Source organism: Clostridium sp. UBA1652, assembly GCF_002320975.1.
GTDB classification, from domain to species: Bacteria; Bacillota; Clostridia; order Clostridiales; family Clostridiaceae; genus Clostridium_T; species Clostridium_T intestinale.
Window position 1 is genome coordinate 115,344 of sequence record NZ_DCLI01000092.1, and the last position, 115,343, is coordinate 230,686.

Genomic DNA, 115,343 nt, shown 5'->3' on the forward strand with positions numbered 1-115,343 from the left:
TTTCGGCAACTTTCATTACTCCACACCAAAAACACATCATTCCTACTAGTCCAACAACTATTTCTACTGAGGATGCTGATGACTCTACTATCCCCTTGCTTATATCTGCACCTTTTCCTGTCACCATTCCAACTATTATTCCTAAGGCTATCATAAAGAACCATATATAATTTATCATTTTGTACTCCTTTCTACTAATTCTGGACATAATAATCTATATGCACCGTAGTTGTTTTATAGAATAATTTCTTGAAGCACTTATTAATACGTGATAGGATAAAATTGCAGGTATATTTAATTCTTAATATTAAACCTAAAGAAAAAAAGGAGATTTAAAATGGAAGAAAGCAAACTAAAATTAGCTCAACATGAAGTTGACGAAGCTTTAAAAACTGTAGAGGATATAGAAAAAGTTATTGATGACAATAACTCAAAAGATGTATTAAAAGAAAAGTTTATGACTCTTTCTCAAAAAGTTCAAGAACTTGAGGATATATTAAAAACTGAAGGAATTCTTTAGTTTAGTTGAGAGTTGACAGTGGAAAGTTTAAAGAGGAAATTCCTTAAGGAAACTCCTTTAATTATAAATTATTCCCTAACTCTCAATTCTCACCTTTCTACTCTCCACTAAAAAAATTGTCAATTGCACTTTGTCAATTTTCAATCATCTTATACTTCATAATTGTGTCCAAACTTTTTCAGATGTTCTAAATAAACTTTATAATTAGGGATTATATTGGAGACCTCTCTCCAAAACTTTTCTGAATGATTCATTTCTTTTAAATGACATAATTCATGAACAATCACATACCCTATAACCTCTTTAGGTGCCATGATAAGTTTATAACTTAAATTAATATTTCTTTTTGATGAACAGCTTCCCCATCTAGTTTTCACATCTTTAATTCTTACACTGTTTACTGTGAAGTTATATTTCTCAGCCATTTCAACAGTGAGCCTTATTAGATACTCTTTGGCAATTTTTTTATACCATTTTTTTATTAATTCCCTTACTTCATCTTGATTGTGATTAGGATTTATAGATAAATAGACTCTTTGTCCATCGTATTTTAAACTTATCCCCTCTTCTTTTTTCTCAATTATAGTTACAGGAACTTTTTCACCTAAAATATACAACCAACCTCTTTCTAGTATGGATGGACCCCTAAGCTTTGCTAGTTTGTCTATAAGTTTTTCTATTTGTTTTATATTTGAATTAATTATAGCTTCAGCTTCCTTATTGCTAATTCTATAAGGAGAATATATGATTACTTCTTTTTCTGAGGCTATTTTTACTCTTACTGTTTTTCTTCTCTTACTTACAATTACCTTATAATTAAAATTCATTTTAAAATTTCTCTCCAAAGTATTTATATAATAAAGGAGCCCCAAACTTTTGGAACTCCTAAATGCTATTTACAGCTATCTCTTTCAATTAACTCATGTTCTAAAACATAATGTCCTTGTTCTAACTCTTTTTGATTTATAAGCTTAATAAGCATTCTCATAGCTACTGATCCCATATCATACATAGGTTGAGCTATTGTTGTTATCTTAGGATAGAAAACAGCTGATGAGTAGATATTATTAAAGCCCATAACTTTAACGTCTTCTGGAACGCTTATTCCCTTATCTCTTAAGGCATTTATAGCACCCATAGCTACTTCATCTGAACCACATATTATTCCATCTATAGATTCACCAGAAGAAACTATAGCCTCTACGCCTTCACTACCAGTTTTAACTTTTAATGGACCAAAGAATGTTCTCTTAGGATCTATTTCAAATCCTGATTCTTTCATAGCTTTTTCATAACCATTAAATCTCTCTGCCCAAGCATTTAATTCTTCTTTTTCTATTCCTATATAAGCTATCTTTTTTAACCCTTTATCTAATAGATATCTAGTAGCTTCATAAGTTGCCTTTTCGTTATCTATAGTAACACTTGGTAACTTACTTTCCTTATCTTTAGTTTCAATTAACACTGTTTTTACGTCTAATTCATTTATTAATCCTAAAATTTCATCTTGTAGAGAAGAACTCATATATAAAACTCCATCTACCATTTTTTCTTTTAGAACTCTTAAATATTCTTTTTCTTTTTCTACATCAAAGTCAGAATTACATAGCATAACATTATAATCATAAATATTAGCTACATCTTCTGCTCCTCTAACCACTTCTGGATAGAACTGATTAGATATATCTGGTATAAGTATACCTATTGTCTTTGTTCTTTGAGTTTTTAAACTTCTTGCAACTATATTTGGTCTGTAGCCTAATTTCTTAATCGCATCTACAACTTTCTTTTTTGTTTCCTCATTTACAACATCGATGTCATTCAAAACTCTTGAAACTGTTGCTATTGAAACTCCCGCTTCTCTTGCAACGTCTTTAATAGAAGTCGCCATAACTAAATCACTCCCGCTTATCACAATATTTTTTTATATTTATTTCCACTTGGTACTTTACTAAGTTCAGCTCTTATTATATTTTAAACACTTTTATTAAATTAATCCGTACTAAACGTTTTCCTCCCTTAATTATACGAAAGTTTAATAAAGTTTTCAATTATTTTCATAAGCTAATTACCATTTTATCAATTATAAAATTAAAATCAACCCTAAATGACAAATTTAGGGCTGATTTCTACTATTTTTTATATAATTTAACAAATTAATTAAATACACCTATACTATTTAAGAAAATAACTGTAATTAATATAGGAATTATATATCTTAAACACACCCTAAGGTATGGTAGATACTTAACATTTTTATTTAACTGTCCGTAATTTGTAAGTTCTTGTTTAAAGCTGTCTTTTTTAATAAAGTATCCTATAAATATTGCTGTTAATAATGCAGCAAAAGGCATCATAACATTATCTGTTAGGAAACCAAATAAATCAAAGAAATTTTTGTTTCCAATAAGTACAGCTCCAAATATACTCTTAGGATGTACTGTAATAGCACCTATTATAAATATTATTGTTGAAGTTATTCCTACAGATTTAATTCGACTCATATTAAATTCTTCCATGAACATTCTTACAGGTGCTTCCACTAGAGAAATCATAGCTGTAGTTGCTGCTATTGCTGTTAATAAGAAGAAAATAGCCAAGAGTCCATTCCCAAAAGGTAATTGTGCAAATGCTAGTGGTATACTTTTAAATAGTAAACTTGGACCTGAACTTGGACTTATCCCAAATTCAAAAACCACTGGAAATATAGCTACTCCTGCCATTAATGATATTACCGTATCAGATATAGCTACTTTAACTGAGTTGCCCATTAAGTTTGTATCTTTTTTATAATAGTTTGAGTAAACAATTAATATCCCCATAGCTAAAGCTAGCTTAAAAAATGCTAACCCTAAAGCTGTAAGTAATGTTCCAGCTGTTACTTTAGAAAAGTCTGGAGTAAACAAAAAACTTAATCCTTCTCCAGCTTTAGATAAAGTTAATGATCTTATATCACAAAGAAGTATAAGCAGTAGGAATAATGGCATTAATACTTTTGTGACCTTCTCTATCCCATTTTTAACTCCCGCTACTAATACTATAGATACAACAACTAAAACAACTAATTGCCATATCATAGGAGTATATGTACCATTAACACTATTGTTAAATGTGTCTGAAGTAAACTTTACAGCTTCTTCTCCTGTAAGATTTTTAAGTGGTGAGAAGTCACCCTTTATTGCCTTAAATAAATATTCATAAACCCATCCGGCAACTGCTGAATAATAAAACATTATAAATGCTGCTGTTGTAACTCCCAGCCATCCTATAAGTTTAAAGATTCCACTTTTTCTTATCTTATTTAGAAAGTTAAACTTAAAATTATGATAATTACTTTCTTCTATGGCCCCAATTGATCCAAAAGGATTTCTTTTAGTACTTCTTCCAATATAAAATTCACTTAACATCAAAGGAATTCCTAATAATAATACAAATATAAAATATATAAGTATAAATGCCGCTCCCCCATTAGCCCCAGTTACATAAGGAAACTTCCATATATTTCCTAATCCAATAGCCCCACTTAGTGTTGCAAAGAAAACTCCTAAAGACGAGGAGAATCCTTCTTTTTTACCTTTGTTTTCCATAATTTCACCTCAGCGTAAAATATAATATACATTCAATAAGCAATATACCCTTAAGGCATATTGCTTATTAATATTTAACTTAATTTTTCTACTAACATACTAAGCTTTTCACCATTGATATTAGCTTCTACATAGTTTTTATCTTCGTTATAGAAAATATTATCAGTCAAAGTATCTGTCTTAATATTTACTTGGAATTTATTAACTACTTTTTCTAATAACTCATTTCCAGAAACATATAAGTTTATTCTATCTGCAACCTCAAAACCACTTTCTTTTCTCATGTTTTGGATCTTAGATATTATTTCTCTTAAATGTCCTTCTTCTTTTAGTTCTTCAGTTATTGTTGTATCTAAAACTACTCCTATAGAACCTTCTCCAGAGAAAGCATAACCTTCTAATCCCTGCATAGTTACTAATAGGCTTTCCTTATTTAACTCTATTTCAGTTCCATCTACATTAATAACTTCCACTTCTCCATTTTGTATCTTTTGAGCTAAATCCATTTGATTTCTAGCAGCTATTTCTTTTCTTATGCCAGGAATCATCTTCCCATAAGCCTTACCTAAAACAGGAAGGTTAGGTTTTATTTCAAAATTAACATATTTTGAAAGATCAGCTCCAAATTCAACAACTTTAATATTAAGCTCATCTTTTATGATGTCTCCATAATAATCTGGAAGAGAATCTGTTGATACTAACATTTCTGAAAGCGGCTGTCTGTTCTTGATGTTAGCTGTATTTCTAGCACTTCTTCCCATTTTAACTATAGAATAAGCTAAATCCATTTCTTTTTCTAAATCTTCATTAACAGCTGAAGCATCATATTCTGGCCACATAGTTAAATGTACACTTTCAGGTGCATTTTCATCTAAAGAAACAACTAAACTTTGGTATATAGCTTCTGTCATAAATGGTACAAATGGTGCACCTATCTTTGATAAAGTAACTAAAACTTTATATAAAGTTGTATATGCTCCTATCTTATCTTCATTCAATTCTGTAGTCCAGTATCTAGCTCTATTTCTTCTTACATACCAGTTAGATAATTCATCTACAAATTCTTCAATAGATAATGCAGCTTGAGTTATTTTGTAACCTTCTAAATTGTCTTCAACCACTTTTATAAGTGTGTTTAACTTAGATAATATCCATTTATCCATTACATTAGATGATTTAAAATCTGAGTATTTAGTTGCATCAAATTTATCTAAATCAGCATATAGAACGTAGAATGAGTATACATTCCATAAAGTGCTTAGGAACTTTCTTTGAGTGTCTGCAACATCATCTTTTGAGAATCTTGTAGGCAACCATGGTGCACTTGCAGTATAGAAATGCCATCTAGTAGCATCTGCTCCTACTGTGTCTAAAACATCATTAGGTGCAACAACATTCCCCTTAGACTTAGACATCTTTAAACCCTTTTTATCTAATACGTGACCTAAAACTATACAATTTTCAAAAGAATTTGTATCAAATATAGCTGTAGATATCGCTAGTAGAGTATAGAACCATCCTCTAGTTTGGTCTACTGCTTCTGATATAAATTGCGCTGGGAAGTTTTTCTCGAAAGCTTCCTTATTTTCAAATGGATAATGTAATTGTGCAAATGGCATAGATCCTGAATCAAACCAGCAGTCTATAACTTCTGAATATCTCTTCATTTCTTTTCCGCACTTTTCACAATTTAAATGAACATTATCTATATAAGGTTTGTGTAATTCTATATCTTCTGGAACGTTAATTCCTTTTTGTTTTAATTCTTCAATACTTCCTATACATTCTTGGTGTCCACATTCACATTCCCAAACAGGAAGTGGAGTACCCCAATATCTGTTTCTTGATATTCCCCAGTCTATAACATTTTCTAAGAACTTACCAAATCTTCCTGTTCTAATGTTATCTGGATACCAATTTATTTTGTTGTTATTTTCAAGAAGTTTATCTCTTAAAGATGTAGTTCTTACAAACCAGCTATCTGTTGGATAATATAATAATGGTGTATCACATCTCCAGCAGTGAGGATATGAGTGAAGATGTTTTTCTGCTTTTAAAAGCTTATTATGCTCATCTAGATATTTAACTATATCATCATCGCATTTTTTAACAAACTTTCCAGCCCAAGGAGTAACCTCTGGTTCAAATTCTCCTTTTCCATTAACTAAATTAACGAAAGGAAGGTTATACTTTCTTCCTATTAAACTATCCTCTTCACCATAAGCAGGCGCTATATGAACTATACCAGTACCATCTGATAAAGTAACATAGTCTCCATGAACTATATAGAAGCCTTTACCTTCAACTTTAGCAAAAGGTAGTAATTGCTCATACTCTAATCCTAACAACTCTTCGCCCTTAAATTCTTTTATAACTTCAACTTCTTCACCTAATACTTTAGAAACTAAATCTTTAGCAAGTATATAAACTTCCTCTTCTTTTTTAACTTCAACATAGGTATATGCCTTATTTATACATAAAGCAACGTTTGAAGGTAACGTCCAAGGAGTTGTTGTCCATGCTAATATATGCTTATTTTCTTCTCCCTTAACTTTAAACTTAGCTATAGCAGTTAAGTCTTTAACATCTTTATACCCTTGAGAAACTTCATGAGAAGATAACCCAGTTCCGCATCTTGGGCAATATGGCATTATTTTATGACCTTTATATAAAAGATCCTTATTCCACATTTGTTTTAAAGCCCACCATACTGACTCTATATAAGTGTTGTGATAAGTTACATATGGGTTCTCCATATCTACCCAGTAACCTATTTTATTAGTCATTTCTTCCCACATACTAACGTAAGTAAATACGCTTTCTTTACAATCCTGAACAAATTTTTCAACACCGTACTCTTCTATTTGTTCTTTTCCTGATATACCTAGCTTCTTTTCTATTTCAAGTTCTACTGGAAGTCCGTGAGTATCCCACCCAGCTTTTCTAACCACTTTAAAACCTTTCATTACCTTAAATCTAGGGATTATATCTTTCATAACCCTTGTTAAAACGTGACCTACGTGAGGTTTTCCATTTGCAGTTGGAGGACCATCATAGAAGGTAAAAAACTCTCCATCTTCATTCATATCAAAATTTTTCTTAATTACATCTTTATCTTTCCAAAAACTTGCTATTTGTTTCTCCATATCCAAAAAGCCATTAGATGTGTCTATCTTTTTATACATTTGTATTCTCCTTTCTTTATAAAAAGCAATAAAAAAAACCTCATCCTAACGGACGAAGTTATATTCGCAATCCCACCTTTAGGTTCGAACTACTTCTAAATTTCAACGACTTTATGCGAAGTAGTATTAAATCAAGTACTAACATACTTTATCCTTTAACGCAAGAACACGGGAAAAGCTTACTATATTATTAATTTCAGCCTCCAACTCCCAGGTGATTTTCCTTAATTCTTGTTGTAACTTTCCACCAACCAGTTACTCTCTAAAAACAAAGAAAACTAAGTACTTGCCCTGTTCATAGTCTTTAAATGAATTATATAATAGTGATTTTAAAAAGTCAATGTGATACTTTATCATAAAGTAAAACTTTTCATGTGAAGGTTTAAACTTAACTTTAATTTATTTAACGAATAATTTCTATTAATTAGTATTGACTTTTATATAGCAATATGTTTTAATATAGGTACAAGGAAATAACCACTTTCCAAATACCTATTTATCCCCTTAACCAATAATGATTGGAGGTTATAGTCTTATGGACAACAACTTAAATCAGGAGATACTTGATAAACTGACTAAGGTTTGTTTATGTAAGGCTATTCCTAGATCAAAAATTAAATATGCTATAAAAAACGGTGCACACACCGTTCAGGAAGTACAAAAAGCAACAGGCGCTGGTTCCGGTGGTTGTTGTGGAAGAAGATGTACTCCTAAGATTCAAGAGTTAATTAATAGCCAGTTATCTCTTGAATAGTATTCCCCTTATTCGTATTAGTAAACATTTTATATCTCCCTATTATGATACCCCTGTGAAATCACAGGGGTATCTGTTTTATCTTATGTTTTAGTATACTTTAACAGCATCTCTAAAACTCCAAGCTAAAGGATGTTTAGGATATCCTTTTACACTAAGATCTCCTATTGTATATATATTTTTTTCTTCATTAGACTCTATTAAACAGTCTCTTAATATTTTTAATACCTTTTCTATTCTTTCATTATAAAGACTTTCTATTCCCTTTATAGGTTCACCCCATGCTAATATAATTTCGCTTGATTCTTCTATTGCCTGTTTTATAACCACATCATTTTTTATACGTTTCCCATCTATTTCAAATTTATCTTCATTTCCACATATAAAATTTCTATAGCCCTTATTGTATTGAACTTCTTCGAAATCATAAACCACAAAAAGGTTAACCATCTCTACAGTACTTATATAATTACCATACTCTTCTTTGGCTCTCAAAAATTTTACTATTCTTTTAGTTACATTATTACAACTATCATCCTCTAGTCTTTTGGGATTTCTCCCTATAATTAGAACCTTATTTTTTTTAACTCTTGATAAGTTAATACTTAGTTTAAAACATCTATCGCCTTTAATATCAAATAAACTTCTAGATAAGTCTCTTTGAGTATATTTAGGGTATCTTATAACTCCCATTATTAGTCTCCCTTTTCACTATATTTAGTGTTCATATAAAATTAATATTGAGAAGAACTTTTTTATATTTCAATTTTTTATTTTACAAACAAGTTCTTCTGCTAATATTTTATTTAATATTACTTTTTTTGTGCTTTTAAAAACAAAAAAAGATGTTGCTAATTAAATTTATATCAACATCTTTTTTATTATAATTTTCCTAAAAGTTCCTTTATTATCTCAACTTGATTAGTAGTTAGACCCATTTCTTCTCCTAACGATCTAGAATCATATCCTTGATGAATATAATCTTTAAAAGTTTGCAATTTTTCTGGGTCGGTTATATACTCTTCAATTTTGCTTGAGTCCACACTAGGAATATTTTTCACCTCATCCTTTAGTTTATCAAACAAGTTCATTTCTCTTATTTTATCCCAAGACATAAAAACACTCCTCCTTTCTTACTATAATAGTATTAGAAATGAAGAGCATTTTTATTATGCAAACTATTGGGTTTTTATTTTATCTAATAGGCTTTTTGCAATAGCCACTACTATAATCATTTTAACTATGTACGATACAATTATGGATGCACTAGGTTGAAACATTATTCCTGTAATTGAAGATATGGCATTAATTACAACATATAAATAAATAGAACCACTATACCACCTAAATACTCCAACAATAGCTATTAAAGTTATTAATGAAACTATCGTATTTATTACAACTTCCGTATTTGATAATACCTGATAGGTATCTGCAAGTAGTGAATTAGACTGTGCCATATTATAAGCCCATTTATTAGTATAATAAACAAACATTCCATAAAAGGCACCAATTCCTTGAAGCACTAAAAATATAGTTATAAGTATACCTCTTTTTCTTTCTTTCATATAATTACCCTCCAGTTTATCTGAATCAAGATTTACTTCACATTATAATAGTAATAATTTATCAGATATTTTTCAATAGAAATAATGCCCTCTAGTAAATCAAATCTTTTATGCTATAATTTATATTAGTTTAATTTAAGGAGTGAAATTATGGATTGTAAATTCTATTTACATAAAGGTTTAACCAAAAAGTCTTTACACGGACGTCCTTGGATATATATCAATGAAATAAATGAATACGATGGAGACTATGTTAATGGTGACATAGTTGAAGTATATGACTTTAAGGGTATATTTTTAGGCAAGGGTTATGTTAATGATAAATCAAAGATTACTATAAGAATAATGACAAAAAATATTGAGGAAGAAATAGACGAGGCTTTCTTTAGAGAAAGATTTTCTATGGCTTGGCAGTATAGAGAAAAAATAATCGACACTTCTTCTTGCAGATTTATATTTGGAGAAGCGGATTTTCTTCCTGGTCTTACTGTAGATAAGTTTGAAGATTATTATGTAATTCAAATATCTACTTTAGGTATGGATAAATACAGAGATACCGTTGTTAAAATTTTAAAAGAAGATTTTAATGCTAAAGGTATTTATGAAAGAAGTGATATTTCAACTAGAGAAATTGAGGGACTAGAACAAAAGAAAGGATTCTTAACAGAACCTTTTGATACTATGGTTCAAATAGTTGAAAATGGAGTTAAGTATTATGTAGATATTGAAAATGGTCAAAAAACAGGCTTCTTTTTAGATCAAAAAGAAAACAGAAAAGCTATCCACAGAATATGTAAGGATGCAGATGTATTAGACTGCTTTACTCACACTGGATCTTTTGCTTTAAACGCTGGAATAGCTGGAGCTAAATCTGTATTAGGAATAGATATATCTCAACATGCTGTTGATTTTGCAACAAGAAATGCAAAGCTTAATAATTTATCTGATACAGTTAAGTTTGAATGCCATAATGCTTTTGATGTTTTAGCTGACTGGTCTAAAGAAGGTAAACAATATGATGTTGTTATTTTAGATCCTCCAGCCTTTACAAAAAGCAGAGATACTATAAAAGGTGCTAAAAGAGGTTACAAGGAAATAAACCTTAGAGGTCTTAAGATGGTTAAAAAAGGTGGTTATTTAATTACTTGTTCTTGTTCACATTATATGAGTGAAGAGCTGCTTTCTGAGACAATTATGGATGCTGCAAAAGATGCTAAAAGACAACTTCGTCAAGTGGAATTTAGAACTCAATCTTCTGACCATCCTATACTTTGGGGATCAGATGAATCATATTATTTAAAATTCTACATATTCCAAGTTATTTAATTCTAAAAAGAGAGTTCCTTACCCACAGGAACTCTCTTTTTTTACATATACCAATTCTCTCTTATATCATAAATTATATTATTAAGGGTTATCCCTTTCATAATACCTTTCATTGCTATATCTTTGCTTTTATCATAATGATTAAATATCCTAGTAGCTTTTTCTTTATCTCCATACACCTTCCAATATCCACACATTAAGCAATTTTCTCTAGTACACTCCATAAATGCTTTTACATCTTCAAGTGGAATGCCTAAAAATATACCTAATTCATGAGGACAATGAACTTCTTTATATCTAGATATTAAGCTACTTAATAAATCATCTATCTTATCCTCTCTACAATACCCTATGTCTTCAAGAAAAGTTAAATTACATTCTTGAGACAATGTATCTCCTAGAGCATTTTCATTATAAACAAGAGCAACTAATGACTTTTCATCCTCTCTTAAATTTATAGACTTTAATCCTATTTCATCTAAAAAGTTTTTCCCCATGGACTGCCATAGATTGTATAAACCTTTTGCTCCTCTTGTTAACGTAATAGTAGAAGATGGTTTAATACCAGCTATGACTGGAGATAACAGATAAGTAAAAAAGTTTTTTAGATAGTCTTCCTCACCCATTTTACTAAGTATTTCAAAAAAAAGTTTATTCTCTTTTGCCATTCTTCTACCTCTCTCTAAAAAATACTTTATGATTATTATTTCACTATTTTCTTTCCATATTCAACGCATTTATCAACTTCTTCCCCTTGTGGGAATTCATTTACTATTAATCCTTCTTCTATAACATTTGCACCATAATCATTCATTCTAGCAACCCAGCTAACCATCCAATCTCCTGAACCCCAGCCGTATGATCCAAATAAACCTACAGGTTTTCCTGTTATAACACCACTTATAGATTCAACAAATGGTTCCATTTCGCCTTCTTCAATTACTTCATCCCCCATAGCTGGTGAACCTAAAGCAACTACATCAGCGTCTTTAACATCTTCAAGAGTTGCATCTGAAACTAAAAGAACTTTAACTTCTGCACCTTCTTCTGTAGCTCCTTTTGCTACTAAATTAGCCATTTCTTCAGTATTCCCTGAACCACTCCAATAAATTACTGCTACCTTTTTCATAATTCCCTCCTAATGATAATGATTTTCATTAATATTTATGTTTTTATTTTAACAACTTTTTCTTGGTTAATCAATAGCAATATTGTTTTATTTTTCCTCATTAACCATTAAGAATATATGAAATATATCATTAATCTTGTAAATACTAATAAAGCTAATATATTTCAAGAAAGGATTGTGATTATATGTCTAAGAAAAATATTAATGAAAAAGAGAAGGATATGTCTTTACCTATAGAAAACCATGAAACTGCCGCTTGGGCAAATATAGAAGATTTAAAACCTGTATCAAAGGTATCTATCCCTAATGAATCTGAAGTACGTAATGCAAAAGATTGGGTAGATGCTAACGAGAAGTAGAAAAAGAGGCGTCTCAAAAAAATGAGATGCCTCTTTTTATGCTACTAATAATCTATTGGTGTATAAATAATTAGATAATTAGGTAATTAAGTAATCAGGTAATTACCTAATTAGGTACTTAGATAATCAGATACTTAAGTAATTAGATACTTAGATAATTAAGTATGCAATTACGTATCTAATTATTTACTTAGATACATATCTACTTAGCTAAAACTATTCGCTAAAATTCATTTCTGATAATCTCTTGTAGTTTCCATATCTCTCTTTTGCATCTTTTTCAGCTGCGTCAAACATCTTATCTGCAATTTCTGGGAATACAGTCATTAGTGATGAGAAACGAATTTCTCCATTTAAGAAGTCTTTATAACTTTCCTTAGGCTCTTTTGAGTCAAGCATAAATGGATTCTTTCCCTCATCCTTAAGTTGTGGATTGTATCTATATAGATGCCAATATCCTGAGTCTACTGCTTTCTTTTCTTCTTTTATGCTACTTCCCATACCTATCTTAATACCATGACTTATGCAAGGAGCATAAGCTATAATTATTGATGGTCCTTTATAGCTTTCAGCTTCTTTTATAGCTTTTATTGTTTGATTCATGTTAGCACCCATAGCAATCTGTGCAACATACACATAGCCATAACTCATAGCCATCATTCCAAGGTCTTTCTTTCTTACTTTTTTACCACTCGCCGCAAATTTAGCTATAGCAGCTGTTTGAGTTGATTTAGAAGATTGACCACCAGTGTTGGAATATATTTCTGTATCCATTACGAATATATTTACATCTTCCCCTGAAGCTAATACATGGTCTAAGCCCCCAAATCCAATATCGTAAGCCCAACCATCTCCTCCAATAATCCATTGAGATTGTTTTACTAAATAGTCTTTTCTCTTTAAAATTTCTTGAAGCTTTTCATCAGTAGAATATTTTCCATCTTTTAATAGGCTAAGAATCTTTTTACTTGCCTGCTTTGATTCTTCTCCACTGTCCATACCTGTTAACCATGAGTTAAAGGCTTCTTTTAATTCTTCATCTATGTCAGAGTTAACAGCTTCTTCTATAAGACTTGCTAATTTAGCTCTTATTTGCTTTGTTCCTAAATACATACCATATCCAAACTCTGCATTATCCTCAAATAGAGAATTTGCCCAAGCTGGTCCTTTTCCTTCTGCATTAGTTGTATAAGCAATTGATGGAGCACTAGCTCCCCAAATAGAAGAACATCCAGTTGCATTTGCAATCATCATTCTTTCACCAAATAGTTGAGTAAGTAATCTTATATATGGAGTTTCTCCACATCCTGGGCATGCACCATTAAATTCTAATAATGGTCTTACTAATTGACTTCCTTTTAGAGTGTTTCTATCCATTAAATCCTCTTTAGGTTTAAGTGTCATAGCAAATTCCCAATGATCTTTGTGAAGTTCTATTTGTTCTTCTGCAGGCTTCATAATTAGTGCTTTTCCTGGAGCTGGACATACATCTGCACAATTTCCGCAACCAGTACAATCTAAAGGACTTATCGCAATACGGTATTGATATTTTTCAAAACCTTTTCCTGTTGCTTGTTTTGTTACTAAAGTTTCAGGTTTATTTTTAACTTCTTCTTCATCTAATAAAAATTGTCTAATAGTTGCATGAGGGCACACATAAGCACATTGACCACATTGAATACACTTTTCCATTTGCCACTCTGGAACCATTACAGCTATTCCTCTCTTCTCATATGCAGTGGTTCCTAATGGATATGTTCCATCCTCAAATCCTACAAATGCGCTAACAGGTAGATCATCGCCTTCATTCTTAGCCATTACTCTTTGAATTTTCTGCACAAATTCAGGTTCATCTTTTTCTTTTACAGCTTCATCTTTTGCATTTTTCCAAGTTTCAGGTATATTAACTTTTACTAATGCTTCTGTTCCTTGGTCTATGGCTGCTTTGTTCATATCAACTATTTTTTGACCCTTTTTGCCATAAGTTTTTTCTACTGAGGTTTTAAGATAATTAACGGCATCTTCTACTGGGATAACTTTTGCAAGTTTAAAGAAAGCACTTTGCATTATCATATTGATTCTACCGCCAAGTCCTATATTTCTAGCTATGCCAACTGCATCTATTGTATAGAAGTTAATATTATTTTCTGCTATATATCTACGAAGTGATGCTGGCAGTTTTTCATCTAATTCAGCTTCACTCCAAGGGCAATTAAGTACAAATGTACCATTTTTCTTTAATCCCTTTATTACATCAAAGTTATACACATAAGACCTATTATGACAAGCTATATAATCTGCTTCATAAACTAGATAAGGGGATCTTATTCTTTCCTTCCCAAATCTTAAATGAGATATGGTACTTCCTCCAGATTTTTTACTATCATAAGCAAAATAAGCTTGTGCATATAGTTCTGTATTATCACCAATTATTTTTACTGCTGATTTGTTTGCTCCAACAGTTCCATCTGAACCTAATCCCCAGAACTTGCAGCTTATAGTTCCTTCTGCTGTGGTTTCTACACTTGGTCCTTCTTTTAAAGAAGTATTAGTAACATCATCTACTATACCTATTGTAAAGTTGTCTTTAGGACTTTCTTGTTTTAGATTATCAAACACAGCTAAAATCTGTGATGGTCTTGTGTCTTTAGATGCTAAACCATATCTTCCTCCAATAATAACTGGTTTTTCGCTTTCATTGTAAAAAAGTTTTGTTACGTCTAGATAAAGAGGTTCTCCTATTGATCCCGGTTCTTTAGTTCTATCTAAAACAGCTATTTTCTTAACTGTTTTAGGTAACACATCAAAGAAGTATTTAGTTGAAAATGGTCTATATAAATGAACTTTAATTACTCCAACCTTTTCTCCTTTTCCTCTTAAATAATCTATAGATTCCTCTATGGTATCACACACCGAACCCATAGCTACTATTATGTTCTCTGCACTTGGATCTCCATAATAATCAAAAGGACGATATCTTCTTCCTGTTATATTTTCTATTTTCACCATATATTCTTCTACAATATCAGGTATTGCATTATAGAATGGATTTGAAACTTCTCTGCCTTGAAAATATACATCTGGATTTTGTGCTGTTCCTCTAGCTACTGGATGTTCTGGACTTAAAGCTCTATCTCTAAATGCTTGAATTGCATCATGATCCACTATTTTATATAAATCTTCATAGTTAATAACTTCAATCTTTTGGTACTCGTGAGAGGTTCTAAATCCATCAAAGAAATGTGCAAAAGGAACTCTTCCTTTTATTGCTGAAAGATGTGCTACACATCCAAGATCCATTGCTTCTTGAACATTTGAGGACGCTAATAAAGCAAACCCTGTTTGTCTGCATGCCATAACATCTTGATGGTCTCCAAATATTGAAAGAGCATGAGTTGCAATAGCACGAGCACTCACATGAAACACTGCTGGCAATAATTCTCCAGCCATTTTATACATATTTGGAATCATTAATAGTAATCCTTGAGATGCTGTATAAGTAGTTGTTAATGCTCCTGCCTGAAGTGATCCATGTACTGAACCTGCTGCTCCTGCCTCTGATTGCATCTCAACAACTCTTACGGTTTGACCAAACATATTCTTTTTACCATGAGCCGCCCATTCATCTACCCCCTCAGCCATAGGTGTTGATGGAGTTATAGGATATATTGCTGCTACATCTGTAAATGCATAGGATGCATAAGCTGCTGCTTCATTCCCATCCATAGTTTTCATTATTTTTTTCATTAGGTTTAACCCTCCTCTAAAAAACTTTTGCTAAACTATTTTTTTACTAATCTTAAAATATTATTCCAATTGCCTACTGTTCCCATACGCAAAAATTAAACTAAATAAAAAAAACAGGGTTGATAAAAATATCTACTCTGTTTTTCCTTCTAACTATTTTTTAAATTTTCCTTGATAATAATCATTATCTTCCATTGTCTTATCTATTTCATTTAATATTTCCCACTTTTTTAAGCTCCACATTGGTCCAATTAATAGCTCTCTTGGAGAATCTCCTGTTAGTCTATGTACAACTACATTTTGTGGTAACATGCAAATTGATTGACATATTAAATCTATATAGTCTTCCTTAGATAGGAACTCTATCATTCCTTTTTCATATAGTTTTACCATTGGTGTATCTTTCATCAAATGAAGAAGATGAAATTTTATTCCCTGAATATCTTTATCAGCTAAATATCTTATGGTATTAAGCATATCTTCTTTATTTTCTTTAGGTAATCCAAATATAGTATGTACAACAACATCTATATTTCTTTTTCTTAAATCCTCTAGAGCTTTTTCAAAAACATCTAATGTGTAACCTCTATTGATAAGTCTTGCTGTTTCATCACTTACTGTTTGAAAACCTAGCTCTATCCAAACATACACCTTTTTATTTATCTCTTCTAATAAGTCCAGAACTTCTTCTGATAGACAATCTGGTCTTGTTGCTATAGCTAATCCTACAACGTCCTTTTGTTTAAGAGCTTCATCATATTTTTCTCTTAAGATATCTATTGGTGCATATGTATTAGTATAAGCTTGAAAATAAGCTATATACTTTCCACTTTTCCATTTGTTAGCCATCATATTTTTTATATCAACAAACTGATTTTCTATTGAAAAATTCCTATCTCCAGCAAAATCGCCTGAACCTCTTTCACTACAAAATAAACATCCGCCTTTACTTATCTTTCCGTCTCTATTGGGGCAAGAAAATCCAGCATCTAAGGATATCTTAAATATCTTTTCTCCAAACTTCTCTCTTAAGAAATGGTTTAAGCTTAAATATCTTTTATTCCCCCAAAGTTTATTATCCATGTTCTCACCTTTTTCTATAATATTATATTATATAAGTATTATATTATAGTTTGGTTATATTTAAATCCTTTAAATTAACGGAATATTCCCCTATGACGTCTTCTCTTATACCTTTTACTCCTTCTAATGGGGTTATTTTTATGTATAAATCTTTTTCATTTAATTTATTTATTAAAACATTATATTTTTCTCTAGGGAACATGTCATCAAGTCTTACATCTTGAAGCTCACCACTATTTGATTTATATATATTTATACCTTTTCCCTTATTAGCTTCAGAATACTGAACTACTAGTGAATCTTCATCTTTAGAAAAGATAAGCTGTTCTACATTTTTATCATATATTAAATCTAAAGATATTATCTTTTTACCTATAGGTCTTTCCAAAAGTTCTAATTGCTCTGTCATCTCTGAATTTCCTGTATCAGCTGTTGATTTCTTTTTTTCTTCTGGATCTATTTCAACTATACCTATAAATGTCTTAGTCTTATCTTTTGATGTTATAGCTATCTTTTTGCCTTCATAAGCAAGATTTATACTCCCAAATTCTTCTGTTGGTATTGTTTCTTTATATATAGGAGCTTTATTTATCTTAGGGTAAGTTTCTTTTGGCAAATTATTTATTCTTAAGAGCAAGTAATTTCTAACCTCATCTTTATATTTTATACGTAGAGACGAGGCTGTTGAAAACACTTCTACTTCCGTTGAAGCAGTTACGTCTGATACTAGATAACCATTTTCACTTCTCTCAACTTGGATGATTATATCATCTAAATCAGTTCTTGGAGATCCTTCTTTGCATCTATTAACTCTATATCTGTAGTACATACTCTTTCCTGTTTCTTTAGTATCCATCTTTTTATAAGATATAATTTTTTCGCCTTTTTCTGTTATTAATTTATTACTATTACTTAGGTCTGTCGTACTTAAATCTTCTAAAAGTTGAAACTGTCCTTTAGCTAGGTTTTCTATGTATTGATCAGCTATCTTTTGTCCCTTTTCGTAGTCAAAGGCATCCTGCAAAGTTTCTTCAGTATTTTTCTCTTTTTGCGAACAACCCACAAAAAATGTACTCATTATAACTATTATAAAAAAAGCCAGAAATTTCTTCACCTTTATCCCTCCAAATTTTAATTTATATTATTAGCTTTTCCAAAATAATTTAAAGTATTTATTCTGCTAATACTGGAATAAACGGATAGGTAAATATATATATTTATCATATGTGAGTTAACATATTTAGGAGGGATATATTTGAGTAAAGAAATTCAAAAAATCTTTCAAGTCGCTGCCGTGTTTATAGGAACTATAGTAGGTGCTGGCTTAGCTTCTGGTAAAGAGATAACACAATTTTTTACTTCTTACGGTATTAAAAGTTTTATTGGAATAATTATATGTGGAATATTTTATATAATTATGGGCTCTATAATATCTAAAATCAGTGTAGATTATAATTTAAATTCTTATTCTCATGTTATAAATAAAGTAAGTCCTAATATTTTAGGAAAAATATTAGGATCAATTACAACTTTATATATAATATCAAGTGCCTCAATAATCTTAGCTGGTTCTGGTGCTTTACTTAATCAATTTTTTGGAATTCCAAAATTAGTAGGAACCTTAATTATGGCAGCATTCGCAATATTAACATTGCTCAGAGGAACTAAAGGACTTATTGAAATAAATTCTTTTATAGTCCCATCATTAATAACGGTCATAGTTACTATTATGCTTCTTTACGTATTTTTTTATAGAGATGCTATAAATATAAAGACCTTAGTATCATTCCCAGTTCAGAAAAGTAATTGGCTTTTATCTACTATTTTATACTCAGGTTATAATATCCTTTGCTGTAGTGGTGTACTAGCTCCTCTTAGCAAAGAAATTAAAAAGAAAAGTACTTTAATCTGGGGAATTACTTTAGGTGCTCTAGGTTTAACTGTTATATGTATATTAATTAATATAATGCTGATGCTTAATCAACCTTATATATACAGATATGAGATTCCATTATTATATATAGCTAATCGTTTTGGTAAAGTTATTCAAGTTATGCTTCTTATAATAATATTATTAGAAATGTTTTCTACAGAGGTATCAGATGTATATTCAATAAGTAAAAGTTTAGAGGAGAGTTTTAATATTTCTTTTAAGAAAGGAATATTTATAGTTATTTTATTTGCTTTACCTATTTCTCAAATAGGTTTCACTAATTTAATTTCTGTATTGTATCCTGTATTTGGTGTACTTAGCCTACTATTTATTTTCCAATGTGTATTTTTCTACGTAAAGCAGTATTGGTTAAAAGCCCATTAGGATGTATAATCTTTCTGAGGTGTTATTATGAACTATATGAATGAATTAGATAGTTGTATATTATGTTTCAGAAAATGTAGAGTAAGCAGAACAAAAGGAATATTAGGATACTGTAAAGCAGGAGTAGATTTAAAGGTGGCAAGAGCTGAACTTCATTTTTGGGAAGAGCCTTGTATCTCTGGTGAAAATGGCTCTGGAACAGTATTCTTTTCTCACTGTAATCTTTCTTGTGTGTTTTGTCAAAATCACGAAATAAGTCAAGATTATAATGGTAAGATAGTTTCTATAGATAGGCTTAGTAAAATATTCTTAGAACTTCAAGCAAAAAAAGCTAATAATATAAATCTAGTTACACCAACTCACTATGTTCCTCAAATAATTGAAGCTATAAAGATAGCTAAGAGTAATGGTTTATCTATCCCTATAGTATATAATTCTAATGGGTATGATTCTATAGAAACCATTAGGCTTTTGGAAGGTTATATTGATGTTTATCTTCCTGATTTTAAATATTTTAATGATAAATATGCACTTAAATATTCCGATTCTAATAATTATCATGATAATGTTATTTCTATTTTGAAAGAAATGTTTAAACAGGTTGGAGAAGTTGAGTTTGATGATAATGGAATTGTAAAAAAAGGGTTAATAATAAGGCATTTAATGCTTCCTGGTCTTTTATTTGATTCCAAGAAGGTATTAGATGAGATATACTCTATTTTTAGTGATTCTGTTTATATAAGCTTAATGAATCAATATACTCCTCTTAACAAGGCCTTTAAGTTCCCTGAAATAAATAAATCACTAAACCCTAAACATTATGATTCTTTAATTGATTATGCAGTTTCTATAGGTATAACTAAAGGTTTTATCCAAGAGAGCGGCACAGATTCTAATACCTTTGTTCCTAAATTCAATAATGAAGGTGTTTAAAAGCAAAAGAACTAGGATACCCTAGCTCTTTTGCTTTTACATATTTATAATAAATCATCTGAATATACAAATGAAGGGGTTACTGGATTATAAAAATCCGTAATTCCTTTAGGTGGTATAAATATCCTGTTTCTATCATCCTCTACGCCTCTCAATTCTGCTATCTTAGTAACTCCTACGTATATATTAGACAACTGATACCATGTAGCATAATCTACATTCCCTGTTTGTGGAAGAGAGAATATGCTTTGAAATACTCTTACCGATTCAGCAGTTTTAGCTCCATACTGTCCATCAACACTTACCTTAGGTATAAGTGGATAATTCTGAGATATTCTATTTAAATATCCTTGTATTGTTCTTACAGGAGTACCTGATGAACCAATTGTCAAAGTATATCCTGGATATGATTTAGGAATTCCTTGCACTTGCTCAGCAGTAGTAAGCTCAACATCACTTCCATAAAAGTTAGTTATTATTTGATAAGGAGTTCTTCCTTGATCTCCTAAATATTTACTTCCCCATTGTGTAAGCCATCCTGGACATTGAACTTTAACTCCGTCACAATATTGAGCTAGAAGAGGTTGTCTAGCCCCTTGTCTCTTTATATAGGTTGAAAATATTTCATCTACAATTACACTTATGTTCTCATATACATTTCTTCCATAATTAAACGCATGATCAAAAGCTGTTGAGTTTGTTATATCAAATGGCTTTCCTTTTCCTCTATACCATTCAGTATAGATTCTATTTAATGTAAAAGATATTATACAAAATATATTCGCTCTTATAGTTGTTTCAGGCCAGGTTGAATAAATCTCACATGATGCTACATTTTTTATATAATCGTTATACCTTACTGTATAGTCTTGACCTGCAGAATTCGGTCCTCCTTGGTGAACTATTATAAATTCTGGTACTACTGGCTGAGATAATACTACTCCGCTAGATGGTGGCGGAAGTGGTTTAACTGGATCTTCAGGTATCTTAGGAGGAAAGTTTCCAAAAAGAGTATTGGCTTCTATATTTATTATCTCTGCTCTTTCAGCTCTTTGCATATTTTCATCTAGATTAACTTCCTGAATAGCCGTATTCTCAGGGAATATTTGACATCCCCTTATGAAAACAGGATTAAAGCCGCTTCTTTCTACTGCGATATCACATAAACTATATGGCATTAATTCCATAGGTTGTTGAGAATATTCTAAAGGAGGTGCTGTGATATCAATTTCTGGAGTCAATCCAGAGCTATCAGTTGAAAGAGTGTACGTTTGTGCCTCCCCACTTTGAGGCGTAATTGTTATCTTACAATTATCAACAGGTATATATCTTCCTTTTAAAAGACATTGCATTTTTAATCTACCAATTGCCAAAACATAAAACTCCTTTATCATAATTACTAGTATCCATTATATGGTTTTAGATTTCATATTGTGCTAAAAGATGTTCAATTATACCGATGACCACCCCTCAAACACTATATATAACATTTTATGTTTTTGGAAATAAATATATAATAAAAAAGATAAGAAGTCAGGAAATTTCTCCATGACTTCTTATCTTTTTATAATTTAATTTCTAATAAATCTAATTTAGCTAAAATCTTTATCTCTTTACTATTAACTGTCTCAGTACTTATAGATCCCTTATTACTTATTAATAGAATTTTATTTCCATCTAATTTTTTTATTTGTCTTATCACTCTACTGTTTTGGTGTTCAATTAAGTATATACCATTAGATTCAATTTCTTTTACAGAATGTACTAAGGCTATATCATCTTTTACTATTCTAAAGCCCATCATATCATTTTCTTCAATTGATATATAAAAAACTTTATCTACTGAATATCCATTTATTTTGTTTGAATGAATAGGCAATTCCCTATAGCCATACTCTTTATCAAAATTATAGTTATAAATAGGTACCTTTTTTAATACCGAACTAAATGCACTGCTCCAGTCCTCATTTACCTCTGATAAATTCATCTTAGGCGCTGAAACAGAAGAAATCTTTTTCTTTGGAGCTTCAATATGTTGTTCCTTTTTCAAATCTTCATCTGTAACAACCATGCTGATATCATTTAAATCTGTATTTAGAACTTTTCCTATTTTAGCTATTAAAGCTTCACTTATAACTTTTCTACCTAGCTCAACTTCATTAACATACTTCTCTGCTAATCCAAGTTTTTTAGCTAATGCTTTTTGTGATAATCCACTACTCTCTCTAGCTATCTTTATTCTATCTCCGACTCTACTCAACTAAGCTCTTCCTTTCTGCTGACTTCTGTACCACTCTCTTTCTTCCATCAAATGCTCAACTAAATAAGCAAATGTCCAATCTATTGATGTTGGTGTAACTACTGCAAGTATACAGCCTGGTGCTACAGCTCTAATTAGTTTTATCATTCCTTGAAGTTCTTCATCAGTAAAGTTGTTAAATATAACAACTTTTTCTTCCGGAAGTTCCTTATCATTGCTCTCAAACTTATAACCATCTATAATCTCTTTAAGTTTCATATTAGCCATTTCTTTTGAGATAACAATAGTACTGTAATTAGGTGCCATCAAAGCCTGCTGTCCCTCTTTATCAAGACCATAAATTAATATAGATTTATGATTGTTTAACATATTATTTTCTCCTTGATTTATAGAGTTTGTGGTTCGTCGTATTTCTCTTCAAAAGTGTCAACTTTAACTTCTTTCATAACTTGATCTTCATATGGCTTATCTCTGAAATCAGTTTTTGTGCTTACTATTTCATCAACCACATCTAATCCTTCTATAACTTTACCAAATCCAGCATATTGTCCATCTAAATGTGGCGAGTTTGCTACCATAATAAAAAATTGGCTTCCTGCTGAATCTGGGTGCATAGCTCTAGCCATTGAAAGAACTCCCTTAGTATGTTTTAACTCATTTTTAAAGCCATTAGCCGAAAATTCTCCTTTAATTGAATATCCAGGCCCACCAGTTCCAACGCCTTCTGGGCATCCTCCTTGTATCATAAATCCTGGTATAACTCTGTGAAATACCAATCCATTGTAAAATCCTTTATTAATTAAGCTTATAAAATTCTTTACTGTATTTGGAGCTATCTCTGGATATAGCTCTGCTTTTATTTCTTTTCCATTTGCCATAGTTATTGTTACTAAAGGTTTAGTCATTTTTAATCTCCTTCCAAATATACAAAAATTTAATGAACTACTGAGGATTATTTGATTTCATAATATATTATTATATTTTTCTCACCAAATAATTCCTGTCATTTATTAATGATTATATACTATTTTATAAAAATATAAAAGCTATCCAAATGGATAGCTTCATATGGGCAAATTCTATTAATTAAATGTTGTTCCTTTTACTACTCTTGAATAGTCAGCATAATTTGATAAGTTTTTCACATTAATGTGGTTAATAATGAAGTCTCTTCCTTGGGCATATATCAAGTCATTGAACAAGCAGCATAGGAATGTAGAAGGAATTCTATCAACTCCATCAAAGTCTAGAACTATATCACTTCCAATATTGTCTGATATAACGCTTCTTAGTAATATTGCGTCCTCTATTGCAAAGTTTTCTCCTAAATAATCCATTACTCTTATTTCCATAACAACGCACCCCTTAATATTTTTAATATATTTTAATCTTAATTCATTGCTTTTTTTAAATTTTCTGAATATTTACTTTATATTATTATAATATCAGCTCGTTAGTTTTTTGTCAATATTTTAACAAAGTTTTTTATAAAAAAATTTAAGGATTTTATAATTCCTTAAATTTTCAAAATTTTATTTTATATTTATTAATGAAAACGATAAATCTATTTTATCTTTTCCCAAAGTATTAAAAATTTCAATATTTCCTCTATTTGTTCTGTCACTTACTAAGTCCATCTCTATTAATTGCCTTTTCAATTCTCTAGAAGTACCCTTGCTACCATCAATAATAGCAACTTCAGGTCCTACTATATTAGAGATTGCCTTCTTAACGAATGGATAATGTGTGCACCCTAATACGATTGATCCTATCTTACTGCTAATATGCTCCTTTAATAAATTTCTTAAAAAATCATCAATTTCTTTACCTTCTAAAATACCATTTTCTATATATTCTACTAATCCAGGGCATGGGAGAGGAACTATTACATTATCCTGTGCATATTTTCCCATTAATTTTTCAAATTTCTTTTCCTTTAACGTAGCATTAGTTGCCATTATAATTATTTTACCATCTCTCTTAAGCTCTACCGCTGGCTTTAGGGCTGGTTCTATTCCTATTACAGGAATATCCTTGTATTTCATTCTTAAATCTTCTATGGCAACTGATGTAGCAGTATTACAAGCTACTACTATCCCCTTTACTCCCTTATCTATAAGAAACTCTATACCATTTAGAGTTAATCTTTTTATCTCTACATTTTCTTTAATTCCATATGGAGCATTTGCAGAATCTCCTAAATATATAAATTCTTCTTCTGGCATATCTTCTATAGCTTTCTTCATAACACTTAAGCCACCCAATCCAGAATCAAAAAAACCTATAGGTCTATCTTTTATATTTTTGCTCATATCATATCACTCCATCAAATTATGTTCTTCTACCAATTATTTTATACCTTTATATACTATAAATAAATATATTTTTCATTATGATTATTTCATATCATTGTGTCTTAATTTTTTCATGTCTAATTATAACTAATTACTTTTCAAATTATGGCTTATTACGATATTTTATAGTATAATTATACATATTCTTAACTTATGAGGTGTTAAAATGAGGCTTATCCCTATTGAATGTGTAAAAGAAGGGTGTTACCTAGCTAAAACTATTTTTGATGAAAACGGTAGAATACTACTGAGAGAAGGGGTTAGATTAACTGATAACCTTGTAAAAAGAATAAGAAGCATAAATATATTTTCTTTATATATAACAGATGAATACAGTAATGGAGAAATTGAAGATATAATTCAGCCAGAACTAAGACAAAAATCTATTAGAGTTGTTCGTGAGACTTTTTCCAGTGTAGAAAGAATATTAACCTCATTGGAAACACAAAATTTATCTTCTAAAAATAAAAACCTTTTAATAAAACAGAGAGAAGAATATTTTGATGACATATTAAATGTTGCAACTGAGTTAATAGAAAACATTTTATCTAATAAACAAATGTTAGTAAATTTAGTAGATATAAAAAGTATGGATGCCTATACCTACCAACACTGTGTTAACGTAGCTGTACTTTCCTTAGTTATGGGAATGTCCTTAAATTTACCTAAAAATGATCTTAAAGATCTCTGTGTAGGTGCTCTTATTCATGATATCGGAAAAGTATTTGTTCCTAAAGAAATTATTGTTAAAAACTCATCCTTAACTAACGAGGAGTTTGCTTTAATGAAAACCCATCCATCAAAAGGATATGAGTATCTATCAAATGCTATTAATCTTACTTCTAATTCAAAACTTGTTATACTACAACATCATGAAAAAGAAGATGGCTCTGGTTACCCAATGGCTTTAAAAGGAGATCAGATAAGTTTACTTGCAAAAATAGTGGCCATTACAGATGTATACGACGCTTTGACTTCTGATAGACCATATCGTAAGGCACTTTCTCCATGTGAAGCTTTAGAATTCATAATGGCAGGCTCAGGAACTCACTTTGATCCAGATTTGGTTGAGGCCTTCACTAAAGTCATAGTTCCTTTCCCTACTGGAACTATTGTTAAACTTAGCAATGGTGAAATAGCTATGGTTGAAGAAACTCCGCCTAACTATCCACTTAGGCCAACAATTAAAATACTTAAAAGCTCTATAGATAATGATAGAGTTGGTATTAACATAAATCTATTAACTGAGCTTTCTTTAGTAATTTCTTCAATACAATATGAAATATAATGAGTATCGCAAAACTACCTTTTATGTAGTTGGCGGTACTCTTTTGTATTTAAATTCTATCAATTCTAATTATATAAGTTTATATAATTTTTGCTTAAAATCTCATAAGAATAAAAACTAGCAACTTTAAAAGGATTATTGTTTATTATCTCTTCTGCTTCTCTTAAATCCTCAACTTGGAATATCATCGTTCCCCCATCTTTATTATACTTTCCACCGCATAATAGATATTTACTGAAGGCATTAGATTTACTATTAGATCTATTATCTTTTATATACCCCTTATTTCCCTTATCTAATTTGTAATTAATTTTAACAAATATCCCACTAGTTTTTTTCATTGTGATTTCCCCCTTATATAATCTCAATCTATTTACATAATAAATCATATGCTTAAAGTTTATATATATTCCTAAAAATTTTCTCGAACATATATTCGATATTTATATTTTAGCGAACACACGTTTTGTTGTCAACAAAAAAATCGAGAGTTCTGCATTTTTTTACAAAACTCTCGATAATAATTAATGTGCTATATCAAATACCTCTAAATCTCTATCACATACTTTTTTTCTTTTTATATCTACTAATGCGCTGAAAGTATCTAAAGCTGTTATTACGCCTATATTTCTTTCTACAGCTGCTCTTCTAAGACTAAATCCATCTCTCTTAGAATCATTTCCTTTAGTAGGAGTGTTAACAACTAAATCAACTTCTTTATTTCTTATAACATCCATTATATTAGGTTCTTCTTCATCTAATTTTCTAACCACTTCTGCATCTATACCGACAGTTCTTAAAATACTTGCAGTTCCTTTTGTAGCTATAAATTTATACCCTAATTCGTCTAGTTGTTTAGCAATTTCTAGGAATTCCTTTTTATCATGTTCTTTGATAGTTGCTAAAATCTTACCAGTATTCTTTTTAGCATACATTCCAGCAGCTACCATACCTTTATAAAGGGCCTCTTCTAAATTTCTACCTATACCTAATACCTCTCCTGTAGATTTCATTTCAGGTCCTAAAGACACTTCAACATTTGGTAACTTTTGAGTTGAGAATACAGGAACCTTAACTGAAACTAATTCAGGTTCTTTATATACATCTACTCCATAACCTAAATCTTTAAGCTTTTCTCCAAGCATTATTCTAGTTGCTATATCTACTATTGGAACTCCACTAACCTTTGATATATATGGCACCGTTCTAGAGGCTCTAGGATTAACTTCAATTACATATAACCTCCCCTCAAACTCTATAAACTGTATATTTATCATTCCTTGTATACCAATTTCTTTAGCTATCTTTTTAGTATAGTTTAGAACCTCATCTTTTATATAGCTACTTAGATTTTGACTTGGATACATTGTTATAGAATCTCCTGAATGCACTCCAGCTCTCTCTAAGTGTTCCATTATTCCTGGTATAAGTATATCATCTCCATCTGAAATAGCATCTACCTCTATTTCCCTTCCCATTAGATACTTATCTATAAGGATTGGATTTTTTTTATCTTTTTCAAAAGCATTTTTTAAATAGTATTTTAATTCCTCTTCATCGTGAGTAATTTCCATACCCTGACCACCTAAAACATATGATGGTCTAACTAAAACTGGGTATCCAAGTTTCGAAGCTTCAGAAATACCTTCTTCAACACCCCAAACACCTTTTCCTTTAGGTCTTACTATTCCTAACTTCTCTAACATATCATCAAATTTTTCTCTATCTTCTGCCATATCTATTTGATCTGCTGTAGTTCCTAATGTCTTTATATTTTTCTCTTTTAGGAAATTAGCTAGCTTTATAGCTGTTTGACCACCAAATTGAAGTATAACTCCATCTGGATTTTCTTTTTCTATTATATTTAATACATCTTCCTCAGTTAATGGTTCAAAATACAGTTTATCTGACATGTTGAAATCCGTACTTACTGTTTCTGGGTTATTATTTACTATTATAGTTTCTATGCCTAATTTTCTAAGAGCAATTACACAATGAACTGATGCATAATCGAATTCAATTCCTTGCCCAATTCTTATAGGACCAGATCCTATAACCATCACTTTCTTCTTATCTGATACTTCTACTTCATCGTATTGTTCATAAGTTGAATAATAATATGGAGATAACGCTTCAAACTCTCCTCCACAAGTATCAACCATCTTGTAGCTTGGTTTTATATTCCAGGTGCTTCTTAGTTTATTTATTTCTTCTGGAACTACAGATAACATATCAGCTATCCCCTTATCTGAAAATCCTCTTTTCTTTAAATTATGAAGCCATTCTTTATCTAAGTCTTCTAGACTACTTGCTCTTAATTTTTCTTCTTCCTGTACAATCCACTTTAATTTATCAATGAAGAAAGGATCTATTCCTGTTATTCTAGCAACATGCTCCCCTCTATAATCTCTTCTTAACATTTCTGCAAGTGCAAATATTCTCTCATCATCTGGAGCCATAACCCATGCTCTTAATTCTTCCATACTTGAATTGACAAATTTCTTATGAAACATAGAATATTTTCCTATCTCTAAGCTCCTTATTCCTTTTAAGAATGCTGCCTCGAAATTAGCTCCTATTGCCATAATTTCACCAGTTGCCATCATCTTAGTTCCTAAAGTTCTATTAGCTGCAAAGAACTTATCAAAAGGCCATTTAGGTATTTTTACAACTACGTAATCTAAAGTTGGTTCAAAACAAGCATAAGTTTTTTTAGTAACAGCATTTTCTATTTCATCTAATCCATAACCCAAAGCTATTTTAGCTGCCATTTTTGCTATAGGATACCCTGTAGCCTTTGAGGCTAATGCAGATGAACGAGACACTCTAGGATTTATTTCTATTACTGCATATTCAAAAGAGTTAGGATTTAATGCAAACTGTACATTACATCCACCTTCTATTCCTACAGCATTTATTATATCTATAGATGCAGTTCTAAGCATTTGATATTCTTTATCTGATAAGGTTTGTGATGGTGCTACAACTATTGAATCCCCTGTGTGTATTCCAACTGGATCTATATTTTCCATGTTACACACTGTTATGCAGTTTCCATAAGAATCTCTCATAACTTCATATTCAACTTCTTTCCATCCTTTTACACTTTTCTCTACTAAACATTGATGTATAGAACTTAATTGAAGTCCTGATTCTAGAGTTTCGTTAAGTTCTTCTTCATTATTTACTATTCCTCCACCAGTTCCACCAAGAGTATATGCTGGTCTTACAACAACAGGATAACCTATCTCTCTAGCAACTTTTCTTCCTTCTTCAAGAGTAGTTACTATTTCGCTTTGAATCACAGGCTCATTTATTCTTTGCATCATAGATCTGAATAATTCCCTGTCTTCACCCTCTTTTATAGATTCTACTGATGTTCCTATAACCTTAACATTATACTTTTCTAATACTCCTTGATCATATAACTCAACAGCTAAGTTTAAACCTGTTTGTCCTCCCATCCCTGCTAAAAGGGAATCTGGTCTCTCTTTTGCTATTACCTTCTCTACAAATTCAACTGTTAATGGTTCAATATATACCTTATCCGCTACTTCTTTATCAGTCATAATAGTTGCTGGATTAGAGTTAACTAAAACGACTTCTATACCTTCTTCTTTTAAAGCCTGACAAGCTTGAGTTCCTGAATAGTCAAACTCTGCTGCTTGCCCTATTATAATAGGACCTGACCCTATAACTAGTACTTTTTTTATATCATTTTTTAATGGCATTTTGCTACCCCCTACTATAGTGCATATTTCATGAATTTATCAAATATATATTCAGAATCTTTAGGTCCTGGACACGCTTCTGGATGGAATTGTACTGAATATATAGGCAATGTTTTATGCTTCATTCCCTCTATTGTTCCATCATTTAAATTCACATGTGTAATCTCAAATTCTTCTGGAAGTTGTTCAACTACATACCCATGATTTTGAGAAGTTATATGCACTCTATTTTCTTCTAAATCTTTAACCGGATGATTACTTCCTCTATGCCCAAATTTCAGCTTACTAGTTTTTCCACCTAGGCTTAAAGCTAGAAGTTGGTGTCCTAAGCAAATTCCTACTATTGGTTTCTTACCTATCAAGTTCTTAATGCTTTCTATTGACTCTGGTAAATCCTCTGGATTTCCTGGACCATTTGATAAAAATATTAGGTCAGGATTTACAGCTAATATTTCATCTGAAGATGCGTCATAAGGAAATACACTAACTTTACAGCCTCTTTTCACAAAATTTCTTACTATATTTTGTTTTATTCCAAAATCTAATATAGCTACATGTTTGCCAGCGCCCTCTACTTGTTTTACCACATCTGTTGACACTGATTTTACAGCATATTCATTAGAGAAGCTTTGAAGTTTTTCCTGAACATCTTCTAAGACTAACTCTTCCAAGGTTATTATTCCTTTCATTGTTCCATTGTTTCTTAACATTTTAGTTAGAGCTCTTGTGTCAATTCCCTCTAACCCTATTATTTTATTTTGCTTTAGGTAATCTTCTAATTGAAACTCGCATCTAAAATTACTAGGTGATGAGCATTTTTCTCTAACTATAAAGCCTTTAACTTTAATTGATTTTGATTCTGTATCTTCTATATTTATCCCATAATTACCTATGAGAGGATAGGTCATAGTAACTATCTGTCCATAGTAAGATGGGTCTGTTAAAACCTCTTGATATCCTGTCATTCCAGTATTGAAAACTACCTCTCCAACACTTTCTTCTAGATAACCAAAAGCTGTACCTTCAAATATTGTTCCATTTTCTAATATTAGCTTTGCTTTCATAATAGCCCTCCTAAATAAACTATTAAAGCCAAAAATACACCTTATATTTTATAAAGTCTTTTGTTTTTGCGAAAAGAAAAGGATAATAAAGAGATTAATTAAGTTATAATCTCTCTACTATCCTCCATATATCTAACCACAAAAATGGGTATAAAGACAAAGCTGTTAAGTTATTAATTTTTAATGATACCATAACAACATACTCCTTTCTGGCCTCACAGGACCAATTTAAAGTGTATTCAAACTTTATTTTTAAACCTATTGTATTTGATATGACATACTTTGTCAAGAAGCCAATCAAAACCAAACTCTTGGTACAATACCCATTCCTAAACTTAGAGGATACCTTAAGACTTAATAAAATATACATCTTTTATACATAAATGTAGTATTAAGATGTATAGCCCCAATTATGTTTTATAGCTATATTATATATTTTCCTCTTCATTTATTCAAGCTTTTAATTATATTTATACTATTATTATGCATAAATATTCTGATTTATAATTTTATTATTATATCTAAAATAATACTATTTTTTTATAAAAATGTTTTCCTATGAAGCATAGGTACTTAGGTTTTTAAATTGATAATTAAATATATAAAAAAAATGGTTACTTCCTTGTTTATAGAAGTAACCATTTTTGCCTTTAGTCTTAATAAAGGTCTTGTCTTATTTTAAAGCCATCTTTATTATTATCTATTCCACCAATTATGTCAAATAATTTTTACTATATCAACATAGTAACTTTTTCATTTCCCTTTTTGTAACACATTAAGGTATATAACATATATTGTTTATGAGATTAATTCATAAGGAAGCATTTATGTACATTTCAAAAGACAATTGTAATTTTGATTCTGCAAGTGTAAGATATTTCTCTTTAGATGAGGAAGTTGATGAAGTAGGCGAATTTGAAATGGATGTTAATTATGTAATTCCAGCACTTTTTAGCATTGTTGATTCAGAAGAAGAATTTGGCGGAGATTTTAGAGAACAACAAGCTCCTCCTCCATTTCTAGGAAATCCTATTTCTCAAGCTCCTTTTGACTCTCAAAATCCTCAAGGTGTTCAAGGTCCTATGAGTAAACCACCTAATTTCATTCCGTCCAAAAATGATAAAAAAGCCGTTAGTTTAACGAGTTCTGCTCAAACCAAAGCCGTAGATCCAGGGTCTATGAAACCTTGTATACGAAAGTTCGTTTATATTTGGCAAAAAAATGACTACTCCTATTGGTCTTATTTAACTTACGTGGGTCCTAAATCTATTGCTGGATGGAGATGGGCAGGATGGAGATGGGTCTATTTCGGTTTAGATTTAAATAGGATAGATAGTTTTATCTGCTATTAAACATGAACATTAATAGATTTAGATGATTAACATTTCTATAATTTAAAATGTTAATCATCTTTTTCTATTCACCTAATATCTATTTTTTGGATACATAAATATTATTTTTCACATAAAATCTCCATGGAAAATCAACAGCCTCTTCTGCATAGTCAATTCCAATCCTAGTTGTTTCAACTATATCAGATGAATTAATTATATCCCCATCCTCTATATACAGTTCTTTGGAGCTTACTAAATCCATAAAATTATGCACCTTCTTATTTATCTCCAGAGCTATACACAATTTAGATGGTCCATTTGTAAGGTTTTTTATTTCTTTAGCAGTAAGAGTATCATAGGATTTACGAAATCTATTTTGAGCTATTTTCTCAAGTCCATCTATGGGTTCAACTGCCCTTATAAGTATCCCTTCTGGAGATCCTTTTTCTTTTGAAATGACATTAAAGCATTCATACATTCCATATATTGAAAAAACATAGCTGATCCCAGGCTCTCCATATAAGGGCTCCACCCTAGGAGTCTTTTTACCTCCATAGGCATGAGAAGCTTTATCTATAGATCCTATATATCCTTCTGTTTCTACTATTTTCCCAGATAATCTTACACCATCTATTTCTCTAACTATAACTTTTCCTAATAACTCTTTTGCAACAATCAAAGTATCTCTTGCAAAAAAATCTCTTTCTAGTCTCATAATTGCTCCTTAACTTTAGATTAAGATCTAAAAACAACCTCTTCCTTTGAAAACATATATTTTGCAAACAATACTGCCGCTATTATATATATAACATGCCACCCCAAGACTAATCCTATGTGCATAGGATCAAATATTCCTGCCATAGCTTCTTTCATAACAACCACAGAATTAACTATAGGTATATTGAAAAACATAAAACCTATACTTTTTGCATCCATCATAAATGGAATATAAGTTAAAATCATTACTGGTAATAATAGGCCCCCTAGATAAGTATTGGCTTCTTTCATAGAACGAGCAAATATACTTATGGCTATTTCTAAGGAACTTAAAGCTATTAAGACAAATATAGCTACTATTCCTATAACCCCAAATGCACCTATTGGAATGGTCATATTACCACCACTTGAGAACATATATATAGTGGTTCCAATCATAGTTGCCAAGCTAGTTATCAATGTTATTAGTGCTATAGATGATATAGCTACAAGCTTACCCCAAAATATAGAAGTTCTTCCTACGGATGTAGATAATAAAGGTTCAAAAGTTCCTCTTTCCTTTTCTCCAGCAACTAAGTCAGCAGCTATTCCTATAGTAGGACTTATCATAAGTATAATTATCAAAGTAGGAAGCATACTCAAAATAGCATAACCCATTGCATTTTGTTCTTGCTTGCTTAGCGTTTCTTCTTTAATTTCAAATGGAGTCAAGATTTCACTATCTATCCCCTTTTGCTGTAATCTTGTATTTACTATACTTTTGCTATACTCATTAAATACTTCTCTTATCATAGACGAAGCTATTTTAGACTTATTTGAATCTTCATCATAAATTATGCTAACATCACTCTTTTTCTCATTAATAACTTGATTATCAAAATCCTTTGGAACATCTATTATAAGAGATATATCTCCTTTTTTTAATTTATCTTCTTCATCACCACTTTCATCTATAGTAATGTTATCCATATTGTCCATAATCTTATATAGTGAAGACTCTTTGTCTCCTCTATAGGCTAAAGTAACATTTTTCTCTACAGAGCTAACGGTATCTTTCATTGTCACATCTAATATCTTAAACATTGCTGGATATATTATTACTGGAAGTAATATAGTGAATATCAAAGTTTTTCTGTCTCTGAATATATCTTTTAATTCTTTCTTTAAAATAACCCAAAAATTATTCATTATTTTTACCCCCTATCAGCCCTACAAAAACTTCTTCTAAGTCTTCATTTTTGTATCTTGTTTTCAACTCATTTACAGTGCCTTGTTCTACAAGTTTTCCTTTATTAATTATTACTACTCTATCACAAAGTTTTTCAACTTCCCTCATAGAATGAGACGATAATAGAATTGTTTTATTTTCTCCCTTACACTTAATTATAAAGTCATGTATAACTCTAGCCGCAGAAACATCTAATCCTGTACTAGGTTCATCAAACAACATTACCTTTGGCGAATGTACTATTGTTCTTGCTATAGAAACCTTTTGTTTCATACCTCTAGAAAACTTACCGGCTCTCCTATCTATATATTCTTGCATATCTAAATCCTTAGATAACTCCTTTATTCTATTATTTATTTCATCATCAGTCATTCCATATAACCTACCAAAATACTGAATATTTTCCTTAGCAGTTAATCTATCATATATACCTACATCTCCTCCAAATAATATTCCTATTTCATTTCTAACCTTATCTGGTTGTTTTATAACATCATATCCATTAACCACCACACTACCTTCTGTTGGTTTTAGCATGGTAGATATCATTCTTAAAGTTGTAGTTTTACCTGCACCATTTTCTCCAAGTAGTCCTACTATTTCACCTTCATTGACTGTAAACGAAAGTTTGTCGACTACATTCACACTCTTAAATCTTTTACTTAATCCCTTTATTTCTAACATTATTTCACCTCTTATCAATTATTTATTAAGTTAAGTCTATCAATATTTACCAATTATATCAATGATTAAAGGAACTTTCTCTTCTTTGTATATTTAAATTATTTTATTTAATACAGCCATTATTATACATATTATATGGTATATCATGGATATACTAATAGTGTTATATATTTTTAATAATAAAAGGGTGATATTATGGGTAAGTTGAAATTAATTTTAGGTGATATAACTAAAGAAAACTATACCGCCATCATAAATAATGCAAACTCTTCTTTATTAGGGGGAGGTGGGATAGACGGAGTAATCCATAGATCCTGCGGCGATAGTCTATTAAAAGAGTGTAAATCCCTTGAAGGTTGTAAGTCTGGATATGCTAAGATAACTAAATCCTATAATTTAGCTGATAATGGTATCTACTGGATTATTCATATGGTCAATCCTATTTGGCAGGGAGGTACACATAATGAACATACAATTTTAAGAAATGCTTATAAAAATGCTTTAGGTTTATGTATTGATTACAAAGATATATATCTAAAACAAACACTAGAGGCGATTGAAAGACAACAAAGAAGATTACATGAAAATAGATTTTCTCATTTAGTAAAGGACTTAACTCTTTCGACTCAAGATTATATTGATAAACATCCAATAAAAAATATAGCTATTCCTTTTATAAATAGTGGAGTATACTGCTTTCCTGTAGAGGAAATGGCCTTCATAGCTTTAGAGGAAGTTAAGATTTTTTTAGATTCTCATATAGGAATTGAAGAAATTGCTGTTGTTTGTCCCGATAAAAAGAACTTTTCTATTTTACAAGATATATCAAAAGAAATCTTCCAATCAGTAAAAATATAACTTTGTGTTTATGACGTTAAGAACTATACAGTATCTTAACGTCATATTATTATGATTTGATAACAATATTTAAAAGTTATCCTTTATTTACTTTCTTTATGATTTTTCTAGTAACCCACCTAGGCATAAATCTCACAGCTTGAACTAACAATTTATTTTTAAAACCTGGCACTAATAAAGCACTTTTTTTATAAGTAAATTCTTCATACGCTTTCTTTACTACATAAGTAGCATCCATTAGATTACTTTTCGAAATATCCGACTTTTCTACTTTAGCTATTTGCTGAAACTCTGTCTTTACTGCTCCTGGACATAAAGCCATAATTTTTATATCATAGCCTAAACACTCTTCATATAATGCTTCTGTTAAGGATAAAACATATGCCTTAGTTGCATAATAAACACTCATATTAACTCCTGGTGCAAAAGCTGCTGTAGAAGCTACATTAAGAATCCCACCTTTATTTTTTTCAATCATTCTCGGAAGGAATTTTTTTATTAATTTAGTTAATGCATAAATATTCACATCGATCATCTCTAAATCTTTGGCTTCTTCAACTTTATAAAATGCTCCATAAGATCCAAAACCAGCATTATTTATTAAATTATCCACAAAGATATTTTTTTTGTTCACAAAATCATATATGTAATCCACAGATTCCTTTTTAGACAAATCTATAGAAATAATTTCTATCTTTATATTATTGATATTTTCTAACTCTCTTTTTATCTCTTGAAGCTTTTCAAATCTTCTTCCTATAAGTATAAGATTATTTCCGTTTTGAGCAAAAATTTTTGAAAATTCATAGCCTAAACCTGAAGTAGCACCTGTAATTAAAGTATACTCTTTCATAATTTCGTTTCCCTTCACTTTATACAAAATATTCTATCACAATATTACGGGTAAAATAACTGATAAATGAAAACAATATTTTATGTAGGTGTTAGAAAGGAGTGATTCTGATTGGTTAGAAAAGGAATGCATGAAAAACAAATGGAACAAGCAAGAGATATGCTTGAAAAAAACATAGGCTTAGCTCAAATAGTTGAAGAAACTGGATTAAGTGAATCCGATGTTCTTAAAAAGCAGGAAAAGATGCGAAAAAAGATTAATGACTAACTGCTTTGGGTTTAGTCTATTGACTAAACCTTTTTGTTATGTTTAAAGTAAAATTATATATATATTGACATTTTAAATTATATATGATAACTTTATAAGGTAATTAAAACTTGATTAAAAGGGAGTAGTTCCAAACACACCATCAACAGTACGACTATTTTTAGTCTGGTGTTGTGTACCTAATAATTTAGGTTACGAGACTTTTAATATAATTCTTTGTAAATTAGGAATTATATTAAAGGTCTTTTTTATTACAAAAAAGGGGGATTCAATATGAAAAATTATTTTAATAAGACCAGCAATGAATTATTTAACGAATTTAATACGTCTAATGACGGACTTGATTCAAGCTCTTTGGACTCATTAAGAAATAAACATGGTTTTAACGAACTTATTGAAAGCGAAAGAAAAAGTCTAATAGTAATTTTCCTAGAACAATTTAAGGATTTTATTGTTGGGGTATTACTAGCTGCTTCAATAGTATCTTTTGCTGTAGGAAATAAAGAAAGTACTATAGTAATTCTAATAGTACTTATTGTTAATGCCTTACTTGGTACAATACAGCATGTAAAAGCGGAAGCCTCATTAAAAAGCTTAAAGGCTCTCTCAGCTCCAAATTCTAAAGTAATCAGAAATGGGGTAAAAATAGAAATACCATCTAGAGAGGTTTTACCTGGAGATATTGTTCTTCTAGAAGCTGGAGATTTTATAGCTGCTGATGGTAGAATTATAGAAAACTTTTCACTTCAAGTTAATGAAAGTTCACTAACTGGCGAATCTTTAAACATTGATAAACATTCTGAAGTAATAAACGACGAAAATATACCTTTAGCTGATAGAAAAAACATGGTTTTCTCAGGATCTCTTGTAACTTATGGAAGAGCAACTGTATTGATAACTGGAACTGGTATGGATACAGAAATAGGTAAAATAGCTCAATTACTTAAAAATACTCAAGAAAAGAAAACACCTTTACAAATAAGCTTAGATGATTTTGGTAAAAAGCTTACAATCGGTATACTTGTTATTTGTTTGGTTATTTTCTTAGTAGATATTTATAGAGGCTTACCAATAATAGACTCATTAATGTTCTCTGTTGCTCTTGCAGTTGCTGCTGTTCCTGAGGCATTAAGTTCTATAGTAACTATTGTTTTAGCTTTAGGAACTCAAAAAATGGCTCACGAAGGTGCTATTGTTAAAAAGCTGAAATCTGTTGAAAGTTTAGGTTCTGTTTCAATAATCTGCTCAGATAAAACTGGAACATTAACTCAAAACAAGATGAAAGTTAAAGAGTTGTATATAGATAATTCTACTTTAAAAAGCAATGAATTAAATTTATCTAATGACTTACATAGCTTTTTCCTTAATTCTTTAACACTTTGTAATGATTCTTCTATAAAGTCTGGTAATGAAATAGGTGACCCTACAGAGATAGCTCTTGTAAAACTTGCTTCTGAATATTCAAAGACTGAAGAAGAAATTAGAGATTCTTATAAGAGATTAAGTGAAATACCATTTGATTCAGACAGGAAACTTATGAGTACAACCCATAAAATTAATTCTTCTTATAGATTAATAACTAAGGGTGCAGTAGATGTACTACTTAATAGAATAAATCACATAGAAACTTCTGAAGGTATAAGAGATTTAACTCCTGAAGATAGAACTATAATCGAAACTGCTAATGAGAACTTCTCAAAAAGAGGTCTAAGAGTTTTAGCATTAGTTTATAAAAATCTTCCTGCTGAAACAGACATATCTTTAGAAGATGAATTTGACTATACTTTTGTAGGATTAGTGGCTATGATAGATCCACCTAGAGAAGAATCAGCAAAAGCAGTTGAAGACTGTAAATCAGCTGGAATTAAACCTGTTATGATTACTGGTGACCATAAAATTACAGCTTCTGCTATAGCTAAAGAGATAGGAATTCTTCAAAATGATTCTGAAGCCATAGAAGGAATAGAAATAGACAAAATATCTGATGAACAACTTAAAGAATTAGTTCCTAAGATTTCTGTTTATGCAAGAGTTACTCCTGAACATAAAATAAGAATAGTTCGTGCATGGCAAGATTTAGGAATGATAGTAGCTATGACTGGAGATGGTGTTAATGATGCTCCTGCTCTTAAGCAAGCAGATATAGGTATTGCTATGGGTATAACAGGAACTGAGGTATCTAAAGACGCATCTTCCATGATATTAACAGATGACAACTTTGCTACTATAGTAAAGGCTATTGCTAACGGAAGAAATATATATGCTAACATCAAGAACTCAATAAAATTCTTGTTATCTGGAAATACTGCTGGTATTTTATCAGTATTATATTCTTCAGTTATGGGTTTACCACTTCCTTTTGAACCAGTTCACTTACTATTTATAAACTTGGTAACTGATAGTTTACCAGCTATAGCTATAGGTGTAGATAAACCAAAAGGGGATTTATTAAAAGAAAAACCTAGAAAAGCCAATGCTTCTATATTAACTAAAGATTTTATGAAAAGCATCTTAAGTGAAGGCGTGTTAATAACAATAGCTACAATGGTTGCTTACTATATAGGATTGAATACAGGGGACAGGCACTTAGCAAGCACTCTCGCATTCTCAACTTTATGTTTAGCTAGATTATTTCACAGCTTTAACTGCAGAGGAAAAGAATCTATACTTAAGACAGGGTTATTTACTAACCAATATATTTGGTACGCTATACTTACAGGTTTAGCTCTATTATTAGCTATATTATTTATAACCCCACTAAGTTCTTTATTCTTAGTTTCTACTATAACATTAACTAACTTAGCACAAATATTTGGACTTGCATTAGCTCCAACTATATTAATTCAATGCTATAGAATTATAAAAAACTAATTAAATTCAAAAGAACTGTCGCACTAAATAATTAGTGCGACAGTTCTTTTTTATAGATTTATTTATTTTTTTCTTTCATTATTACTGTTAGATTTTCCTTTTTAGCTTTTTAACTTTTTAATAAGCATAATTAATTTAATTAAAATGACTTTAATGAGGCTTGAGAAGAAGCCTCTACAGTAATAAGGTTTACCTAATCTGGCCTTCGCCGTAGATTATATACTTTATAGTTGTTAATTCTTTTAACCCCATTGGGCCTCTTGCATGAAGTTTTTGAGTACTTATTCCTATCTCTGCCCCAAATCCAAACTCAAAACCATCTGTGAATCTTGTTGATGCATTAACATATACCGCTGCTGCATCAATTTCTTTTAAGAATTTTTGAGAATTAAAGTAATTGTTAGTTACAATAGCCTCTGAATGTTTTGTTCCATGAGTATTAATGTGCTCTATAGCTTCTTCTAAAGAATCTATAACTTTCACCGCAAGTATATAATCATGGAATTCTGTATCCCAATCTTCTTCAGTTGCTTTTACTACATCAGGTAATATCTTTAGAGTTCTTTCGCATCCTCTAACTTCAACATCATATTCTTTTAAGCCTTCATAAACTAATGGTAAAAATTTTTCAGCTAAGTTTTCATGTACTAGTAAAGTTTCACAGGCATTACATACTGATGGTCTACTACATTTTGCATTTATAAGTATTTTTTTAGCCATATCTAAGTCTGCGTCCCCATCAACATACACATGACAATTGCCTATGCCTGTTTCTATTACTGGAACTGTTGCATTTTCAACCACTGTTTTTATTAATCCTGCTCCACCTCTTGGTATTAATACATCTATATACTTATTTAATTTCATCATCTCTTTAGCTACTTCTCTGCTAGTGTCTCCAACTAACTGAACTGAGTTTCTTGGGAACCCAACTTCTTCTAAAGCATCGCCTATAACCTTAACTATTGCCTTGTTCGAGTTAATAGCTTCACTTCCACCTCTCAATATAGTGGCATTACCAGTTTTTAAACAAAGCACTGCTGCATCCAATGTAACATTAGGTCTAGCTTCATATATTATTCCTATAACCCCTAGAGGAACTCTCTGTTGACCTATTTGTAAGTTCGCATGATTTTTCCACATACTCACTACTTCTCCTATTGGATCTGGTAATGAAACCACTTGACCTACTCCTACTGCCATTTCTTCTACTCTAGCTTCTGTAAGTCTTAATCTATCAAGCATAGCTTTTGATGTACCTTTTGCTTCTGCGACTTCTAAATCTTTTTCATTTTCAGCTATTATTTCATGTTTTCTTAAAAGAATGAACTCTTCAATCTTTTTTAATGCCTTATTTTTCTCTTCTGTAGATGAATTCCCCAAAAATCTTGAAGCTTTCTTAGCTTCTTTTCCCATTTCAATTAAATTACTCATTAATTAGCCCCCTTTTATTTATAAATAGCGTACCTAAATCTTGTCCTTCAAGAATGTCAAATAATATCTCTGGATCTTTACCATTTGTTAATATCATATTAACTCCTGCATCTAAAGCTACCTTAGCCGCAGCAAGTTTTGTTTTCATTCCACCAGTTCCTTGAGACGACCCTGCGCCACCTGCAAATTCTTCTAGTTCTTTGTTTACCTCATATATTTCTTTAATCATCTTTGAATCTTCATTATGTCTAGGGTCTGAATCATAAAACCCGTCTATATCAGATAATATAATAAGTAAATCTCCTTTAATTAGCTTTGCTACAATTGCAGAAAGATTATCATTGTCCCCAAAATTACATATGTTTTCTATCTCATCTATAGATACAGTATCATTTTCATTAACTATTGGAATTACGCCTTTTTCTAAAAGTGTTTCAAAGGTATTGATAACATTGTTTCTTATATGCTCATCTTCCACTACATCTCTTGTTAAAAGAACTTGTCCAACCACGTTTCCATATTCACCAAAAAACTTACTATAAATATGCATAAGTTCGCACTGTCCAACTGCTGCTACTGCCTGTTTTTCTCTAATAGTATTAGGTCTTTCTACTAGATTAAGCTTACTACACCCAACCCCAATTGCTCCAGAAGATACTAATACCACTTCTTTACCTTGATTTCTTAAATCTGCTAACACCATAGCCAGCTTATCAATTCTTTTTAAATTTATCTTACCATTATCATAAGTTAAGGTAGATGTCCCTACCTTAACTACTATTCTTTTACTTTCTTTTACTATATTTCTTCCCCAATTCAATTTAAAGCCCCCTTGCTTTTCCTAAACAAAATATTTTATATATTATAACATATAACCATTAAATAAATATATAATTATTCTGCTTTATGACATTACCATATCGCCACCATTAACATGTATAGTAGTTCCTGTTATAAAGGATGCTTCTTGGGATGCTAAAAACACATAGGCACCTGCTAATTCCACAGGTTGAGCAGCTCTTCCTTGCTTATTATCTGTTCCAAAATTCCCAACCTTTTTTTCATCAAATGAGGCAGGAATAAGTGGAGTCCAAACTGGTCCTGGTGCTACAGCATTCACTCTAATTCCTTTAGATACAAGGTTCATGGCTAATGATCTAGTAAAACTAGTTAAAGCACCTTTTGTTGAAGAATAATCAATTAAAGTTTCATGCCCTCTATATGCTGTGATTGATGTGGTATTTATGATACAATCTCCTTTTTGAAGATGAGCTATAGCTGCTTGAGTCATAAAAAAAGTTCCAAAAATATTTGTTTCAAAAGTCTTTTTTAGTTGTTCTTCTGTTATATCTTCTATATTTTGTTGTTCATATTGAACAGCTGCGTTATTTATTAGTATATTTATCTTTCCTAAAGAACTTATTACTTTCTCAATAGCTTTATTGCAGAAATCTTTATTTTTTATATCTCCAGCTATTAAAACACATTTACGGCCTGCTTTTTCTATCTCCTTTTTTGTGTCCTCTGCGTCCTTACTTTCATTGTTATATATTATAGCTATATCTGTTCCCTCATTGGCTAAAGCTACAGCTGCAGCTTTTCCTATTCCGCTATCTCCACCTGTAATTACTGCAACTTTATCTTTTAATTTTCCATTTATAATTCCATAACCCTCTGACTTAAAAATTGGTGTAGGGTTCATTTCCTTTTCTATCCCTGGTTGGATATTTTGATGTTGCTCAGGAAATTTTTTTGGAAAGTTTGCTGTAAAATCCATACTATTTTCCTCCTTAGTACTCTATTCATAAGTGTAGTATTTTCAAAAGCATCTATTTTTAATCACCAATTATTCCAAGGTATACGTCCAAGCTTTTTATCTAAAAATATATAAGAAAGGTTGGTGATTGTTTTGGAGAGAAGAGTTATTAATCCTGGAGACTTAAAAGCTAGAATAGAAAACACTTTTAAAGATTTTTACTGGGTAAATAAATACGAGATTAATGCAAAAAATGATCCATTTTGGGCTAAGGTATTTATTAGTCCTGATTTAATTCCTTTCTATGAGATAGAAGGTTTTTTAAACTTTTTAGATGACAACATAGATAAGGCTACTTGTACTATTGTTTCAACTAACAAAGTAGTTCCTATTGGAGATGGATATGGTTCAGGTGAAGAGTTTATTTATTTCTTAGGAACAGATGAAATTAAAGCATTACTTACTAAATCCTATGACCTATCTTTCTCAAAATATATAGATGCTATAACCAAAGTTAATGAAGATATCCACATAATAATTAAAGAAAAGCAGCCTTTAAAAGTATAAATATAAGCCTAGGATTAAAATCCTAGGCTTATATTTAAAGTTATTATATACATTAATACAGTTTTTAAGATTTAATATGTATCAGTATAGACTTTAAATCCCCATAAGCAGAAGAGTAGACTTTAGATCTTCGTAAGCAGAAGAGTAGATTTTAAATCTTCGTATGCAGATGTGCATATCTTTTTATCTTTAACCATTTCACCTATTATATCTAGAGCCTTACTTTTCTCCATTCCTTTTCTATAAGGCCTGTCTTCTGTAAGAGCTTGATATATATCACAAACTGCTAATAGTCTTTGTTCTTCTCCTAATTGCTCTGCTAAAAGTTTTCTTGAATAACCACTTCCATCAAGTTTTTCATGGTGACTTATTGCCCATTCTGTTACTTCACTAATGCTTGTCAATGGTTTAAGAACACTATAAGTATAATCAACATGACTTTTAACTATGGTAAATTCATCTTCAGTAAGTTTTCCATTTTTATTTATAAACTCTTTAGGAACTGCTAGTTTTCCTATATCGTGTAATAAACCCGCTATTTTAAGTTTTATACATTTAGTTTCTTCGTATCCTTTATATCGACCTATACGATAAGCCATCTCAGCTATACCTCTAGAATGTCTTGCAGTAAAGGAACTTCTAGAGTCTATTATTTCAGCGTAAACTTCAGCTACTTCCTGAAATTCATCATCATTCAAGACATCATTAATTAAGGGTTTATTTTGTTCTAACCATAAATCTCTAGCATTTTCATTATTTAATACATCCCAAAATTCTTCATCTGATGTAATACTATTCACTGCTTTTATAACTTCATCAGAAATAAAACTCTCCAAGTTACTTGCTAGCAATTTAAATAACTCTTTATGTTCTCTTTTATCAATCAAGTGATTGTGAGTTTCTATTAAATCACTTGCTCTAATTATTTGACTAATTAAGGGGATATCTTTACCTACTTTTCCAAAAGGGCCTGTTCCATCAACATTTTCATGATGATATTTTATATAATCTTCTAAATGTTTTATGTGAGGAATTCCTCTAATTAATTTCGAACCGTCCTCGCAGTGATTCATTAAGATTTTTTCTTCGTTAGCCTCTCTAAATGCAACTTTAGCTAATCCTAGATCATGGAGATATGAAGATATATATGCATCTTTCTTCAAACTTAATTGTAAATTCATTTCGCTTGAAATTTTTAATGCTATGAAAGCCGTTCCCTTAGCATGACTTATATAATCACCTTTAACCCTATCTGTTTTTACTCCATTTATATATTCTCTAATTGTAGTGTTTGTGGCTATCTCACTTAAGCTTACAGTTATAACCAATGATTCCATTATTTCTTCTAGTTTTACTCGCATTTATTTCATCCCCTAATTCTACACAGTCACACTATCATATATTATATTTTAAAGTAATTCTTTAATTATTCAATAAATATCTACTAAAAACTTTAGTTTTCTGTAAACTGTAATTTTTTTGTTTTCTCTTATCTATATTTAAGCTTTATTGAAATGATTATTTTACTATGTTAAAATCTATCTTAAACAATATAATCTTAGGAGGAGTTAGTAATGAAAAAAGAAATTATATCTACTTCCAAAGCTCCTGGAGCTATAGGCCCTTACTCTCAAGGAGTAAAAATAGGAAACTTAGTATACACATCTGGACAGATTCCTTTGAATCCTATAGATGGATCAATGCCTTCATCTATAGAAGATCAAACTAAACAATCTTTAGAAAATTGTAAAGCAATATTAGAAGAAGCTGGTACAAGTTTAGATAATGTAATTAAAACAACTGTATTTTTAGCAGATATGAATGATTTTGTTAAAATGAATGAAGTTTATTCAACATACTTCTCAGCAAATCCACCTGCTAGAAGTGCAGTACAAGTAGCCAAGCTTCCAAAAGACGCACAAATCGAAATAGAAATGATAGCAACTATATAATAAATTCGGAGGAATAACAAATGAAATATACAACTTCAGGTGTATGCGCAAGAGAAATATCTTTTGATGTTGAGGATAATAAACTAAAAAATGTTTCTTACGTTGCTGGCTGTAATGGAAATTTACAAGCTTTAGGTGCTTTAGTAGAAGGACTAGATATTGATACAGTTATATCTAAACTTCAAGGGATTGATTGTAAGCAAAAAGGAACATCCTGTGCTGATCAATTAGCAAAAGCATTAATAGAGTATAAATCTTCAACTGTAAATTAACATATTAAAACAGATGATTCTAGGAAAGAACCATCTGTTTTTCTATTCTAACAACATATTTTTAAGCTTTATTTTCTTTTCCTTAGTAAGACCAAATTCTTCTTCTAGATACTCGTCTATACTTTCATATCTTTCTTTTATTGCTGATAAAAATCCCTCAATATACTCTCTCCTTACCCCCATAAGAGCATCTAAGAGATATTCTACCTCTGGATACTTTTCTATATCCTTTATACTTTTTTTATAAGCTTCATTTGATTCATAAAAATATTCTTGAGATAAAAGATAATCTTCGATTATAGTTTCTTCTGGTACATCTATTGCAAGTAATAATAAAGCTGCCCCTATACCAGTTCTATCTTTACCAGCAGCACAATGTTGAAGTATTGGATATTTATCTTCATCTAAAGCATAATTTATTAGCTTCTTATAAGCTTCATTTCCGAAAGCCATTTGTATATATCTTTTTCCAAGTATATCTAATGGATTTTTTATAGCTCTTATTTGTTCTAGGTTTTTAGCTAGATCTTTCATATCTAAATTAACTTCATTGCCATCTTCTAAGGTCATGGCAGATATATTTACATACTCTGTTCCATCAAGTATAGGATCAGGCTTCTTATCCACCTCTTCTTTGGTTCTATAATCAAATATGCTCTTAATTCCTAGATTAAGAAAGGATACCTTATCCTCATCAGTTAGTGAATTTAATCCATCAGACCTGTATAATTTGCCCCATTTTATAGTTTTTCCATCCTTTGTTTTGTATCCACCTAAATCTCTAAAATTAACTAATCCGCTAAATTTAAGTCTTCTCTCATTACTCAAAGGCTTCCCTCCTTCTAAAATAATTTTTCTTTTAGTATTTTATCCTCTTATTTCTTTAAAGATACCAGTATACTAAAACCTATAATTTAATTTTATAATAAAATCCTTTACTTTTATATAATTAATATTAATAAAATTTGGTTAGACTATATATTGAGGTGATTAATATGTACAGTAGTTTTGGTGTTAACTTAGATAAACAATACTCTTCTTTATCTAGAAGAACAAAAATTCCTAAAATAAGACATAGAGAATGCGAAGATGATTGCGAATGCCATATGAGTGAAAAATACTTTAAAGAAATGAATGGCGCCGTAGATTATCTTAAAGATAAGTTAAAAGATTTCAAAAACTCTGTTTCTATGGAAATGGGAATGGATGAAGATAATATTAACATATCTTGTTGCTCCCATGATTATTGCATTAGCAAAAAACACTTGGCTTTAGTAGGAGTAGGTACTCTCGCTTTTGTTTTAGGGATTAAAGCCATGAAAAATCATAGATAAAATAAAACTGCTCAATATTTATATTGGGCAGTTTTATATTTTCTATTTAATTAGGTTTTCTAAATGATTAAATGTAGTTTCTGTAGATCTTATTTGAGATTCATTTCCCACTACTACTATACAATTATCTTTTAAACTTTCTTCTATAAGATTGCCGTAAGCTTTAATGTCTTCTAATGTGGTATTTATAACTTGTTCTCTTTCTCTTATTAAATCTTCTTCCGAGTATCCTGCATAATATTCTACTATAGCTTTATCTGCTTTACTATCTGGATTAGAAGGAACGTCTAATTTACTTACAGTTCCTATGATATATTTCACCATCTCTTCTTTAGTTGCATTAAAGTTCTTTAAATACTCTACAGTGCCTTTATATGCATCAAATGTTTTTGTAATATTAGGATCTCTATATGAGCTAAAATACAAGAATCCATCTTTACTTAAATTGACCCTTACTCCATAAGCTCCACCTTCAACTCTTACTTTACTCCATAGATAATCAAAATTAAGTATTGTATTTAATACTCTCATATTTCCTGAATACTTAAATCCTTTATCTAAATAACAGCCACCTAAAGTAACATAGTTTATGTTTGCTTGTGTTAAGAATCCTTCATTCATTTTTTCAAGTTTATAATTATAATCTTGGTTTTTAACTTGTTTATCAATTAGTCCTTTCTTTAATATCTGTACATTATTTTCTATTAAAGAAATGTTTTCCTCTTCCTCTGTAAAAGATATAGTTAAATTATTAATATTGAAAACTGTATCTGCTATTTCTCTCAACTTATTAGTAACACTCTTTGGATCACTCTCTAATGTCTTTTCTATGTTGCATATAAATTTATATAATCCTATACCTCCAATAGAGTCTTCAAAATATCCTCTAGGTGACATATAACTTAAAACTCTTAAACTACCAAGAACATTTCCTGATGCCACCATAGCACCCTCGTATCTTGACTTTATCTCTCTTACTATTTGAAGTATTCTTGTATTGTCTTCAAATGAAGTTTCAGTTACTACCTCAGTCATAAGTTCAAGTAAGTTAGAAACCTTAGAACTTAGAGCTTTACCGTTTACTACAAGTGCTGGTACGAAGTCTTGTTTATTATCTTTTTTATAAAAACTTCTTGCGGAATAACTTATTCCTCCTGTACTCATATTTATAGCATTTGTAAGTTCTTCATAGCTTTTATTTTGAGTATTTATTCTTCCTAATAAAAATGAAAGTAAAGCTAGATATTGACCTTCTTCCTTATTTATTACTCTTCCATCAAAGATTAACTTTATATATGAAATCTTATTTGTAAACATAGGAGTAAATAAAGTTTTAATTCCTTCTATATTCTTTTCAACTAAAGTTATCTTCTCTACATCCTTAGATATATCCTCTAAAGTTAGCTTAGGTAATGTATCTAACTGTTCTTTAGTGTCCGGAGTAATTTGTCTTTTTCTTAATTTCTCTTCATCTTTTTTAATATTTTCTATATAATCCTCTGTAAAAGTAGCCTTTATATCCTTAAGCTTCTCTTTAAGTTCTATTTCAGTTTTTTCAGTTAATCCCTTTTCTGGAGTCATGCTTATTATGGTTTTGTGATTATTACTTAAAATGTATTTATTAATTAATCCTTCAAAGTATCCTTTTGATGATTTATCTCTTATAGACTTAATTATGTCCGTATATTCTAAGTTTAAAAAAGGTTCTCCTCCATAAATCATGCTTTCTAGAACTGTAATTCCATATATAAGGCCTTTTGGATATCCTCCAAAGTTAGCTTCTCTTAATTCAAATTCTTTTCTATTCACAGCTCCAGTTATAAAATCCTCTGGAATTCCATTCTTGCTTATATCAGTTAAAATTTCATCTATTTTATTTATTATACTTGCTTTATTTTCTTCATCTGTATTTTTAATAGTTATATTAAGATATGGTTGTTTTATTCCACCTTCAAACCTTCCTGTAACTACCTTAACTATACCACTATTTATTAATTTATTTTTTAGGAGCGCATTATTAGCAGTAAGTAGTATATATTCTAAAATTTCAAAGGATAAAACTAATTCTCTATCTAATGCTCTGCCTATTGAATAGTTAAGAGAAAGATAGGATTTATTATTAACTTCATCATCGTTTGAAATTCCATATGACATTTTTATTTCCTTAGGTTTTTTAAAAGCTTCTTGAACACCTAAGTTAGGTGGGATATTTTGATAAGAATATTCATTTAGATAATTATCATTTATAAATGCTAATTCTTCATCAGTATCGCCGTCTCCATATAAAAATATAATACTATTAGATGGATGATAATATCTTTTATGAAAGTTAACGAAATAATCATAAGTTAAATTTGGGATAACTGCTGGGCTACCACCTGAATCATTACCATAAGTAGTATCTGGATAAAGTGACCTTGAACTTGCTCTGGAAATAATGGAATCTGGGGATGAATATACTCCCTTCATTTCATTATAAACTACTCCATTTATCTTAAGTTCATCAGTTTCTTTATCTATCTCATAATGCCAACCTTCTTGCATGAATATTTCTTTTTCTTTGTATATGTTAGGATTTAATACTGCATCTAAATATACATCCATTAAATTAAAGAAGTCCTTTTTATTTTTACTAGCAATTGGATACATTGTTTTGTCAGCGAAGGTCATGGCATTTAAAAATGTATTTAAAGAACTTTTTAATAATTCTACAAATGGCTCTTTACTTGGAAATTTTTTAGATCCACATAAAACTGAATGTTCTAATATATGAGCAACTCCTGTACTATCTTCTGGTGGTGTCTTAAAAGTAATAGCAAATACTTTATTATCTTCATCATTACTTATTTTTATTAATTTAGCTCCTGTTTTTTCATGTGTAAACACTAACCCTTTGGAGTTTATTTCATTTAAATCTTTAATATTTTCTAATTTAAATCCACTATATATAGTTCCTTCTTTATAATTCATCTCACTCATCCTTTCTTACTTTTAAATTCTCCATAGTTCTCATAATTTATGTTATTAAGATTATTCTAATTTTTCTTTTGCTATATGTCTATAATATGATGAAAAAAAAGAGGGTATTCACTGAATAACCTCTTATCAAATCCTTGCGACCAATGGATTTTATTTTTTCGAATTAGCGATTTCAATATTTACTTTTCTTCCTCTAACTCTCTTACCTATACAATTTTTCATTATGTCTCTTGCTACTTCTTCAGTTGCATCGATAAATGAGTATTTATCAAATATATCTATATCGCCTATATCTTCTTTCTTTAATCTTAAGCCTTCACCTAAAAATGCTATAAAGCTCTTAGGATTCATTCCATCTTTTCTACCTAAATTAACAAATAATCTTTCATATCTTCCTTTAGAAGTAGTAGATCCTATATTATTTTCTGAATAATCATAAGAAACTTCTTTATTGTAGATTATGTGCATAAGTGAAGCTGCAACCTGTACTAAATTGAATTCTTCATCTATTTGTTCTGCTAAAGGTATAAATTTACTATAATCTTCACCTTCAATAGTTTCTTTGATTCTTGAGTATATGTTATTATATTTAGCTTCAAATATATCATCTATTGTTGGTATATTTTTTCTCTTTATCTTACTATTTGTAATTCTTTCTATTTGCTTTAACGCTCTATACTCTCTTGGAGTAACTAAAGTGTATGCAACACCTTCTCTATTAGCTCTACCAGTTCTTCCTATTCTATGTACGTAGGATTCTGTATCTTGTGGTAAATCATAGTTAATTACATGAGTTACATTTTCAACGTCTATTCCTCTAGCTGCAACATCTGTAGCTACTAAGAATTCTAAGTTTCCTTCTTTAAATTTCTTTAAAGTATTCATTCTGTAGTTTTGGCTTAAGTCACCGTGCATACCTTCAACGCTATATCCTCTTGCTTGCATAGATGCTACTAATTCATCAACACCTTTTTTAGTCTTACAGAAAATTATTGCTGCTGTGGGTGCATCCACGTCTAGAATTCTACATAAAGATTCAACTCTATCACTATGTTTTACTTCATAATAATATTGGCTTACAGTAGATACTGTCATAGCATTTTTTATGATAGATATATGTTGAGCATCATCTTTCATATAGTTCTTAGCTAATTTCTTTATTTCTTGAGGCATAGTTGCTGAGAATAATAAAGTTTGTCTTTCTTCGTTAGTATTCTTTATTATTTCTTCTATATCTTCAACAAATCCCATATTAAGCATTTCATCTGCTTCATCTAAAACTAGGAACTCTATGTTTCTTAGATCAACTACTCTTCTTCTCATAAGATCTAAAACTCTTCCTGGTGTTCCAACTATGATGTCTATACCTCTTGATAACGCCTTAATTTGTCTATCTATAGGTTGACCGCCATATACAGGTAATATTCTAGTCCTCGTATGTTTAGCTATTCTAACTAATTCTTCATTTACTTGTATTGCAAGTTCTCTAGTTGGTGCTAAAACTAAACACTTAACTTTATTTCCTGCTGAAGTAATATTGTTAAGTACTGGTGCTCCAAATGCCAAAGTCTTTCCAGTTCCTGTTTGTGCTTGCCCTATAACGTCAAATCCATCTAATAATACAGGTATTACTTGTGCTTGTATTTTAGAAGGTTCCTCAAATCCCATATCATCTATGGCTTTTAAAACATCCTCTTTTAATCCTAATTCTCTAAAATTTATTTCGCTCATTCAGTTTCCTTCCTTCTCGTTTATATTTCAATTTTTTCTTTATATAAACAGTTTTTGTTTTTTATTTAATAAATATTCTCTTTTGCAGATTGCCAACAAAAAACCCCATAAGAAATACTTCTTATAGGGCTATAACTTACTATCTTCTGAAGTTTCTGTTATTATTGCTTTGAGCTTTTCTTGCTTTTCTACAGTCTGCACATCTTACTGGATCATTTTCAAATCCTTTTTCTTTGTAGAATTCTTGTTCACCTTCAGTGAATACGAAATCTTTTCCACAGTCTTTACATACTAAAGTTCTATCAGCCATTCTTACATTCCTCCTTTTAATCTCAAGATCTTAAACACACACAACTTGTTCTTAAAAGAAGAAATGTTGTTAATAGTATTTAAATCTTTAATTTACCTTGGCTATTGTAGTATATCATAAACCACTAAAAATTGCAACTACATCCCATTGCGCCTCCTTAGTAAAGCCTTGATTACACACTATTCCTATTATATACAACTAATGTAATATTTATACCAAAAGAATAAATTTTATGTTAACAATTTCTATTTCTTACGTAAATTGAAAAGTTAACTTCCGTTGTAACCATTCAGCTATAGTAATTTAATTTTTAGTAAGTATATTTTTAGATATGAGTTATATAGTTAGTAATTTATTCATAGAGTACTTTCTTAATTAGAACATATATATCAAAAACTAGTGATAATAGAAAGTTTTTTAAAAATAATGATATCACTTGTACTAAAATCATTTAATAGCTTAATAGTTACTAAATTTATTTATTTTCTATTTTTTTGCATTCTATAATACATTTTGAAACATATAAAGAATAACATTAGTATATTTGCTATAGTAAAGTATATAGGAAAATTATAATTTTCCGTATATATTACTATTATAGTATATACTATCGTAGAAAACACCTCCACAAGACCTAATATTAACATATTCTTACCAAATAAATCAGCTAAAAAATCCTTATCGTCTAATTTAGAATCATAACCTGAAATAATCTCTACACATTTTGTTGATTTTATAACATATCCTATACCTGAAGTAAAAATCCCAACTAATAAAAAAATTATGCATACTACCAACTCTGTCTTATTCATATAATAACCTCCTCTATATATTAATTTGCTTTGTAAATTTTAAATCTTCTGAATCATGAGAAATTATAAAGCATATTGTAGATTCCTTTATAGTATCTATATATTCTATTAAGTTATTTTTAGAATATGTATCAAGAGAAGAAGTAGCTTCATCCAATATTAATATTTTAGGTTTACTAATTAGAGCTCTGAGTATCGCTATTTTTTGTTTTTGTCCTCCAGATAGATTCCCACCTTTAGTTAACAATACTCTATCTAAAAATTTGTCATCAACCCCTTGAAATCCTATTTTATTTGACAATTCTAAAATCTCTCTTTTACTAATATTTGAATCTAGCTTGATATTCTCAAAAACTGAAGTTGAAAAAAGCTGGATATCTTGAGGAACTATTGCTAATATTCTTTTTAAAGATTCAGAATTAATCTTAGAAATATCAATATTATTTATTTTTACAAAACCATCTGTTGGTTTAATAATACCACTTATAACATTAATTAAGCTACTTTTCCCACTTCCATTATTTCCACTTATTTTGATAATATCTCCAACTTTAAAGTTATTAGAAAAATTCTTTATTATATTTATATTATATTTTATCGTAATATTAGAAAGTATAAGATTTTCTATTTCATTAGAAATAGTTTCTTGTTTAAGATTACTTTCACCAAATTCTTCAAAATTTGTAATTTCGTTTAATCTATTTATATTAACTTTAAACCTTTGATATTCAGTATTAAATGTTTTAAGACCATCTATATGCGTTATTAATTGTTGATAGTAACCATATAATGCTATTAATGTTCCTATTGTTATTAAACCATTTATAACTTTAAATCCACCATATATCCAAATGATAATTAAAGGAACAAAGCTTATTATACTAAGATATGAATTTAAAAAAACTTTAAACCTTGTGAAATTATATATTATGGTTTTATTCTTTTCTAATTGGATTAGTAGTTTATTACTACTATAATTCTGTAGTCTCATATATAAAATTGTTTTTATGTTTCCAATAATATCTGTAATTACATTATTAGTTTCAGAAAATTCCTCAATTGTCTTCTTTTCATATTTTAAAACTTTTTTTCCAGATAAATAAAAACAAATACAAAATGCTATTAAAAATACACTTGAAATAAGTGCAATTTCTTTATCCAAAATAAATATTACTATTAAAAAAAATATAATATTACCTAATGATATTATTGTTTTAATAGATGTATTAAGTAAAAAACTAATAATATCATTCAGTTCATTTATTAATCTATATATTATTTCTCCAATATCTTTTTCAAGAAAAAATGAAAATTCTTTTGAAAGTATTTTTTCAAATACTTTTGTTCTTAGATCTATAAGTATTTTTTGTTCAAGATTTACATTTATCATCGCAATTATGCCCGACATAAATAGACTTAATATATAAATTATTATAAACAAAACAAATCCATTTATAAGATACTCTTTATTTAATTCAATTAAAGATTTATCTATAATATTTTTTGTCACCAATAATGTAATATTGCTTAATATTGAATTCCCAATAATAAACAACAACAATAAAATGTACATATATTTATACTTAAAAAAATAGGCATATATAGATTTTTTTTTCATTATTTTTCTCACTTTCTAAATTCAAAAAGCAAGATAATAATAAATTATTATAATCTTGCCTTTTGATTAAATTAAATGTTTCATTCTACCAAAATGCAACTGCATTCCATAAAACTGCGCCTGCTTGTACAGCAAATTGAACAGAAATCGCTACAGTAGTTAGAACAGCAGCATATATTGCAGCAACCGGAACTGCTACACCAGGTTTTATTGCTTGTGTAGAATTATTTACCTGAGATATCATTGGAGTATTATATTCGCCCATGTATACTTCCCCCTTTTAAGATTTATATATTTAAATACTCATGTATATTTAAATATCATTTTTATATCTAATATGTTTTTGATATATACACAAATCAGAAAAAGTATTATCTTCTTCTAATATTTCAAACTTTAAATTACCTAAATATCTGAAATTCAATATAGAAATAAAATTTCTATATTCACTATCATTTTCTAATGATAGTATTTCTAAGTTATTGAATTTTTTATTTGTAAATGTAGAATATATCCCTGTTGCCCATTGAACCAATTTAGATACTAATTCTGTATCGCATAGAAATTTTTCATCAAAATAGTAAAAATGTAATATTACGGATAGGCTTAGGTTGTTTTTACGTGATAAGCTAAATAGCCCAAGCATTTCATTATTCTTTGAGATTAAGTAGTACTGTTCTATATTATAAAATGAGTAATCTCTTAAAGTGTTTTTGCTAAATATAAAACTTGGAGTAAACTGAGGTTTACTTTTTAAATTATCTTTACTAGAAAAAGTATCAATAAGCTTTTCATCTGTTAACAGTGTACATGTATATTCATTAATATTAACTCTAAATAAGCTTTCATAAGGACTTAATACACCTTCTTCCAACCCATTCCAGGTTATGATCCCAATTCTCCAACAAGTAAATAGTAGATTATTTACATCTGTATCTATTCTTGAAATATTAACTTGTGGATAAATTTCTGATAATTTTTTTATTATGTCCTTGACAGTATTTTTTCCTGTACAATTTTCAAGTATTATTTTCCCTTCAGTATTTAACACTAATTTATCAAGCGATTTATATTTTTTAGATACTAAATATCTTTGACCATTCTCTTCATCTAACAAATATGTTACATATTCTTCTGAAAATACTGGGTAAAAGTTATTACTTTGTATCAACATAATTAACTCCTCCTAATTTATATTAAGTAATTAGAATAAACATCTATATTTCCATCTGGTAATTCTTTAAGTAATGTTAACTCTTTAGTAAATTTAAATGTATTTACTAGTTTATCTATCTTATTATTGAAATTATAAATAGTTATCTTACTTATATTAGGAAAATACTTAATTAATTCACCTTTAATATAAGTAAATAATCTATCATTAAATTCATCTATATTAGATATTATTTTAATCTCTGCACTTGCATTTTTAAACGGTGGATTTGGTAAAATTTTTAGACATACTATGTTCTTAAAAGTTTCTTTTTCTACTGTTGCAAAATATAATTCTTTATAGTCGAACATTGCTACTCTTATGCTTTGCTCTATCAATTCATTTTTTTCTGTATACGGTGATATAAAAAAGTTAGTATTAGAATTAGTTTCCTTTATGATATTTGATATATCAAATACATTTTTAGGTTCAAGCATTATATACTTATACACACTTAACACTTCCTTCATTAAGAATATCTTCTAAAGTTAAAGACTTAAAATCCTTTGTATCAATTAAATCAATATATAATTGATTATCTATAAAATTTTTAGGCATATATGAATACAAATTATTTAGTTCCATATCATCAGCTGAATTAATTTTTTTGCACAATTCTTTTACAAAAGGAACAGACCATATTTTATCTAATCCATTATCCCAATAATCTAATAAGCTATATTTTCTTATGTTTCCAATCCTTATTGGTATATATGGAGAAATTTCTATATTTCCATATGCATCTATATTAATAGATATATTGTCTCTGTCTCCATCCATTGTTGCACTAGTTAGGTGTTCAATAGGATCACCCCATTCAGTTATAATTGTACTGTCATTTTTATTTAAATGATTATTAAAAACTTTTCGTATTTTCATGTAATCTAAATAAGTAGGTACATAATCTTGTAGATTTTTTGCAGCTCGTCCCATAAGCATTAGTGGTTGAGCTCTAAAGCTTTCTACTCCTAAACTCTCACATAATTCTAAAGCATTAGAATATTCATTTATATTTTTTTTAGTAGGAGTACATGAAACAGCCGTTGAAACATTATTGTTTCTTAGATTTTTTATTGCTTGAATTGCATTATCAAATGCTCCTTTCTTTCCTCTTAGCCAATCATGTGTTTCATGAGTAGCTCCATCTAAACTTATCTGAACTAAACCTATTCCTGATTCTTTTAAATTTTTAGCAACTTCTGATGTAAGTAATTCACCATTACTTACCATATTTATAGAAGTACGTTTTTTTGTTCCAGTTCGTACCTTTTTTATTACCTTATATAATAAATCTTTTCTAATTAAAGCTTCCCCACCACATAAACATAATGTTGTTGGATTGAATTTTATTATATCGTCGCAAAGTTTTAATATTTCTTCGTCAGTCAACTCAGGAACATCATTCTTATGTTCTCCACTTGAGTTAAAACAGTGTAGACACCTTAATGTACATTTATAAGTAACATCTAATGCAATTATTGTTGGATTATCAATTCGATTAGCCACAGTATACCATCTCCTTGCATATAATTTAGTAATTAACTTTTTTCCCTATAATAGCATATATTATCATTATATGTCAAATAAAAGTCTATGCTATTTTTTATTCCGCTATTTTTTATTATAAAAATTGACAAGCCTCCTTTTTATAGTTATTATTTCTATATAGTTTAGCTTAAAGGGGGAGATTTTCATTAGCGCGAATTTGAAAAAACTAATGAATTTTAGTAACAAAAAGCCTGTAGCTATAATAATATCTGCAATACTAATCATAGCTTTAATCGTAGTAATTAAAATGAAGCAAAAAAACATAACAATAGTTATAGGGGATGATACTCAGACTATAACTACTTACGGGAAAACAGTTGAAAAGGTTTTAAGTTCCAATAATATTACTCTTGGAGAAAAAGATAAAATTGAACCAGCCTTGGATTCTCTACTTAATAAAAATGACACTATAACAATTAAAAGAGCAAAAAACATTACTGTTTATTTAGATGGTAAAAATCTAACCTTCCTATCTGCTGAAGATAATATCGCTTCAATGATACAAGCAGAAGGTATTTCAATCCAACCAGAGGATAAGGTTGAACCTATCAGAGAATCTACTCTTACAGAAGATATGCACATCAATATAGTCAGAGTTGAAACTAAAGAAATAACTGAAAACATAGCTCTTGATTATTCTACTGAAATTCAAAGTGACAATAATATATTAGACATATTTAAGAAAACTGTACAATATGGCGAAAAAGGAAGCAAAGATATAACATATAGAGTTGTATATGAAGACGGAAAAGAAGTTTCTAGAAGTGTTGTTAAAGAAAACATAACTAAACAACCTGTTAACGAAATAGTGGTTAAAGGAACTCAAAGTGCTGTTGCTCTTAGTAGAGGTGGAGACCCTATGTCTTATTCTAGAAAAGTCAGCGTAAAGTCTACAGCTTATTGGGCAGTAAATGGAGTAGGCAGTACCTATACTTCAAGTGGAAAATTAGCTCAAAGAAATAGTGAAGGTTATAGCACAATAGCAGTTGATACTTCTGTATTTCCTTATGGAACTAAGATGTATATCCCTGGTTATGGCTTTGCTATAGCTGCTGATACTGGTTCCAGTATACTAGGCAACAAAATAGACGTGTATTTTAACACAAAACAAGAAGCTCTTAACTGGGCAGTAAAAAATGTAACTGTTTATGTTTTAGAATAAAATAGTATAAAAAAGCGGCTCAAATGTTTGAGTCGCTTTTTTGTTACAATATGAATTTTGTTATAACTAAAGTCAAAGCATAACTTATAACTCTAGCTCCATTAATTATTATAAAATTTTTAACTGAAAGTATAAAAGTCTTGCTCTTAACATGATCTTTTTCAAATACTTTTATATTCCTGTTAACAATAATAAATGTAGCTAGCGCCAATATAGATAATAATGGTTCAATGCCTAATATGATTAATATAACTAAATCTACATATGCAATGTAGTATGTCCACTTAAATACTTTTAAAGCATTATCATTTCCTACATATACTGGCAGAGTATATCTTTTATTTTCTATATCATCTTCTCTATCACATATGTTATTAGCTAACATTATATTAGCTATTCCTGCTATAGCTGGTATCGCCAAAAGGAATATATATAGTACTTCTTTTATGTTTAAGTTCAGGGATAATATCGCCTCATTTAAACTCACACCTATAATTCTACTACTAGAAATATGTATGTATATTGATAAGAATAGTATTATTCCTCCCATAAAAAAACCTGAAAGTATCTCTCCAAACGGAGTCCTAGATATAGGAATAGGCCCAAAAGAATAGCAAACCCCTATAACAAAGGAAACAGCTCCTAATATGAGTACTATGATATTTGTATTTAGAAACAATATAAATCCAAAAATAACCGCTGTAATTAATAGTCCTAATATAACTATTATTACATTACCTTCCTTGAGATTATCTTTAACTATAGCATTATGTACTTCATAACCATAGCCATACTTTCTAACAGCCTTTTTGTAATCCATATAATTATTTATGGCTGTAGTAGCCATATCTATACATAATAGAGATATAAACATCAATAAGAAACTCATCAAGTTAAATTCACCAAATCTATATATAGCTATTAATGTTCCTAAAGCAAATGGAGTAACACTAGCAGCTTTAGTCTGAATTTCTACTAATTTCAAAAAACTTTTTATATTCATTAACTCCCTCCTCTTTTGTATTCAATTTAATATATTATATAAAATTCTCTTCACAAATTTCAAATGTTTTTAATATCCATTTCAGCTATTATCCCCAGAATAAAAAGAGAGTCAAATAAACTCTCTTACTATCTTACAAAATTTTTAGTTTTCTCTTTTTTAGGATTATTAAAAATTTCTTCTACTGAACCTTCTTCTATTATTTCTCCATCAGCCATAAATAAAACCTTGTTAGCTACTCTTTTTGCAAAAGCCATATCATGAGTTATGATTAATATACCCATACCCTTTTTGCTTAACCCATCTATAACTGTAGCTATTCCCTCTGTAAGCTCTGGATCTAAAGCTGATGTTGGTTCATCAAAACACATTATCTTAGGGTTTAATGCACAAGCTCTAGCTATTGCAACTCTCTGCTTCTGACCACCAGAAAGTTCAAAAGGATATGCATTCTCTTTATCCTCTAATCCTATTTGATTAAGTAGTTCATTAGCATCCCTCTTTGCCTCATCTTTTGATATCTTAAATACATTTACAGGAGCTTCAATTATATTTTCTAAAACAGACATATGTGGAAACAAATTATAGTTTTGAAAAACCATCCCCAGATTTTTTCTGACTTCCTTCATGGTATCTTTTGAACAATAAACAACTCTTCCATTCTTTTCTTCAAACAAAGGAATATCGCTTATCTCTATACTTCCCCCATCAGCTTTCTCTAGCCCATTTATACATCTTAAAACCGTGGTTTTTCCTGCACCAGATTGTCCTAATAGAGCAACTATTTCTCCTTCTTTTACCTGAAAGCTTACATTTTTCAAAACTTGTTTACCTTTAAAAGATTTATTTAATTCACTAACCTTTAATGTCATGGTGAGTCCTCCCTATTGATAATAAGAATACTTTTTCTCAAGTACTTGGAATACCTTTGTCAGTACAGCTGTAAGTAATAAATAAAATACTGCAACTACTACTAAAGGAACCAATGATGCATCTCTATTTGAAGCTGTTTTAGCAACTTTTAAAAGTTCATCTAACCCAACTACATATACAAGTGCAGTATCCTTAACAAGTGTAATCACTTCATTTGCTACTGGAGGTAATACTCTTTTAATCATCTGAGGAAATATTATTCTAAAAAACGTTTGAGAATTAGACATTCCCAAAACTTCCGAAGCCTCATATTGTCCCTTATCTATAGACTGTATTCCAGCTCTGAATATTTCCCCATAATATGCAGCATAGTTTAAAACAAATGCTATTATAGCTGCTGGAAATCTATCAAAACTTATTCCTATTAACGGTAGTCCAAAAAATACAAACACTATTTGCAATAATAATGGAGTTCCCCTCATAAGCCATATATAACCTTCAGTTATTACACTTATTATCTTTACTTTTGATAGTCTTCCTAATGCAATTACAATCCCTAAAGGTATTGAAAGGACTAATGTTACTATAAATATTTTAAGAGTACTTACAAGACCTTCTGTTAGCGAAGGTAATAAACTTACCACATAATCCATATTATATTTCTCCTGTAATATTATTTAATCAGCCTATTTAACTATATCTTCTCCAAACCACTTTTCTGAGATAGCTTTTGAAGTTCCATCTGCCTTCATTTCATCAAGTGCTTTTTGAACTGCATCTAATAAATCTGTATCAGCTTTTCTTAAACCTACACCATACTCTTCATCACCAAAGTTGTCTTCTAGAACCTTGTATTTACTTTCTCCTCTTTGGTTAGTATAGTATCTTATAAGTATTTCATCACCTACTACAGCATCAACTCTACCAGCTTCTAAATCCATTAGTGCATCATTATTAGTTTCAAAAGTCACAAGCTTTCCATTTTTAAAGCTCTTAACTAAATCAGCTTCCTTTTCTACTGCATCAACTGCACTAGAACCATTTTGTGCTGCAACAGCTTTTCCATTTAAGTCAGCCTTTGTTTTTATTGGTGAATTTGCTAAAGTTATTATAACTTGTCTATTTTCTAAATAAGGTTTTGTAAATGCAACCTTCTCTTTTCTTTCAGCTGTTATTGTGTAACCATTCCATATAAAATCTATATTTCCATTATTAAGTTCTGTTTCTTTCATTGACCAATCTATAGGTTGGAATTTAACTTCAACTCCTATTTTCTTTCCAACCTCCTTTGCCAATTCAGCATCAAATCCAGTTATTTCGCCTTTATCGTCCTTAAACCCCATTGGAACGAATGTATCATCTAATCCCACTATCATTTCGCCTTTATCTTTTATTTTAGCTAGCCCCGTTTTTTCTTCTTTTTTCCCACATCCTACTACTGTAAGTGCAGCCATAGCTACTAATAATAATGATGTTATTTTCTTTTTCATATTTATAATCCCCCTTAAAATAATCGCTTTATTACTTTATCATTCTAAAGCATTAAAGAGTTGGTGTCAATATGTATTTTCTCTTTTTATTGTTTTATACTTAAAAATCCCAAAAATGATATTGATTCATACAATATATTATTAGCAATAATGTATGGCGGAGGATATGTCCAAAAAAAATAAAAAAAACAAAAAAAATAAAACCTGTTTTGATCTTCTTTATAATAATCCAGACTTACCACCATGCAGTAAATACTTAGGGAATGCCCATCCTATCTTAACAGAAAGTTTTGCAATATTTAAAAATGATAATAGAGCATATTACTTTTTAAGTACACTTCCTACGGGTAGCAACACTATAGGGACAAACTTGATTTATACAAATCTACAGATATCTTTAACAACCTACTTAGTTGGTGTTTATATATTTAATGTTCAATCTGGAAAATGTACATTTGATAGTAATTCTCCAATTCATAATAATAAACAAGCTAATGATTTTATTGTAAACACCCTAAATACTCCACCAAATATCACTTTAAATTATGTACCTTCTTTAAATTTAGTAATTGGTAATAGTAATAGCATTCTTTCACTATATACAAATACAATAATTATAACCCCTTTAAACTACTATATCTCTCTTGGTCTTCACGCACTAGAAAATGATCCATCTCTATTCTACGGAAACAACGCAGATGCATTAGCAGATCCTATAAACATAGATTTAGCAAGTTACGCCTTAAGATTTCAAAAATAATATAATATTTTCATATTTTGAAAATATTTATAAGAATTATGTATTATAATAAACTTATGATTTTATTTATCATAAGTTTTGTCGATAAGTTTTTTTCATATAAACCCAAACAAAATCCCAAAAGAGGTTGGATTATTTTAATCCAACCTCTTTACTTATTTATTTCTCTTCTTTATGTAAATATAAACAGGTATCCCTATCAAGGTAACCCCTATTCCATATATTGCATTTGTTGTATCAGTTAAAAGTGTACTAATTATTATATATAGTCCTCCACCAATTCCTACTAAAGGAATTATAGGATACAATGGCACGCTATACGGTCTTTCTAAATCTTTGTGCTTCTTACGTAATATAAATATTCCAGCTACAGTCATTACAAAGAATATCCACATTACAAATACAGCTAAGTTCGTAAGTGTATTAAATGAGCCACTTAAAACATATAAAATTGCTAATATAATTTCAAATACAAACGTATTTAAAGGTGTTTCAAATCTATCATTAACTTTTCCCAAAATCTTAGAAAATGGAAGTAAATTATCTTGAGCCATTGCAAAAGGAACTCTAACGCCTGTTAGTATATATCCATTTAACGCTCCAAATATTGATATAATTATACCTATTGATATTAAACCTGCTCCACCATTACCAAATAATATAACTGCAGCATCTGATGCAACTTTTTCTGAAGCAATGACTTGATCTATAGGCATTATATTTACGATCGCAACATTTATTAGTACGTATACAAGCATAGTAAAGGCTAGTCCAAAAACTATAGATCTAGGAAGATCTTTTTTAGGATTTTTAAGTTCACCAGCCATATTTCCTACTCCTACCCAACCATCATAAGCCCATAAAGTTCCAAGTACAGCTGCTCCAAAACCTGCTACTCCAACAGTGCTTCCCTCTGGCATTACAAAAGTTGAAAAGCTGTTAGCTTCACCCTTTAATATTCCAAAAACTATAATCACAAAAATAGGAATTAGCTTTGCAACAGTAGATATAAATTGAACCTTACTACCCAGTTTTGTAGAAATAATATTTATAGTGCTTATAAATATTATCATAAATATAGCTAATATTTTTTGTTGCATTGAACTCAAATCCACAAAATATGTAGCCTGTGTTACTAATACTATAGATAAAGCGGCTATTATTCCAGGCACATATATAAGGGTTTGTACCCAACCAAATAAAAATGCATACTTTTCTCCATATAATTCTTTTAAATAAACAAATACTCCTCCTGTTTTAGGAATTGCAGCTGCTATTTCTGCTACAGTTAGTGCTGATGCTATAGTTATTACTCCACCTACAACCCATGCTAAAACACCTAATGTTGGGGTCTTTGCACTACTAAAAACAACTGAAGCCTTGAAGAATATTCCTGAACCTATTACTACACCAATTACCATACTAATAGCTTCAAATAGTCCAATTTCTCTCTTTAAAGTCTTTACCTCAACCTTAGAACCATTTTCTTGACTTTTTAATTCCATAATTATCTCCTTTGATAATAATATAAGAGTAGAAAGGTAACGTAAAGGTTATCTACTACTCTTACTTCTTTTAGAATATAATATAAATTTTAATATTTCTATAAAATAATTTTAAAAAGAATTCTTCATAATGTCAATTAGTAAAGTTTCACACTAGCATTTTGTAAAAATATATCTAATCATCCAATTTATCTATATAGGGCTTTATTACAACTTTTACTTCTTCAAGCATCTTTATAAGTTCCTTGAAATAGCTAGAAAATACTTTGCTTTGATAAATCAAATTATTTGTTAATATGGGGTATTCCTTTGCTGACATTTTAAAATACTTTTCTTTTATATTAAATAAAAACTCCTCTAAATACCCTTTAAAAAATAAGCTGTTTGGGTTCTTCACAAATATATCTATTACTTCCAAAGTCTCAGCAAATTTTTTAACTGTATTTTCATCTATAATTTCTTCAGTTATTTCTTCACATATCTTAGCTGCTTTAGTAGCTTCAAGTATTGTATTTTCTATATGATTAAAAACTTCTATTTTTATTTTCTCTACATCTATTTTACTTTTTTCTTCAATCTTTAATGTTTTCTTTAAATTATTAGAATTATACTCATTTAGTATCTCACTAAGCTCCTTAAATTCTGCTCCTTCTATATCGGCTCCATAGGATACATTTAAAAAGCTTTTTCTACTAAATTTAGTAAAATATTTTATATAAAACTCCATATTCTTTCTATATAAGTTCAGTAGCCTATCAGTTAATATTTCGTTTCCAAAAACATCTTTTGTTTTGATAACATTTAAATTATTTATTTCTTTATCTATATCTAATTTCGCTATTTCTGCATGATGCTTATCGTAAGTATAACCAAAATCCTGCCCCGCAAATATTATAGGATTGCAACCTATCTTAACCGCAATATCTGTACAACAATGAGCAACTGATCCTCCTGAAAAGCATATTGACATATCTTCCAGACCCCTTATACAAGTAAAAAGTCCTTGTGTTGTAAAGATTTTATCTCCCTCATACTCTGCTACAAGTTTTGAATTACTTTGCTCATAAAACACCAAAGGAATTTTCACATTTAATATTTCTTTTAACATATTGTAAGTTACTTCTTGAGGGTCAATTGAAACAATTATATCTGGTATTATTCCATTGTCAAGGAGGGGCTTCAAGGTCCTATTACCTGCCACTATAAAAAAGTTTTTTAACTTTTCCTTGAACTTTATCATATCTTTAATATTTCTATCTAATGATGGTCCTGCCGACACTATTATTGCTGGAATATCCTTATTATAATCCATAAATGAGTCTAGAGATGTAGATTCGTTTATGCAATCTATATTCGAAAATATATTATCTATAAATATATTTTTAAAACTTTTATTTGTATATAAAAATGTTGCTACACTATAATAGCTTGTATCAATCAAATTTATAAACTTATTGTATTCATCCTTATATCTTTCGTCATAATTTCCATACTTATCTACAAAAAGATTAACAAAGTTTCTTGAGTTTATTGTGCTTCTAAGCAATATCTCTAGTTTCTCCTCATCATAAGCTATTAAAAACACATTTTTTTTATCTATATTATTTTTATATTTATAAACATCTTCTAAACTTGGTTCAATTATATAAATTATATTTCTTTCACAGCAACAACTTAAAAGAGCATCTAAATATTCTCCATCTCCAAATCCAAATATAAATATTAATGAATCAAATCTTAAGTCTTCAAAAGTTTTCATAAGTTTTTCAATTTTTTCATTCATTATTAACCTCTCAACTAAGGATTATCATTTGGAAGGGGACTATAGACTTTAAGCATGTAATCCACATTCGGTCTATAATTTACAGTAAATCCAAAGTTTCCATTCTTATTTGTAAATACATATCCTAATGTAATTTTAGTAAAATTGAGTTCTATCACTTCCACACAAGCTCCCGCTGATGGGGAGTTGTCTGGATTAAAAACTGTTCCTTTTATAAGAACCTCTGTAAAAGGTCTTAATCTTCTACTTACACAATAAATTCCACCAGGTTTAAGACAGCTACCACTTATTATTATTGTTGAAATCTCATTTGCACCCATATTATTCTTTATTTTCTTCTTCCTTGCTAACTACTATATCAACTACTATACTTTGCTGATTTTTTATATCCTCTGCTTTTATGATCTTACCTGATTCTTTACCGTTTATGGTCATTGATTTAACCTTTAACTTAACATATTTTTTCTCATCAAATTTTTCTAACTCTTTCATAATTACCCTCCTAAAATAAAACTCTACTTATAAACCTTTATAAGCACTTATTTTATAAGAAATATTTCTATCTTCAATTAAAAATATATAATCTCCATCATCATTTGATAACGTAAAGTCCAATACCTTCCTACTTTTTTTATCAATTATTTGTTCAACTATAATTAATGCCTTACTTGCTGGAAGTCCATTATTATAAAACACTCTACCACTTAAAAGAAATTCATTAGAATCCTCTATTTTTATCTCTTCCATACTTACCTCATTTAGGATAAGACCACATTAAATGTGATCTTACCTCTATTAAATTTCCTATGATACTGGTGAATAAGCATCAAATCTGTAAACTTGAGTTCCTGTCAAAATTGGTAATGATACTCCATATTCTCCTAAAGTATCAGTAAAAGTTACACCTAAAGTTGTTGAAGCTCCAGTTGCTGATGCTAATCTTACTACACGTACAGCTACATTAGTTTGTGGATTTCCGTTTGAGTCTTCTATTAATCCTAATGCTAAAGTCCTGTTCCATGCATCTAATGATGCAGTAGCTGCTGCTGTTATACTTCCATTATTAGTTGTAGTTATTGTTACGGTCCCCGGTCTATATGAAGGCATTTTCTTCATCTCCTTAAATAGTAAGTTTGAGATTTTATTCTCAATATTATGATATTGTTTTTTTCTCCAAGTGTTACTATTTATCGACAAAAAATATTATTATTTAATGGTCTATAAACTTCGAGGCTGTAACTTATATTGTCACTTTTTTCAACTAACACAGCAAAACTGCCATTCTTATCGGTTTCTGTAAAGCCCATAAGCTCTCTATGACTTATCCCTCCTGTAATAAACTGCTTGTATACAATTATTGCAACATTTTCTATTGGGGTAGAATCATAGTTTGTTATAGTTCCAAGAATTAAAGATTTTTCACTTGCTGGTATACACATATTTCTATATATTACTTTCTCATCTTTTAAATCTTCAGGTGTTAAAATAAAAGTATTATCAATATCCATAAAATCCCTCGCTTTTATAAAGGTAATGGGCTATATATATTTAATATATATTCAAAGTCTTCTTTTACTTCCACAGAAACTGCATAAACTCCATCTGCTTCTGAGAAAACAGCACCAAGAACAGTTAATACTGGTATAATCGATGACCTATCTATCTGTATTACCTCTACACCGACTCCATCTAAAGGGTTACCATTAATATCATAAACTGTTCCTTTTATTAAGGTTCTATCACTATCTCTAAATTTTACATTTTGGACATATGCCTTACCTTTTACTAATGATGAACCTTTTATTATTTCTGTAGATGTAGGATAAGTAGGCATTTAAACCACTTCCTTATATTTGTACTTAATCATTATAATAATATTCTAAAGCTCTGATTTTGCTACAAAAAATATTGAATTATTTTTTGTACTATATTTTTAACTCCGTCTACATTAATTATTTTTTTTGAATCAGCACTTAATTTCAATCTTATCCCTTGATTATCAATAATATTAGTTATTTCATCTAGTAGTGCTTTTTCCTTTAAGTTATAGTACCAGCCTAAATTTATCATTATTTGGTTTTTCTCCATATACTCTGCAAGTCTTAACTGATTATCAGCTTGTATAACAAATAAAGTTGGAACTCCTAAACTAGCTAGTTCATATAATGTAGATCCACTTGAAGATATACATACGTCTGCATTTTCCATTAATATTCTCATATCCTTAGGATTATAAATTAACTTTATATTTTGTCCATTTTTACAACTTTTCTCAATTAACTCTCTATTTTCAAAACCTTTTCCAACAATAACATTTATATTTATTCCATGTATTTTCTTAATAGCTTTAATAATAAAAGGAGTAACATTATTTACATCTGTCCCTCCCATAGTTATCAATATATTTTCTGCTTTAACTTTTATATTCTTATGACTGCTTTCCCTAAACTCATCCCTTAATATACAATACTGCCCTCCTAGTAAATACTTAGAAGTCTTTTTATTATATTTTTTCCTTTCAGCATAAACATTAGGATTTACAACTATATCACTAGGATAATCAAATAAATAATTGTCATCTATTGATACTAAATACCTACTTAATGATTTTAAAAACAACAAATACTCTTCATTCATATTATAAGAATCTGTGATAATTACATCTGTATTGTAATTTTTTATAATATTTTTGATTTCTATTTTTTCTCCATCTAGCTCCATTGCTTCCATTAAGATATATCTTACTTTCTTATCTTTAAAATAACCTTCTACCACATTATCTTTTTTAGATACAAATATACACTCAACATTATTTTTTATTAGTTCATCATAAAGGGCCATACATCTAATTATATGACCCATTCCAACATTAAATCCTCCATCAGCTCTAATTAATGCCTTCATTCTAATGCCTCCAAACACTTTTTTAAAGCCTTAATATTTAGCCACTCTGTATTAGTTCCTGAATTATATTCAAAACCATCTTTTATTAAAGTTCCTCCTTCAGTAAAATGAGTGTTTAAATCCCACCAATCAAAGCTTGGATAAATAATATAATGATTTTTATATTCGTAAGTGTTTCTAGAATCGTCTTTACTTATCATAACTTCATGAAGTTTTTCTCCTTCTCGTATTCCTATAAACTCAAGTTTACAGTCATTAAGCATAGCCTTTGCTAAGTCTACTATTTTAAAAGAAGGAATTTTAGATATATAGATTTCTCCTCCCTTACTTTCTTTAAGTGCCTTTATTACTAAATCAATTCCCTGATCTAAAGTTATCCAGAATCTAGTCATTCTTTCATCTGTTATTGGAAATACTTTTTCTCCTTTATCTTTTAACGTTCTGAAAATTGGTATAATTGACCCTCTGCTTCCTGCTACATTTCCATACCTAACTACAGAAAAAACTGTACCTAATTTTCCTGAATATGAGTTAGCTGCGGTAAACAATTTATCTGATACTAGTTTCGTTCCTCCATATAAATTAATCGGATTTACAGCTTTATCTGTAGATAAAGCTACTACTTTTTTTACTTTTTTATCAATAGCTGCCTCAATAACATTCTCTGCACCATATATATTTGTTTTAACAGCCTCAAAAGGATTATATTCGCATATGGGTACTTGTTTCATAGCTGCTGCATGAATTACATAATCAACATTTTCAAAAGCTCTATTAAGTCTATTTTTGTCCCTAACATCTCCTATAAAAAATCTAAGTCTGTCCTTTTTGCTCGGAAACATCTCTTCTAATTCTTTTCTTAATATATATTGCTTAAATTCATCTCTTGAATATATTATTATTTTCTTTGGGTCATGTTCTTTTAACAATCTTTTAGTAAAATGTTTTCCAAAAGAACCTGTTCCCCCTGTTATCAATATACTTTCATTAGTTATCATATATCTCTCCTACCTTTGTAAAAAATGGCTAGTAAAATTCCTTAGCTACTATTATTAAATGCTATTGTTTTATTTTTAGTGCAAATAAAAACACTTTAGATTTTCTCTTATAAAAATCTAAAGTGTTTACTTATTCACTCTTTAATACTTTCAATTAGATCCATGCTTAATGGAGTTCCTTTTTCTATATCTTTTGTAAATTTTCCACCTAATATATCTTTAAAATATCTTGGATGTAGTCCATATCCAGGTCTTACACTTCTAACATTTTTTTCACTTAATATTTCACCAGCTTTTACATCTTCTGATACAAATAAAGACCTACAAAACTCTCTATTTTTTTTCTTCTTTTCATTTATAGAATAATCAATCCTACCTATAGCTTTCTCAACATTTCTTATTTTATAAACCATATCCTTAAGCTCATCCATTTCCATTGAGAAAGCAGAATCTGGTCCACCTTCCGCTCGGTTTAATATAATATGTTTTTCCATAACTTTAGCTCCCAATGCTACAGCAGCTATTGAAACCTCCGATCCTAAAGTATGGTCTGATAACCCCACTAGACAATCAAACCTTTTCTCCATATCACCTATTGTAATTAAATTCATATCCTCATATGGTGCTGGATATGAGGATGTACACTTTAATAATATAACTTGATTATTATTCATTCTTTTACATGAACATAGTGCCTCTTCAATATCTTTAATATCTGCAATACCTGTAGAAATAATTATAGGTTTACCTTTAGATGCTATATACTCTATAAGTGGTATATCCGTTATTTCAAAAGAAGCTATTTTATATGCAGGAACATTAAATTGCTCTAATAAATCAACTGATGTTTTATCAAAGGGTGAGGAAAAACAAATTATATCCTCTTCTTTTGCAACTTTAAATAATTCTTCATGCCATTCCCATGGCATATATGCCTCTTTATATAAATCATACAAGGTAACACCATCCCATAAAGTCCCTTGTTTTATCTTAAAATACTCATTTTTACAATCTAGTGTTATAGTATCAGCAGTATAAGTTTGTAGCTTTATAGCATCTACTCCTGCTTTTTTGGCCTCTCTTATTAGCTTTATTGCATTTTCAATTTTACCATTATGATTGGCTGATATTTCCCCAATTATAAAAACAGATGATCCATTATTAATTTTTCTATTCCCAATACTTAAATCTTTTTGCACGTATTCCCCCTAATCACTTATTTCTATATTTTCATAATTATATTTATTCTTAATTAGCTTCCACTTATCCTTTGTAATCCCCATCAATACAACATTATATTTTTCATTTCCTTTAATGATATGCTCCTTCAAAATTCCTTCTACTTCACTTCCAAACTTTTTGTGAATGGATACAACCTTATCATTAAACTCAAACACTTCACAACATAATTTATTTAAACTTAATTTATCAAAAACATAATCATATATATTACATTCTAATAAAGTTGCTATTCCTCTTCCTCTAAAGGATGTATCAGCTATATAATATGCCCAATAGCATTTTTTATTTTTATTATCTATATTTGATATACTTAATAAACCTATAGAGGTTCCATCCATTTCAATAATCCAATATCTTGATGTATTATCCTTATTAATCTTGTCAAACCATTCTTTTTGTTTTTCTAAACTTAATATTGGATCTGTGTACATGTATTTAGTAACCTCAGGATTCATTCTCCATTCCATTATCCTTAATAGGTCTTCTTCTTTTATTTTTCTTAAAGCTAATGACACTTTTATTCACCTCTTTTTAGGTACAAGCACCTGTGCTTCACCATCTATAACTACTTTACCTTCTGCATTTCTGCATATGGTACTTAAGGTTATTTTAGAATTTCCATCATCTATTGAGATTATCTCAACTGCTGCTGTTATTTTGTCATTTAATTTAACTGGTTTTGTAAACTTCAAAGATTGAGTTAAATATATAGCCCCTTCTCCTGGTAATTTATTTGCTATAACTGCTGATATTAATCCAGATACCAATATTCCATGGGCTATTCTCCCTTTAAAAATTGTATTTTTTGCATAGTTATCATCTAGATGTAATGGATTTATATCTCCACTAATCTCTGAAAAAGTTTCTACCATTTCCTTAGTAATCACTTTACTATATTCAGCTTTTTGGCCAATGTATAATTCCTGTAAAACCATAAAATATCCTCCCTATATTTCTTTTTGATTTATATCTTTATTAATAGCTAATAAATCTGGTCTTCTATTTAGGAGGTTTAAAATATCACTCATATCAAAATATTTATTTTTTTTGTATAACTCATTATATATACAACTTATAAACTTAAAGTCTTCCTCTGTATCTAATGTCCACCTATGATTTGAGTAATCCTTACTAAACCTATAGCAGCCAAGTGAAAATTTATCTTTATTTGTGTATATATATGACGTTACATGTTCTCTATCTCTATCTAATATAGCCTCATTAAAAGCCTTTTCTAGAATACTAAAACTAAACACTTCCGTATCTAGTCCCCTTGGTAAAGTTCTCTCTAATGTATTACTAACATAGTTATAACTATTCTCTAGGTAGTAATTAATTGTGTTTTCTGTAATCCTACAGTCTAATAAAGGACAATCACTTGTAATTCTTACAACGATATCTGCATTGTTTTCCTTAGCTGCATAATAATATCTAGAAAGAACATCCTTCTCAGAACCTCTAAAACATGTTATTCCTAATCTATTTGCCTCATTTACTATTTCTATATCCTTTTCCTCTGTAGTTGTAGCGATTACAATCTTATCTATGTTTTTAACTCTCTTTAATCTATCTATGTCATGTTCTAAAATAGTTTTTCCGCATATTTTTTTTAGTACTTTCCTTGGAAGTCTAGTGGATCCCACCCTTGCTTGAACTATACACACTACATTCATTAAGCTCACCTACTTTCTACACTGCCTAACTACTATTATTAAATGCGAATAAGTTCATTTTAGTGCAAATTAAAACACCATAAATTTTTATTTCAAAATCTATGGTGTTAACATTAATAAATTATTTATGTAATTATTTTTTCTCTTTTTAACATTATAAAATTACACTCTACTTTAGGTTGATTCCCCCATCTAGCATCCACTTGATCAAGAACATGGACTAATTCCCATCCTTCTTCTCCAAGTTTATTTAGCCTTTCTTCAAGCTCAACAGCATGTCTAGTCTCTAAGGCATTGTCTAGACCTACAACTTTGTATTCCCATTTCTTACTCATAATATCCCCCTGTGTTATTTTATATCTTTATTTTATACCAGTTGTGCAATCGTTTCAACTCAAAAACTCCTGCCTTAGTTTTAATCCCCTAAGGCAGGAGTTTATTACATGTCTTTAACTCTATTGTTTATTATCTTTATATTATCGTGAAATTCCTTTTGAATTCCATTAACACTATATTTTATAGAAATTTTTAGTATGGAGTCTTTATCTATGTTAGCCTTTATAAACTTACTAGTATTAAGATAATATTTTTCTTCTGTAAAGTCTTTTCCAGCAGAGAATTCAATGTTATTTCCATCAATCTCTGCTACTATAAGAATATCTGAAATATTTTTATTAATCTCTTTTTTCTCTAAATAACTTCCCTTGTCTAAATATAAATATTTATTAAAAGAAACCAAAGTCAAATCCTTTAATACTAAGTCTTCAGTTACAACCGTCATATTATATATTTTAGGCTTTCTTGTTAAAGTAACATAAGTAAAGACATTTATAGCCAATAATAAAGAAATAACTATACCAATTGATATACTTAAGGTTTTTCTTTGCATACACATTACCACCTTAAAACATTTTCTCCGATAGCTAGCATCCGTAATACTCCTTCTTCTTCAGGTAGGAGATAACGGCTGCACGCTCCTGGATTAGTTCAACTAAATTCAGCTGGAGTTTAAAACTCCACCTGAAAAGTTTCACTTTATTGAATATAGTTATTCCCTGGATTTATATTTTAATTCTATCGTTTATCCACTTCATTATTTAATTCTTGGCTAGATTCTTTGCGATATAATATTAACATTCCTACAAAAACAGCTAACCCTACTAAACTAACAATTACCCATGCGCTTTGAATGCTAAACGCATCTATATATCTGCCCATTATAAGTGGAGATATTGCATATCCAGCCCCAGTAAGTAATGGTAATATGGAATAAAACCTTCCTCTATGACTTTCTGGTGTGTTTTCCATTATATACACATTAGAGTTAGTGGAATAAAGTATTTCTCCTATGGTCCATATAATAGTTGAGATTATAAAAATCCCAAAATTATTAGCAAAATATAAAATTCCATAGCCTAGTGCACAAAAAAGACCCGTAAAAGCAATACTAATACTTGCCTTTAGCTCTTTTGTTATAGATGTAATAACACTTGTAAAAAATATAATCACAAATGCACTTAGAGTCATTAAAAGACCATAATGTTTTGCCCCATTTTCTATCACATCACCTACTTGCTCAGGTAAAGTAAAATGATTTTGTGCAAGTATAAATGATATCAAGGTTGAGATCAATGCAAAATATAGTAGTTTTTTATTATTCCAAATTAACTTAATGGAGCTTTCTTCATATAATTCTTTTTTATCATCTTTCTGTGAAACATCATCCCTATTAATATAATTTTTATCATCTTTCATAAACACTCTTATCAAATTAGCTGAAACAAAAGCCGTTAATCCAGCTCCTATAAATAAAAGAGAGATATGATTTTCAAATAAAAGTCCTCCTATAGCTGGTCCTATAGCAAATCCTATATTATGCCCTAAATATAATAAAGAAAAGGCAGTTTTTCTATTTTCACTATTTGTTAAATCTCCTACCATAGCTGTATTAGCCGGCATAATAACTCCATTCATTACATTAGCTAATATAATTATTACAGGGGTTAAATAAAAGTAGTTATTAAACACACCTGCCAATATAAAAAACACTCCACCTAAAACAGAAAATAAAAACACAGTATTTTTTCTACTCCATTTATCAGATAATATCCCACCTAATATTGATCCTGGAATAGATGCAATTCCTAATATTAAATATAAAAACCCAGCATAACTAGTACTATAACCAAGTTTATCTGTTAGAAATAAAACCAAAATTGGGTATATCAAATTACTACCCATAGCAGTGATTATTCTAACTATGAATAAAATATACATTTCCTTAGATAGCCCCTTGTAATCTTGTATGTCTATAAACTTCATATTAAAGTCCCCCTAATTAAATTCCCCAACATAAAAATCTATATATTATTTTTATTATTATGTTAATTAGTACTTAAGCTTCAGATTGCTAAGTATCATATAATTATCTTAATCATTTTCAATTTCATCATTATATAGACTCTTAACCTCATTTAATCCATCTACTATCTCCGCTTTAGAAAAATTACATTTATTAAGTTTTTCATCATCCCATTTACTTATTGTTTCATAGAAAAACACTGCAAGTTCTAAATTTCTAGAGGATTTTCGATCTTCAATTGCTTCAAAGAGCATATCTTCCGCTTTATTTATCTGTCCTTCACTTATGTACTTTTTTATCATTATTTCTAATAGCTGATCTTCCTTCAAAATTACCGAATCATTTTCAATGCTACTTTCTATAGAATTTTTATTTTTAAATATTGATACTAAACCATTTATAACGGTTTTAATCATTCGCTCAAAATAATCATTTTCAAACATATTCTGCTACCCCATTTTCTTCAATTATTGTATTTGCTCTTCAAGTACACTTCCCACTTATTTTGAAATTCATCTTGAGATAATCCTAATATTTTTTCAAAATCCTTAGGTGACTTTATTAAATTTACTAAATCGTCATATCCATACTGATTTATTATAAATTCTACAATGCTATAAGAGTACGCATATCCACCATTATCTCCAAATCTTTGAGCACCCATATTTTCTAAATCCATAATTTTAGGAACTTGATTACTTTTTATAAACTTTTTTATAGAATCATCCATTTGGTTTGCTTCAAAAGTAGCTATACCTTCATTTAACCAATTAGGTACAACCTCTTTATTAATGTTCCTCACTAATACATGAGTAAATTCATGTATTGCTACCTTAATCATATAATCTTCTTTAGATTTATCTATATATGGAGAAACCATCTTCATAACGTTATTCCCCATCTCAACACCTACCATCCACTCAGAAGCATTAGGTTGTCCAATAGCTTCATGAAAAGAATCTAAATCAGAATAAACATAAATATTAATTTTTTCATCAGATTGAATTTTTAAGTTATCAGTAATTTTTTTATGATTTTTTTCTAAAACCTCAGAAAGTTTCTTGCAATGATCTTTATACTTATTCTCTGAGTAGAAATTAAAATGTTCACTTGCAAATTCTAATTTCATTGCTTCTTTATCTAGCTGCTTTGATTTATTAGTGCAACTAGCAAATACACTTACTACAGTGATAACCATTATAAGTAAAACTAATCTCCTCATCCTATAACCCCTTTTATTTTGTACCTTTATTTTACATTAATAACAATATTAATTCAAAATTTTTTTATAGGAATTTTTGTTCTTTTGTTTTTGTTGAAACTAAAAAGAAGAGCTATCTACAACTTGTGCAATAACTCTTCTTTTTATCTTCTATTTATCTTTATCAAACAAGGACATAAGATCTCCAAAAGGATTGTTTATAACTTCTGCTTCCTTTTTCATCTTCTTCATATAATTTTGTACATCTCTCTTACTGTTTTTATTTTCTTTATTATCAAATCTCTTATTAAATACAGTTGCTTTTTCTCTAAAGTTACAAGTTGGACTTGCACATACATAGATTTGACCTTCGCCTTGTCCTCTAAGTTCTAGTTTCTTTTTACATTCAGGACATCTTGCGTTTGTAAATCTACTTACATTTTCTCTGTGACCACAAGCTCTATCTTGACATACATGCATAACTCCATGTTTTCCTTTAACTTCAAGCATGTATTTCCCACATTCAGGACACTTTTTACCTGTAAGATTATCATGTCTAAACTTATCGCTGCTGCCCTTTACTTCTTGAACTAATTCTTCTGCGTAACTTCTCATTCTTTCAGTAAAGTCTTTTGGATTTTTCTTACCCTTACTTATTAGCTCTAATTCCATTTCCCATTCTGCTGTTAGAAGTGGAGATTTCAATTCTTCTGGAACTAATTCTATAAGCTGTTTTCCTTTTCCTGTAGGGATTATTTCTTTTCCGCTTTTCTCTATATAAAACATGTTAAATAGTTTTTCTATAATATCTGCTCTAGTTGCAACTGTTCCTATTCCACCAGTTTCACCTAGAGTTTTTGCGTGAGCTTTATCTATGTTTACATATTTATGAGGTTTCTCCATAGCTGAAAGAAGAGTTCCTTCATTAAATCTTGCTGGTGGTTTGGTTTTTAATTTTTTACTCTCAACATTAGATATAGAAACCTTATCACCTTTTTTAAGTACAGGTAGTTCTTGGCTTTCTTTATCCTCTTCATCTTCTGCTAAATCATCAGCCTTATCATACACTCTTTTCCAACCCTTAGATTTTGTTACATTTCCTTTAGCTATAAAAGTTTCTCCATTTATATCTGCTGTTATAGTAGTTTGAAGATATTCATAAGGTGGTAACATAACTGCTAAAAATCTTTTTACAACTAAATCATAAATACGTCTTTCCTCACTACTTAAAAGCGCTAAATTTCCTCTTTCCTCTGTTGGTATTATAGCGTGGTGATCACTAACTTTGCTGTTATCTACAAAACCTTTATGCGCATTTATTTTTCCTCTTAGGAGTTCATTCGCTATGCCGCTGTAAATTCCTACAGCTATTGCCTTTAATCTATCAGGGATTGTCGAAACTATGTCCTGGGAAATATATCTCGAATCTGTTCTTGGATAAGTTAAAACTTTATAGTTTTCATATAACCTTTGCATTATGGATAAAGTTTGTTTTGCTGAATATCCAAATATTCTATTAGCATCCCTTTGAAGTTCAGTTAAATCATATAAACTTGGAGCATAGTTCTTTTTATAGCTTTCTTTTACATCAACTATTTCAGCTTCTCTTCCTTTGGTTAAAGAAAGTATTTTATTAACCTTTTCCTCATCAAATATGTTTCCATTGTTATTTTTATCTCTCCAAGCTAAGGTGAAGCCTTTTGCTTTAGCATTTATTACATAGTAATCCTGTGGTTTGAAGTTTCTGATTTCTTCTTCTCTACTTACTATCATAGCTAAGGTTGCTGATTGAACACGTCCTGCTGTTAATTGTGCATTGTATTTACAAGTTAAGGCTCTTGTTATGTTTAGCCCTACTACCCAGTCCGCTTCTGATCTACAGGCTGCTGCCTTATATAAATTATCATATTGGGATGCAGGTTTTAAATTCTTAAATCCATCTAATATTGCCTTATCTGTTTGAGAGGATATCCATAACCTTTTAGTTGGTTTATTTACTCTAGCCTTTTCAATAATCCATCTAGCAACTAGTTCCCCTTCTCTTCCAGCATCTGTTGCTATAACTATTTCGGTTACGTCTTTTCTATTTAATTGTTCTTTAACTGCATTAAATTGTTTACCACTTTGCTTTATAACAACAAGCTTTAAATGCTTTGGAAGCATAGGTAAATCTTCCATCTTCCAAGTTTTATATTTATCATCATACGCTTCTGGATCAGCTAAAGTAACTAAATGACCTAGTGCCCATGTCACTATGTATTTATCCCCTTCTATAAATCCATTGCCTTTTTTATTACATCTTAAAACTCTTGCAAGTTCTCTACCAACTGAAGGTTTTTCAGCTAAAACTAATATTTTACTCATATGTTGTTTCCTTTCAAACTTTGACTTTGTATCAACTAAGTTTTATTATAACATTAATTATGCCAAAATAGTAAAAACTAGAGGTGTTATCCCACCCCTAGTTAATCATCTCTATCTTAATTTCAATATTATCAAAAAAACATCCTATTTCTTTTCTTAAATCTATTGTGCTATTAGCTAAAGTTTTTTCCTTTACTTTGGATATTATATCCCTAATCTGCTCCTCATTTATATAAGAATAACTAGCCTTCTCTTTTAATTTACTTAGCTTATCTGAAACTCTAATAATTAAAATCAAATATAAGAGTTCATTTTTGTATTTTTTGAGTTTTGCTCCAAGCTTATGTTTACTTATTAATTTATGAATATATTTTTTACTTTCTTCATCTATATCCAAATATTCATCTATATTTTCCATAAACCATTTAGCTCCAGCTTTATTATGCTTTTCATCAAACTTTTTAATATCATGTAGTAGGCAGGCTAAATAAAGTACATCTTTTGCTTGCTCCACTTGTTGTAGGTCAGGGATAACATATGAATTTAAATATAAAATTTCTAAAGCTATGTCAGAAACTAATTTCGAGTGATATTTTCTATATTGCATAGCATTTTTATATAAATCTCTTTCTGCATCTGAACCTAATATCTCCATATACTCATCTATACTTTTATCCCAAAGTTTATTACTAACTTCCTTCAGCTCTTCTTTTTTAGCACCTATAAATTTAAGTTTTCCTTCTATAACTAATCACCTCTATTTATCTTGATTGGTTACATATTCATCTATAGCTTCAGCAACTTTTTTAGATACTCTAACAGCTTCTACAACAGTTTTTGCTCCCGTAACTACGTCTCCAGATGCAAAAACACCTTCTCTTGTAGTTCCACCAACTTCATTAGTGTGAATAAGCCCCTTATTAGTAACTTCTATTCCTCTAGTAGAACTAATTACATTATCCTTTGGCTCCTGACCTATAGCTAATATTATTGAGTCTGCTTTAAATATATCTTCTGAACCTTCTATATCTCTTACCTTTTCTTTTCCGCTATCATCTACTTCAATTACTTCTGTTTTTATGTACTTAACGCCTTCATCTAAAAATTTTAATGGTGCTTTATAGAATTCAAACTTAACTCCATCCATCTTAGAATATTCTATTTCTGCTTTTTCAGCATCCATACTTTGAGCACCTCTTCTATACATTACATAAACTTCTTTTGCCCCTTGTCTTACTGCTGTTCTAGCAGCATCCATAGCTACATTTCCAGCTCCTATTACACATACCTTATTGCCTAAATTATAAACTTCAGGGCTTTTTAGATAATCTATAGCATAATGAACATGACCTAAAGATTCCCCTTTTATTCCTAATCTCTTAGGTTTCCATACTCCTGTACCTATAAATACAGCTTTATATCCATCCCTAAATAAATCATCTATGGTTATTGATGGGCCTATTAAAGTATTAGGTCTTATCTTAACTCCCATACTTATTAGCTTATCTTTAAGTTTATCTAGATTATCCTTAGGAAGTCTAAACTCTGGTATACCATATCTTAAAACTCCACCTATCTTATCATGAGCTTCAAATATAGTTATATCATATCCTTTATATACTAAAAGTATAGCCATTGTTATTCCTGCTGGTCCAGAACCTATTATAGCTATCTTTTTATTTCCTTTTTTAGCTTTTTCCGAAGATATAAAGTTTAAATAATAATCTGATATGTAGTTTTCAACCATTCCAACTCTAATTGGTGTACCCTTTCTACCCAATACACAACTACCTTGACATTGTTTTTCATGAGGACAAACTATGGAACATATTACTGAAAGAGGATTGTTGCTAAAAAGTTTCTCTCCAGCTTCCATAATATTGCCTTCTAAAAGCATACCTACAACTTCATTAAATGGTGTATTAACAGGACAACCTTCCTTACAAAAAGGTCTCTTACACTGTAGACATCTTTTAGCTTCATCTAATACAAAGTTTGACATAAATACTCCCCTTTTCTCTTTTGATTGTTTAAATATCATTTTAAAGTATTTCCTTATAAATATAAACACTAAATATATTTTTAACAAAGAGCATCCCGAAGGATACTCTTTGCTCAAGTTCTAACCTTAAAATGGATTGTCCGTTAGTCCATATTCTTTATCTATATTTATAAATGATCCATGCACTGTTCCAAAACCATTCACTATTGCAAGTTTTCTAGAGCGTACATCCTCTATCCATCTTGTGTTAGAATCATTTGCAACTGCATTAGCTATAAGAGCCATTCTATCTTTTTCTGATACATCACTAGATGCTCTATAGGCTATTCTTAAATCTGTTTTTGCTTTCACTCCACCATTTTGTACTCCTATATCAAAAGCTAAAGCAAATGCTCTCTCTGATTTTAGGTTATATTTATTACATATACTTAAGGCTAAATCTCCAATAGTCTTTGCATAATTAAGTTGAATAGCTCTAAATTCTGGTGAATTAGCAAGAGCTATTAGCCTAGTCCTCCAAGGTTCTCTTATAAGCTTTTGGCTATTATTTATTGATTTTGCCCATGTAAGTTGCTCTGTTGGAGTTTTGCTTAGCATAGTATTAAAGGTATTATAATAATCTAACAAAATACTTCTAGTTGCCATATTATGATTTAGATTCATCTCCCTCAGTAAAGGCTGCAAAGTTCCCTGCCCTATATTCCACTGGAGTATTCCTAGAGACAATCCTTGTCCATCAAAATCACCTGTTATATTCCCATACCCATTACCTTCAAACCTTCCTGTTATAGCTATAGCCTTTTCTAAGGTTGAAAGTTTATAGGAAACGCTCGGCTTAATAGGTGCTACTACTTCTGAAAACAAGGCACTCCAAGTAATTCTCCCAATTATGCCATCCTTAGTTAACCCCCGACTTCTTTGAAATTCTATAGTAGCTTGTTTTGTATTAAATCCAAATATCCCATCCTCAGTTCCTGCATTAAAGCCTAGTTCATTGAGTTTTTTCTGTATAAGCTTTATATTTCCCCCTCTATCTCCCTGTTTAAATGCAACGCCTGGATAATCCATAATAGACTACCTCCCTTTTATTATTTACACCGATAGTTCTATATAGTAGGTATTCACTTATAATATTCTATTTTATTTTTTAATTATTGGTTACAATAATTAAAAGGTACTTCATTAAACCTAAATGAAGTACCTTCCATATAACTAAGTAAATAGTTCTAACAACTCTTTTTCTGTTAAGCTTTTTAAAATCTGACCACTGTCCAGTCCATTTTCTAAGACCTTATTTATTAACTCTTTTTTATTCTCCTGAAGTCTTACTATCTTCTCCTCAACAGAATCTTTTGCAATAAGCTTTATTACTTCTACTATATTCTTTTGCCCAAATCTGTGAGCTCTATCTGTGGCTTGATCTTCAACAGCAGGATTCCACCAAGGGTCAAAGTGTATTACTAAATCTGCACCTGTTAGGTTCAGTCCTGTCCCCCCTGCTTTTAAGGATATAAGAAATACTGGTGTGTCATCTTCATTAAACTTATTTACAGTATCTATTCTGTCTTTAGCTTTCATAGCGCCATCTAAATAATAATGTTTTATCTTATTCTCTTTTAGTTCTTTGCTTATTATTTTAAGCATGGAAGTGAATTGAGAAAATACAAGTATTTTATGACCTTCCTCTATACTTTGCTGTACTATCTCAAGAAGTGCTTCAAGTTTACCACTTCCTCCATCATAGTCCGCCATTATTAATGAAGGATCTAAGGAAATCTGCCTTATCCTAGTTAAATAAGATAAAAGCTTCACACTTATTCCTGATCTATCTATTTCCTCTTCCATCTTTTCTCTTATGTCATCAACATAAGCTTTATATACTTTCTTTTGTTCATCTTTCATATCAACAATTATATTTTTTTCTATCTTATCTGGAAGTTCTAATATAACGTCCTTTTTCTTTCTTCTTAATATGAAAGGTTTTATATACATGCTTAACTTTTTAATACTCTCCTCATCCTTATCAAAAAGCTCCTTAAATTTTTCCTCGCTATATAAATATCCAGGCATTAAAAAGTCAAATATAGACCATAACTCCACCAAAGAGTTCTCCATAGGTGTTCCTGTTAATGCAAATCTTAAGTCGGCCTTTATCTCTTTTACACATTTAGCACTTAATGAAGATGCGTTTTTTATATTTTGAGCCTCATCTATAATGAAATAATTAAACTTCTTTTCTTTATATAGTTGTATATCTCTTCTTAAGGTTCCATAGGAGGTTATTATAACATCTACATCCTCAATATTATTAAGCTTACTCTCCCTCTCCTCAGGAAGACCACTTAATATCTCAAGTTTTAACTGTGGAGCAAATTTATTAAACTCATCTCTCCAGTTATATATAAGTGAGGTTGGTGCAACTATTAGAGTTTTAGTATTTTTATTAGATAAAATAAAGGTTATAGCTTGAAGGGTTTTACCTAATCCCATCTCATCTCCTAATACTCCTCCAAAACTCAAATACTCTAAAGACTTCATCCATCTATAACCCACTTTTTGATATTCTCTTAGGGTGGCATTTAACCCCTCTGGAATTTCAACTTTATAATCCTTTAAGGAGGTTATTTTCTCTTTCATATCTTCTATGAAATTTAAACCTTCTATAAATTCAACCCTATTATCTTTAACTAAGGCATCTATTATTAAGGCTTTATTTTTAGGTATTTCTATTAATTCATCAATACCCCCGCCCATTCCTATTCCATCTAACAGTCTTAAAAGTTTATTTAATTCCTGGTTCTCTAAATCAATAAACTCTCCCTTAGCCATTTTATAAAACTTTTTACCTTTTCTTATGGCATCAAGTATTCTTTTTATTTCCTTACGAGACAAATTTCCTACAGAATAGTTAAACTCGAAATAATTTATTTTCTCTTTTATATCTGCCTTTATATTAAACTCTTTTATTATTCCTTTGTTTTTTATATTATCTGAATAATAAACATCTCCATAAGTTAATAATGTATTGGTTCCAAACTTCAAGAAATTAAATTCCTTCTCTTCATCTCCTTGTAAATAAAAACTTCTATCTTTAGCTCTTAAGTCCATGCTAGATAAAACCTCAAGAACCTCTTTTTCCTTTAAACTATCTCTTTTTATAAATTTATTATACTCCTTAGGGTCTATTGGATTTATTATATATTCACCATATCTAAATAAAACCTCTACAGTTATATACTTATCTCTATCCAAATAAAAATCTATCTTAAGATCTTCTTCTATTATGTCTCTTCTAATGTCTTCTTGAATCTCTACCTTAGAAGTAATCCTAGTTAAAAATGGTGCTATATTTTCTAAAACCTTTAGTTTATGTTTTTTATCTATCTCTATAGATTTATCTATCTTTTTTCTTAAATACTTGTAATCAGTTCTCTGTTTATAAGGAGGTAAATAAAAATCATCTTCATAAACCATAACCTGAAAACTTGAACCCAACACTTTAGGATAAGCCTTGTCTTCTATTATTAAATTTTCATCACTTTCTATAATAGAAAATTTCAAGGGTACTTCCTTAGAAAATATATTTCTCAACTTATAATAATCACTTACTCTACTAAAAACCTTAACGCCTTCTAATATTTCTAGCACCTCATGGAGTTTAGATATAGGTAATATTATATGTTTGCCTCTAATTATGCTATTTCTAAAAGAGCTTTGTTCCCTCATTAATGAGGTTTCACTACGAACTTCTGTTATTAAAAATTCTAAAAACCTTAAATACTCTTCACTAAAAATATGTTTTTTCCCATCAAAGGTGAATTCTTTTCCAAAATTCATTTCTCCTTGATTCTCAAATACATTAAAAAACTCCCTAATTTCTTTTAATACATATAATTTTTCTCTACCAATCTTAAAGCAAATAGTAAAGTACTCTGAATCAATATCAAACTCTGGAACTATATTAACTACTTCTTTAATATTCCGCCCTATCCCCTCTGAAAAAGCTAATAAAAATTCTTCTTGGGTCGAGGACTTTTCCTTTAGATACCTTTCATAGTTTTCCTCTGGATCTTCTAAATTACCTTCTTCATCACACTCAAATAAAGCAGATAAAAGAAGTGCATTTATGTGCTTACATCTATAACTTTTTTTAGATGAATTTTTCTCAAAGTCTTTACAGGTACAACTAGTATCTCTAACTGACCATATTACACTATTTAATGTAATGGAGCTTTTATATGTGCTTATTAAATCCTGTGATAATATCTCTCCACGCAATAAATAACCATCATCAATACTTTCAAAAGCACTATTCACAATATATCCTTCATTATAAACCACAGTTGCTTTTTTTATAGAATATGTTGGAGTCCTATCTATTAAAATCCCTATTAATTCGCCTACACTCATACTCCACCTCATAAATTAAAAATTCAATACTTACATTATAACCTATTTATTCCTAAAATAAAAAACCTCCGAAGAAAATCCCTTTTAAAAACTTCTGTACAGATGTACAGCTGTACACTTGTACAATCTTACGATTGTAAAATTAATTTTTTGTACAATTGTACATTTGTACATTTGTTTTTGAAAAAAACTGTACACCTGTACAATTGTACAAGTGTACAAATATTCTTATATATATATATATCGATTTAAAAGACTAAAAACATGAGATTATAATAAAAAAACAAAAAACTATGAGAAAATCCCATAGTTTTTAATTCTAAAATACAATATTATTTTATTAATTTATTTAAAATACACAAAGCACCTTTAAAGCCCACATAAGGATTGTTAACTTGTTCACCTCTTGAATAAACCAAATTAGGCAAATCAATTTGAAGTTTATTGCAGTTTTCTTTACCTATATTAATTACTACTCCATTCCCCATAAGGATATCATAATCCCCTTTAAGGATTATTTCTTCCCATATTCTTTCTTCATAAAAGGGTACCTCTTCTGTAGATAAAGAAGGTGACGAGCACCATATATTGTTGATATTTATCCCTATTTCATCTCTCAGGAAATCTCTAATACCTCTTACAACATCATAATGACCACTTAGACAAATAGATTTATTTTTTAGAACTAGTGAAGCTTCATCTATTTTTTCTTTTAATAATTTCTCTTCATTTTCCACAAACTCTTTATTAATAGAAATCTTAGCTGCTTTTTCTATTTTTTTAATCCACTCAAAAGTTCCTTTAAGTCCATAAGGTCTACCCATTACATATGGAGTGCCAAAATTTCTTTCCAATACTTTTGCTGCTTCTTCACCTTCACTTCTCATTACAATATTAAGATGGACAGCTCCCATATTTTCTATTTCCTTTATGCTTGTATTTGAAGTAAGAGTACATACATTTTCTCCATTAAAGCCATCTTTCATTATTCTATCTACTTCCATGCAGTCAACTTCATAATTGTAGTCATCAGCACAGGCTCCAATAATGTTATAGGTGAAGTTTTCACTTTTATTAACCTCCTTAGGTATGTGAGCTACTAAGATTTCAAGTGCATTTTTTACACCCAAAGTCCAATCACCTTTAAATCCATCATTAGAAATATAAATAAAATTAATATGAGGGTATTTCTCGCTGTATATATAACTATAAGCTTCTAAGTCAATTCCTATTACAGAAGATACTGTGGAAGACATTAAGAATATATTCGTTGCAAGACCTTCATTTACTATATCATCAATAGCCTTATCCATTCTGCTTACATCGCCCATGGCAATATCATTTTCATCTAAGTGAGTGGTGTATAATTGACCGTTTTGTACTCCCTTCATTTTATGAAAATTGTTTAAGGCAAAACGTGTTGTTCCTGCTGTACCAAGTTCTAATATACATGCACCTCTTATAGACAACAATGTCCATAATGCTCCCATTCTGTCTGAAGGTATAGAATAATATTTATATAATCCCATTTATAACTCCTCCTTCATAGCCTTAAGTAAAGTCAATGGAGCCTCAAATCCTAATTTTCCTGCAAGCACCATATAGGGCGTTATGATTTTTGTATTTCCTGCGTTTTTATTATCTAAAACTGCTCCAATGAAATAATCTAATTCTTTATCCTTTAGGATATTTTTTAAAGTTAAATAATCAAAACTTCTACCTACAAATGGGTTGTTGCCTGATTCTAATATTTTATTTTTTAAAGACTCATTTTCTTCAAAATAGTATTCTATCTCCATGTATTCTAGCTTCATTCCTAAAGATGTAAGAAGGTGATTAAGCCCAAAACTATCTATCCCTAAATATCCTGTCCCAAAACTTTTCCCTCTAAAATCATGTACATATGTTTTAGCAGCTTCTTCATATAACCCTTGAACCTCTTTAGCTATATCTATATCTAGAGCTTCACCTATCTCTAAATAAGCTTTCTTTATACATTCAAACTCTAAGCTATAATTGAATATTATATATTGTATCCCATAATCCTCCTGCATCCTTTTGGCTATAGGTAGGTAAGTTAAATCAGTGACAATATTAAGCTTAACCTTAGATGCAGTTTTTAGTTTATCTAATGATAAATCAAATGGGATACAACTATTAATATTTATTTCCTTGCTTTCTAAAAGCTTTATAATCTCACTATTTTTTATTAAAGAATACTTGCTCCCAATAATATTTACGCTTTTCTCTTCTATAGCTTGTTTTTCTATTAAGTCACATAAAGCTAAAACAGTATTTTTTTCAGCTGGCATAGCACTATAGCACTTAAAGTGGGCTCCATTAATATATATAACTTTTAAATCGAGCTCTAAAGCAGCTTCATCTACAATGCTTTCAAAGTCTTCTCCTATCATCTCAGGAACACAGGCAGAAACTAAAAAAATCACTTTTGACTCTACTGATTCCTTAATTGTCTTTAATGCTTCATAAACACCATCTCTACAGCCAAAAACTACTTCATTTGAATTCATAGAATAAGACCATACCTTATTTTGTCTTAATGTTTTTTCTTCCTGTATTGATATATTTTTATTATAATAAGTACATTCTGCAGTACCTACTACAAGCATATATGCATCCTCAATTTCATTAACAATACTGGTAACTGGAGCTATAGGACAACGTGTTCCTGGATAAATTGCAGTTGTCCCTGACTTTATTGCTTTATCACTATCTATATATGAAAGTCTATTTAATCGACTTAAATAATCCTCTGTAATCATATTTCACCTCAATCTTAACTTATTAACAACCCTGCAAGTTTTTTATAAGCATTTGCCATATCACTATCAGGAAAAGCTTGTACAACAGTCATTCCCATTCCCTCTGCTTTTTGCACTGCTCCATTTCTCTCTACATGAAACAAAACATCCGCACCGATTTCTTCTGCTGCCTTCTCAACTAACTCTTTTTCACCTTCAAAATTCTTAGCATTAAAAATTAGCCCTTTAAGCTTTGCATATCCTATCTTTCCAAAGTTTTTTACTGCATGTGATATGTTTGTTGCTGCATATAAGGACATCATCTCTCCAGATGTAACTATGCAAACTTCATCAGCATATCCACCTCTTATTGGCATTGCAAAACCGCCACACACAACATCACCTAAAACATCATATATTACAACATCGGGATTATAAGTTTCGTAAGCTTTTAATTCCTTAAGTTTTTCAAAGGCAGTTATTATACCTCTTCCAGCGCAACCTATACCAGGAGTTGGACCACCTGCTTCAACACATAAAACCCCCGAACTACTTTCAAAAACTAAATCTTCCAAAGTTAAGGGTTTATTTCCTAATGTTCTTAAAGTCTCTAAAACTGTAGGAATAGACTCCCCATTAGTTAAATTTCTTGTAGAATCCGCCTTAGGATCACACCCTATCTGCATAACCCTATAACCCATAGCCGCCAAAGCAGCAGATATATTAGATACAGTAGTGGATTTTCCTATTCCACCTTTACCATATATAGCTATTCTCTTCATTTTCTCCTCCATTAATGATACAATTAGATATCGATAATTATTTTCAATTAGTTTCTTAAATTATATCAATAGAGTTTCTTTTATGAAAATGGATTAATATTAAATATATGATGGACTATTATTTAAACCCATATAATAAGCTCTTATACTTCTAAAGCATACTCTATTCTCATGTATAAAAAGAAAGCCATAGCAAAACGCCATGACTCACATATTCTATGCTATATCTAATTTTTTATCAATTATCTTAGCTACATAAAAAAAGGCTGCTAATAACAATCCTAATTTGACTATTATTGAAAATATATTTATATGTATTTCCAATCCAAATACCGATTGTCCTGCATTTAATAGTTTTCTTCTCCTAAACCACATCAAGTTTTTTATCTATTGCTTTTGAAGCTAAAATAAAAGTACCTGCTAATATTCCTAATTTAGCTAGAGCTGAGAATACGTTTATTCTTATTCTCCAACCCAAAATACTTTGACCCATATTAAGCATTTTTCCTACGCTATATACAAACTTCTCCATCTTAATTGAAATAGTTCCCAAATTCAAATCCTGTAGTATATGAAAATTAAACTTAAAAAGTACATACATTACTAGTATAGTTATTCCAATTCCCAGTAAAGATGAACTCAGGACGCCATTTAGCTTAGTTCTTATTAATATGATAGAGATTAGTAAAACTATATATATTATAAGACTATAATCAAATAGGCTTATATAATTTAAAACTTCAGATAAAACCCTCCATAACTCATTTGATATTACAATTAATCTTAAAGAAATTATTAATCCTAGTATGCTAGTTAGTAATTGAACTATACCAAACTCAATTATTTTAGATAAAATGAACTTCTTACCTGAAATATCGGTTAAAAATAACAGTTTGCTTTTTCTATCAGATAATTGAATATTGGTAATTACTATATTAAACCCTAAATGAATAATCATAATGTAGGTTGAAAATAACACTAGCATATTTCTGTACTCGTTCACACCCATACCAATTGTATAGCTCACTCCATTTTCATTTATAGTACTTTTATTATTCCATATCATAAATGAAACCATTAATGTTACTATAACTATCTCCCAAAAATAAAACCATCTAACCTCTTTAAAATTATGTTTCAATAGATTTAACATACCTTTTCCCCCTTATAAATCCCTTTATATATATCATCTAGTGAAGCTCTATTTTTAGCTCTTAAGGTTTCAACTTCCTCTTTTAAAAATATGTTGCCATCTTTTAAAAAGGCTACCTCATCTAGTATTCTCTCAAGTTCATATATTTGGTGGGTAGTTATTATCATAGAAACTTCACCATCTAAATTATCTATAATAATATCAAGTATTTCTTCTCTAGCTAAAGGATCTACCCCTGATAAAGGTTCATCTAATATAAATAGTTTTGCTTTTCTACTTAAGGTAAGTGCAAGCGCAAACTTCTCATAAGTTCCTTTAGATAAGTTATTAATTTTATCCTTCTCTTCAATTCCTAGAGTTTTTAGTAGGTTTTTAGCTTTTATTTCATCAAAATCCTCAAAAAAATCCTTATAAAACTCAACTCCGTCTTTTACCCTCATCCATCTACTAAATATATTTTTATCTTGAAGCATTGCAACTAAGTTTTTTGTATCTACACCAGCTTCTATTTCATCAATTAATATTTTTCCTTGGGTTGGTTTTAGAAAACTTTCTATAAGATTAAGTAAAGTTGTTTTCCCACATCCATTGGGTCCTAATAACCCTAATACTTTCCCTTTTTCTAAAGATAAGTTAATATCTTTAAGTATTAGCTTCTGACCATATGCCTTTGATAATCCCATTATCTCTAAAATATTACTCATAAATTCTCCCCCTAAAACTTCTCATTAATTAGATTCACTACTTCTTCTTTGTTTAAGCCAAGTTCCTTCATATTTGTTATAAAGGATTCTAGAAGTTCTTTTGCGTTCTCTTTCTTTAATTTATCTATTATCGCTCTATCTTCAGTTACATACTTACCTAGCCCTCTTTGAGTATATATAAGTCTTTCTAGTTCAAGCTCCCCATACACCCTTTGTATAGTATTAGGATTAACCTTTAATCTACTGGCTAGCTCTCTTACAGATTCTAGTTTTTCTCCCATCTCTAGTTCCTCTGAGATTATCTTCTTTTTTATATAATTAACTATTTGAAGGTATATTGGTTCTCTATTATTAAATTCAAAATCTATTTCTTTCACCTCCACGCCTACTGTATTAATTAAATAGTACAGTAGTCGTGAATAAATTGTCAAGTATTTCTAAAAATAAAAACCACAGAAAATTCTGTGGCCTTTAACATATTGTTATTCTCCTTTTTCAATTGCCTTTATAGATTCAGAAAATTGTGGTAGGTGTTTTTTATGTGCTAATAACATTTCATTTAATAATTCTCTAGCTATTTTTCCACTTGGAACTAATGGATTGATTGTGAAAGCATGAAGTGCTGTTCCATAATTTCCTGTTACAGCTGCCTCAATAGTTGTAAGTTCCATTGCCTTCATTATTTGAAGCATTCCTGATGCCGCTGGTTTAAAATCTCCCCATGCTATTGGTTGAGGACCTGCTGCTGTGATTATAGAAGATACTTCAACTACACAATCATCTGGCAAATCTTTTATAGCTCCATTATTTTTTGTACTAACAACCATATCTGTTCTTTTATCATTATAAATAGAGTTGATTACTTCGCAAGCAGCATCACTATAATATGCTCCTCCACGTTTCATAAGTTGTTCTGGTTTATAGTCAAGCTTTGGATCTTTATAAAGTTCAAATAATTCTTCTTCAGTACGCTTAACAACCTCAGCTCTTGTACCGTTATCCTTAAAGTCCTCTAATTCTTCTTTTAACATATCATCAGTTATATAATAATAACGGTGATATGAACATGGTAATATTCCAAGGTCTCTTATTTGTTGAGACATAAAAGATATATTTTTAATATTAGCAACCCCTAATTTTTCTTGCTCTTTAGCATGTTCTGGTTTATACATTTGCATGAAGTCTTTTTCTGTTCCATATAAACCTTCAATAGCTTCAGCTGTTAGTTCATTACCTTTTCTATCCCAAACTCTATGCCAGTGGAAATGGTTTAATCCAGCAAATTTAAAGTATAAATCTTCTTCTTTCTTTTCTAAAGCATTTGAAGCAAGCTTTCTAGCTGATATAGGAACATTACATAAACCTACAACTTTGTCCCAATTACCATATCTAATAACTGCTTCTGTAATCATTCCTGATGGATTTGTAAAGTTTATAAGCCAAGCATTGGGACATAATTCTTTCATGTCTTCCACTATATCAAGAATCACAGGAACAGTTCTGAAAGCTTTGAACATCCCACCAGCTCCATTGGTTTCTTGTCCTATTATCCCATGGCTTAAAGGAATTCTTTCATCTTTTATCCTTGCATCTAAAAGTCCCACACGGAATTGCGTTGATACAAAATCCGCATCTTTTAAGGCTTCTCTTCTATCTAATGTTAAATAAACCTTCCAATCAAGACCTGCTGCTTTAACCATTCTTTGAGCCATTGCTCCTACTATTTCTAGCTTTTCTTTTCCCTCTTCAATATCAACAAGCCAAATTTCTCCTATAGGAAGCTCATCTTTTCTTTTAATATATCCTTCAATTAATTCTGGGGTATAACTTGATCCTCCACCTATTGTAACTATTTTAATTTTATTCTTTCCCATTGTTATTCCTCCTTCTTATTTATGAAAATGACAAGCTAATTAAGCTTGCCATTAAAATAGATATATAATTTTTACATTTCTACAGAATCAGAAACTGCCGTTTCTGCATCTTGTTCCTGTTTAACATTTATAGCATCTTGCTTCTTAAAAAACGGGAAATATATAGCTGTTGAAATTACCATAATAATAGTTTGCATCAGTGCACCTCTCCAACCTAAAACTAGTAAGCCTGATATTATAGGCGGAGTTGTCCAAGGAACTGTTACCCCTGAAAATGGTGGTATCATACCTGTCTTTATAGCTAAATAACAAATAATAGCTGTTACTGTTGGTGCAGCAACAAAAGGTACAAACATTAATGGATTCATTACTATTGGGAAACCAAATATAGCGGGTTCATTAATGTTAAATAGTCCTGGAACTAAAGCTATTTTACCTAATGATTTTGATTGTGCTGATTTTCCTGCAATTAGCATTGCAAATACTAATCCTAAAGTTAATCCTGAACCACCAAGTTGTAGGAATAAAGATCTAAATTGTTCAGTAACTACTGTTGCTCCATTTGCTATTGTTAATTCTTTTCCTGCTTCTATTATTGATTGGTTGGTTGCCATATTAGCAGTTGTCAATGCTGTAAATACACTTCCAACTATTTGTGATCCATGCACTCCAAACCACCAGAAAAATGGTACAAGGAATCCTAATACAATCGCTCCTACAAACGAATCCGAGAAACCTTGAAGTGGAGTTTGAAGAACTTTATATATCCATTCAATTAAAGTAGTATTTAAAGCAACTTTAAAAACTTGATAAACTACTGTTGCTCCAACAATGATAACTAATCCTGGTATTAAAGCTGCAAATTGGTTTGAAACACCTGCTGGAACACCATCTGGTAGTTTTATTGTTATCTTCTTTCTTAAAAACCAAGTATATACCCAACCTACAATTAAACCAATTATGATAGCTGCTACCATACCCTTACCACCTAGCCAAGTTCTAGGTATAACCCCTGTAACTGTTGTTACAGCCTTAGTAGTAGGATCTGTTACACTTGAAAATTGATCTAAAGTTAAGAAAAATACAACTTCTGCTATTATTCCTGCTGCTACTGGTTCATAATCTTCATTTTTAACATATATATATGCTATACCAAATACAGCAAACACTGCTAAAATATTAAAGCTTGAATTATATGCTTGTAATAATGGAGCAGTCCAATTTTTTCCGAATTGATCTACCATCCAATTATTGAATGCTGGTATAGGAAGTTGAGCAAGCAGTAAGAAAACTGACCCTATCAATGTAAGAGGCAACGTATACATTATACCCTCTTTTACTGCCACTACACCTTTTAAACTAACAAATTTCATTACACCTTCTATTATTTTTTCTGAGAAATTTGAAGATTTGTCCATTTTTAAATCCTCCTTGAGTAAATAATTTTTTTAATAGTTAAGTTTCTATAATTGCTATTTTTTTATTTTTCTAACATTTTTAATGCAAAATCTAAAACCTTGTCCCCTTTCATCATTCCATAATCAACAGAATTAATCACATCAATTGGAACTCCTTTTGTTGAGCAAAGTTTTTTAGCTGCTGATAATTTATATCTAACCTGTGGACCTAACAAAGCCACATCTATACCTTCTTCTAATTTCTTAGACATAGTTGATTCTGGAAATGCTTCTATCCTTGCTTCGATACCTTTTACTTTTGCTGCTTCTTGCATTTTTGCAACTAAAACGCTTGTTGACATTCCTGCAGCACAAAATAATGTTATTTTAATCATATCTATCACCTCACCTTCCAAAACTTATTTTAGATAAATATTTATATATAAACTAATAAAAATTAGTTTTTAACTAATGTATTAACAAGCTTTCTCAATTCAATGATCTGCCCAATAAGATTTTTTTCGCTTATAGCAGTCATTAAATGATCCTGAGCATGTACAAATAACACCCCTATCTCTGTTTTCTCTCCAGCAGCTTCTTTTTGTAGTAAGTTTGTCTGAGCATTGTGTGCAACCTCTAGAGCCTCATCTGCTTTTTCCATTAGTTCATTTGCTTCTTCGTATTTACCTTCATTTACTTTTTCAAGTGCTTCATATGCGCTAGCTTTTGCATCTCCAGCATTTATTATTAGATTCATTACTACCATTTCTAATTCAGTCATTAATTACTCCCTCCATTTCCCTTCAAATCTACATTTATTCACTTCATTCACCTCATTCTAATAAATCTTTTAGTTCATGACAACATTTTCATCCGCTTTAGGTTTAAAGTTTCAGATTATTTAGTCTTTCATAATATAACTTGAAATTTTAATCCAAACTTATACTTATAGGTTCTAATACTCTATTTTTCACATAGGTTATTAATTAACATTTTTTAACATAAAAATAGGATTGGAACAATTATTGCTCCAATCCTAAAAATATTAATCTTCTAATATAAACTTTTCTATTAATTGTGCTACTCCATCTTCTTCATTAGATAATGTAACATACTGAGCTATAGATTTAATCTCTTCTGTTGCATTCCCCATAGCTACCCCTAATCCAGCAAACTCAATCATATGTTTATCATTACCTTCATCTCCAACACAGATAACCTCGCTTTTATCTATTCCTAGATAATCTGCTAAAGCTTTTACTCCAGCACCTTTATTACAATCTTTGTGCACAAATTCTAAAAAGGCAACATTACTTCTAAGTATACTATACTCTTCATATAACTCTTTAGGAAGCAACTCTATAGCCTTGTTTAAAACTTCTGGCTCATCAATCATCATAAACTTTCCTATTTCATCATCCTCGTCCACTTCATCTAACTCTTTTACTGTTAGCTTTAGGCAATTTCTATCAGCTACTTGCTGAGTATATCTTGTATTTTTAGGAGTAAATAAACCATTTTTCAATGATATTCCTAATATGTTAACTCCCACATCTTTACTAACCTTACGAAGTATCTTTCCATCTTTTCCAGATAGAGCTTTAAAGTTTATTATTTCTTTTGTCTCAGTATTTTGAATTAATGCTCCGTTATAACTTAATACATAATCTCCATCAGATATTAAATCTAAATCCTTAAGGTATCCATATATTCCATCTATAGATCTACCTGAAGCTAATACGACTTTTACACCTTTTTCCTTGGCTTTTTTTATTGCATTTTTTGTTCTTTCAGATATGCTTTTATCATCTCTTAGAAGAGTTCCATCCATATCCATTGCTATTAATTTATACATAAATTACCTCCCCATATACTATAGAAACTAGTTTTATTATCACATAGCTCTTTAAAAATACCAAGTAGTTTTCATATGATGAAATTTAATTCTACCATTAATTATTTGATGAAAATTTTCAATTATTATGTTATACTATTGCGGATAGCGTAAATATAAATGAAAAGGAATGAGAAGTATTGATTACAGTAACTAATGTAAGCTTAAGATATGGCGACAAAAAACTATTTGAAGATGTAAATATCAAATTTACTCCTGGAAACTGTTATGGAGTTATAGGTGCTAATGGAGCAGGTAAAAGTACCTTTTTAAAGGTTTTATCTGGTGATGTTCAACCTAATACAGGAGATGTATCTATTCCAAAGGATATTAGAATGTCCGTTTTAAAACAGGACCATTATGAATATGATGAATACCCTGTTCTTGAAACTGTTATAAGAGGAAATGAAAGACTTTATGAAATAATGAGAGAAAAGGATGAGCTTTATGCAAAACCAGATTTTTCAGACGAAGATGGTATAAAAGCCTCTGAACTTGAAGGTGAATTTGCTGACCTAAATGGTTGGGAAGCAGAATCTGATGCTTCATCTTTATTACAAGGTTTAGGAATTACTACAGATCTTCACGATAAGAAAGTTTCAGAACTTACTGGTGGAGATAAGATTAAGGTTTTACTAGCTCAAGCTTTATTCGGAAACCCAGGTATACTTATCCTAGATGAGCCTACTAACCATTTAGATATTAAATCAATTAACTGGTTAGAAGAGTTCCTAATAAACTTTGAAGGAACAGTTATAGTTGTATCCCATGATAGACATTTCTTAAACAAAGTATGTACTCACATGGCTGACGTTGACTTTGGTAAGATTAAATTATATGTAGGTAACTATGATTTCTGGTATGAATCAAGCCAACTTGCATTACAAATGTCTAAGGATCAAAACAAGAAGAAGGAAGAAAAAATAAAAGAGTTACAAGAATTTATAGCTAGATTTAGTGCCAATGCTTCTAAATCTAAACAAGCTACTTCTCGTAAGAAACTTCTTGATAAAATAACTTTAGATGACATTCAACCATCTAGCAGAAGATATCCTTTCGTTGGTTTTAAACCTGAAAGAGAAGTTGGTAATGATATTCTTAGAATTGAAGGACTAACTAAATCTATAGATGGAGTTAAAGTATTAGATAATGTAAACTTCTTTGTAAACAAAGGAGATAAAATAGCTTTCGTAGGTGATGAAATAGGTATAACAACCTTATTTAAAATCCTTATGGATGAATTAGAAGCAGATGCTGGAGATTTCAAATGGGGAGTAACTATAACAAAAGCATATTTCCCTAAAGACAACTCTCAGTTCTTTAATGATGTAAATCTAAACTTAGTTGATTGGTTAAGACAATATTCTGATGAAAAATCTGAAAGTTATTTAAGAGGATTTTTAGGAAGAATGTTATTCTCTGGAGACGAAGCTCTTAAAGAAGCTAAAGTTTTATCTGGAGGAGAAAAGGTTAGATGTATGTTATCTAAAATGATGCTATCAAGTGCTAATGTACTTATTTTAGACCAACCTACAAACCACTTGGATCTTGAATCTATAACTGCTGTAAATAATGGTTTAAGAGACTATAAGAGTAATTTATTATTCACATCTCATGACCATCAATTTATAGAAACTATAGCAAACAGAATCATTGAAGTAACTCCTGAAGGAACTATCATAGATAAGCAAATGTCTTACGATGAATACTTAGAGTGGAAAAAATAATATAAAGATAAGCGAGCAGTAATCTGCTCGCTTAATTTTATGCTATAATCTAATTGGGGAAAGATTTGTTTTAATTCATTTGTATTGTTTAAGAAATTTTCCGTTTCTTTTTAACCTTTTGCCGAAGGTTATTTATATAAAGTTTAAACTTGAACATTTTCTTTTCCCTTTTAAATGATTCAATAATTAATCATTTAAAATTATCCTCTTGATTTTCCACCTGATATATTTACAGTTGTACCTGTGATATAATCAGCTCTATCTGATATTAGATAAGTAACTAAATTACCTATATCATCTAACTTTCCCGCTCTTCCTAGTGGAATCACTTTACTGTAGTCAGTATTTAACTGATCTGGTTTTACTCCTCTTGTATAAGCTAAGGCCTCATTATATGCTGGTGAAGTAAGCCCTGTAGGCTCATTAATTCCCGGTGCAACACCAACTACTCTAATGTTATATGCTCCAAGCTCTTTTGCCCATGACCTAGTAAATCCATTTACAGCGCCCTTTGTAGCTGAATAACAACTTTGCCCTGCTGATCCTTCCATACCAGCTTCTGATGTTATATTTATTATTGATCCTTTATTCTGTTTAAGCATTTGTTTTACAACAGCTTGGGTACAGAAAAACAATCCTTTTTGATTAACTGCAACCATAAAATCAAAGTCTTTTTCATTTAATTCGTACTCTGGTTTTTGCCCCTTCAAATCTACCAATAGTCTTGGTAAATTAACTCCTGCATTATTTACGAGAGCATCTATTTTCCCGTATTTATCAAGGATCGTTTTAACCATTTTCTCTACACTATCTTTTTTAGTTATATCACACTTTACATTAAAGACCCCATCTTCACCTTCTCCTGTCTCTACACTTAAGTCACTTATAGCAACTTTTGCTCCTTCATCTATAAGCTGTTTAGCTATATGTTTGCCTATGCCTGATGCTCCTCCAGTCACTATTACTACATTATTTTCAATACCCAACCATGTTCTTTTATTTTCCATCTATAATCCCTCCTTACTATGCTCTTACTATTTCTATAACTGATCCTATCTCTATAGAAGGAATATCACTACTTTCAATAAACAACGTACCTGCCACATTTGCTTCATCTTCACCAGTGAATTTAAGAGTAATATGCCCTAACTCTTTTAAATTAGGATTAACAGCCTCTCCTACTGCAGTTATCTTAAAAGCTTTTCCATCAATCTTTAAAATATCTTTTTCATGAATATCAGTGTATAGCACATTTTCATCATGAATAAAACAATAATCTATAAGCTCCTCTGGAGCATCTCCTTTAAAAGTAATGAACATATTATGAGAGAAAAATTCCTTAGCATTTTTTCCAATATTTGTTATAACTGTTTTATATACTAACTCCATAATATTAATTCCTTTCGATTTTGTAATTTATGCAGAATATAATCCAAAACTTGCTAACCACGCTATTATAACTGTAGGTGCACCAGTTAAAAATCTTGAGTATAACACAGAAGGAACACCTACTTGAACTGTCTCTGGTTCTGCTTCTGCTAAGCCTAAACCTACTGGTATAAAGTCAGCTGCACATTGTGCATTTATTGCAAATAACGCTGGCAGTGCTAAATGAGGTGGTATATTCCCTTTACCTATTTCAACTCCGATTAAAACTCCTATTATTTGTGCTATAACAGCTCCTGGTCCTAAAAATGGAGAAAGTAACGGAAATGAGCATATAAGTGATAATATTATTAATCCCCAAATAGTTCCTGCTAATGGAGTAAGTAATGATGCAAAAGCATTTCCTAATCCAGATGCGTTAATTATTCCTATCAATGTAGCAACAAAGGCCATGAAAGGTAGTATTGTATGAATAACTGTATCTATTGTATCTCTTCCAGCTTGAAAGAATATTGATGTTATTTTTCCTATCCCTATTCCTATTTTAGCTACAAGTCCATCACTCTGTTCACTTATCTTTTTGTCAGTATCAAAACCCATTTTATTTGCCTCCCTTTATAATACTTCTATATTTTTTTCCTTAACGTCAGAAACATATATATCTTCTTTTATGAACATTGCCAAAGGACCACTTTTACCTGTTGCCATAATGTTTACTGTAGGAATCTTTTTTTGTGGATATATGCCACATCTTAAAGTTCCTCCACAATTTATTACAACACAAGCAATTTCTTTATCCTTAACTCCTGTTTTAAATCCATCTACCAATTCACAGCCAGACAACTCTGCTATTTTAACAGCTTCTTTTGGTCTCGATCCCCCAGTTATATATACAACCTTATTTCTTGTCTCATTAGGTTCAACATATATAGGACCGCCCCATCCAGCTGAGCCTTTTGTTATTTTCAATTTGTTATAAGTCATTGTTCTTTCCCCTTTCGATTAATTATTATGCTAGTTCAACTGTTTCAGATAACTGAACTCCTTGTTGCTTTTGAACAAACTTAGTTGTAAAGTCTGTAACCCATCCTCTAAAGAAGTTAGTAACCATTCCAACCAAAAAGTATCTAACAGCCAAGTCTGTTGAGGATAACCCTAAGGTTGTTATTCCATTTGCTATTCCTAAGAAAATGAATAATTCACCTGGATTTATATGTGGGAATAATCCATTCATTGAATGACAAGAAAAAGATGCTGCTGCATAATAGCTTGGCTTATATTTTTCAGGTAAAAACTTTCCTAATGATAATGTCATAGGATTTGCGAAAATAAAAGTTCCAAGTACAGGTAATATAAGATATCTTGTTATTGGGTTTGCAGATGATTTGCTAGCCAACCTATCTATTCTTTCAGTACCTATTAATTTTATTAAAGCATTCATAATTAGTAATAAAGATACTAGTACTGGAACTATACCTGTAACAAAACTTACAAATGTCTCTCCCCCCGCTCTAAATAATCCCATAAACTTATCAGCAAATTGTGCTAATGCTTGCATTTATAATACCTCCCTAAAATTTTTGATAAATAGTTTTTTCAATTAGTTCTATGTTTTCTTCTTTAACTTCTGTTTGAATTTCTTTTTCCTCCACTCCTTTCTTAAACTGATTAAAGTTATCTATAGCATTTAAAATAGCTACCCTTATTAATTTTTTGTATTGCTTCAAATCTACTTCTGCTAAATCTCCTATTTTCTTTCCTTCTAGTCCAGTAAAACCTTTTACTTTGGCTAGAACAGAAATTCCTTGCATTATCTTGCAGTCAAATATCCTATCTTCTTCATCTATATTAATAAGAACTATGGTTCCAGCTTGAAGATATCCTCTTTTTCTTCCTATAGCTACCCTTCCTTTTCTTCTCATATCTATATAATTTTGATTAAAATTTTTAATTTGCATAAACCCAAAAGCAAAATTTAGTATCCAACATATTATTCCTATAAAAATTAACATAACCACATTATTCATTAAAACTTCTCCTTTCTGTTTAAATCTAAGAATTCCTTATAACTTCTTACTTTACAGAGTTCTTCTATAAACTTTTTGTTTTGGCAGATTTTTAAGATCTCTTCGTATACACTTATGACCATATCTGGATCTATGTTGTTTTCATCTGGAACTATAAGCATTATTATCAACCTTACTTCATTTTTTCCCCAAACTATGGGTTCTTCTAATATTCCCATGGAAATGCTGAACCTATCATTTCCGTAGTTTACTGCATGAGGTAATCCCACGTAGTTATCAAAAGCTGTTGGTGACTTATTCTCTCTTTCAATAAGTCTCTTCTTAAAATCTTTATCTAAAGTCAATACTTCTGATAAATTAGTAACCATGTAATCTATAGCACCTACATAATCTTTTCTATTAATTATAAAAAACTGCTCCTGTGGTATACTCAGATGTATAAATGGTTTGTCGTAACCTTCATAGCTTGCATTACTATTTTTCAAATTATATTTTCTCTCTATTTCTTTCACTATCTGAGAATCACTAAATATGGCATTTAGCTTTATAACTATAGGTTTTAGTTCATAATGAATATCAACAGTGGTAAAAATAATGTCATAATTATTTAAAAGCTCTTCTGATACTTCTAAATCAGAGTAGGTATCTATTTTCTTATTGTCTCCTAGTAATTTTCTTAACTTAATATCCAATAATTTTGCAGTACCAATACCGGTGCCACATATTAAGGCTATATTTTTAATTGAATAATACTTGTTATTTCTCCTTTCTACATAGCTTCCAAAATGGAGAGCTATATATCCAACTTCATCTTCTATTACCTTAACACCATAAAAACCTTCTATTATTTTTGCTGCTACTTTAGCCAAAGTATATGGGAATGGGTAATATCTCTTTATATCTTCTATTAATGGATTATGAATTGGTAAATTAAAAATAATTCTATTTATTGCAAAGTTTAAATGGTATTTTAGATTCTCACACATATCCTTATCTTCGCTTATATCTAAACCCATTTGATTATATATTTCATCTCTTATTTCACCTACAAGTCTCTTGATTGCTGGTGTTATTTTTATCTCAGAATCAGCATTTTTTACTGGAGAATACCTTCCCATTAGTGGTAGTGTTAGATATATGACTTCATTTTCAGATAAGCCTATACTCATCTTTTTAGAGATTAAATCTCCAATTTTTTGAGCTAGCTTAAAGTCATCTGTGTATATTAATTCCTTATGTTTTTCATCTAGTTTCTTTATATATTTTTGTTGTTTAATTCTAACTAAAAGAATCATTATAAAACTTAGTATATTTCTTAATACCTCATCTGAGATTTTATAATTATTATTTTTGAATAGGTCTATTAATTGACTTTCTAAGTCCTTATAAATATCTTCTGATATAAAAGTCCAATTATTACTATGCATAGATTCTTTTTCAAAACCTTTACACAAGAAATAAATAAAAAACAATCTCTTATTTATTTCATTCCCTTGAAGAGAAATTCCATCATTGGTTTTACCTTTTATTTGTATATTAAAATTAGTTAGTATGTGAGCTATTTTTTTCAAATCATTTATTAACGTAGTTCTACTCACATTTAATTCTTCAGCTAAGTCATCTGTTTTAAAAGTATTTTCCTCACTTATAAACTTTTTGATAATATATGAACTTCTATCTGTAGATGTAATTAAGAACTTACAGTTGATTTTATCGTTTATATGCTTTTTTCTAATTTCCTCAAATTTCTCTTTATCATATTTTAATAACCTATACCCCCTATACTTATTATTCTCAACTTGAGCAATATCTTCTGCTAATATTTCATTTAATTGCTTTATATAATTTCTTATAGTTCTTGTGCTTACTTCAAGATATTGGGCAAGTTCTTCTAGCTTAAAATATTCTTTATCCTCCAATTTCATAAGAAGAATCATTAGTTTACTATCTATAGTTACTAGATTCATTATTCTCTTCCTTTCTCCCTCACCTGATAATCTAATCTTAGAATATTTTCTCAAATTAATTAATACATACTTTTTCATTTAACATGTGAAAATTATTTACTAATCTAATTACTTAAATTAATCAAGTTTATTTTTATATAAATTTAAAGACTACATAGGTTTTATTAGTACCCACATAGTCTTTGTATTTAAGTGTGTTTAACTTATATTTGGCAATTTACTCTCTATTATATTTTTAACCTTTTTAGGCAATCCATCTAATTCTTCCTTTGACAAGTCTTTTGTCTCTATCATTGGATGTACATATAACTCTACATCAGCTGGTTTAATTTTATTTCCGTTCTGCTCCATTAATTTATAAGAACCTCTTATTGTAACTGGCACGATTGCAACCTTTGCCTTAGTAGCTAATTTAAAACTTCCTGCTTTAAAGTCTCCTAATTTATCCCCTTTACTTCTAGTTCCTTCTGGAAATATTACTAAAGAGTGTCCTGATTTTAATATATTAACCCCTTGAACTATTGCTTCTGCTGATTTTCTTATATTACTTCTATCCATAAATACGCAATCTATAAATTCCATCCAAGTGTGTACAAGTGGCCATGATTTCATTTCTGCCTTTGCTATGTATCCTTTCGGCTTTTTTATATAACTTAAAAATAATGCTATATCAAAGTTACTTTGATGATTACCTATAAATAATACAGGCACATCTTTAGGTATATTCTCTTCACCATATATCTTTACTCTTGCTCCACTTAATTTCATTTGAGATAATGCCCATCTTCTAGTAGTTTTTTCAATATACTCTATTGCTTCTGGATTTTTTCCATCCTTTATCATTTTTTTAACCCTAAACATCTCTGGGGTTTTTAATAACAAGCTTACTGCGAAATGAGTATACCAAGCTATTGTTCTTAACATAAATATTCCTCCATACTTAGTGTATTATATCTATTATACATTTTTTATTCATAAAGAAAAAGCTATTGGCTTATCCAATAGCTTTTTAAATGAAATATTACATTGCTTCTTCGTCAAAATTACCATCTTTAAATTGGCTGTTATAAAGATCTGCATAGAAACCATTTTGTTCTAATAATTGTTTATGATTTCCTTGTTCTATAACAGTTCCTTGATTCATAACAAGTATCAAATCTGCATCCTTAATTGTAGATAATCTATGAGCTATTACGAAGCTTGTTCTTCCTTCCATAAGCTTATTCATAGCTTTTTGTATATACACTTCTGTTCTTGTATCTACACTACTTGTTGCTTCATCAAGTATTAATATTGATGGATCTGCCAATATTGCTCTAGCAATTGTTAATAATTGTTTTTGTCCTTGAGATATATTTGAAGCTTCTTCATTTAATACTGTATCATAACCCTCTGTAAGAGTTCTTATGAAGTGATCTGCATGAGCTGCTTTAGCTGCCTCAATTACGTCTTCATCAGTAGCACCCTTTCTTCCATAAGCTATATTTTCTTTTATAGTTCCTTGGAAGGACCAAGTATCTTGAAGTACCATACCAAATATATTTCTTAAATTTTCACGTTTTAAATCTCTTAGGTCTACTCCATCAACAGTTATCTTACCACCATTTATTTCATAGAATCTCATAAGAAGATTTACTAATGTAGTTTTCCCCGCTCCAGTAGGTCCTACTATAGCTATGGTTTGACCTTTCTTAACATCGATATTCATATTTTCTATAAGCTTAGAATCTTCTTTGTAGCTAAAGTCAACATTTTCGAATTTAACTTCACCTTTTACATTATCTAAAACAACTGCATCTTTTGAATCGGGAATTTCTTCAACTTCATCTAAAACTTCAAATACACGTTCTGCTGCTGCAACTGTAGATTGAATTATATTAGCTATATTTGCAGTTTGGTTTATAGGTTGAGAGAACTGTCTCATGTATTGTATGAAAGCTTGAATATCTCCTACACTTATTGAACCTTTAGTAGCTAAGTATCCACCTGTTACTGATACTGCAACGTAACCAATATTATTAACAAAACCCATCAAAGGCATTATTAATCCAGATATAAATTGAGCTTTCCAACCTGATTTATATAGATCTTCATTTACATCATTAAACTTCTTTAGAGATGCTTTTTCTCTTCCGAATGCTTTAACTATATTATGTCCTGAATACATTTCTTCTATATGACCATTTAATTCACCTAAATGTTTTTGTTGAGCTGTAAAATATTTTTGAGATTTTCCTAATATAGGTCTTATAACAAAAATACTCACTGGAAGCACAACTATAGCTATAAGCGTCATTTTCCAACTTATTGAGAACATCATACCAAGTATACCTACTATAGTAACTATAGATGTTATAAGTTGGGTTAATGATTGTTGAAGTGTTGCCGCTACAGTATCTAAGTCATTTGTAAAACGGCTTAATACGTCTCCCTTTGTTCTAGCATCAAAATATTTTAAAGGTAATTTTTCTAACTTATTATTTAAATCATTTCTCATATCATAAACAGTATTTTGAGCTACTCCTGACATTATCCAACCTTGGATAAATGTAAATACTGAACTTATAGCATAAAAGAGGATAAGTAATAATAATATATTTCTAACATACTCAAAGTCTATTTCTGGTTTATAACTTCCAAATACAGCTTTTATTGTATCTACATCTCCAGATTGCATAGCTGTATTAACTTTTGAGATATCCTCATCTGAAAGATATTTTTCTAATATTTCTTGAACTTTTTCTGACTGTTCTTTTGCTTCAGGAGTTTGCTGAGCTTCTAAAGCCTTCTTCATTTGTTCCGCTGCTTGTGCTTGTATTTGAGGAGCTAATTTAGGATTAGCTTTTATCTGCTCTTCAATTTGCTTCTTTTGAGCATCCATCTGCTCCTTCATAGTAGTTACTGCTTCAGTAACCCCTTTACTCACTGCGCTATATTCATATTTTGCCACTATACCTTCAAATAATCTTGTAGTAGCCTTTCCCATTATCTTAGGACTAACTATAGAAAATATTGTAGCTAATATTGCTACTAAAAATACTGATATTATATGAACCGCTCTTGGTCTTAGGTATCCTATTAATCTCTTTAAAGTTCCTTTAAAGTCCTTTGCTTTTTCTCCAGACATTACTACTCCGCCCATTGGACCTCCACCCATATGTCCGCCTCTTTTTGGAGCATTGTTTTTCATTTCACTCATGATATCTCCTCCTCTGAAAGTTGTGAAGATACAATCTCACGATATATTTCACAGTTATTTAGAAGCTCTTTATGAGTTCCCATTCCTGCAATCTCCCCTTGTTCTAATACTATTATTCTATCTGCATCCATTACTGTACTTACTCTTTGTGCAACTATTATTACTGTAGCGTCTCCTGTTTCTTTATTAAGAGCAGCTCTTAACTTAGCATCTGTCTTTAAATCTAATGCTGAGAAACTATCATCAAAAACATATATTTCAGGTCTTTTAATTAAAGCTCTTGCTATAGCCAAACGTTGTTTTTGTCCACCTGATACGTTATTACCACCTTGAGCAATAAAAGAGTCAAATCCATCTTTCATATTAGTTACAAAATCCAATGCTTGAGCAACCTCAGCTGCATGTTTAACTTCTTCATCTGTAGCGTCTTCTTTACCATATCTTATATTATCTGAAACACTTCCTGAAAATAATACTGCCTTTTGAGGAACTATTCCAATTTTATTTCTTAAATCTTCTTGAAGCATATCTTTTATATCTACACCATCTACTAATATACTTCCTTTTTCCACATCATAAAAACGTGGTATTAAATTAATAAGTGCTGATTTACCTGAACCAGTACTCCCAATTATAGCTGTAGTTTCACCTGGTCTTGCATCAAATGAAATGTTGCTAAGTACAGGTTCTTCTGCTCCTGGGTATCTAAAATATACATTTTTAAATTCTACATGCCCACGTTCAACTTTCTTATTATTAGGATTTTTAGGGTCTAGTATTTCTGGTTTTAAATCTAAAACTTCATTTATTCTTACTGCTGATGCTGATGCTCTTGGTATTAATATAAACATCATAGCAACCATAATAACAGACATCATTATTTGCATAGCATATTGAATAAATGCCATTAAATCACCAACTGCCATTTCTCCTAAATCTATACGATTTGCTCCAAACCAAAGGATACCTATAGTCATTAAGTTGAATATAAACATCATAAGTGGCATTAAAGTTGCTAACATTTTATTAACTTTAATAGCTGTGTCAGTTAAATCTTTATTTGCTGCTTTAAATCTATCTTTTTCAAAATCAGTTCTATTAAAAGCACGTATAACCCTTATTCCTGTTAAGCCTTCTCTAACTACTAGATTTAGTTTATCAACCTTTGTTTGCATGCTTTTAAATAGTGGCATTCCTTTTACAGCTACAAATATCATCATACCTAAAACTAAAGGAATAGCTGCTGCAATAACTCTAGCTAGATACGTGTCTTTAGAAAGAGCCATTATAAGCGCACCAACAAACATTATAGGTGCCATAACTAATATTCTAAGTCCCATTACCATTACTGTTTGAACTTGTGTTATATCATTTGTTGTTCTTGTAATAAGCGAAGATGTTGGTATTTTGTTAAACTCATTAAGAGAAAACCCTTCTACATGAGTAAATACTTCTCTTCTAACATCTCTTGAAAATGCCATAGCAACTTTGGATGCAAATAATGCTGCTACAACTGAGCATAAAGTTCCCCCTAAAGCTACAAGTAACATCTTTCCACCTGTTTGTAATATATAATCAACATCACTATTTACTATTCCAGTATCAACTATATCCGACATCAAGTTAGGTAAATTTAATTCTGCCATAACTTGAAAATATATTAATACTAATATAACTACGACCGAAATCCAATACTTTTTCAAAAACCTAAATAATTTGATCATTCATTTCATCTCCATTCACATAGTCTTACATTAATCATTGCAGTTATCTAAATTTTTATTTGTAATTTCTTCTAAATTACTTTTCATCTGCATTAATAATCTTCTGAAAATTACTAGCTCATCTTCAGTAAAATTTTTAAAACATTCCTTTTTGATTCCATTATAATAACTTTTAAGCTCTAAGCTTAATTCCTTGCCAATTTCTGTTGTGTAAACTCTCATAACTCTTTGATCTGCTTCATCAACTTTTCTTTTAATAAATCCTGCCTTTTCTAATTTCTTTATCATCCCTGTAACTGTAGCAGGTTTTATATTAAGAACTTTTGCAAGTTGATTTTGACTAATTCCTTCTTCATGCCCTATTACCCCTAACAAATGAGCTTGACCAGGATGAAGACCTATCTTTTCCAACAATTGATGGGCTCTATGAAAGTTGAGTTTTATAACTTGATGAAAAATTCCATATAATGATTCTCCATAATTCTGTTCTATTTCTCTCACCTCCAATTAGTTAGGCAACTAAACTATTTATTATATTACCACCATAAATATTTTTAGTCAATATCTTTATAATTCCAATTTATTAATAAAACATTAATATCATTTCAGATTATACAAATAGGATATTTACTTGCTTTATCTATATATTATTTATAGTTTGTTGTGTTTAAATTAACTAATGTAAATATTTTCACATCGTTTTGTTCACAAAAATTTTAGTTAGCTACCTAATTAATTTTCACCCTAAAATTATATTCTTACTAATTGTTTATTGCTACAATAACAATTGATATTTACTATAATAATTCATAACCTAAGGTCAAGGTCAACAGTATATATCATATTTATAAACTGAATTTAAACTACTTAATAAACTTACTAGATAAATAAATAGTAAATGTACTTCCTTTACCTAATTCACTTTGAACCTCTATTGAACCTTTGTGAACTTCAATAATTCTTTTTACTATTGAAAGACCTAATCCATTGCCCCCAATTGATCTAGCTCTAGCTTTGTCAGCTTTATAAAAACGTTCAAAAATATGCAGTTGTTCTTCTTCATCAATACCTATTCCAGTATCTATTATCTTAAACTCAACTTTATCTTGAACTTGGCTTAAATATATCTTTATTTGTCCATTTTCTTCTGTGAACTTTATACTATTATGAATTAAATTAGTCCACACTTGATTAAGCATTCCTTCATCTCCTATTATCTCTACTTCATCCATAAATATTTCAAATTTAATATTTTTTCTTTCCCAATGAGGCTCAAGAGATAATATAGTGCTCCTTATCTGCTTATCTAATCTATAGCTTTTAAGTTGAAGCTCAACTTGATCTGAATCTAAAGTCGCTAGTTTAAGCAAATTATCCCCTAGTTTGGATAATCTAGTACTTTCAGTTTCAATAATATTTAAGTAATGAACCCTCTCGTTTTCACTCAAATTATTATTTCTTAATACTTGAGCAAATCCTTTTATGGAAGTTAGAGGCGATTGAATCTCATGGGAAACATTAGAAACAAATTCTTGCCTCATTTTTTCCATTGTACTTAGCTCTAAAGCCATGCTATTAACCCCTTTTACTAACGCCACAAATGGTTTAATTTTATTATGATCATACTCTAGCTTTACATTAAAATCTCCTTTTGACATTTTTTCCATTGCTTCTACTATAGATTTAAACATGTTGATTTGATACTCCCTATAGTTTTTGCTGCCAAAATTAATTGTTGAAAATATTGTTGTAACTAGAAAAAATATTCCTAAAAGGGAATTTATCATCTGAGTAATCAGTATATTAGGCGTTTTCCCTATAGTCTTATAAATAAAACTAGTGATAAAGAAAGCTAAAATAATAAATGCACTTAATACAATTAATCCTAAGAGAACTCCAAAAATATTATGAATTTTACCTTTTCTAAATCTCATAATTTCACCTCTATCCTATATCCAAGGCCTCTAATTGTCTTTATCTTAAAGGAATATTCGTTTTCTGGAAATCTTTCTCTAAGCCTATTAACATGAACATCTAGAGTTCTTTCATTTCCTTCAAAATCATAACCCCATATATCTTCAATTAATTCATCCCTTGAAAAGGTTCTTCCTGGATAACTGCCAAGCTTAAACAAAAGTTCAAATTCTTTTAAAGGTAAGTTTAAATTTTCACCTCTATCTGTTACCTCATAAGTTTTGTGATTAATTGATAACTCTCCAACCTCTATTATTTCAGAAGCAGTTATAAGATATCTTTTAAGCAAAGCTTTTACTCTAGCTACTAATTCTAATGGTTCAAAAGGTTTAACCATATAGTCATCAGTTCCTAACTCAAAGCCCTTTACTTTCTGTGTTATATCACCTTTCGCTGTAAGCATAAGTATCGGGATATCATAGTATTTTCTAATTTCCTTACATAAATCCCAACCATCCATATTAGGCATCATTATATCAATAACTGCAATATTAACCTTTTCTTTTTGAATTTCTATAAGCGCCTCTATTCCATCAGAAGCCTCTAGTATATCAAATCCCTCATTTTTCAAAAGTACCTTTACTAACTCTCTAATATATGGATCATCATCAACTATAAGTATTTTGCTCATATTGATTTCACCTCTCTTTATTTATTATAATTCTACACAACTTTTTTAAACTGAATTTAAATAAAAATAAGGTTATTTCCATCAATTGAAAACAACCTTATCTTTATTATTAAATTTTAAAATGTTTTACTGCCTCAATCATATCTCTAGCTGTTTCATGAAGCCTATCAGATAGTCCTGATAAGTCTACAATTGTAGCTGACTGTTCTTCTACTGATTGAGTGACCTCTTCTACAGAAGCTGATAGTTCTTCTGATTCTGAACTTATATTTTGAACATTATTCATCACTTTATCTTTTATTGTATTAGTATTTTTTATTATCGCTGATACATTATTTATTTTAGGAATTACTACATTTATTTGATTAACGATAGTATCAAATGCAACAATTGTATTAGATACTATTTCTGACTGTTCTTCAAATTTATCTATAGATTTCATAGCTGTATCTGATACCATTTTCGAATTATTTGATATATTTTTTATAAGTTTTGCTATAATTTCTGAAGATTCTAATGTTTGCTCTGCTAATTTTTTAACTTCGTTTGCAACAACTGCAAAACCATTTCCGGCTTCATTTGCTCTTGATGCTTCAATTGCTGCATTTAAAGAAAGTAAGTTGGTTTGCTTTGCAACATTATTTATAGTTTCACTTATTGAATTAATTTCAATTATGTTATCATCTAGAACCTTTATTCCACTTGACATTTCTTCAAAAGATTCTCGCATATCCTCCATGCTTTTTACTACATAATTAATTTTTTCTGTTCCATCATCAGCCATAGACCTAATTGATGTGCTTTCTTTCTCCATTGTATTAATTTCCAAACTAATTTCCTCTAATGAATAAGCTAATTCTTTAAGCTTATTCATGGCTTCAGATAGATTATCATTTTGTACTGAAGTACTATCAGCTACGCTATTCATTGTACTGCTTATTTCTTCACTAGCACTAGCTACCCCTTCTGAAGATAATTTAAGTTCTTTTGAATATTCCTCTATGTCCTTAGAAACCACCTTTATATCAGAAATCATTTTTCTCAAACTTCCATTTGTACTACTTATGTTTAAACTTAAATCTTTAAGCTCATCTTTTGACCTTATATTTATTTCTTGGGTTAAATCTCCTAATGCCATTTCCTTTAAGTAATCTCGTATCTTTACTAAAGGTTTTGTTATACTTAAAGATATGATTACAGCTATACCTATAGATACTAAAAATACTATAATCGATATTATTGATATATCAACTATCTTTTCTTTTAGCCCTTGAAGCATTGCTTCATTATCCATCTTCACAATAACTAATCCAGATATATTAACCTTTGCACTTGCTGCTGCTACTCCATCAGTCCCACTTTCTTGTGAAGTTGTAGCTGATGATACTGCATCCGTTGCCCCTGCAAAACTTGTTGAAGAACCTGTTTTGTATAGAGGAACTGCCGAATAGTAATTGGCTTCTGAGTTTTCTTCTAATGAAAAACTTAATGCTTTATTATTTGAAACTAAATCTTTAGTATATTCATTATTAAACGATTGTCCCACTAATCCCTTATTAGTATTTGCAACATATCCTAATTTATCATTAACTATTCCTATAGAATCTACTAATGGATATTGCTCAAGTAATTCTTTTATTTTCTCTTGCAATTTTTCAGTTTGCTCTATTCCTATAGGTGATACTACCTTTTCAATATGTTCTGCATAAGCATAACTTTTATCTAATGCTTCTTCCTTCATTTGCTTATAGGAATTAAAAATTTCAAGTCCTAAAAAAGCTATAAGGTTTATTAATATCACCGACAAAAAGCCTAAAATCATTTTTTTCTTTATAGAATTAAGACTAAATATATTACCTTGTTTAATACTTCTCACTACAACATCTCCCCATTTTCTATTCCAATTGAAATTCATTATCTATATGCTTAAAATAAAGAATAACAATCTCAAATTCTATTGTCAACATATATTTCCTATTATACCAAATTAATTTACTTCTTTCTTTATTTTTCCTCAACTAAGTTTTTTCTTTAATTTCACTATTGTAAATCTCAATTTATTATCTTATAATATTAACTAACAAATAGTAAGTCAATAAATTTTTATAAGGATGTGTTCCTATGAATCAAAGTATTTTTGTAGCCCACGGGGCTCCAACTCTAGTATTCGAAAACAATAAATATACTGAATATTTAAAGCAATATGCTAAAACTATAAATAAACCTAAAGCCATAATAATCTTCTCAGCTCACTGGGAATCAGATATACAATTAATAGGTGCAATGAAACCCTACGATATGATATATGATTTTTATGGATTTCCAAGGGAGTTATATGAGGTAAACTATCCAGCTAGCTCTGATTCAATATTAGCCAAAAAAATTCAAAGTATTTTAACCCAAAATAATATTGATAGTAAGTTAGATTTCTCTAGGGGTATTGATCACGGGGCTTGGTCAGTACTAAAGCTTATGTTTCCTAATATAGATATTCCCGTAATAACAATGTCTGTTAATCCAAAGCTGTCTAACAAATCTCAATATGAAATAGGTAAAGCTCTATCCCCACTAAAAGATGAAGACATATTAATTATTGCAAGTGGTGGTATAGTTCACAATCTAGGAATGGTTGATTTCTATAAAGAAAATTCTATAGATTCTTGGGCTTTAGATTTCAATAATTGGATTAAGAAAGCTATAGAAGAATGGGATACTGATAAACTTTTTAAATATGAAAGTTTAGCTCCAAGTGCATCTTTAGCGGTTCCTAGAAATGAACATTTTATCCCTCTACTCATTGCTATGGGTGCAGGTGATCACTCTAAAGATGGTGAATCTTTGATAAGCACCTTCCAATATGGTAATTTAGCCTTAGATTTATTCAGATTTAGTTAATTATGAGGCCTCCTTTATGATAAAATATATTTAGAAAAAGGAGGCTATTTTATGAATAAAACTATTGGATTTATTGGGTGTGGAAATATGGCTCAAGCCATTATAGGAGGTATAATAACATCTAACTTTATTTCTAAAGAAAATGTTATTGCATCAAACCCATCTAAAAATAAACTTGATATTTGCCGTGATAAATACGGAATAGAAATCTATCCTGGGGATAATATATCAGTTGCTAAAAAGTCAGATATATTAGTTTTAGCTGTTAAACCACACTTTTATAGTGATGTAATTAAAGAAATTAAGGACTATATAAAAGAAGATGTTTTAATAGTAACCATAGCAGCTGGAGTAAGCATAGATTTCGTTGAGAAAAATTTCTTTTCACACATAAAAGTAATTAGAACTATGCCAAATACTGCTGCACTTGTTAATGAAAGCATAACTTTATTATGTAAAAATTCAGCTGTTAGCCATGATGAATTTGCCTTAATAACAGATATGTTTAATAGTATAGGTAAAACAGAGATTATTCCTGAAGCAATGATAGATAAAACTCTTGCTATAGGTGGCTCTTCTCCTGCATTAGTTTATATGTTTATTGAAGCTATGGCAGATGGCGCAGTTCTTCAAGGTGTTCCAAGAGACAAAGCTTACAAAATAGCAGCTCAAGCAGTTTTAGGTTCAGCTAAAATGGTTTTAGAAACAAATCTTCATCCTGGAGCCTTAAAGGATATGGTATGTTCTCCTGGTGGAACAACAATAGAAGCTGTTTATACTCTTGAAAAAAATAATTTTAGAGGTTCTGTCATAGAGGCCGTAGATAGCTGCACTAAAAAAGCTATAAAAATGAATAGTCAAAATTCAAAATAAAAAAGGCAATTGCACCAGTAGTTTTTAGCTACTATTGCAGTTGCTTTTTTTGCTCAAATGTGCAAATGATTAAATGTTTAGATATGCAGATAAGCATTTGCACATTTAAATATATAAATATTTAAATATATATTTACGAATTTATGTATTCACATAGGTTTTTACAAAACTCACTAGTTCTGAAAGATCGTAAAATACTTTAGGATACTTAATTCTCTCTTTATCAATAACAAAAACATCACCCCCTTCTTTTAGGGCTGCTGTTATTTTTTCTCTGGTTCCGCCTTCTTTTCCTGAGTCTTTCATCAATATTCCCTTACAATTAAATTCCTTTAGGCACGCTCTATTAAATTCCTCTGAGTGAGATCCTTTAAGGGCTATTATATCATCGGGGTTAACTCCAAGTTCTATCATCTTTTTCATGACCTCTATAGATGGCAGTACCCTATGCATAAATCTATTTTTCAAATTCATTTTAAGTATTTTTTCAACGCTTTTACTTCCTGTAGTATTTAAGATAGTACCATCAAATACTTTTAGTTTTTCTTCTAGTTCCTCAAAATTAGAAACTATATTTACCTGTGAGCATTCTTTGAACTCTTCTAATATACCTTTTCTTTCATATCTTAAATAAACAATATCTAATTTACTACATACCTCTATTACATTTTTTGAAACTTCTACAGCATAAGGATGTGAGGCATCTATCAGCAAATTAATATCTAACTCTTTAAACTTCTCTTCAAGTTCTTCCTTGTTTAAAGGTTTTGTATTAAGAATTTTATACTTATATTCTTTTAATAAGTCTCCACCATAAGTTGTAGCTGTAGATACAAACATATCCTCAGTAAACTCATTTAATCTCTTAAGTAATTCTCTTCCTTCTGAAGTCCCAACAATTATTCCTATCATTTTTTTTGCTCCAGTTTATATCCTCTAGGAGTAATAAAGAAACCATCTTTTATATAACTTTGAGAATTTCCTATGATAACTATACTCATCATATCTACATTTTCATCAGTAAACTCACCTATAGTTGTTAGATAAGCTTCTTGTCCATCCCTTAAAGCATTTTTAACTATCCCAATAGGTGTAGAAT

At 29.9% G+C, this 115,343-nt stretch carries 113 protein-coding genes, 1 pseudogene and 1 other annotated feature (2 of these 115 cut by a window edge); of the genes and pseudogenes, 20 read left to right on the top strand and 94 right to left on the bottom strand.

Annotated features, from left to right (window positions below; all coding sequences use genetic code 11):
• Positions 1-178 carry the 5' portion of a nucleoside recognition domain-containing protein gene (locus tag B3N22_RS21245; RefSeq protein ID WP_286910370.1) on the bottom strand. Its footprint begins 398 nt before the window's first position, so the window shows 178 of its 576 coding nt (coding positions 1-178); it begins with the start codon at positions 176-178; its stop codon lies off the left edge, out of view.
• 159 nt (positions 179-337) lie between these two features.
• On the opposite strand from B3N22_RS21245, the gene B3N22_RS21250 reads away from it, so the two are divergent.
• Positions 338-520 carry a hypothetical protein gene (locus B3N22_RS21250; RefSeq protein WP_073020345.1) on the top strand — a complete coding sequence of 61 codons (183 nt, stop codon included), beginning with the start codon at positions 338-340 and terminating at the stop codon, positions 518-520.
• A gap of 149 nt (positions 521-669) precedes the next feature.
• Here B3N22_RS21250 and B3N22_RS21255 read toward each other — a convergent pair whose 3' ends face one another.
• The 4 genes from B3N22_RS21255 to ileS all read right to left on the bottom strand — a co-directional run bounded on the left by B3N22_RS21255 (position 670) and on the right by ileS (position 7,292).
• Positions 670-1,347 carry a M48 family metallopeptidase gene (locus B3N22_RS21255; RefSeq protein ID WP_286910372.1) on the bottom strand — a complete coding sequence of 226 codons (678 nt, stop codon included), beginning with the start codon at positions 1,345-1,347 and terminating at the stop codon, positions 670-672.
• A gap of 65 nt (positions 1,348-1,412) precedes the next feature.
• Positions 1,413-2,411, bottom strand: coding sequence for a LacI family DNA-binding transcriptional regulator (locus B3N22_RS21260; protein WP_238903293.1), 999 nt, complete (start codon positions 2,409-2,411; stop codon positions 1,413-1,415).
• 265 nt (positions 2,412-2,676) lie between these two features.
• Positions 2,677-4,107, bottom strand: a complete 1,431-nt coding sequence (locus B3N22_RS21265) for a sodium-dependent transporter (RefSeq protein ID WP_238903294.1) — start codon at positions 4,105-4,107, stop codon at positions 2,677-2,679.
• 74 nt (positions 4,108-4,181) lie between these two features.
• A complete protein-coding gene (gene ileS / locus B3N22_RS21270; protein WP_286910375.1) occupies positions 4,182-7,292 on the bottom strand; it encodes an isoleucine--tRNA ligase in 3,111 nt (1,036 codons plus the stop codon).
• Positions 7,293-7,337: 45 nt separating this feature from the next.
• Positions 7,338-7,600 (bottom strand) — a binding site (T-box leader).
• A gap of 227 nt (positions 7,601-7,827) precedes the next feature.
• Between ileS and B3N22_RS21275 the strand changes: the two genes are divergently transcribed.
• Positions 7,828-8,046, top strand: coding sequence for a (2Fe-2S)-binding protein (locus tag B3N22_RS21275; RefSeq protein WP_021804327.1), 219 nt, complete (start codon positions 7,828-7,830; stop codon positions 8,044-8,046).
• A 90-nt stretch (positions 8,047-8,136) separates the two neighbouring features.
• Here the strand turns inward: B3N22_RS21275 and B3N22_RS21280 are convergent, their stop codons facing one another.
• The 3 genes from B3N22_RS21280 to B3N22_RS21290 all read right to left on the bottom strand — a co-directional run bounded on the left by B3N22_RS21280 (position 8,137) and on the right by B3N22_RS21290 (position 9,614).
• Positions 8,137-8,739 carry a DUF1643 domain-containing protein gene (locus B3N22_RS21280; protein WP_073020340.1) on the bottom strand — a complete coding sequence of 201 codons (603 nt, stop codon included), beginning with the start codon at positions 8,737-8,739 and terminating at the stop codon, positions 8,137-8,139.
• 188 nt (positions 8,740-8,927) lie between these two features.
• Positions 8,928-9,161: a hypothetical protein gene (locus tag B3N22_RS21285; RefSeq protein WP_286910378.1), complete on the bottom strand. Its 234-nt coding sequence runs from the start codon at positions 9,159-9,161 to the stop codon at positions 8,928-8,930.
• 63 nt (positions 9,162-9,224) lie between these two features.
• Entirely contained in the window at positions 9,225-9,614 is a 390-nt protein-coding gene (locus tag B3N22_RS21290; protein WP_286910380.1) for a hypothetical protein, read from the bottom strand.
• Between the two features lie 150 nt (positions 9,615-9,764).
• Between B3N22_RS21290 and B3N22_RS21295 the strand changes: the two genes are divergently transcribed.
• Entirely contained in the window at positions 9,765-10,940 is a 1,176-nt protein-coding gene (locus tag B3N22_RS21295; RefSeq protein ID WP_073020335.1) for a class I SAM-dependent rRNA methyltransferase, read from the top strand.
• A 41-nt stretch (positions 10,941-10,981) separates the two neighbouring features.
• Here the strand turns inward: B3N22_RS21295 and B3N22_RS21300 are convergent, their stop codons facing one another.
• On the bottom strand, positions 10,982-11,608 hold the full coding sequence (locus B3N22_RS21300; RefSeq protein WP_286910383.1) for a DUF3793 family protein: 627 nt from the start codon (positions 11,606-11,608) through the stop codon (positions 10,982-10,984).
• 35 nt (positions 11,609-11,643) lie between these two features.
• Positions 11,644-12,069, bottom strand: a complete 426-nt coding sequence (locus B3N22_RS21305) for a flavodoxin (protein ID WP_286910384.1) — start codon at positions 12,067-12,069, stop codon at positions 11,644-11,646.
• Positions 12,070-12,254: 185 nt separating this feature from the next.
• Here B3N22_RS21305 and B3N22_RS21310 point away from each other — a divergent pair, with 185 nt between their 5' ends.
• Positions 12,255-12,428: a CDIF630_02480 family spore surface protein gene (locus B3N22_RS21310; RefSeq protein ID WP_021804321.1), complete on the top strand. Its 174-nt coding sequence runs from the start codon at positions 12,255-12,257 to the stop codon at positions 12,426-12,428.
• A gap of 216 nt (positions 12,429-12,644) precedes the next feature.
• Here B3N22_RS21310 and nifJ read toward each other — a convergent pair whose 3' ends face one another.
• From nifJ to B3N22_RS21325, 3 genes are all read right to left on the bottom strand, one after another.
• Positions 12,645-16,175, bottom strand: a complete 3,531-nt coding sequence (gene nifJ / locus B3N22_RS21315) for a pyruvate:ferredoxin (flavodoxin) oxidoreductase (RefSeq protein WP_286910387.1) — start codon at positions 16,173-16,175, stop codon at positions 12,645-12,647.
• A 153-nt stretch (positions 16,176-16,328) separates the two neighbouring features.
• Positions 16,329-17,258 carry a tRNA modification radical SAM protein MnmL/YtqA gene (mnmL, locus tag B3N22_RS21320; protein WP_238903300.1) on the bottom strand — a complete coding sequence of 310 codons (930 nt, stop codon included), beginning with the start codon at positions 17,256-17,258 and terminating at the stop codon, positions 16,329-16,331.
• Positions 17,259-17,301: 43 nt separating this feature from the next.
• On the bottom strand, positions 17,302-18,372 hold the full coding sequence (locus B3N22_RS21325; protein WP_238903301.1) for a hypothetical protein: 1,071 nt from the start codon (positions 18,370-18,372) through the stop codon (positions 17,302-17,304).
• A 141-nt stretch (positions 18,373-18,513) separates the two neighbouring features.
• Between B3N22_RS21325 and B3N22_RS21330 the strand changes: the two genes are divergently transcribed.
• Both B3N22_RS21330 and B3N22_RS21335 read left to right on the top strand, forming a co-directional pair.
• Positions 18,514-19,575: a YkvI family membrane protein gene (locus B3N22_RS21330; RefSeq protein ID WP_286910390.1), complete on the top strand. Its 1,062-nt coding sequence runs from the start codon at positions 18,514-18,516 to the stop codon at positions 19,573-19,575.
• Between the two features lie 27 nt (positions 19,576-19,602).
• On the top strand, positions 19,603-20,508 hold the full coding sequence (locus B3N22_RS21335) for a radical SAM protein (RefSeq protein ID WP_238903303.1): 906 nt from the start codon (positions 19,603-19,605) through the stop codon (positions 20,506-20,508).
• A gap of 44 nt (positions 20,509-20,552) precedes the next feature.
• Here B3N22_RS21335 and B3N22_RS21340 read toward each other — a convergent pair whose 3' ends face one another.
• The 6 genes from B3N22_RS21340 to murI form a co-directional block, all read right to left on the bottom strand.
• Positions 20,553-21,902, bottom strand: coding sequence for a peptidoglycan-binding domain-containing protein (locus tag B3N22_RS21340; RefSeq protein WP_181601727.1), 1,350 nt, complete (start codon positions 21,900-21,902; stop codon positions 20,553-20,555).
• A 170-nt stretch (positions 21,903-22,072) separates the two neighbouring features.
• On the bottom strand, positions 22,073-22,768 hold the full coding sequence (locus B3N22_RS21345) for a S24 family peptidase (RefSeq protein ID WP_286910391.1): 696 nt from the start codon (positions 22,766-22,768) through the stop codon (positions 22,073-22,075).
• Positions 22,769-23,137, bottom strand: coding sequence for a DUF3783 domain-containing protein (locus B3N22_RS21350; protein WP_286910392.1), 369 nt, complete (start codon positions 23,135-23,137; stop codon positions 22,769-22,771). It abuts the gene before it with no gap.
• A gap of 17 nt (positions 23,138-23,154) precedes the next feature.
• Positions 23,155-23,673 (bottom strand): peptidylprolyl isomerase, encoded by a 519-nt coding sequence (locus B3N22_RS21355; protein WP_286910393.1) that lies wholly within the window; start codon positions 23,671-23,673, stop codon positions 23,155-23,157.
• Positions 23,674-23,850: 177 nt separating this feature from the next.
• Positions 23,851-24,120, bottom strand: a complete 270-nt coding sequence (locus tag B3N22_RS21360) for an STAS-like domain-containing protein (RefSeq protein ID WP_021804312.1) — start codon at positions 24,118-24,120, stop codon at positions 23,851-23,853.
• Between the two features lie 180 nt (positions 24,121-24,300).
• On the bottom strand, positions 24,301-25,080 hold the full coding sequence (gene murI / locus B3N22_RS21365; protein WP_286910394.1) for a glutamate racemase: 780 nt from the start codon (positions 25,078-25,080) through the stop codon (positions 24,301-24,303).
• A gap of 208 nt (positions 25,081-25,288) precedes the next feature.
• Between murI and B3N22_RS21370 the strand changes: the two genes are divergently transcribed.
• Positions 25,289-26,410 carry an HD-GYP domain-containing protein gene (locus B3N22_RS21370; RefSeq protein WP_286910395.1) on the top strand — a complete coding sequence of 374 codons (1,122 nt, stop codon included), beginning with the start codon at positions 25,289-25,291 and terminating at the stop codon, positions 26,408-26,410.
• 65 nt (positions 26,411-26,475) lie between these two features.
• Here B3N22_RS21370 and B3N22_RS21375 read toward each other — a convergent pair whose 3' ends face one another.
• From B3N22_RS21375 to B3N22_RS21385, 3 genes are all read right to left on the bottom strand, one after another.
• Positions 26,476-26,751: a YciI family protein gene (locus B3N22_RS21375; RefSeq protein ID WP_286910396.1), complete on the bottom strand. Its 276-nt coding sequence runs from the start codon at positions 26,749-26,751 to the stop codon at positions 26,476-26,478.
• A 183-nt stretch (positions 26,752-26,934) separates the two neighbouring features.
• Positions 26,935-30,141, bottom strand: coding sequence for a carbamoyl-phosphate synthase large subunit (gene carB / locus B3N22_RS21380; RefSeq protein ID WP_286910397.1), 3,207 nt, complete (start codon positions 30,139-30,141; stop codon positions 26,935-26,937).
• 14 nt (positions 30,142-30,155) lie between these two features.
• On the bottom strand, positions 30,156-31,205 hold the full coding sequence (locus B3N22_RS21385; protein ID WP_286910398.1) for a carbamoyl phosphate synthase small subunit: 1,050 nt from the start codon (positions 31,203-31,205) through the stop codon (positions 30,156-30,158).
• A gap of 827 nt (positions 31,206-32,032) precedes the next feature.
• Here B3N22_RS21385 and B3N22_RS21390 point away from each other — a divergent pair.
• On the top strand, positions 32,033-32,557 hold the full coding sequence (locus B3N22_RS21390) for a hypothetical protein (RefSeq protein ID WP_286910399.1): 525 nt from the start codon (positions 32,033-32,035) through the stop codon (positions 32,555-32,557).
• Between the two features lie 79 nt (positions 32,558-32,636).
• Here the strand turns inward: B3N22_RS21390 and B3N22_RS21395 are convergent, their stop codons facing one another.
• From B3N22_RS21395 to B3N22_RS21405, 3 genes are read right to left on the bottom strand one after another with little or no spacing between them, the layout of a single operon-like run.
• Positions 32,637-33,254, bottom strand: coding sequence for a DNA-3-methyladenine glycosylase (locus B3N22_RS21395; protein ID WP_286910400.1), 618 nt, complete (start codon positions 33,252-33,254; stop codon positions 32,637-32,639).
• Positions 33,255-33,274: 20 nt separating this feature from the next.
• Positions 33,275-34,444 carry an ABC transporter permease gene (locus B3N22_RS21400; protein WP_286910401.1) on the bottom strand — a complete coding sequence of 390 codons (1,170 nt, stop codon included), beginning with the start codon at positions 34,442-34,444 and terminating at the stop codon, positions 33,275-33,277.
• Positions 34,437-35,168, bottom strand: a complete 732-nt coding sequence (locus B3N22_RS21405) for an ABC transporter ATP-binding protein (RefSeq protein WP_286910402.1) — start codon at positions 35,166-35,168, stop codon at positions 34,437-34,439. Before B3N22_RS21405 ends, B3N22_RS21400 begins: the two co-directional genes overlap by 8 nt.
• Before the next feature lie 195 nt (positions 35,169-35,363).
• On the opposite strand from B3N22_RS21405, the gene B3N22_RS21410 reads away from it, so the two are divergent.
• Positions 35,364-36,026, top strand: coding sequence for a macro domain-containing protein (locus tag B3N22_RS21410; protein ID WP_286910403.1), 663 nt, complete (start codon positions 35,364-35,366; stop codon positions 36,024-36,026).
• 76 nt (positions 36,027-36,102) lie between these two features.
• Here the strand turns inward: B3N22_RS21410 and B3N22_RS21415 are convergent, their stop codons facing one another.
• Positions 36,103-36,879 (bottom strand): SDR family NAD(P)-dependent oxidoreductase, encoded by a 777-nt coding sequence (locus B3N22_RS21415; RefSeq protein ID WP_286910404.1) that lies wholly within the window; start codon positions 36,877-36,879, stop codon positions 36,103-36,105.
• Between the two features lie 111 nt (positions 36,880-36,990).
• Between B3N22_RS21415 and B3N22_RS21420 the strand changes: the two genes are divergently transcribed.
• Together B3N22_RS21420 and B3N22_RS21425 are read left to right on the top strand one after the other, a co-directional pair.
• Positions 36,991-37,146, top strand: coding sequence for a hypothetical protein (locus tag B3N22_RS21420; protein WP_021804300.1), 156 nt, complete (start codon positions 36,991-36,993; stop codon positions 37,144-37,146).
• A 273-nt stretch (positions 37,147-37,419) separates the two neighbouring features.
• Entirely contained in the window at positions 37,420-40,017 is a 2,598-nt protein-coding gene (locus B3N22_RS21425; protein WP_286910405.1) for a calcium-translocating P-type ATPase, PMCA-type, read from the top strand.
• Positions 40,018-40,206: 189 nt separating this feature from the next.
• Here B3N22_RS21425 and B3N22_RS21430 read toward each other — a convergent pair whose 3' ends face one another.
• The 3 genes from B3N22_RS21430 to B3N22_RS21440 form a co-directional block, all read right to left on the bottom strand.
• A complete protein-coding gene (locus tag B3N22_RS21430) occupies positions 40,207-41,451 on the bottom strand; it encodes a glutamate-5-semialdehyde dehydrogenase (RefSeq protein WP_286910406.1) in 1,245 nt (414 codons plus the stop codon).
• Positions 41,444-42,271 (bottom strand): glutamate 5-kinase, encoded by an 828-nt coding sequence (proB, locus tag B3N22_RS21435; RefSeq protein WP_286910407.1) that lies wholly within the window; start codon positions 42,269-42,271, stop codon positions 41,444-41,446. Before proB ends, B3N22_RS21430 begins: the two co-directional genes overlap by 8 nt.
• Positions 42,272-42,355: 84 nt before the next feature.
• Positions 42,356-43,228 carry an SDR family oxidoreductase gene (locus B3N22_RS21440; RefSeq protein WP_286910408.1) on the bottom strand — a complete coding sequence of 291 codons (873 nt, stop codon included), beginning with the start codon at positions 43,226-43,228 and terminating at the stop codon, positions 42,356-42,358.
• 132 nt (positions 43,229-43,360) lie between these two features.
• Between B3N22_RS21440 and B3N22_RS21445 the strand changes: the two genes are divergently transcribed.
• Positions 43,361-43,774 carry a hypothetical protein gene (locus B3N22_RS21445; RefSeq protein ID WP_073020286.1) on the top strand — a complete coding sequence of 138 codons (414 nt, stop codon included), beginning with the start codon at positions 43,361-43,363 and terminating at the stop codon, positions 43,772-43,774.
• 122 nt (positions 43,775-43,896) lie between these two features.
• On the opposite strand, the gene B3N22_RS21450 is transcribed toward B3N22_RS21445, so the two are convergent.
• Complete coding sequence (locus tag B3N22_RS21450; protein ID WP_286910409.1) at positions 43,897-45,135, bottom strand: HD-GYP domain-containing protein; 1,239 nt, start codon at positions 45,133-45,135, stop codon at positions 43,897-43,899.
• Positions 45,136-45,348: 213 nt separating this feature from the next.
• On the opposite strand from B3N22_RS21450, the gene B3N22_RS21455 reads away from it, so the two are divergent.
• A complete protein-coding gene (locus tag B3N22_RS21455) occupies positions 45,349-45,726 on the top strand; it encodes a RidA family protein (RefSeq protein WP_021804293.1) in 378 nt (125 codons plus the stop codon).
• Positions 45,727-45,746: 20 nt separating this feature from the next.
• Positions 45,747-45,998 (top strand): TIGR03905 family TSCPD domain-containing protein, encoded by a 252-nt coding sequence (locus B3N22_RS21460; RefSeq protein WP_286910410.1) that lies wholly within the window; start codon positions 45,747-45,749, stop codon positions 45,996-45,998.
• Between the two features lie 42 nt (positions 45,999-46,040).
• Here the strand turns inward: B3N22_RS21460 and B3N22_RS21465 are convergent, their stop codons facing one another.
• Complete coding sequence (locus tag B3N22_RS21465) at positions 46,041-46,826, bottom strand: tyrosine-protein phosphatase (protein WP_286910411.1); 786 nt, start codon at positions 46,824-46,826, stop codon at positions 46,041-46,043.
• Positions 46,827-46,993: 167 nt separating this feature from the next.
• Between B3N22_RS21465 and B3N22_RS21470 the strand changes: the two genes are divergently transcribed.
• On the top strand, positions 46,994-47,332 hold the full coding sequence (locus B3N22_RS21470; RefSeq protein ID WP_286910412.1) for a hypothetical protein: 339 nt from the start codon (positions 46,994-46,996) through the stop codon (positions 47,330-47,332).
• Between the two features lie 42 nt (positions 47,333-47,374).
• On the opposite strand, the gene B3N22_RS21475 is transcribed toward B3N22_RS21470, so the two are convergent.
• The 9 genes from B3N22_RS21475 to B3N22_RS21515 form a co-directional block, all read right to left on the bottom strand.
• Positions 47,375-50,302 carry an insulinase family protein gene (locus B3N22_RS21475; RefSeq protein ID WP_286910413.1) on the bottom strand — a complete coding sequence of 976 codons (2,928 nt, stop codon included), beginning with the start codon at positions 50,300-50,302 and terminating at the stop codon, positions 47,375-47,377.
• 159 nt (positions 50,303-50,461) lie between these two features.
• Complete coding sequence (locus B3N22_RS21480; protein ID WP_073020273.1) at positions 50,462-52,042, bottom strand: DEAD/DEAH box helicase; 1,581 nt, start codon at positions 52,040-52,042, stop codon at positions 50,462-50,464.
• 139 nt (positions 52,043-52,181) lie between these two features.
• Entirely contained in the window at positions 52,182-52,352 is a 171-nt protein-coding gene (locus tag B3N22_RS21485) for a zinc-ribbon domain-containing protein (protein ID WP_021804288.1), read from the bottom strand.
• A 479-nt stretch (positions 52,353-52,831) separates the two neighbouring features.
• A complete protein-coding gene (locus tag B3N22_RS21490; RefSeq protein WP_286910414.1) occupies positions 52,832-53,164 on the bottom strand; it encodes a hypothetical protein in 333 nt (110 codons plus the stop codon).
• Positions 53,165-53,177: 13 nt separating this feature from the next.
• On the bottom strand, positions 53,178-54,782 hold the full coding sequence (locus B3N22_RS21495) for an ABC transporter transmembrane domain-containing protein (protein ID WP_286910415.1): 1,605 nt from the start codon (positions 54,780-54,782) through the stop codon (positions 53,178-53,180).
• Between the two features lie 85 nt (positions 54,783-54,867).
• Positions 54,868-55,047, bottom strand: coding sequence for a hypothetical protein (locus tag B3N22_RS21500; RefSeq protein ID WP_286910416.1), 180 nt, complete (start codon positions 55,045-55,047; stop codon positions 54,868-54,870).
• Between the two features lie 48 nt (positions 55,048-55,095).
• Complete coding sequence (locus B3N22_RS21505; protein WP_286910421.1) at positions 55,096-55,956, bottom strand: PqqD family peptide modification chaperone; 861 nt, start codon at positions 55,954-55,956, stop codon at positions 55,096-55,098.
• A 17-nt stretch (positions 55,957-55,973) separates the two neighbouring features.
• Complete coding sequence (locus B3N22_RS21510) at positions 55,974-56,447, bottom strand: hypothetical protein (protein ID WP_286910423.1); 474 nt, start codon at positions 56,445-56,447, stop codon at positions 55,974-55,976.
• Positions 56,440-57,501, bottom strand: coding sequence for a radical SAM/SPASM domain-containing protein (locus B3N22_RS21515; protein WP_286910425.1), 1,062 nt, complete (start codon positions 57,499-57,501; stop codon positions 56,440-56,442). Before B3N22_RS21515 ends, B3N22_RS21510 begins: the two co-directional genes overlap by 8 nt.
• 211 nt (positions 57,502-57,712) lie before the next feature.
• Here B3N22_RS21515 and B3N22_RS21520 point away from each other — a divergent pair, with 211 nt between their 5' ends.
• Complete coding sequence (locus B3N22_RS21520; protein WP_073020272.1) at positions 57,713-58,705, top strand: 3D domain-containing protein; 993 nt, start codon at positions 57,713-57,715, stop codon at positions 58,703-58,705.
• A 43-nt stretch (positions 58,706-58,748) separates the two neighbouring features.
• Here B3N22_RS21520 and B3N22_RS21525 read toward each other — a convergent pair whose 3' ends face one another.
• The 4 genes from B3N22_RS21525 to B3N22_RS21540 all read right to left on the bottom strand — a co-directional run bounded on the left by B3N22_RS21525 (position 58,749) and on the right by B3N22_RS21540 (position 62,071).
• Positions 58,749-59,708, bottom strand: a complete 960-nt coding sequence (locus B3N22_RS21525; protein WP_286910429.1) for a 1,4-dihydroxy-2-naphthoate polyprenyltransferase — start codon at positions 59,706-59,708, stop codon at positions 58,749-58,751.
• Between the two features lie 128 nt (positions 59,709-59,836).
• Positions 59,837-60,580 carry an amino acid ABC transporter ATP-binding protein gene (locus B3N22_RS21530; RefSeq protein WP_286910431.1) on the bottom strand — a complete coding sequence of 248 codons (744 nt, stop codon included), beginning with the start codon at positions 60,578-60,580 and terminating at the stop codon, positions 59,837-59,839.
• A 12-nt stretch (positions 60,581-60,592) separates the two neighbouring features.
• Complete coding sequence (locus tag B3N22_RS21535; protein ID WP_073020269.1) at positions 60,593-61,234, bottom strand: amino acid ABC transporter permease; 642 nt, start codon at positions 61,232-61,234, stop codon at positions 60,593-60,595.
• Between the two features lie 33 nt (positions 61,235-61,267).
• Positions 61,268-62,071, bottom strand: coding sequence for an amino acid ABC transporter substrate-binding protein (locus B3N22_RS21540; protein ID WP_286910434.1), 804 nt, complete (start codon positions 62,069-62,071; stop codon positions 61,268-61,270).
• 166 nt (positions 62,072-62,237) lie between these two features.
• On the opposite strand from B3N22_RS21540, the gene B3N22_RS21545 reads away from it, so the two are divergent.
• Entirely contained in the window at positions 62,238-62,831 is a 594-nt protein-coding gene (locus B3N22_RS21545) for a hypothetical protein (RefSeq protein WP_286910436.1), read from the top strand.
• Between the two features lie 155 nt (positions 62,832-62,986).
• Here B3N22_RS21545 and B3N22_RS21550 read toward each other — a convergent pair whose 3' ends face one another.
• The 35 genes from B3N22_RS21550 to yidA all read right to left on the bottom strand — a co-directional run bounded on the left by B3N22_RS21550 (position 62,987) and on the right by yidA (position 95,802).
• A complete protein-coding gene (locus tag B3N22_RS21550) occupies positions 62,987-64,336 on the bottom strand; it encodes an APC family permease (RefSeq protein ID WP_286910438.1) in 1,350 nt (449 codons plus the stop codon).
• Positions 64,337-64,511: 175 nt separating this feature from the next.
• Complete coding sequence (locus B3N22_RS21555) at positions 64,512-66,119, bottom strand: motility associated factor glycosyltransferase family protein (protein ID WP_286910440.1); 1,608 nt, start codon at positions 66,117-66,119, stop codon at positions 64,512-64,514.
• Positions 66,120-66,133: 14 nt separating this feature from the next.
• Positions 66,134-66,439, bottom strand: coding sequence for a hypothetical protein (locus tag B3N22_RS21560; protein ID WP_238905481.1), 306 nt, complete (start codon positions 66,437-66,439; stop codon positions 66,134-66,136).
• Position 66,440: 1 nt separating this feature from the next.
• On the bottom strand, positions 66,441-66,611 hold the full coding sequence (locus B3N22_RS21565; protein WP_156337881.1) for a hypothetical protein: 171 nt from the start codon (positions 66,609-66,611) through the stop codon (positions 66,441-66,443).
• Positions 66,612-66,638: 27 nt separating this feature from the next.
• On the bottom strand, positions 66,639-66,866 hold the full coding sequence (locus tag B3N22_RS21570) for a hypothetical protein (RefSeq protein ID WP_286910442.1): 228 nt from the start codon (positions 66,864-66,866) through the stop codon (positions 66,639-66,641).
• Positions 66,867-66,923: 57 nt separating this feature from the next.
• A complete protein-coding gene (locus tag B3N22_RS21575; protein WP_286910444.1) occupies positions 66,924-67,226 on the bottom strand; it encodes a hypothetical protein in 303 nt (100 codons plus the stop codon).
• Between the two features lie 80 nt (positions 67,227-67,306).
• On the bottom strand, positions 67,307-67,627 hold the full coding sequence (locus B3N22_RS21580; protein ID WP_286910446.1) for a hypothetical protein: 321 nt from the start codon (positions 67,625-67,627) through the stop codon (positions 67,307-67,309).
• A gap of 14 nt (positions 67,628-67,641) precedes the next feature.
• Complete coding sequence (locus B3N22_RS21585) at positions 67,642-67,953, bottom strand: hypothetical protein (RefSeq protein ID WP_286910448.1); 312 nt, start codon at positions 67,951-67,953, stop codon at positions 67,642-67,644.
• 62 nt (positions 67,954-68,015) lie between these two features.
• A complete protein-coding gene (gene pseG, locus B3N22_RS21590; protein ID WP_286910450.1) occupies positions 68,016-69,023 on the bottom strand; it encodes a UDP-2,4-diacetamido-2,4,6-trideoxy-beta-L-altropyranose hydrolase in 1,008 nt (335 codons plus the stop codon).
• Positions 69,020-70,021, bottom strand: coding sequence for a UDP-N-acetylglucosamine 4,6-dehydratase (inverting) (pseB, locus tag B3N22_RS21595; RefSeq protein ID WP_286910452.1), 1,002 nt, complete (start codon positions 70,019-70,021; stop codon positions 69,020-69,022). The genes pseG and pseB overlap by 4 nt, the downstream gene beginning before the upstream one ends.
• Before the next feature lie 134 nt (positions 70,022-70,155).
• Positions 70,156-71,220 (bottom strand): pseudaminic acid synthase, encoded by a 1,065-nt coding sequence (pseI, locus tag B3N22_RS21600; RefSeq protein WP_286910454.1) that lies wholly within the window; start codon positions 71,218-71,220, stop codon positions 70,156-70,158.
• A 9-nt stretch (positions 71,221-71,229) separates the two neighbouring features.
• On the bottom strand, positions 71,230-71,778 hold the full coding sequence (gene pseH / locus B3N22_RS21605; RefSeq protein ID WP_286910456.1) for a UDP-4-amino-4,6-dideoxy-N-acetyl-beta-L-altrosamine N-acetyltransferase: 549 nt from the start codon (positions 71,776-71,778) through the stop codon (positions 71,230-71,232).
• A gap of 6 nt (positions 71,779-71,784) precedes the next feature.
• On the bottom strand, positions 71,785-72,198 hold the full coding sequence (locus B3N22_RS21610) for a MaoC family dehydratase (protein ID WP_286910458.1): 414 nt from the start codon (positions 72,196-72,198) through the stop codon (positions 71,785-71,787).
• Positions 72,199-72,210: 12 nt separating this feature from the next.
• Positions 72,211-72,936, bottom strand: a complete 726-nt coding sequence (locus B3N22_RS21615; RefSeq protein ID WP_286910460.1) for a cytidylyltransferase domain-containing protein — start codon at positions 72,934-72,936, stop codon at positions 72,211-72,213.
• Between the two features lie 125 nt (positions 72,937-73,061).
• Entirely contained in the window at positions 73,062-73,271 is a 210-nt protein-coding gene (locus B3N22_RS21620) for a DUF4177 domain-containing protein (protein WP_181601757.1), read from the bottom strand.
• Between the two features lie 104 nt (positions 73,272-73,375).
• Positions 73,376-73,825, bottom strand: coding sequence for a hypothetical protein (locus B3N22_RS21625; RefSeq protein ID WP_286910463.1), 450 nt, complete (start codon positions 73,823-73,825; stop codon positions 73,376-73,378).
• 185 nt (positions 73,826-74,010) lie between these two features.
• Positions 74,011-75,258 carry an MDR family MFS transporter gene (locus tag B3N22_RS21630; protein ID WP_286910465.1) on the bottom strand — a complete coding sequence of 416 codons (1,248 nt, stop codon included), beginning with the start codon at positions 75,256-75,258 and terminating at the stop codon, positions 74,011-74,013.
• A 108-nt stretch (positions 75,259-75,366) separates the two neighbouring features.
• Positions 75,367-75,741, bottom strand: coding sequence for a DUF6483 family protein (locus tag B3N22_RS21635; RefSeq protein WP_286910467.1), 375 nt, complete (start codon positions 75,739-75,741; stop codon positions 75,367-75,369).
• 20 nt (positions 75,742-75,761) lie between these two features.
• A complete protein-coding gene (locus B3N22_RS21640) occupies positions 75,762-76,520 on the bottom strand; it encodes a peptidase MA family metallohydrolase (RefSeq protein WP_286910469.1) in 759 nt (252 codons plus the stop codon).
• A 150-nt stretch (positions 76,521-76,670) separates the two neighbouring features.
• The gene (locus B3N22_RS21645) at positions 76,671-78,863 is read right to left on the bottom strand and encodes a DNA topoisomerase III (RefSeq protein WP_286910471.1); all 2,193 of its coding nucleotides are present in this window, start codon (positions 78,861-78,863) and stop codon (positions 76,671-76,673) included.
• A gap of 97 nt (positions 78,864-78,960) precedes the next feature.
• Positions 78,961-79,518: an HD domain-containing protein gene (locus B3N22_RS21650; RefSeq protein WP_286910473.1), complete on the bottom strand. Its 558-nt coding sequence runs from the start codon at positions 79,516-79,518 to the stop codon at positions 78,961-78,963.
• A 102-nt stretch (positions 79,519-79,620) separates the two neighbouring features.
• On the bottom strand, positions 79,621-80,904 hold the full coding sequence (locus B3N22_RS21655) for an NAD(P)-dependent oxidoreductase (protein WP_286910475.1): 1,284 nt from the start codon (positions 80,902-80,904) through the stop codon (positions 79,621-79,623).
• Between the two features lie 87 nt (positions 80,905-80,991).
• Positions 80,992-81,933, bottom strand: coding sequence for a peptidoglycan-binding domain-containing protein (locus B3N22_RS21660; protein WP_286910477.1), 942 nt, complete (start codon positions 81,931-81,933; stop codon positions 80,992-80,994).
• Between the two features lie 144 nt (positions 81,934-82,077).
• Positions 82,078-85,275: a DEAD/DEAH box helicase gene (locus B3N22_RS21665; protein WP_286910480.1), complete on the bottom strand. Its 3,198-nt coding sequence runs from the start codon at positions 85,273-85,275 to the stop codon at positions 82,078-82,080.
• A 332-nt stretch (positions 85,276-85,607) separates the two neighbouring features.
• Positions 85,608-86,804, bottom strand: coding sequence for a nitrogenase component 1 (locus B3N22_RS21670; protein WP_286910482.1), 1,197 nt, complete (start codon positions 86,802-86,804; stop codon positions 85,608-85,610).
• Positions 86,805-88,058, bottom strand: coding sequence for a nitrogenase component 1 (locus B3N22_RS21675; RefSeq protein WP_286910485.1), 1,254 nt, complete (start codon positions 88,056-88,058; stop codon positions 86,805-86,807). It lies immediately after the preceding gene.
• Positions 88,059-88,072: 14 nt separating this feature from the next.
• Entirely contained in the window at positions 88,073-88,819 is a 747-nt protein-coding gene (locus B3N22_RS21680) for a nucleotide-binding protein (protein ID WP_073020220.1), read from the bottom strand.
• Positions 88,820-89,183: 364 nt separating this feature from the next.
• Positions 89,184-89,972: a hypothetical protein gene (locus B3N22_RS21685; protein ID WP_286910487.1), complete on the bottom strand. Its 789-nt coding sequence runs from the start codon at positions 89,970-89,972 to the stop codon at positions 89,184-89,186.
• Positions 89,966-90,676 (bottom strand): ABC transporter ATP-binding protein, encoded by a 711-nt coding sequence (locus B3N22_RS21690; protein ID WP_286910489.1) that lies wholly within the window; start codon positions 90,674-90,676, stop codon positions 89,966-89,968. The genes B3N22_RS21685 and B3N22_RS21690 overlap by 7 nt, the downstream gene beginning before the upstream one ends.
• 11 nt (positions 90,677-90,687) lie before the next feature.
• Entirely contained in the window at positions 90,688-91,053 is a 366-nt protein-coding gene (locus B3N22_RS21695) for a GntR family transcriptional regulator (protein ID WP_349676657.1), read from the bottom strand.
• A 105-nt stretch (positions 91,054-91,158) separates the two neighbouring features.
• A complete protein-coding gene (locus B3N22_RS21700; protein WP_286910491.1) occupies positions 91,159-92,550 on the bottom strand; it encodes a 6-phospho-beta-glucosidase in 1,392 nt (463 codons plus the stop codon).
• Between the two features lie 71 nt (positions 92,551-92,621).
• The gene (locus tag B3N22_RS21705; RefSeq protein ID WP_286910493.1) at positions 92,622-93,968 is read right to left on the bottom strand and encodes a PTS sugar transporter subunit IIC; all 1,347 of its coding nucleotides are present in this window, start codon (positions 93,966-93,968) and stop codon (positions 92,622-92,624) included.
• A gap of 62 nt (positions 93,969-94,030) precedes the next feature.
• Positions 94,031-94,342, bottom strand: coding sequence for a PTS sugar transporter subunit IIB (locus tag B3N22_RS21710; RefSeq protein ID WP_286910494.1), 312 nt, complete (start codon positions 94,340-94,342; stop codon positions 94,031-94,033).
• 62 nt (positions 94,343-94,404) lie between these two features.
• The gene (locus B3N22_RS21715) at positions 94,405-94,728 is read right to left on the bottom strand and encodes a PTS sugar transporter subunit IIA (RefSeq protein ID WP_286910496.1); all 324 of its coding nucleotides are present in this window, start codon (positions 94,726-94,728) and stop codon (positions 94,405-94,407) included.
• Between the two features lie 264 nt (positions 94,729-94,992).
• Positions 94,993-95,802, bottom strand: a complete 810-nt coding sequence (gene yidA / locus B3N22_RS21720) for a sugar-phosphatase (protein WP_286910498.1) — start codon at positions 95,800-95,802, stop codon at positions 94,993-94,995.
• Between the two features lie 179 nt (positions 95,803-95,981).
• Here yidA and B3N22_RS21725 point away from each other — a divergent pair, with 179 nt between their 5' ends.
• On the top strand, positions 95,982-97,568 hold the full coding sequence (locus B3N22_RS21725) for an ABC-F family ATP-binding cassette domain-containing protein (protein ID WP_286910500.1): 1,587 nt from the start codon (positions 95,982-95,984) through the stop codon (positions 97,566-97,568).
• 200 nt (positions 97,569-97,768) lie between these two features.
• On the opposite strand, the gene B3N22_RS21730 is transcribed toward B3N22_RS21725, so the two are convergent.
• The 13 genes and pseudogenes from B3N22_RS21730 to B3N22_RS21790 form a co-directional block, all read right to left on the bottom strand.
• Entirely contained in the window at positions 97,769-98,575 is an 807-nt protein-coding gene (locus B3N22_RS21730; protein ID WP_286910502.1) for an SDR family oxidoreductase, read from the bottom strand.
• 16 nt (positions 98,576-98,591) lie between these two features.
• On the bottom strand, positions 98,592-98,957 hold the full coding sequence (locus B3N22_RS21735; protein WP_021804242.1) for a PTS glucitol/sorbitol transporter subunit IIA: 366 nt from the start codon (positions 98,955-98,957) through the stop codon (positions 98,592-98,594).
• A gap of 27 nt (positions 98,958-98,984) precedes the next feature.
• Positions 98,985-99,938: pseudogene (gene srlE, locus B3N22_RS21740) on the bottom strand (PTS glucitol/sorbitol transporter subunit IIB).
• 25 nt (positions 99,939-99,963) lie between these two features.
• Complete coding sequence (gene srlA, locus B3N22_RS21745) at positions 99,964-100,512, bottom strand: PTS glucitol/sorbitol transporter subunit IIC (protein ID WP_073020196.1); 549 nt, start codon at positions 100,510-100,512, stop codon at positions 99,964-99,966.
• 13 nt (positions 100,513-100,525) lie between these two features.
• Positions 100,526-100,981 (bottom strand): transcriptional regulator GutM, encoded by a 456-nt coding sequence (locus B3N22_RS21750; protein WP_286910506.1) that lies wholly within the window; start codon positions 100,979-100,981, stop codon positions 100,526-100,528.
• Positions 100,981-102,948: a BglG family transcription antiterminator gene (locus B3N22_RS21755; RefSeq protein WP_286910508.1), complete on the bottom strand. Its 1,968-nt coding sequence runs from the start codon at positions 102,946-102,948 to the stop codon at positions 100,981-100,983. Before B3N22_RS21755 ends, B3N22_RS21750 begins: the two co-directional genes overlap by 1 nt.
• A gap of 198 nt (positions 102,949-103,146) precedes the next feature.
• A complete protein-coding gene (locus B3N22_RS21760; protein WP_286910510.1) occupies positions 103,147-103,872 on the bottom strand; it encodes a lysophospholipid acyltransferase family protein in 726 nt (241 codons plus the stop codon).
• A 97-nt stretch (positions 103,873-103,969) separates the two neighbouring features.
• On the bottom strand, positions 103,970-106,147 hold the full coding sequence (locus tag B3N22_RS21765) for an ABC transporter ATP-binding protein (RefSeq protein WP_286910512.1): 2,178 nt from the start codon (positions 106,145-106,147) through the stop codon (positions 103,970-103,972).
• Positions 106,144-107,871 carry an ABC transporter ATP-binding protein gene (locus tag B3N22_RS21770; RefSeq protein ID WP_286910514.1) on the bottom strand — a complete coding sequence of 576 codons (1,728 nt, stop codon included), beginning with the start codon at positions 107,869-107,871 and terminating at the stop codon, positions 106,144-106,146. The genes B3N22_RS21765 and B3N22_RS21770 overlap by 4 nt, the downstream gene beginning before the upstream one ends.
• Before the next feature lie 30 nt (positions 107,872-107,901).
• A complete protein-coding gene (locus tag B3N22_RS21775) occupies positions 107,902-108,285 on the bottom strand; it encodes a MarR family winged helix-turn-helix transcriptional regulator (protein WP_286910516.1) in 384 nt (127 codons plus the stop codon).
• A gap of 449 nt (positions 108,286-108,734) precedes the next feature.
• Positions 108,735-109,805, bottom strand: a complete 1,071-nt coding sequence (locus tag B3N22_RS21780; protein ID WP_286910518.1) for a sensor histidine kinase — start codon at positions 109,803-109,805, stop codon at positions 108,735-108,737.
• Positions 109,802-110,476, bottom strand: a complete 675-nt coding sequence (locus B3N22_RS21785) for a response regulator transcription factor (RefSeq protein WP_286910520.1) — start codon at positions 110,474-110,476, stop codon at positions 109,802-109,804. The genes B3N22_RS21780 and B3N22_RS21785 overlap by 4 nt, the downstream gene beginning before the upstream one ends.
• A gap of 109 nt (positions 110,477-110,585) precedes the next feature.
• Positions 110,586-112,352 carry a methyl-accepting chemotaxis protein gene (locus tag B3N22_RS21790; RefSeq protein ID WP_286910523.1) on the bottom strand — a complete coding sequence of 589 codons (1,767 nt, stop codon included), beginning with the start codon at positions 112,350-112,352 and terminating at the stop codon, positions 110,586-110,588.
• 245 nt (positions 112,353-112,597) lie between these two features.
• Here B3N22_RS21790 and B3N22_RS21795 point away from each other — a divergent pair, with 245 nt between their 5' ends.
• A complete protein-coding gene (locus tag B3N22_RS21795) occupies positions 112,598-113,371 on the top strand; it encodes a DODA-type extradiol aromatic ring-opening family dioxygenase (RefSeq protein WP_286910524.1) in 774 nt (257 codons plus the stop codon).
• A 51-nt stretch (positions 113,372-113,422) separates the two neighbouring features.
• Positions 113,423-114,244: a pyrroline-5-carboxylate reductase gene (gene proC / locus B3N22_RS21800; RefSeq protein WP_286910525.1), complete on the top strand. Its 822-nt coding sequence runs from the start codon at positions 113,423-113,425 to the stop codon at positions 114,242-114,244.
• A 141-nt stretch (positions 114,245-114,385) separates the two neighbouring features.
• On the opposite strand, the gene B3N22_RS21805 is transcribed toward proC, so the two are convergent.
• Positions 114,386-115,156: a cobalt-precorrin-6A reductase gene (locus B3N22_RS21805; RefSeq protein ID WP_286910528.1), complete on the bottom strand. Its 771-nt coding sequence runs from the start codon at positions 115,154-115,156 to the stop codon at positions 114,386-114,388.
• Positions 115,153-115,343 carry the final stretch of a precorrin-3B C(17)-methyltransferase gene (gene cobJ, locus B3N22_RS21810; RefSeq protein WP_286910532.1) on the bottom strand. 541 nt of this gene lie beyond the right edge of the window, so 191 of the gene's 732 nt are visible here — the last part of the coding sequence; the start codon falls outside the window, past its right edge — the gene reads right to left on this strand; it ends in the stop codon at positions 115,153-115,155. The genes B3N22_RS21805 and cobJ overlap by 4 nt, the downstream gene beginning before the upstream one ends.

Excerpts from the sequence above, each read along its gene's own strand:
- B3N22_RS21690 (WP_286910489.1), bottom strand. The coding sequence starts at position 90,676 with ATGAGTAATATTTTAGAGATAATGGGATTATCAAAGGCATATGGTCAG.
- B3N22_RS21350 (WP_286910392.1), bottom strand. The coding sequence starts at position 23,137 with ATGTTAAACAATCATAAATCTATATTAATTTATGGTCTTGATAAAGAG.
- pseB (WP_286910452.1), bottom strand. The coding sequence starts at position 70,021 with ATGATAACTAATGAAAGTATATTGATAACAGGGGGAACAGGTTCTTTT.
- B3N22_RS21765 (WP_286910512.1), bottom strand. The coding sequence starts at position 106,147 with ATGAGTGAAATGAAAAACAATGCTCCAAAAAGAGGCGGACATATGGGT.
- B3N22_RS21310 (WP_021804321.1), top strand. The coding sequence starts at position 12,255 with ATGTCTAAGAAAAATATTAATGAAAAAGAGAAGGATATGTCTTTACCT.
- B3N22_RS21295 (WP_073020335.1), top strand. The coding sequence starts at position 9,765 with ATGGATTGTAAATTCTATTTACATAAAGGTTTAACCAAAAAGTCTTTA.
- B3N22_RS21535 (WP_073020269.1), bottom strand. The coding sequence starts at position 61,234 with ATGGATTATGTGGTAAGTTTATTACCTTCGCTAACAGAAGGTCTTGTA.
- proC (WP_286910525.1), top strand. The coding sequence starts at position 113,423 with ATGAATAAAACTATTGGATTTATTGGGTGTGGAAATATGGCTCAAGCC.
- B3N22_RS21625 (WP_286910463.1), bottom strand. The coding sequence starts at position 73,825 with ATGCAAAGAAAAACCTTAAGTATATCAATTGGTATAGTTATTTCTTTA.
- ileS (WP_286910375.1), bottom strand. The coding sequence starts at position 7,292 with ATGTATAAAAAGATAGACACATCTAATGGCTTTTTGGATATGGAGAAA.
- B3N22_RS21275 (WP_021804327.1), top strand. The coding sequence starts at position 7,828 with ATGGACAACAACTTAAATCAGGAGATACTTGATAAACTGACTAAGGTT.
- B3N22_RS21700 (WP_286910491.1), bottom strand. The coding sequence starts at position 92,550 with ATGGGAAAGAATAAAATTAAAATAGTTACAATAGGTGGAGGATCAAGT.
- B3N22_RS21395 (WP_286910400.1), bottom strand. The coding sequence starts at position 33,254 with ATGAGACTAGAAAGAGATTTTTTTGCAAGAGATACTTTGATTGTTGCA.
- B3N22_RS21760 (WP_286910510.1), bottom strand. The coding sequence starts at position 103,872 with ATGTTAAGAACAATAGCTTGGTATACTCATTTCGCAGTAAGCTTGTTA.
- B3N22_RS21280 (WP_073020340.1), bottom strand. The coding sequence starts at position 8,739 with ATGGGAGTTATAAGATACCCTAAATATACTCAAAGAGACTTATCTAGA.
- B3N22_RS21610 (WP_286910458.1), bottom strand. The coding sequence starts at position 72,198 with ATGGTTTTACAGGAATTATACATTGGCCAAAAAGCTGAATATAGTAAA.
- B3N22_RS21440 (WP_286910408.1), bottom strand. The coding sequence starts at position 43,228 with ATGGATTTTACAGCAAACTTTCCAAAAAAATTTCCTGAGCAACATCAA.
- B3N22_RS21785 (WP_286910520.1), bottom strand. The coding sequence starts at position 110,476 with ATGAGCAAAATACTTATAGTTGATGATGATCCATATATTAGAGAGTTA.
- B3N22_RS21680 (WP_073020220.1), bottom strand. The coding sequence starts at position 88,819 with ATGAAGAGAATAGCTATATATGGTAAAGGTGGAATAGGAAAATCCACT.
- B3N22_RS21655 (WP_286910475.1), bottom strand. The coding sequence starts at position 80,904 with ATGATATTTAAACAATCAAAAGAGAAAAGGGGAGTATTTATGTCAAAC.
- B3N22_RS21490 (WP_286910414.1), bottom strand. The coding sequence starts at position 53,164 with ATGAATAAGACAGAGTTGGTAGTATGCATAATTTTTTTATTAGTTGGG.
- B3N22_RS21795 (WP_286910524.1), top strand. The coding sequence starts at position 112,598 with ATGAATCAAAGTATTTTTGTAGCCCACGGGGCTCCAACTCTAGTATTC.
- B3N22_RS21250 (WP_073020345.1), top strand. The coding sequence starts at position 338 with ATGGAAGAAAGCAAACTAAAATTAGCTCAACATGAAGTTGACGAAGCT.
- B3N22_RS21305 (WP_286910384.1), bottom strand. The coding sequence starts at position 12,069 with ATGAAAAAGGTAGCAGTAATTTATTGGAGTGGTTCAGGGAATACTGAA.
- B3N22_RS21540 (WP_286910434.1), bottom strand. The coding sequence starts at position 62,071 with ATGAAAAAGAAAATAACATCATTATTATTAGTAGCTATGGCTGCACTT.
- B3N22_RS21385 (WP_286910398.1), bottom strand. The coding sequence starts at position 31,205 with ATGAAAGCAAAGCTAATATTAGAAAATGGAACAATATTTGAAGGTACA.
- B3N22_RS21375 (WP_286910396.1), bottom strand. The coding sequence starts at position 26,751 with ATGAAAAAAACTAGTGGGATATTTGTTAAAATTAATTACAAATTAGAT.
- B3N22_RS21455 (WP_021804293.1), top strand. The coding sequence starts at position 45,349 with ATGAAAAAAGAAATTATATCTACTTCCAAAGCTCCTGGAGCTATAGGC.
- B3N22_RS21635 (WP_286910467.1), bottom strand. The coding sequence starts at position 75,741 with ATGTTTGAAAATGATTATTTTGAGCGAATGATTAAAACCGTTATAAAT.
- B3N22_RS21780 (WP_286910518.1), bottom strand. The coding sequence starts at position 109,805 with ATGAGATTTAGAAAAGGTAAAATTCATAATATTTTTGGAGTTCTCTTA.
- B3N22_RS21705 (WP_286910493.1), bottom strand. The coding sequence starts at position 93,968 with ATGGACAAATCTTCAAATTTCTCAGAAAAAATAATAGAAGGTGTAATG.
- murI (WP_286910394.1), bottom strand. The coding sequence starts at position 25,080 with ATGAGCAAAAATATAAAAGATAGACCTATAGGTTTTTTTGATTCTGGA.
- B3N22_RS21480 (WP_073020273.1), bottom strand. The coding sequence starts at position 52,042 with ATGAGCGAAATAAATTTTAGAGAATTAGGATTAAAAGAGGATGTTTTA.
- B3N22_RS21580 (WP_286910446.1), bottom strand. The coding sequence starts at position 67,627 with ATGGATATTGATAATACTTTTATTTTAACACCTGAAGATTTAAAAGAT.
- B3N22_RS21560 (WP_238905481.1), bottom strand. The coding sequence starts at position 66,439 with ATGGGTGCAAATGAGATTTCAACAATAATAATAAGTGGTAGCTGTCTT.
- B3N22_RS21715 (WP_286910496.1), bottom strand. The coding sequence starts at position 94,728 with ATGACTGAATTAGAAATGGTAGTAATGAATCTAATAATAAATGCTGGA.
- B3N22_RS21430 (WP_286910406.1), bottom strand. The coding sequence starts at position 41,451 with ATGAGTAATTTAATTGAAATGGGAAAAGAAGCTAAGAAAGCTTCAAGA.
- B3N22_RS21340 (WP_181601727.1), bottom strand. The coding sequence starts at position 21,902 with ATGATAAAGGAGTTTTATGTTTTGGCAATTGGTAGATTAAAAATGCAA.
- B3N22_RS21415 (WP_286910404.1), bottom strand. The coding sequence starts at position 36,879 with ATGAAAGAGTATACTTTAATTACAGGTGCTACTTCAGGTTTAGGCTAT.
- B3N22_RS21355 (WP_286910393.1), bottom strand. The coding sequence starts at position 23,673 with ATGACTAAACCTTTAGTAACAATAACTATGGCAAATGGAAAAGAAATA.
- B3N22_RS21500 (WP_286910416.1), bottom strand. The coding sequence starts at position 55,047 with ATGGGCGAATATAATACTCCAATGATATCTCAGGTAAATAATTCTACA.
- B3N22_RS21675 (WP_286910485.1), bottom strand. The coding sequence starts at position 88,058 with ATGATTACAGAGGATTATTTAAGTCGATTAAATAGACTTTCATATATA.
- B3N22_RS21615 (WP_286910460.1), bottom strand. The coding sequence starts at position 72,936 with ATGAATGTAGTGTGTATAGTTCAAGCAAGGGTGGGATCCACTAGACTT.
- B3N22_RS21685 (WP_286910487.1), bottom strand. The coding sequence starts at position 89,972 with ATGTTAAATCTATTGAAACATAATTTTAAAGAGGTTAGATGGTTTTAT.
- B3N22_RS21570 (WP_286910442.1), bottom strand. The coding sequence starts at position 66,866 with ATGGAAGAGATAAAAATAGAGGATTCTAATGAATTTCTTTTAAGTGGT.
- B3N22_RS21525 (WP_286910429.1), bottom strand. The coding sequence starts at position 59,708 with ATGAATATAAAAAGTTTTTTGAAATTAGTAGAAATTCAGACTAAAGCT.
- B3N22_RS21255 (WP_286910372.1), bottom strand. The coding sequence starts at position 1,347 with ATGAATTTTAATTATAAGGTAATTGTAAGTAAGAGAAGAAAAACAGTA.
- B3N22_RS21645 (WP_286910471.1), bottom strand. The coding sequence starts at position 78,863 with ATGAGTAAAATATTAGTTTTAGCTGAAAAACCTTCAGTTGGTAGAGAA.
- B3N22_RS21520 (WP_073020272.1), top strand. The coding sequence starts at position 57,713 with ATGAATTTTAGTAACAAAAAGCCTGTAGCTATAATAATATCTGCAATA.
- B3N22_RS21360 (WP_021804312.1), bottom strand. The coding sequence starts at position 24,120 with ATGGAAATAAGAGTAATGGATTATTTAGGAGAAAACTTTGCAATAGAG.
- B3N22_RS21750 (WP_286910506.1), bottom strand. The coding sequence starts at position 100,981 with ATGAATAATGTGGTTATGTTAATTTTTATAGGAATAATATGTTGGATA.
- B3N22_RS21370 (WP_286910395.1), top strand. The coding sequence starts at position 25,289 with ATGAGGCTTATCCCTATTGAATGTGTAAAAGAAGGGTGTTACCTAGCT.
- B3N22_RS21400 (WP_286910401.1), bottom strand. The coding sequence starts at position 34,444 with ATGAATAATTTTTGGGTTATTTTAAAGAAAGAATTAAAAGATATATTC.
- B3N22_RS21390 (WP_286910399.1), top strand. The coding sequence starts at position 32,033 with ATGTACATTTCAAAAGACAATTGTAATTTTGATTCTGCAAGTGTAAGA.
- B3N22_RS21425 (WP_286910405.1), top strand. The coding sequence starts at position 37,420 with ATGAAAAATTATTTTAATAAGACCAGCAATGAATTATTTAACGAATTT.
- B3N22_RS21660 (WP_286910477.1), bottom strand. The coding sequence starts at position 81,933 with ATGGATTATCCAGGCGTTGCATTTAAACAGGGAGATAGAGGGGGAAAT.
- carB (WP_286910397.1), bottom strand. The coding sequence starts at position 30,141 with ATGCCATTAAAAAATGATATAAAAAAAGTACTAGTTATAGGGTCAGGT.
- B3N22_RS21640 (WP_286910469.1), bottom strand. The coding sequence starts at position 76,520 with ATGAGGAGATTAGTTTTACTTATAATGGTTATCACTGTAGTAAGTGTA.
- B3N22_RS21565 (WP_156337881.1), bottom strand. The coding sequence starts at position 66,611 with ATGAAAGAGTTAGAAAAATTTGATGAGAAAAAATATGTTAAGTTAAAG.
- B3N22_RS21575 (WP_286910444.1), bottom strand. The coding sequence starts at position 67,226 with ATGCCTTCATATAGACCGGGGACCGTAACAATAACTACAACTAATAAT.
- B3N22_RS21290 (WP_286910380.1), bottom strand. The coding sequence starts at position 9,614 with ATGAAAGAAAGAAAAAGAGGTATACTTATAACTATATTTTTAGTGCTT.
- B3N22_RS21620 (WP_181601757.1), bottom strand. The coding sequence starts at position 73,271 with ATGAGTAAGAAATGGGAATACAAAGTTGTAGGTCTAGACAATGCCTTA.
- B3N22_RS21485 (WP_021804288.1), bottom strand. The coding sequence starts at position 52,352 with ATGGCTGATAGAACTTTAGTATGTAAAGACTGTGGAAAAGATTTCGTA.
- B3N22_RS21405 (WP_286910402.1), bottom strand. The coding sequence starts at position 35,168 with ATGTTAGAAATAAAGGGATTAAGTAAAAGATTTAAGAGTGTGAATGTA.
- mnmL (WP_238903300.1), bottom strand. The coding sequence starts at position 17,258 with ATGGATAATAAACTTTGGGGGAATAAAAGATATTTAAGCTTAAACCAT.
- B3N22_RS21770 (WP_286910514.1), bottom strand. The coding sequence starts at position 107,871 with ATGATCAAATTATTTAGGTTTTTGAAAAAGTATTGGATTTCGGTCGTA.
- B3N22_RS21495 (WP_286910415.1), bottom strand. The coding sequence starts at position 54,782 with ATGAAAAAAAAATCTATATATGCCTATTTTTTTAAGTATAAATATATG.
- B3N22_RS21545 (WP_286910436.1), top strand. The coding sequence starts at position 62,238 with ATGTCCAAAAAAAATAAAAAAAACAAAAAAAATAAAACCTGTTTTGAT.
- B3N22_RS21730 (WP_286910502.1), bottom strand. The coding sequence starts at position 98,575 with ATGGAAAATAAAAGAACATGGTTGGGTATTGAAAATAATGTAGTAATA.
- B3N22_RS21585 (WP_286910448.1), bottom strand. The coding sequence starts at position 67,953 with ATGCCTACTTATCCTACATCTACAGAAATAATAAAAGGTTCATCATTA.
- B3N22_RS21265 (WP_238903294.1), bottom strand. The coding sequence starts at position 4,107 with ATGGAAAACAAAGGTAAAAAAGAAGGATTCTCCTCGTCTTTAGGAGTT.
- B3N22_RS21285 (WP_286910378.1), bottom strand. The coding sequence starts at position 9,161 with ATGTCTTGGGATAAAATAAGAGAAATGAACTTGTTTGATAAACTAAAG.
- B3N22_RS21300 (WP_286910383.1), bottom strand. The coding sequence starts at position 11,608 with ATGGCAAAAGAGAATAAACTTTTTTTTGAAATACTTAGTAAAATGGGT.
- B3N22_RS21710 (WP_286910494.1), bottom strand. The coding sequence starts at position 94,342 with ATGATTAAAATAACATTATTTTGTGCTGCAGGAATGTCAACAAGCGTT.
- B3N22_RS21475 (WP_286910413.1), bottom strand. The coding sequence starts at position 50,302 with ATGAATTATAAAGAAGGAACTATATATAGTGGATTTAAATTAGAAAAT.
- pseG (WP_286910450.1), bottom strand. The coding sequence starts at position 69,023 with ATGAAGGCATTAATTAGAGCTGATGGAGGATTTAATGTTGGAATGGGT.
- B3N22_RS21460 (WP_286910410.1), top strand. The coding sequence starts at position 45,747 with ATGAAATATACAACTTCAGGTGTATGCGCAAGAGAAATATCTTTTGAT.
- B3N22_RS21665 (WP_286910480.1), bottom strand. The coding sequence starts at position 85,275 with ATGAGTGTAGGCGAATTAATAGGGATTTTAATAGATAGGACTCCAACA.
- B3N22_RS21530 (WP_286910431.1), bottom strand. The coding sequence starts at position 60,580 with ATGACATTAAAGGTTAGTGAATTAAATAAATCTTTTAAAGGTAAACAA.
- B3N22_RS21670 (WP_286910482.1), bottom strand. The coding sequence starts at position 86,804 with ATGGGATTATATAAATATTATTCTATACCTTCAGACAGAATGGGAGCA.
- B3N22_RS21735 (WP_021804242.1), bottom strand. The coding sequence starts at position 98,957 with ATGGAGTTAGTATATAAAACAGTTATAACAAATATTGGAAAAAATGCT.
- B3N22_RS21550 (WP_286910438.1), bottom strand. The coding sequence starts at position 64,336 with ATGGAATTAAAAAGTCAAGAAAATGGTTCTAAGGTTGAGGTAAAGACT.
- B3N22_RS21805 (WP_286910528.1), bottom strand. The coding sequence starts at position 115,156 with ATGATAGGAATAATTGTTGGGACTTCAGAAGGAAGAGAATTACTTAAG.
- B3N22_RS21505 (WP_286910421.1), bottom strand. The coding sequence starts at position 55,956 with ATGTTGATACAAAGTAATAACTTTTACCCAGTATTTTCAGAAGAATAT.
- B3N22_RS21555 (WP_286910440.1), bottom strand. The coding sequence starts at position 66,119 with ATGAATGAAAAAATTGAAAAACTTATGAAAACTTTTGAAGACTTAAGA.
- B3N22_RS21335 (WP_238903303.1), top strand. The coding sequence starts at position 19,603 with ATGAACTATATGAATGAATTAGATAGTTGTATATTATGTTTCAGAAAA.
- B3N22_RS21630 (WP_286910465.1), bottom strand. The coding sequence starts at position 75,258 with ATGAAGTTTATAGACATACAAGATTACAAGGGGCTATCTAAGGAAATG.
- B3N22_RS21470 (WP_286910412.1), top strand. The coding sequence starts at position 46,994 with ATGTACAGTAGTTTTGGTGTTAACTTAGATAAACAATACTCTTCTTTA.
- B3N22_RS21410 (WP_286910403.1), top strand. The coding sequence starts at position 35,364 with ATGGGTAAGTTGAAATTAATTTTAGGTGATATAACTAAAGAAAACTAT.
- B3N22_RS21650 (WP_286910473.1), bottom strand. The coding sequence starts at position 79,518 with ATGGAGATATTAGGTTCAGATGCAGAAAGAGATTTATATAAAAATGCT.
- B3N22_RS21755 (WP_286910508.1), bottom strand. The coding sequence starts at position 102,948 with ATGAATCTAGTAACTATAGATAGTAAACTAATGATTCTTCTTATGAAA.
- nifJ (WP_286910387.1), bottom strand. The coding sequence starts at position 16,175 with ATGAAAAAAATAATGAAAACTATGGATGGGAATGAAGCAGCAGCTTAT.
- srlA (WP_073020196.1), bottom strand. The coding sequence starts at position 100,512 with ATGCAAGCATTAGCACAATTTGCTGATAAGTTTATGGGATTATTTAGA.
- B3N22_RS21450 (WP_286910409.1), bottom strand. The coding sequence starts at position 45,135 with ATGCGAGTAAAACTAGAAGAAATAATGGAATCATTGGTTATAACTGTA.
- B3N22_RS21260 (WP_238903293.1), bottom strand. The coding sequence starts at position 2,411 with ATGGCGACTTCTATTAAAGACGTTGCAAGAGAAGCGGGAGTTTCAATA.
- yidA (WP_286910498.1), bottom strand. The coding sequence starts at position 95,802 with ATGTATAAATTAATAGCAATGGATATGGATGGAACTCTTCTAAGAGAT.